Below are 103,770 nucleotides of genomic sequence, written 5' to 3' on the forward strand. Positions count from 1 at the left end.
GATGACGGTTTCCGTCCGCGTGCCGGTCACCGGGTTGGCGGTAAAGAGCACGCCCGCCGCAGCGGCGTCCACCATGCGTTGAACGACGACGGCGAGACCCACCTCCCGCTGGCTGATCCCGTTGGTTGCGCGGTAGGCCACGGCGCGGTCGGTCCAGAGCGAGGCCCAGCAGCGCCGGACGGCCTGGACGACGGCGTCGGCGCCGGCCACGTCCATGAAGGAGTCCTGCTGCCCGGCGAAGCTGGCAAAGGGCAGGTCTTCGGCAGTGGCGGACGAGCGCACCGCCACCGGCCCGCCTCCCATGGCAGCGTACGCGTCACGGATGGCGGTCTCGACGGCCGCCGGTACCGGCGCTGCCGCCATGGCCTCCCGGGCTTGGCGCGCGAGCTGGTTCCGGTCGTCGTCCGTAAGGCCGCGCCCGCCGTCGTACTCGGCCTTCGTGTCGGGTGCGGCGGCCCCGTCCAGGCGGGCAGCGATGGCGTCTACTTCCTTGGGGGCGGCCTCCCGGTACGCGGCGGTGGTCAGGCAAAAGCCGGGCGGAACCGGAAAGCCTGCCGCGGCAAGCCGGCCGAGGTTGATCGCCTTCCCGCCTACGGTCCCCAGCGACGCTGACGTCACGTCGCCGAGGGCAACAACCAGTCCCGTACCGTCGGCGTCCCGGTCCGGAGCGGGAGTCAGGGAAGCCATGTCCTGCTGCTAGGCGTTGTTTGCCCCTTCTCCTGTGTCCTCCCACATGACATCCAGGTTGTGGAAGATCACGGGTCCGTCGCACAGTTCCGCCATCCGCGCAGCGAACTCCGACGTTTCCGGCCGGCCGGAGTTCTCAATGGCCGAGTCGAAGGAATCGAAGTCCACGATGGTGAAGTAGTGCCCCGGGTGGTCCCGGTCCGCGGTGGCCACAATGTGGCGGAAGGTGGCCGGCGTGCTTCCCTCGATGCTGGAGGGCCGGCCCAGCTCTTCGATCTCCTTGATGCGGGAGGACGTGAATTCGATGATCTGCACAAACCCGGCCATGATGGCTCCTCGACGGCGGTGGACGCTGATGCGGATCACGTTAAACCCAGCGGCGGCCTGCGCACAGGGGAGAAAGTACCCTACTTTGGCAGCAGCGCCGTGCCCGTTGCGCGGTCCGGCCGCGGGGTCCACTATTAAGGCGCGGGACGGCTGGGGCCTCATGAAAGTGCTCACCGCCTGAGGAACAAGGATTCGTCATGACCAGTGATTCCCTACTCCCGACCCGACGTACGCTCCTCAAGACAGCCGGGATCGGCGCCGCCGGAATGCCTCTCCTGGCCGCCGGCAGAGCACCGCAACCGGCGTTCGCGGCGGTGCCGACGGCGCTGCTCCCTGCTCCGCCCGGCCAGGTTCCGCCGCTGCTGGACCGCGCCAAGGTGGACCGCGCGCTGGCACGGCTGGACGAGTTCGCCGGGTACGCCATGGCCCAGACCGGGCTTCCGGGGCTGGCCGTCGCCGTGGTGTACCAGGACGAGGTGCTGTACTCCAAGGGCTTCGGCGTCCGGGAAGCGGGCAAGCCCGGGAAGATCACGCCGGACACCGTGTTCCAGGTAGCGTCCGTGTCCAAGCCCCTGGCCTCCACCGTCATTGCGGGCGTGGTGGGCCGGGAGGTCATCGCCTGGACGGACCCTGTCATCAAGTTCAATAAAGACTTCGCACTCAACGACGATTACGTCACCCGGAACGCCACGTTCGCCGACCTGCTGTCCCACCGCAGCGGACTCCAGACCGGCGCAGGTGACCTGCTCGAGGATCTCGGCTTCGACCGGGACTACATCCTGTCCCACCTCCACCAGCAGCCCCTGGATGCGTTCCGGTCCAGCTACCACTACAGCAATTTTGGATTCACCGAGGGCGGCCAGGCGGCGGCCGACGCCATGGGCACCGCCTGGGAAGATCTGGCCGGCACCATCCTGTTCAGCCCGCTGGGTATGACGTCCTCCAGCTACAGGCTCACGGATTACGAAAAGGCTGCCGACAAGGCCGTCCTCCACGTGCCGCTTGGGGACAGGGTTTGGGCGGCAAAGTACCGCCGCGACCCCGACGCCGAGGCACCGGCCGGCGGCGCCAGCTCGTCCGTGCGGGACCTGGCCCAGTGGCTTCGGCTGCAGCTGGGCAACGGCACCTACGACGGCAGGCCGGTGATCGATGCCACAGCCCTCCAGACCACCCCTATTCCGCACTCGGTCTCCGGGCCGGCGTTGGCGCCCGCGGCCCGGTCGCGTTTTTACGGGCTGGGCTGGAACGTCTCCTACGACGATGAGGGCCGGGTCCAGCTGGGGCACTCCGGTGCCTTTAACCTTGGTGCGGCCACCGCCGTGTCCATGCTGCCCGGCGAACAGTTGGCCATTGTGGCCCTGACGAATGGCCGGCCGCAGGGGATTCCGGAAGCCATCAATGCGGACTTCATGGACACTGCCCAGCACGGCTCTCCCACGGTCGACTGGCTGGCCTTCACCGCGGCCATCTTCAGGCAGCAGGACGAGGCGGACAAACCCGAGGTCGATTACACGAAGGTCCCATCCAACCCGGCTCCCTCCCGGCCGGGCGCGAGCTACACGGGCACATATGACAACCCCTACTACGGCCCGCTACTGGTCTTTGAAAGGGACGGCCAGCTGGGCATGAGGGTGGGGCCGGACAACAAGCCGACGACGTTCGCCCTCACCCACTTTGACGGCGATACCTTCAGCTTCGAGACCATCGGCGAGAACGGCAACGGCCTGGCAGGGGCGATCTTCACGGCACGAGGCCGCGGCTCCTCGCAGCAGGTCACCCTGGACTTCTATGACAGGACCGGATTGGGAACGTTCACCAGGCGCCGGGGTTAGGCGGCGCTGCCGCTCCTTTGCCGCACTCGGAATTCGTTGAGCTCGGCCCCGCCGTCTTCGCTCCCCTTGCAGACGTCAAGGACTGGGAGCTTGAGGACGGGTAGGCCAGGGGAGCGTCGACTTTAGACGGCATCGATGGCGTCGAGCCACTCCAGGAACGTCTGGCGTCCGACGGCGGAACCCGGCGCCGGGATCAGGGAGCCGTTGCGCATTGCCTTGCCCATGGGGCCGGGAAGGGGCAGCGGAACGATCCGTTTCTTCTGCTGCGTCCTGGCTAGATAGGCCGCGACCAGACCTTTCAGCTGTTCGGTCCGCGGGCCGCCGAGGTCAGGAATTCGGCCCCTCGGTCCGGCCTCGGCCGCGTCCACCAGGGCCGCAGCCACCTCCTTGGCCGCCACCGGCTGGGTGGACATGGCGGGCACGAAGACCAGAGGGCCCACCGAGGCGGCCTTGATGGACATGGGCACGAACTCGTGGAACTGGGTGGACCGGAGGAGGGTCCAAGGAACGCCGCCGTGCCTGACTTCGTCCTCCTGCACCAGCTTCCCGGCGTACAGTCCTGAGTTGGCTTTATCGATGCCCACAATGGACAGCGCCACGTGGTGCTTGACACCGGCTCTCTTCTCGGCCGCCAGCAGGTTCTGGGTGGCGTTGGTGAAGAAATCCACGGCCTTCTTGGTGGACGTAGTCTGGATGCCGGCGACGTCGATGACGGTTTCGACATTCTCCAGTGCCTGATCGAGCCCGCGCCCGTCGACCAGGTCCACCCCCTCCGCGCGGCTTAGGCTGACCACGTCGTGACCCCGTTCCCTGGCGATGGCCACAACGTGGCGGCCCACAGTACCGGTTCCACCTGCAACGGCAATCCTCATGGAAGAAATCCTAAGCCGGTCCTAAGACAAAAGCCGGTGGGCTGCTTTGCCCTCGTCATGCGGCAGCCGCAAATCAACCGGTGCTCATCGACTCAATCACGCGCTGTATACGCTTCGGGTCCGCTTTGGCGCGAAGGGCGCGCCCGGTCTGGGCGCGCCCTTCAGTGTGGCTGTGGGACATCGTCCCAGGCTGCGTGGGAGTTGCTTTAGAGGTGGCGTCGTGTACGTGCTGCCTCTGAAGCCATAGTCATGGCTAGTCTTGCACTTCTGCGTCCTAGCCACCACCGGGCAAGTACTCCGCTGGTACGACAAATGAATCTCAACAAAGCTCGAGGGCCTGAGCCCGGCGCAATACCGTGCTCAGGCCCTGGCGGCTTAGGGTATTACTTAGCCAGTCCAACTTTCGGGGACTAGTTCAGCTGCGGGACGTGCCATTCGCAATTTACGCCTGAAGACGAGCACGCCGCCTAAAAGGTGTACTGCTTTAGTCCGATCGCCTATTGAACAGGTGCGCCGAAGTACATGATTTCTTTGTTGACCTCGTTGCGAGTGGCGAAGCGGCCGCCCGGCACAGCGGTGCTGGGAACGTGTATCGCGAAACGTCCGGTGGACTTTACTCCAACCTGGGCAATGACCTCTGGCTGGCCAATCCAATCCTCTTTCAGAACAACCGCAGCGTTATCATCGTTCCAAATGTCGTAGATTTTGCCATCGCTTCCGATGAAGATCGGCATCACGGACGTCGGCGACAAAGGTTTGCCAGCGTCCGCCGTGCGGAGATTGTCATTCAATACCGAAGTTATGCGACCCGCAACGTACTGCCAGCCTTCTTTGACTTCGTTGTACGGATTGTCTGCGAGTACCTGTTCCGTCCCATTGGTGGTCGTTTCGGCGATCGTTACATTCCAGCGACTATTGGTTCCGGAGCGGGCGAGTATTCCGAATTCATAAGGGTGGCCTGACGTGCCGTCCGGTCCAGAAGGTGCTGAGGGGGTTGGCGTCGTCGAAGATGAGAGCGTTTGAGATGGCGACGCAGTCTGCGAGGTAGGAGTCTGTGTTGCGGACTGCTCAGATGTAACAGGAGCTGGACTGGCGCACCCGGCCAGCAAGACTGCGCCCAGCGAGGCAGCCGAAATGATTGCGGAGTATTTCATTATTCCCTCAGGAGATGCGTGATAAGACAGCTCATTCTATGGGTGGCCGGCAACAGCAATGTAATGGGTAATAAGTGTTAATTTCCCGAATGGCGGGAGTTCGTTGTGGCGCCCCGGTGCCGTCATGTCGGCTCATGTTCTCGTTGAAATCGCTGCACTACCATTCAGGAAAAGCGCTGACGTCAACCTCGAACATCTGCTTGGGCCAGTAAGCCATGGACTTGCGCCCGAAAGTCGGGCGTGACGACTCAAGCTGTGCCCGCCAGACCCATAAACATCGTCCGGTGCAGGATGTCCACGTGCTTCCGGGAGACCTCCAAAGCTTCCTCAACGCGGCCGGCACGGAGGGCCGCTATCAGGGCGATGTGGTCAAGGTTCGACGTGTGCAGCTTCTCGATCGGGTAGGGGATGAAGCAGTCGTACAGTTCTGCAAGGGTCTGGTGGTAGACCTCGACGGCGGTGTCCAGGCAGGATGCCGTGCCCACCAGTTGATGGAACTGCTCGTCCATCCGGTGGTAGTAGGACCGGTCGCTCGACTCAGCCATCTTCTGTGTCAGCCGTTCCAGCTCATCCAGCTGCTCCGTCGTGGCGTTCACCGCCGCATAATGGGTGACCGCGCATTCAAACAGCAGCCGCCGATCCACCAGCCGGTTCACCGCCTGGGACTCCGCGGCGGACCCAGAAAGTTAAGCGAGAACCTCGACAGGCGGCGCATCCGCCTCGAACGTTCCGCCGGCCCGGCCGCGGCGACGCACCACCAAAGCCGGAGTTGCGTTGGTGCTATTTCGCGCGTTTACGCTGAGGAAAAAATCCATAGTTTCCTGTTGAGATTTTATATGCATCGAATTTGCCAAGAGTAGACCGACGGCTCGGTGGCGCGTGATAGTAGTGGCATGACAGATGCAGATCTTCGCCTCCGCCTCGCCACCCTTCTACTTGAGGCGTTGGAGATTGGGAGCGGCAAACAAGAATGGGATGTGGTGGATGAAGTCTTCAGCACATTCAACCTCAATTGGAATGAGATTGAGGGCACTTTTCCTCACAGCCTTCCTGGGCGGGCGGATTTATTGCGGGTGCATGCTGCCCGTGAATTAGCGAAGGCCGTACCAACAGCACAGGATCTACTGAATACAGTCGTCCGGTGCGGAGGAAGGTTCGTCTCGATGCTCGAAGAGACATATGCGAGGTTGGCCCGCCACGCGGCGACGACATCTGGGGCATCGGAGACGTTCCGGCTGGAGCGGAGCGGGGTTGATGAAACACAACTGACCATCAGTCCGGCCTTCCTCGAGCAAGTGCACCTCATGATGGAACGTATTCGGCGCGTTCCGCTGGGGGTGATTGATGAAGCCGCTCTCGCCTCATTTACACTGTGGGATAACGGCGAGTCATACGGGCGTTGGCCCGTGTTACCAGACGCTGATACTGACAGGCTCCTAAACGCGGCACTGAATCTTTCCTGGATTGGCCCTATCATCCAGCAGCGAGAAGCGACGGACTCTTCATGGGGAGAAGCCGCCTCCCATTGGTCGGAGGCGAATCTGGCTGCGGCGCGGCTGGTATCGGCGGCCGAAGCAATTGTTAGCTCCCATGGCGCTCACTTGGATGCTCTAAGTGACGTCGACCCAGCGAGTGTCGCCCGGGAAGTCTTCACAGGCAACGCCTTCACTCAGAGGGAAGGTGTCCGCGCAGCAGAAATCGACCGTTTCAGGGCCACTCGCTTTTTTGGCACAACTGCTCTGTCTGGTTTCGTGCACGGCATTGAAGATCAAAGCGCTGTTGGTTTGACGGACAATCTAAAGCCTGTGGTTATTCAGAAGACTAACGACTTCTGGCCTCAGACAGGGGTTGGTGGTCTCGCGGCCTTCGTAGCCATGTGGCGACTGGGCCTTTGGGCAGAGAGGGAGCAGGAAAACCCCGCCAACACGCGTCGATTTAGCGACCCGATGATCATGACGGGGTGGCTCTCGTGGGTGGCATCTGCTTGCACAGAGGCGACAGCTTGGCTGGAAGACGAGATCCTCCAAGTTACGACAACGGCAACCGTAAATGAGCGGGTCGATGTTCTGAAGGAGTTCCTGAACCTTCCTCTGTGGCGGCAACGTAACCTGCTTTACGAAGTCTGGGTCCTCTGCGTGACGCTTGATGCCTGCGAAGTTGCGGGGTGGACGGTAGAGCTAACCGGCTTGACAGAAGTTGAGGGGGCGTGGGTCATCTCCGTTGGGCCGACCGCTACGCCAACAGCAAGACTTCGCCTATCCGCTGATGAGGAAATTTCACTTGATGTCTGGCGTGAACCTTCTCGCGAGACATCAGATGCAACATTAACGCCGGATTTGGCTGTCTCCACTGTGGGTCCGTATTGCCGGGACCTACTCGTGGTGGAGGCGAAGGACCGAGTAAAAATGGGAGTCGGGAAGGAATTTGGGGCTGGACCAACATTAGACAGGCTGCAGGCTGGCCAACGCACAGCTCTGGCCGTCGCCCAGAGATATGCCGTAGGCCTTCGAGCGAATGCGACCTGGGTTTGCAACCACTGTGACTTCCGCCAAGGTGCAGACCCGGCCGTTAACCACGGTGACGCGTGGACGGAGATCCACCTCGCAGACAATTTTCGTCCCGGTGAGGTCCCCGAAGCTTTCAACCACTCAGTGAAAGCGGCCTTGGAGCTCCCACCAAAAAGAGACATAGCCAAAGAGCAGCCGAAAGTAGCATCGGGGTTGCTGATGGTGGTGGATGTAACCGCGAGCATGCAGCCTCGGCTGTCAGAAGTCTTCGAGAAGCTCTTAGCGCCCGAAGTGGGGCAGTTCGGAACCTACCGCGCTGTACTCTTCAGCGATCACGGGGATGGTGAGCCTTTCCTTGTGCGTAAATTGGGTCCCTTTCCCGACGCAGCAACGATGGTAGAAAGTGTTCGCGTCCAACCAGACGGGGGCGGCGGGGACATTGAAGAGGCGCTTGAGGACGCGATGCAACGGTGCCGGGAACTGGTGTACGACATAGGCCCTCAGACGATTTTGATTCTCACGGACGCGCCGCCGCACAAAACCCAGAATTGTCCCTATGAGATCGATTTCACCACCGAAGTCCGAGCTTTGCTCGACCTGGGATGCGACATACTGGTCGCAAATGACTGGCTAAAATCGGGAGATCTCACGTGGATTGATTTTGCGGGAATGGCCAACTTTCGGCTTGCCCCGCTGCAGGTTTTGATTTCAGCCGGCCAAGCCCATTAGAGGACGGCAAATTTGCCCGCCGCACTGCTGTGCCACTGGTAACGTCGTGAGCATCGGTCGCAGTTCTAGGTTAGAGCCGAAGGACTTGGCGCAGCATCAAGTTTGCATCTTGGGTTCCAGTCGCGTCGTCTCGCTGCTTTCGGACGGTTTTATCGACGCTTGGACGCTGTGGGTCCTGCGACCAGTATTGCGTGTGGGACAAGGGTAGAAGCTGGTAAACGATGGCCTTCCAGCCCGTGAGCGAAAGCCGGACAGCGATATCACGGACGCCGGGCCCGAATTCCGGTGCAACTGGGCCTCCAACCGGGTCACCCAATAGTGAGGCCCTCACCGGGAAGTACAGGTTTGACCAGCGCGTAGGACCAAACGGCGCCCCGTGGTGCGCCACTCTTAGGGACCACGGTTTTCCCTCCAATGTAAAACGGCTCGGAATAAATGATGTTCCTTGCTCCGTAAGTGGGGGGCATCGAGGATATTCGCGCTCATTTTGGCGCTGCCTCAACTTCACTGTGCGGGTATCGAGCAGCAGGGATGCGTGGGCGAGGGGAGACCCAAGTGTGACGAAGTCGGTTACGAGCCAAGGGACTCCCAGCGCGCGGTTCTCGTGCCAAAGCCGAGATTGTGACTGCTGAAAGGCTTCGATTTGAGCGAGGTTTCCTGAGTTGTCGAGCGACGCTGCGCTTTGGTCGAAGACCTTAGCCTCTGCTTGCTTGCCAGGACCGCTGGGGTTTGGATGGCGCAACTCGTCCCACGCCAGCCGCAGCAGATCCAGCCCGATGACACTACCGAGGCTATGACCGACCAAAATGATCCGCTGATACTGCCCGTCCTGGTTAAGTTTCTTAAGCAGCTTTAGGCCGTCTTCACGGATACTGTTTCGCGCAGAGACGTTGCGCGGGTGGGGAGTCAGGTAGCGCGCGGCCTCCGCCAGCGATTCGGTGATAAACCGTCCGGCTACGACCTGGACGACCAGAAGAACTAGGGCAAGTCCGGCCTGCCAAGAACGCCAAGCATTCACAGCGCCTTCAGTCAGCACCTCTTGGATGAACAGCCATCCAAGTAGGACCATAATCAGGAACCCAGCTGTTTGGACCAATCCGACGACACCACGCAAGGTCCGGTTTAACCGCCAAAATGGCTCGCGGAAGATCAGAGCGACTGCCCAACGAAGAGTTTCACGAAACTTCCCACTATCAAAGTGGTGGGCCCAGTAAAGCTCATAACAGTCCGTAAGGGGACGGTGTCTCGTGCTCGGCAACGTGTATCGGCGCAATTCGAGGGAGTCGGAGAGCCGATCAGGCTTGCTGTAGTACCGTTCCTCCCCCAAGCCTTCGACAAAGCTGCGCAGAGTATCCATTGGCCGCTGCTCGCCTATCCCGTGAATCAGGACGACCGCCTGACGCTCCCCATTTGTCATGGATAAAGTCTGCCATGTCGATCTGCTGTAGCTCAGCAACGTGACTCCGTTCTGCCCAAGGCGGTCTTCGGGAAACTCAGCGAGAAGTTCCACACCCCGGTGGAGAACCTGGTCGTCACGGGCATCATCGGCCTGATCGCGCTGTTCCTGGACGTGGCCACGTCGACGTCGTTCATCAACTTTGGTGCCTTCACCGCCTTCACGCTGGTGAACGCCTCGGTGGTGTTCCACTACGTGCGCCAGCGCCGGGCCGGGCAGCAGCTGAACGTTGTGTCCTACGTGGTGGTCCCGGTGGTCGGCGCCATCATCTGCGCGTACCTGCTCTCCCAGCTGGACAGCAACGCCATTACGCTGGGGGTGTCCTGGCTGGCGCTCGGCATCATCGTCCTGGCCCTGATCACCCGCGGCTTCAAGGCGGCGCCGGAGATGACGGCCACGGAGAAGGCCACGGTCGAGGCGGCCGCCTGAGCCTGTCCTGTTTTGTAGCGTGGCTTTTGGGCCAAGGGAAGGAACACTCGTGAGGATAGCGCTGGGGCAGCTGGAGTCGGGCGCCGACATCCAGGCCAACCTCGCCGCGATCGACCGATTCGCCGCCGGGGCAGCGGCCGACGGCGCCGGGCTGGTCGCCTTCCCGGAGTACGCCACCTACGAGAAGAAGGAGGTGGACGCCACGTTCCCCGCGGTGGCCGAGCCGCTGGACGGCCCCGTCTGCACCGAACCTGCCGCTATAGCCCGCCGCCACCGCATCGCGCTGGTGGCGGGCGTGGTGGAAACCTCGGAGGAGCCGGGCAAGGCGTACAACACGCTGGTGGCTTTCGGCCCCAACGGCGGCCGGCTGGCTTCGTACCGGAAGATCCACCTTTTCGACGCGCAGGGGTTCGGGGAATCCGAGTTCATCAAGCCAGGCGGGTCCCTGGAACCGGTCGTGTTCGAGCACGGGGGAGTGCGGTTCGGGCTGATGACCTGCTACGATCTGCGGTTCCCGGAGCTGGCCAGGTCACTGGCCGACGCTGGCGCACAGGTTCTGCTGGTCTGTTCGTCCTGGGTGCCGGGCGAGCACAAGACCGAGCAGTGGCTGGCGCTGAACGCAGCGCGTGCGATCGAGAACAGGGTGTATGTAGCGGGGGTGTGCCAGGCGCCGCCGGTCTCGGTGGGCCGGAGTGTGCTGGTGGACCCGATGGGGGTTGTTGAGGCGGACCTTGGGCTGGAGCCTTGTATGCGGACAGTGGAGGTTTCGCTGAAGACGGTGGACCGGGTGCGGGAGTTGTTCCCGATGTTCCGGCAGCGGCGGTTGTAGCTGCCGCGAAACTGCTCGCAACTGCAGGAAGCGCAACAGCAAAGGTTTCGGGGTATACCTCTGCAGCTATAAACCGCCGGCCTTCGGTGTTGAAGCCTGGGCCTGCTTGACTGGCCCGGATACCACGGGAGCTGGCCGATGAAGTCGTCGAATTCGCCCATTTCGGTCGTACCCGTCTCAGGGCCCCACAACATCTGTGTCTGCGCCGAATTCGCTCCGCAGAGCCCCGTCGGCCGCCATCCCATAGTCTGGTTTGCGGGGGTCCGGAATGTCGTTCACCTCAACAGCTCCATAATCTCCGAGCCCGCGAATGCTTCCTGCCCACCACAGGTAGTGAGCCGCTACCGCGTAGAGGGCCAGGGAAGTCCAAATTGTGCCGACTCCTGCTGTCTTGAGCGAGAACGCCACCGCCCATGTGACCAGTCCACTGCCGAGGGACAAAAGAAACCATTGGATCCAAGCCTTCCTCGGTCTTTCTTTGTACGCGGATACGAGCCACAAGCTGAGCACTGCCGTGATGACAACCGTCGCGAAAGGGCCCGTCAGCCAAATTGGCAATAGCGCTGTTTGCCTTTGCTGATTTGTAAGGAAGACGAGGCCTACTGCGAGTAGTCCTGACAAGAGGGAGGCAAGAGTCCATGAAGTGGCCGCCGCCCGATTGGGCACCTCGGACGGAAGGCAGACGAGATTCCACCAACTGGTGACAGACAATGAGAAGGTCACTATGAGAAATATGAGCGTGCGCGCTGACCATCCGTCGTGGAGTCCCACGGCCACTGAAGCTACCCATGCGAGTAGGGCTCCCCAAAAATACCAGCGAGACCACTTCTCTCCTCTCGCCATGCGTGCGGCCAGATCGGTGTACAACCGTCCTTTAATGCTGTCTAAGGACCCGGAACTACTCTGTTTAGACTCGCGGTCGATCAGTCTCTTTCTTCGGAGCCTGGCTTTCCTTGTAGAGAACAACGGAATTAAACACAGCACTGCGAGGATAACTATAAAGATGCTTGCGTATACGGACGGACTTCCGGAAGTCGACGAGAGGGCAATGGCAACAGCGATCACCGAGGCTGAGAAGATTGCTGGGAGGTGCACCAGCGAGAAAGGAAGCAAAACAAGAAATAAGGGCGCCATGAGCTTCACAAAGGCTTCACAGATTTTCATCGGCCAACTGTCTCCTATGTCAAAGGAGCGGAGAAGTAGGCGGCTGAGACGATGCAGAATAGCTGCCACGTAGGCTGGTTGAAGGCGAAACAGATCCCCGGGGCCTGAAAGGAGGACTGGGTCTCCCTCAGGTCCAGGATTTCCCCGCGGCTGCAGTTGTTTCACCTGAGTGACGACCTCAGACTGAACTTTCCGAGCATCAGTGTCAGGGTCGCCCGCGAAAGAGCCCTGATTGGTCGCGAGCGGTGGGGGGTCTAAGTCTGCAAGCATTCTTACTATTCCAGCGGACGCGTCAAGTCTCCCCCACCACCAATCGTTAGTGCGCCATCGTTCTGAAAAGAAGGCTGCGAAGTTGAATAGCGAGGAGCCAGCGAGCTTTGAGTCAGCGTCCAGTTGCTCCGGCAAGCCCTGGTTTAACACGGCTTCACCGAAATCCTCATCGAGGGCAATTCTCAAGTATTTCTCGGCTTGACGCGCGCGGCGAGCCGCAAGCAATTCTGCGAGGTCGATTCCCGAGTCCAAGGATGTGGGCTCTGACGCGGTAATCGCAGTGAACCCTACCGCTTCGTGCCCCTCTGATCTAAAAGCTAGCGCGACGAAGGGTGTTAGGTCCCACGATCGCCAACTCTGAGGGAACGCAGCCCAGGGGTTGACACGAGTCGAATTCTTCATCGAGAGCTCTCTGAGGCCCTCTACTACGTCATCCATCTCGTCCCATAGCGGCGTGCATCTTTCCAGTTTTTGGTCCTGCTCCCACAACCATCGTTCTTTCGCGGTGCTGCTTTCCGTGTCCTTGAGGACTCCTAACACACAGGTGTCGCGGAGATGGCGGGCCTGCGCTTGAAGTTTGTAAAGTTCCTCCCTGATGGATTCCTGACGTCCTCGGGGATCGAGCCGAGTCATCTCAGTTTTGGCAAAGGCCTGTTCCTCTTGGGCCCTGAGCCATGCCAGAGCAGCCCACACTGTTTCCAGCAGAGCCTGAGGGCCCTGGAGAACCGATAGCCGCTCCTTTGAACTTATTGATGCGAGCATGCTTTGGTAGCCCGACTTTAAGTCCCGCTCCAGAGTTCTCTTGGCGTTCTGCGAAGTGGGTTGAAGGCTCGGCCGGTCTAGGCTCTCTGTGTCCAACAACCAGCGCTCTGGATCCTCCATTGCCTCTCGAAGGAGGGCTAAATCTGTAACTGCGCGTGCAACAATGTATGCGTCCTGCAGCCTTTTGCGGTCCGCGGAAGAGTCGGATGAGATCATGGAGGCCTGCTTCCAAGCGCGCAGACGTGCCTCATGGGCGAGTGCCCGAAGCCTGTCTTGCGCCACTTGCTCGATCTCATCCTCTGCCGACTCCCGGAATCGTCTGATCGATTGGGCAGCGAGGAGGACCTGAGTGAAGCGGGACAATCTGTCCTTGCGTATGGCCTCCCTGGTGGCCCAGGTTGGAGGGTCTACGCTCACTGCGGCAGGTGGGATGATGCGGGCATCTGGGCTCGGGTCGAGGTAAAGCAGGCGGCGGGTGTCGTAAGTATCCGTTGGTGAAGTGCGAACCGCATGAAGCGCCCGATCAATCGGAACGTTGTCAAGAATTCCCCCATCAATCACCCTGAAAGGAATGCCTGGAAGATTCCCGCGCCGCGCCGCGAACTCTACACTCATGTCAACAGGACCGTCTTCAAACGGGTCGTTGTCCTGATACCCATCCCTAAGCGCGTGCGACCAAATCAGCGCAGGCTCAAACGCCCCAGGAAACGAAGACGTTGCGCGCGCGGCGTATGAAAGCTTTTTTACGAGATTGTTCTTGCGGAGACAACCCTCACCATCTTCGCTTTCTGAGGGCGGGAGGACAAAACGGAAGTGCCCCCTGCCGCTGTTCTGGGCCAAATAGTCGGGGTCTGAAATAGTAGCGGACAAATGAACTGATAACTTACCGGACTCGTGCAAACTGTTTTTTGGGCCGTCCATAATCTTGTTGATCGCTGCCTCCACGCCCGACCAGAAGTACCCATCACCTCGAAAAACCGATGGAACAGCGTGCCACCCGTTTGGCTGGAGGAGCGCCCATATTGCTCCCTGCTGCTGCCAAACAGAAAGAACCTGGTCAAAGCTGCCGCCTACCCTTTGGGAAACGGCATAAAGGACTGAGTTAAGGCCGCCCGCACTTGCGCCGGCGAGTATGTCTACTTCGACGCGGTCATAGCGCTGCTTATCAAGCCATGCGGCATAAGTCTGGGCCCGGGATCGTGTCTGCGGATCTACAGTCTCGCCAGGCCTTTCCAAGAAATAGAACCTGTGGACCCGAGACCCCATCCGGATGAGTCGCACCCTTCGAAGAACGTCGATTTCGGCGACTGCTCCTCCGATCCAAACTGCTAGACTTACCCCGCCCTTGGCAGCTAAAGCCAAACGCAGTACACGCCCGTAAGCTGATCCCTGCGAACTTGCACCCGAATTGGTGATTAGCGCGGCCACGTCCTCGGTAGGCGGGTAGTCGTCTGGACCGAGGTATTCGACTCTTCTATCCATCAAAACCCTCAGGAAAGTTGCTTTCTTGGGAGTAGCCATCAGCGCGGGGTGTAAGCCAAAATGGTCGACGTTGTGGCAGTTAGGAGGAAATCCAAACTATAAGCTAGGAGGAAATCCAAACTATGAGCGAATTATCAGCGTGAGAACATGGTAAAAGTATTCGCAGAGTTTTGGTAGGGACCTTAGTCCCAGCGTGCTTGCGGGACCTAACGGCGATGGCACTAATTAGTTTTCGAGGCAGGGGTTACCGGTTCAGTCCCATGTCGCTAGAAGTTTCTCGTTTCCGGGAGGCAACGATGTCACTGGTAATTTGAATCGATGGCTCTGCATGCCTGAGTATTTTCGCCTTTAGGGGTGACTACCCCGCCACCGACTCCGCGATCTTTGCCGTCGTTGTCGCGTTCATCCACTCCGTCAGCCATGGGGCCCGGACACTGGAGGTGATCCGGTAGCCGGCCGCGAAGGTTCCGTTGCCTCCGGCGTCGATGCAGTCCTACAGCGGCCTCGAGCGCGGCGAGGTCGTGGGGAATTGCAAGCACGACGGCGGTGGGAGACGGAACAGGGACTGGCGCGAATGCGGCCCGGCAATCGAGAACAGCGTCTGCGTCGCGGGCGTTTGAAGCCTGTAGGGACTTTGTCAGTTCGTTTTGAAGACTCACTCAGCATCATACGCGGTGGGCCCTGACATCCAAGGGCGAATTTCGCTCGGGGCCTGGGGGTCTCGGAAGGCGGCGTCGGAGGGAAACTTGGGACTCGTCTGCGCTGAGGAGCAGGAACTGGTCGGAGGACTTTTACATAGGTTCAAGGCTCCGATGAATGATCTTATAGCAGGAAACAGCTTCAGCCAGGTTCTTGATGGTCAACTTTTTGTTGGCCTCCGCGGAATGACTCCAAGCCGTTCAAGCTCCGTGTCTCTCTCCAGAATCACGTCGGCTTTTGCATGGTCCCACGCGGCGTTGCTTACCGGCACCATGCTTGCCATGATGCCTCGCAACTCTGTCTCCACGTCGTTCACGTATGTTTCGGACCCGGCGGCGTGTGTCTCGATGTCACGCTGAATCTTGCGGTGCAGCTTGTGGAAGGCATCGGCTTGGTCGTTGAGAGCCTTGATGCGGCTTCCAGTCCAAGCCTGGAGAGCCGTGATAGCGGTTGCTAAGATCATGACTGCACCTACCAGCACCCGGGCAGTGATCGAGAACTCCTCGTTCTGCAGGCTTGTGAAGATTTCCGTCGCGGTGATCGCGCTGAGGACAGCTGTCGCTCCTCCGAGCCAAGGCACCCAATGGTGCGCGCCTACGTACTTTGAGGTTGCTTTACAGTAGGTCCACGCATCAGTCCATGTAGACACCAGCAGCCCGGAAATCGGCGGAGTGTTTGGGGCAGCTACAGCTTTGATGACTCCCTGAGATTCCATTCGGGCGCCGCCCTTGGCGCCATCAGGGGTCACGCTTTCCTCTGCCTCTACGGAGAGGATGACATAGGCGGGAGTAGATGAAGATTCTGGGTTTGGTCCTGTCTCGGTCATTCTGACCACCTCCGCCTTCTCTGCTCTGCGACCTCTACTCTGAGACCTGGGCAAGTAACTCGACAAGGGCCCAAAGACCCGCAAAACATCGCAAAACAGCGAAACAAGAGGGACCCCAACAGGGTGTAGCCTCCGCGTTAGCACCTGCTTATTGGGAAGTTCTTCTCCCAAGCTACTTCGGGGAGGAGCGTCTTCGGGGTCTCCGAAGCAAGGCCAGCGGTGGCTGCACATCCAGCATGGGAATGATCGGTCCGAGCCGCTCCTTCCCGAACTAGCCAAAGGAACGGTCGGGAAGGGTTCTTAGCTCCCCACCGCAGTCTTTGCCGCTCGGGTCGCTTTCATCCATTCGGTCAGCCACGGCGCGCGGACGCTGGAAGTGATCCGGCAGTCCGCTACGAAGGTTCCCCTGGCCCCGGCGTCGATCCACTCCTGAAGCGCGGACAGGTCAGCCAGCGAGCGGATCACCGCGGACTCCGCACCCAAAGCCCGCGCAACTCCGCTGAAGTCCACCTCCGGGATCAGCATCGGCTTCTCAGTCAAGCCCTGGGAGCCGTACTGGTGGATCTCGGCCCCGTAGGCGGCGTCGTTGTAGATCACCACGATCGCGCTGCGGGCGGCCCCGATCAGCGATTCGAGATCGGACAGGCCCATCAGGAAACCGCCGTCGCCGGAGGCCAGCACCAGGGTGCGGCCGTCCTCCACCGCACGGGCCGCCCCGACGGCACTCGCCAGACCCAGCCCGATCGACTGGAACGCGGTCCCCACCATCACCAGGTCCTGCGGCCGCGGAATGGTCCAGTACATCGGTGCCCACCCAATGAAGTGCCCGCCGTCCTGCACCACCGTGCGGCGCTCCGGCAGCATGGCGCCCAGCGCTGAAGCCAGCGCGCGCGGATCCAGCCGCCCGTCCTCAGTCGAAGCGGAACCCGTAGTATGGCCCGGGCCGGAAGCCAGCCGCCGGACAGCCTCCGAACGCCACGCACCAGCAGCAGCGTAACCATCAACCAACGCCAACAGCCGCAAAGCAGCAGCCTTCACATCCGCCTGGACAAACACATCCACCCGCGGGTTCGTCGGCTTCACCGCGGTGTCGATCTGGATGACCGTGGCATCCGTGCCGAGCAGATGCCCGAACCGCATGGTGAACGGGCTCAGGCTCGCCCCTGCCACCAGGACCACGTCGGCCTCGCCCATGAGCCCGGCAGCGGTGTCGGTGCCGAAACCGCCCGCGACGCCCAGGTACCCCTCGCCATTGAGGAGGTTGAGCGCCAGGGCGGTTCCGGCGGTCAATGCGCCGAGCCGGTCGGCGAGTTCGCGGAGTTCCGGGCCGGCGCCGGCGAGGTGCGCGCCCCGGCCGGCCAGGATCAGCGGTCGCCGTGCCTCCGCGAGAAGGCGGGCCACCCGCGCAAGGTCCGTGCCGCCGTCGTCCGTCACCTCCAAAGCGATTGGCTCCGGAAGGTCCTCATCCGCAGCCTCGAGCGCGGCGAGGTCGTAGGGGATGGCGAGCACGACGGCGGTGCGCCGGGTGAGTGCGTACTCCACCGCCTGCCGGGTGATGGCGCCCGCGGCGTCGCGGGTGACGGTGAAGGTGGCGGCGCCGAGGCCGGCGGCGATGGCGGCCTGGTCCACGTCCTGCGGCCGGGCGCCGCTGGTGGGTGCGTCGCCGGTGACCAGCACGACGGGGATCTGCGCCTGGACGGCTTCGGCCAGGGCGGTGAGCGCGTTGGTGTAGCCGGGGCCGTAGGTGGTGGTGCCCGCGGCGAGCCGTCCTGAGGTGCGGTAGTAGGCGTCGGCCGCGGCGATGGCGGCGCCCTCGTGCCGGACGGCGGTGAAGCGCAGGCCCTGGTGCTCCGCGGCGTCCAGGAAGTAGACGTTGCCGTTGCCCATGACGCCGAAGACGTCGCTGACGTAGCTGCTGAGAACCTGTGCCACGCGGCCGGAAACGGTAAGTGAAGTCATGCAGGAATCTTGCGGCCCGGCATGGAGATCGGCAACACACGGGAATGCGCCTGGGACTTTTGGCAGGGGAGGAGCAGCAGAACTGCCAAAACGCCCAGTTGTGGCGCGCATCACCCAGGGTTAGGCGGAAGGGCGCGCTTCCTGCTCCGTCAGCCGGCTGATGAGCCCGTCGTACCGGGGCGGCATGAGTTCCATGACGGAGATGGCGGTGCTGGTCCGCTGGATCCCGTCGATCTCCAGGATCTGGTTGGTGATGCGGTAGAGATCGGCGGTGCCGCGCGCCACCACCTTGGCCATGAGATCTGCGTCGCCGGTGGTTGCGTGCACCTCGATGACCTCCGGGATGGCAGCGAGCCCGCTTTCCACTGAGCCGAACCGCGTCTGGCTGATCTCCAGCGAGAGGAAGGCCATCAGTTCGTAGCCGAGCGCGGCGGGATCCAGCCTGCGGCTGAAGGAGCGGAGTGCGCCGCTGCGCTCCAGCCGCGCCAGCCGGGCGTGGACGGTGTTGCGGGCGACGCCGAGGGTCCGGGAGAGTGCCAGGGCGCTGGCTTCGGGGTCCTTGTCCAAGGCAAGGATGATCCTGCCGTCGAGCGAATCGAGGGTGCGGGAGGAAGGGATGGTCATATTTTCACCAGAGGTACTAGAAGTTGAGCAGAAGTCCCAAGCACAAAAGCGTATCTTGCATTGTGGTCCGGGTCACTTCCATGATCGGACCTCATGACTGCTGAACAACTCCTGGCCGAACCCGAGACAGCGCTGCCCACACTTCGCAGCGCGGTCACCGGCCTTCCCGCCTACGTGCCGGGCCGGCGCAGCGTCGGCGCGGACATCGCCGCCCTCGCCAGCAACGAAAGCCACTACGAGCCCCTGCCCGCAGCCACCGCTGCGGTGGCCGAGGCGGCCGGCAGGATGAACCGCTACCCGGACATGGGCGCCGTCGAACTCTGTGAACGGATCGCCCGGCACCTGGGCGTCACCGCGACGGAGGTGGCGGTGGGGCCCGGCAGCGTGGGCGTCCTGCAGCAGATCATCACCGGACTGTGCGACGCCGGGGATGAGGTGGTGTTCGCGTGGCGCTCCTTCGAGGCGTACCCCATCTTGGTGGAGCTGGCAGGTGCCCGGCCGGTCCGCGTCCCGCTGGACGAGGCCGAGGGCCACGACTTGGACGCCATGGCCGCCGCCGTCACCGAGCGCACCAAGGTGATCCTGCTCTGCACCCCCAACAACCCCACCGGCGTGCCGATCAGCCACGACCGCCTGGAGGCCTTCCTGCGGTCCGTCCGCCCCGAGATCCTGGTGGTGATCGACGAGGCCTACGTGGAGTACGCCGACGCCGGCAGCGGCCCCGATTCCCTGGCGCTCTACCGCCGGTACCCGAACGTCTGCATCCTGCGCACCTTCTCCAAGGCCTACGGGCTCGCAGGCCTGCGCGTCGGTTATGCGATTACGACGGCGGCCATCGCCGAAGGTCTGCGGCGCACCGCCCTGCCGTTCGCCGTGAGCGCGCTGGCGCAGAAGGCGGCCGTCGCGTCGCTGGACGCGGGGGAGGAGATGGCAGCCCGGGTTTCCCTGGTGAAGCAGGAACGTTCCCGGATGGCTGCCGAGCTTGCCGCGCAGGGGTGGACGCTGCAGCCCAGCCAGGGCAACTTCCTGTGGATCCGCGCCGACGCCCCGCTTCTGGGCTTGCTTGTGGACGCCTTCGACGCCGCGGGCATTATGGTCCGCGCGTACCAGGGCGACGGCGTGCGGATCACTGTGGCCGACCCCGGCTCCAACGACCGCGTGCTCCGGCTCCTTGCATCACACGCGGTCCTGGCAATTTCCTGACTCTTTTCTCCTTCCGTTCCACCTACTAAGTAAGAGGAATCCCTAATGGAACCCCAGACAAAGACGTCTGCCCGCGCCCTCGGCGCGGCCCTCAAACCCAGGCAGCTCACCATGATGGGCCTGGGCAGCGCCATCGGCGCGGGCCTGTTCATCGGCTCGGGGGCCGGCATCCAGGCCGCCGGTCCGGCGGTGCTGATCTCCTACCTCGTGGCCGGCACCCTCATCATCCTAGTGATGTGGGCGCTCGGCGAGATGGCCGCCGCCAACCCGGACAGCGGCGCCTTCTCCGTGTACACGGCCAAGGCCTACGGCCCGGTAGCCGGCGCCACGGTGGGCTGGCTGTGGTGGATCCAGCTGGTGGTGGTCATCGCCGCCGAAGCTTTGGGTGCGGCCGGCCTGCTCGCGACGATCTTCCCGGCCCTGCCGGTGTGGCTGATGGCCTTCGTGTTCATCGTGGTGCTCACCGCGGTGAACCTGACCAGCGTGAAGAACTTCGGCGAGTTCGAGTTCTGGTTCGCCCTGCTGAAGGTGGCGGCAATCGTCGGGTTCCTGCTGGTGGGCTTTGCCCTGCTGTTCGGCTTGGTGCCGGGCGTGCAGTCACCGGGCCTCGGCAACTTCATGGGAGAGGGCTTCGCGGTCAACGGGTTCAGCGGGATTGCGACGGCGCTGTTTGTGGTCGCCTTTGCGTTTGGCGGCACCGAGATCGTGTCCGTGGCGGCAGCCGAGACGGCCGAGCCAGCCCGCAGCGTGAAGAAGGCGGTCCGGACGGTGCTGTGGCGCATCCTGGTGTTCTACATCGGTGCCATCTTCGTGATCGCCGCAGTGGTGCCCGTGGGTTCAGCAGGGCTGAAGAGCCCGTTCGCCGCCGTACTGGACGCCGCAGGTATGCCCGGGGCGGCCACCGCCATCACTCTGGTGGCCGTCGCAGCTCTGCTCTCAGCCCTCAACGCCAACCTGTACGGTGCTTCCCGGATGGCGTTCTCCCTGGCCGAGCGGGGTGAGGCACCGCGGTGGCTCGCTTCCGTGTCGAAGGCCCGGGTCCCGGTGGTGGCGGTCCTGGCCAGCGTCGCCTTCGGTGTGGTTACGGTGGTGCTTGAGCTGATGTTTCCCGAGAAGGTGCTCCCTGCCCTGCTCAATATTGTCGGCTCGACCTGCCTGCTGGTGTGGACGTCCGCTCTGCTGGCCCAGCTGGCGCTGCGCCTCCGCGCCGACCGCGACGGAACGGCGCTTCCGCTCCGGATGCCGGGCTTCCCGTGGCTCACTTCGCTTGGTCTGGTGATCCTCGCGGCGATCTTCACGGTGGGATTCATCGGTGAGGATTCACGCCCCCAGCTCCTGAGCACCTTCGGACTCGTGGCGGTTCTGGCAGTGGGGTGCTGGCTGAACCACCGTTCCGGCAAGGTTCCGGGGCAGATTGAGTCTTCCGACCGTGAAAAGCAGCAGGACCTCATCCACTGAACCAAAGGTCATGGACCTTTAGCAGGTCCTCATGAAGCAAGGGCGCGCCCGGCCCACTGTCGGGGCGCGCCCTCGGGGTCATTAGCCATCTTGAGGAGTGGTGCCAAAAGTGGCACCATAGTCCATGTGGCGGGCATCGATAAGATCGAGAAGCAAGCTAGGAACTCACCTGAGAACGTCTCTTACAGCGACATGCTCAAACTCTGTACGCACTACTTTGGCGAACCTAGGTCGGGCTCTGGAAGCCACAATGCCATCTTCAAGATGCCCTGGGCGGGGGATCCCAGGATCAACTTGCAGAACAAAAATGGCAAGGCAAAGCCGTACCAAGTGAGACAAAGCCATCGCCGCCATCGATCGGAGCAAGGAGAAGTAAATGTCCACTCGAAAAGCAGCTGCTGCGCCGTCTGCGGTGACACAGTATCGATACTCAGTGCAGTGGTCGCCGGAGGATCAGGAGTTCGTCGCCACTGTTCTTGAGTTCCCTTCCCTCTCCTGGCTGGACGAGGATCAGTTCGAGGCGCTCCGCGGCATTGAACGATTAGTGTCCGACGTCATCGATGAACTTACGCAGTCGGGTGAGCCCGTGCCCGAGCCCATCGCGACGCAAAAGTTCAGTGGCCGCCTCAACCTCCGGGTGCCCCCGGAACTCCATCGCCAGCTCGCGATTGAAGCTGCCAATCACGGAATGCCCCTAAACAAGTACGCGACAGAGCGACTGACGGCCTGAGTTCTCGGTCAGCGGGTAACTACTACGGCGCCGGACCTGAGGTGGCTGTCCCACCCGCGGGCGATGAGTTGGTTGACCTGTTCGGAAAGACGCTTTCCGCGTTCAGCAAGGAGCGTTTCGCATTTGCCGCAGGTGTGATGACCGGCAGTTGACGGTCCGGCGGCGCCTCCTGAGGGCGCACATCTTAATTGAGGAGGGACCCCTCTGTCGACTCGAACGCATAGGGGAGTTGTGCTTCCCCGGGTCCCACATCGGATCTCGACCTTGACGTAATTCGGTTGCATCGTGGTATTCCTTTCTTGCCGATACTCGTCGCGGCGGGCCCGGACGATACACACGCGGGAAAGGTGGCAGCCAGCTCTGACATTTTCTGTGGAGGCTCTGACGCTTCCGCTTCCTGTGGCAGCGCATCAGACTGAAAAGTTGTATGCGACAGTGGCGGGCCTACGCATCCACATGGTCGCCGCGGAACCTCCTGGCTCTGCTTGACCGGGATCCAGCTGTTGGAACCGATTTTGTCCAGGCCTTCGATGACCGCTCTACATGCGTTGAAGAATGCGCCTCAAGTGTCCGCCATACGGTGTGCAGGCCCAGCAGTTAACAGGTTAACTATTTGCTGAATCCGTAGGGGTCGGCGCCTCCAGCCGACGTGCCAAAAAGCGCTGCGATGGAGGCGTCGATCGCCCGCTGGAGGTTCCTGTAGGGAGGTCTGCATCGGTCAGTCAGGCAGGCGCTTCAACTGAGCTGCGCGCTCATCCGTGACCCAGAAGAACACCTCGTTGGCACGCGGCGGCGTGAACCTGGGCCCGGACTGCGCACGCCAAGGCGGCGTCAGTCCCGGGAAGTGCCTGCCCAGCGTGCGTTTGACCTGGGTGGGGAGGATCTTCATGACGGAGTAGTCCACGTCCAGCGCCTCCGCCAATTCACGAGTACTCAGAGCGCCGTCCTGGCCGGGGTGGCCGGATAGGTGACGGAGCATTCTCCCGACGTTGATGCTGGTCTTGGTGTCTATCGCAAAAAACTTAATCAGGTCCTCGTCGGTCCAGCCGTCGATCGCTTCTTGATCGGTGACGCCTGCATCCTTAGCAATCTGCTCGGTGGAGGCGGTAGTTATAGTCGAAAGGTGTTCGCCGAGGGAGGCAAGTAGGGAAATGATCCGCTCGCTGGGGACCGCATCCTCAGTAATCGACTCGATGGAGGAGGCAGCTGTAGTCGAAACGAGTCCCCCCAAGAAGGCGAGTACGGCTCTGACGTGTTCGTTGGGGACCGGGATGTACTGGAAGGCGGCGGCTGGGTCGGCGGACGTGTTGATCATCGGGGTTCTCTCTTTTCGTTGGAATATTACATAACGTAGCATACAGTACGTCACGTAGTGCGTCACGTAAACTGCCGAAGTGATTACAAACGTAATGAAGGACGGCCAAAAGCTTTGTTTCAGAAGGCCGTCCCGGCGCGTCTGCGAAGGGCCTTGGACGGCGGGTGCCACCGTAGCTGCAAGCAAGTGCTGACGTCCGACGGCGTCCGCCTAGCTTCCTTAAGCGGGGAACCGAAGCTGATCTCCGGGCTGTCTTGTGGGCCGCAGACATGGTGGCCAAGGTGGTGGAGTCGCTGCGCTGCGCCTTTGCGGAGGCTCCTGATCCTGGGGCGCTGCTGGATGAGCCGTTCACGCTGAAGGAACTGCGCGCCGTGTTCCTGGCCGGCCTGGTGGTGGCGCAGTTCGCCTCCGGCCTCGCCGCGCAGGCCAGTGCGTCCCGCCTGATGTACGCCATGGGCCGCGACTCGGTCCTGCCGAAGGCGGTGTTCGGCAGGCTCAGCGAGAAGTTCCACACTCCCGTGGCCAATCTGGTGATCACCGGCGTCATCGGCCTGATTGCGCTGTTCCTGGACGTGGCGACGTCGACGTCGTTCATCAACTTTGGTGCCTTCACTGCCTTCACGCTGGTGAACGCCTCGGTGGTGTTCCACTATGTGCGCCGGCGTCGGGAGGGGGAGCAGCTGAACGCGGTGTCCTATGTGGTGGTCCCGGTGATCGGCGCCGTCATCTGCGCGTACCTGCTCTCCCAGCTGGACAGCAACGCTATTACGCTGGGTGTGTCCTGGCTGGTGCTGGGCATCATCGTCCTGGCCCTGATTACCCGGGGCTTCATGGCGGCGCCGCCGGAGATGACGGCCACGGAGAAGGCGACGGTCGAGGCAGCCGTCTGAGCCTGTGTTGTTTGTAGCGTGGCTTTTGGGCCAAGGGAAGGAACACTCGTGAAGATAGCGCTGGGGCAGCTGGAGTCGGGTGCCGACATCCAGGCCAACCTCGCCGCGATCGACCGCTTCGCCACCGAGGCAGCGCGGGACGGCGCCGCCCTGGTCGCCTTCCCGGAGTACGCCACGTACGAGAAGAAGAAGGTGGACGCCACATTCCCCGCGATAGCCGAGCCGCTGGACGGGCCGGTCTGCCGGGAGCTTGCCGCCATCGCCGCCCGCCACCGCATCGCCGTGGTGGCGGGCGTGGTGGAAACCTCGGAGGAGCCGGGCGGGGCGAGCACGGGGGAGTGCGGTTCGGGCTGATGACCTGCTACGACCTGCGTTTCCCGAGCTGGCACGGTCATTGGCCGACGCCGGCGCGCAGGTCCTGCTGGTCTGCTCGTCCTGGGTGCCGGGCGAGCACAAGACCGAGCAGTGGCTGGTCCTGAACGCGGCGCGGGCAATCGAGAACAGCGTGTATGTAGCGGGGGTGTGCCAGGCGCCGCCGGTCTCGGTGGGCCGGAGTGTGCTGGTGGACCCGATGGGGGTTGTTGAGGCGGACCTTGGGCTGGAGCCTTGTATGCGGACAGTGGAGGTTTCGCTGAAGACGGTGGACCGGGTGCGGGAGTTGTTCCCGATGTTCCGGCAGCGGCGCTTGAAAGGCTAGCAGTCGATCGAGAACAGACCGGATATGGGATACCGATCCGGGCTTGCGCAGTGGAGCAGCTGGATCAGCGCACCAAAAGGACAGGGTGCCCTTGCGTCGCGGTTTACTTCTTGGGCACCCCGGCGGCAGCTTCTGCTGCCCGCAGCGCGTTGCCGAACGCCGCTACGGCGGACTGGTAGTCGGCGGTGCGGGCCGAAGACTTGGCCTGATCAGCCGCCTGGCCTGCCCTGATCATGGCAGCGGTTTCAGACACGCTAGTATCGGACATTGCCGGGAAGTCGAACTGAAGTTGCGGATCGAGTTCGTACGCCAGCCACCGGTTCTTGCTGCGGTCATGCTGCAAAGCAGCGGCGCTGAAGGCATTAGCGTCAACTACTGACATCTCGGCCAGGCTTCCCGGGGGCATGGCAGCGACTTGCTCCGCCGCCCGGGCGGCCTCGAGTTGACGCCACAGTGCCTGTGCGGTGCCAAGTCCTTCAGGTCCTTTGAGCCGATGCTTCAGAATCATATTGTTCTCGTAGATCCGGATTTGCTCCGGCGTCATGCCATCCAGCTGCCCATCGCTTCTCTGGGCTACGTCGGCAGGACCTCTTTTACTGGCAATACTGCTGACCGGAATGGGGAAGACAAACCTGCCTCCCAAGATTCCACCCAGCAAAACAGTCCAGAAAATCCAGTCCGGTGAACCTGCCGAGGATACTGACCCTGCCGCAAAAACTGCTGCCGACGACGTTATGGCCTGGCCCTTTGTAAGTACTACTCGGGACTTCCCGATGCGCATTACCCTGCGGTGTTTGGTGAGCTGTCTGTGGTGGAAGGAAAGGGCATTTGCGATCCAATCGCTTGCGCGGTTCACCAGCGGCGGCCTTTGACTCATGACCATGACGATACCGTTCACGAGGTCAATGGCGGAGCTGCAATGAAAGCACACGTGCCCCACGCCGCATCTTTGTCACGCTGGCGTTTCCAACCCCCTCGCACTTTTGAGGGAAACGGATGTTAGGCAACGAACTTCTCAACGACTCGGAGCATGCGCGGCATGTGATTCTGTTTGGAATAGCTATTCTTGCCAAGAAGCTTTGGTATTGGCTTGGATGCCTGTGGGAATGGAGTTTTCTTTTGTCCAACGAAACTATCTTGCTGTTCTTGCACGGTGTTGGAGACGGCGATCCAGACGACGGCTGGAAGATGCGGCTGACCGAAACCCTTGTAGACGTTGGTTACCCCAAACTGGATACGGTCGAAGTAATCACGCCCAAGTATGCGCACTCGCTGAGGGGCTCGGACGACAACGATCCACTGCCTCCCTTGACAATCAAGCAGCCTCAGCGCGAAGCGGCCAAGAAGAACCGTCGGGATTTCGAGCGGCGCATTGGAGCCATTGAGTACCGGCTGGGACGGCATGACCAGGGTAATGGCCGCGCCGGCGCCGACACCGTCGTCAACCTCGCCGTCGGTCTGCCTCCCTTCCGCCAAGCGGACAACTACCTGAACAACCCTCAGATTCGCGCCCAGGTCCTGAACCGCATCCTCAAGTTACTCCCCGATGCGGGACGGGTTGTAATCGTGGGCCATAGCCTTGGTTCCGTCATCGCTGCTGACCTCGTTCGCCGATTACCGGTTGGCCTAGAGGTAGCGGGCATGGTAACCATCGGGAGCCCCCTTGCGAATGGCAACTTCGATGTCGACAAGCTGCGGGAGACCCTACGGGAGCCGCCAACCAACCTGGCCTGGTGGGTGAATTTCTGGAACGTCCACGATCCTGTCGCGGCCCACCGCGGCGTTTCCTCTGTGTTTCCCTGGATGATCGACTGTCGTATCCAAACGAACTTAAGCCTCCGCGTCCACGATGCGGAGGAGTACCTCGCTGATGAGACCGTGGCCACCGCCATCGGCTTCGCGCTTTTCGGTTCAAGATCGAAGGAACTTGCTGGCACCGATAGTGGCCTCGACATCCCTATGGATTCCGCGGAACGACTCGCCCTTCTGGCGCTGAGGTACGCACACCTGACGGAAATGAGGCTGGAAGGTGACCAACAGGATCGTTTCGCCGGTGCCCTTCGACACGTGCAAGCCGCCGTCGTCGATGACATCCGGAGACGAAATGATGCCGAGCGCAGACCAATGCCGTCCGAGGTTGCGCGCCTAGCATTCGACCTCTCCGATCCGCATTCAGCCGCACCGGAACCACTTCCCAGTAGCCATATGACGAGGGACGAGGCCGTTATCCCACTAACAATCCTGGCGGCCGAGAACGTCATTCGGCCTTTCGAGATCTCCATCTCGAGGGAAAAGTGGCAGGAGTCGATGAAAGAGCTCACCGCCGAGATGGGTTTGGGAAGCCAGTTTGGGGCCGATGTATTCACCGCAGCCAAACACGCTCAGGAGGCACTGGCTGCCGGCTTCGGAATGAACTGGATCAAATGGGGCGCATTAGGTGCCGGCGCGGCGGCCCTTGTGGTCGCAACGGGCGGCCTGGTGCTTGCTGCTGGCGCCGGTCTTGCTGGGGCCGCTGTGATCACTAGCGCGTTGGCGGCCTTTGGGCCTGGCGGCATGATGGGTGGCCTGATAACGGCGGGGGCCCTCGCCACTGCAGGTGGAGGCGGCATCGCTTTCAGCTTGGCTAGTCCAGGAACCACTGCGGATACTGTCGCAGCAGTGTTCGAGCGTCAACTGGCTGCGGCAATTCTTCGGCAACGAAATAACCTCGATCAGGATCCGTCCTTTTGGAGGATTCTCGTTGAGACGGAGATTGAGGTACGGCGTCAGTATGAGCGGCTCGACGAGTTCTCAGATGAATCGGCGCAGTCGCTCAAGGAACTGAAGCGAAAGATCGAAGCCATCGAGCGTGCGCTTGACTATCTAAGAAGCAACGGCCTTGAGCCACCTCTCCCTTCAAGCGCTTCCGACAAGACGCCCTGAAATGGCAGCAAGGTGATTACAAAAAATGCTTAGCGGCTAAGAACTTTTTGTAAGTCGAGGAATGTCTGGCTCCACGGCTAAGTTGCTTGCGTGGCTGAGGAGAGAAAGACAAAGAAGGCAGCTGCGACAAGGCGATGCCCCGTGTGCGGGCACGAATCCTGGCGCGTCATCTACGGCATGGTTATGTCTGACGTTATGGAGCAACACCCGAAGGCGGAGTTTGCCGGTTGCGTGGTGATGGAGGAACAGCGTCTCTACCCGGCGACTGGCCACGTTGAGTGGGGCGTGCCTAAGTGGGCCTGTCAAAGCCCCGGGTGCCGCCACCGTTGGTGGTGACGGCACCCTGAGCCTACGCCCTCTGCTCGGCACCACCATCTCGTGCATGACGGCGAATTTCGGCATCTCCAGTTCGGCAGAAGATCAAGACCAGTTCATTCACTTTTTGCCCGGTAATGCGCTCCACCATGCCCGCATAGGTCGACAGCTGACGCCAGTAAGCCGCCAAGGTCTCCTGGGTGACACTGATGTCAGTCTTGAAGTCGGCGATGACCAGAGTCCCGTCGTCCTCGCGGTACATCAGATCAATGATGCCCTCGAGTGTCATTCCGTTGTTGGGTGTGAGCACGGGAAGCTCAAGCCAGTGCTTTCGGTCAGCGGCGCGCTGTACAGGCGCGCTGCGTAGAGCAGAACGGGCACGTTCAGCCAGACCAGCGGGATCTGCAAGTCCGGCCGTGCTGGCGATCCTTTCAGCGAGAACGTCGAGGTTCTCGTTTTCTTTTAGGTCACTCAGCTCGAGCAGCCTGTGCAGGGCCGTACCGAAGTCCTTGCCGTGTTCACCGCCTGTCGCTGCCGAAGTCGGTAGCGAGCCGTTCTCATCAATGCTCACAAAATGCGGGGTCTTGTCCATCTCAGACGCGGCAAAGCCGTCCGTTCCTTTGGCGATTGCCGTGACGTTGGTGGACGATACGAGGGCCGAGTTCTTCCGCCAGACATCGCACCGCTGCTGCCAAACTTCAAATGACTCGACTGGTTGGACCTTGTGGACTGCTCTTGCATGCAGCGGCATATCCTCTGGGATGTCGAGGTCTGGCGCCGGGGCTGCATCCACTGCACGCCTGAGGATTTCCCCCAAGCTTTTGTCGTCCGAAACATAGTGGGACACAACCAAGTGACTCTCAGCTCGTGTGCAGGCCACATATAGCAGGCGCCGACGTTCTGCCTCTACGAACGCTTTTTCCACTGCATTCGCGTCGCTGTAGCCCGCGGACTGGATTTCGCCTACGAACCGCACGTGGAGTTGAGAGCCTTGGTCCCAGAGCGCGGCCGGCGAATCCATCTTGGGACGGGAACCCGTTCCCGCCAGAATCACCATCGGGAACTCAAGCCCTTTTGAAGCATGGATGGTCATGATCCGGACTGCCTGGACATCGGTTTCCGGCACTATAGCTTCCTTGACCCGTGAGTTTTCCTCCTGCTGCGCTGCCGCCCACACGAGGTAGTCACGCAGCCCGCCATGCGTGACCTCCATCCAAGCCCGGGCTTGATCGATGACAAAGCGTAACCGTCGCCAGACGTCCCGGTAGCGCGGCGCATCAACTGCCGCCTCCAGCATGCGGCGGTCGGCAATTAGCCGCTCCATAATTTCGGCCGGTGTCAGCACCTCTATCTCCCGGCACAAGGCGGCAAGGTATTTGAGGGACTGGGCCACTGAGGTGTCTCGCAGTGCTTCAGGCACCTTTGAAAAGAGGGTCCAATATCCTCCGCCCTGCTTCCACTCGAACAGTTCATCGTCGCCGCATCCGAACATTGCCGAACGCAGTGACAGCACAAGTGCAGCTTCATCCGCTGTATTGGAGATTGCCCGCATCGCCAGCAGCAGGTCGGTAACCTCCTGAGTGGCGTAAACCAAGGAGGATGCCTCGGCCCGATACTCAATGCCGGCGTCGTCCAATGCATCTTCAAGGGCGGCGAGGGCGGTCCGTGTGGGGATCAGGACGCAAATGTCCTTCAACTCAACCGGTGAACATTCAAAGCTGCCGTTGTCGGACCGCTTGCTTTGCTTCTGCCACGCCGGTAGCCCTACCGTGCCCGTCGCGACTCTGATTGCTGCAGCAACGTCCGCAGCTTCCTGCCGGCGCATCGCATCGGCAGAGACCTTTCCCGCTTCATCGGGCTGCGCAACGCCACGACCAATGATTGAGACGGCCGGACCATGTTCGTCGCTCCATTCGGGACGCCGGGGATCAGGCACCAAGGCCTGGTATTCCGGCTGAACCGTGCCGTTGGCCGTGATGAGCTCATCGAACGTGCCGTTGATCCACTCAAGCAGCTTTCCGGTGGAACGGAAGTTCGTCTGGAGTGACGCGATACTGGAATCCGCGTCGTCTGAGAAGCGCTGCTGTGCCGCGAGGTAGGTGGCGATGTCAGCCCTGCGGAAGCGGTAGATGGACTGCTTCGGATCACCGACAGTAAACAGCCGGCCGGGAGGTACGTTGAGATGCTCCCAGCCGTCGGGCCCGCAGACGTCGCTGGCGGCTATCCGCGTGGCCAGTTCAGCCTGAATGGGGTCTGTGTCCTGGAATTCGTCCAGCATGATGCAGCGGTAGCGATCATGCAGGGCAGCGTGGACGCCCTGTTTGTCCTTGCCGATGAGGAGGTCCCGCGCGTGAACGAGAAGGTCGTGATACTCAAGCTCGCCGCTCCGCTGACGTTCGCGAGCCGCTTGAAGAAGGACCTCGGCCATGGCGGCGGTAACGGTCTCAACGGCGGGCTGTACGAAGCTGTTGCGCAGGGCTATCGCCTGCTGGGCCAGATCTTTACAGGAGCTCCGCACCTCGGCGACGTTGGTGGACCAGTTGCCCCTTTGCCCCCCACTAAAGCCGGATTGCGGAACAGCGTGGAGCAGCTCGAGGACGAGGCCCAGTTCTCCGGATTCTGCCTCGGAGAGGCGACCGTGCCAGCTCTTAATGTGTTCGAAGGCGGTCAGCAGTTTGTCCGCAGGGTCAGTGCATTGGTCGACATGTGCGAGGACGTCTGAAGTTTGGCGGAGAAGCGGACCAAGGTCTAAGGCCGGAATATGCCGCCTGCGGGGAGGATGACTTTCCAGGCGGTCCCAGTTGGCATCCAGGTCTGCCGCAACGTTTTGCAGGTGGTCAAGCGTAACGCCGACCCCGAGGAGTATACGGAGTGGGTCGTCCAGGGACGAGTCGGCGAACAGTTTCTGGCGGGCTTCTTCCCACCGCCGCGTGAACGCAATCTGGGACCGCAATTCATCCACCACGGTGAGCAGGGGTGGAACACCCGCCTCGATGGGATGCTCGCTGATGATGCGTGCTGCAAAGGAATGGATGGTGCCGATGGGAGCCGTATCCAGCTGGTCGAGCGCCCGGCGGCGCAGGTCTGTGAGGCTGGCCTCCGTCAGCCGCCGACGTACCCGTTCCCGCAGCTCACCTGCTGCCTTTTCGGTGAAGGTGATGGCTGCCACGCTCTTGAGTTCGACGCAGGCGTCAACCATAGCGCAGATGCGCTCGACGAGCTCATGCGTCTTGCCGCTTCCTGCACCCGCTTCAACGAAGATGTTCGATTCGAGCTCCTGCTCGATCAGCGCTCGGTCGGTCTGGTCTGTGAGTTCCAGGAGTTCCGGGTTCATTTCTCCGCCTTCAGGAGCTGGGCATAGGGCGCTAGTTCGGGGGCGTTTTGAAGCTTCAGCCACTGCTGGCCGAGCTCTTGGGCGCCCATCATGGTGGTGAAGTTGACGTAGCGGTTGGACTCGGGCCGTGGCGGGAAGATCCCGTTCCGGAGGGCAGAAATGATCAGGCCCACGTCCGCGCGCAGTTGGTCCACGACTTCGTCTGTCACGGTGTAGCCGATTTTCTTGAAACCGCCTGCTTTCGAGATGAACCAGTATTCTGCTGCGACATCCGACGAGTTGTCGCGGAGGGTCCGGGCAAACAGGCCATAGACCGGAAGCTGGTAGCGGGTGCCCTCCGCAGTTGGGTGCTTCGCGAGCGGGTCATAATCTTTCGACTTGCCCGTCTTGTAGTCGATCACCCGGACACTGCCATCGGAATGCTGGTCAATCCGGTCCACCTTTCCCCGGAAGCGGACCGTAGTGCCGTCGTCGAGAAGCAGTTCAACGGGCGGGTGGGTGTCCGTGTCCTCGGGCCCGAAGCTCGCCTCTTCGGCGAGATACTTCCAGCCTTCGGCAAACCTGTCCTGGTCGTCCGCCAGCACACGCGTTAGGTCTTGGCGGAGCATGGCTTGGTTGCGTTCCCACACGTGGTTGAGCCATGCCGGATTCGCGGCGTCCTTAAAAGCGGAGTCTGCCAGCTCCATAAGGCGGTCCAACGAAGGCGGAAGGCCGTCTTTCGTGATGCTGCGAACATAATCTTCCAACACTCGGTGAACAAGGATGCCCCGTTGCTGCGGCGAGATCTGCACTTCGAGTGCCACGTCCTCCAAGATGCTGACTTTCAGGACGTGTTTCATGAAGTAGCTGAACGGGCTGGTGACCCATTCCTCAAGCCGGGTGGGGGACAGCGGCTTTTCGGGGTCCACTATGATCCCTGCATATGCATCGAGGTTGCCGTTGAACCTCGAGAAGATGCCATCCCGCCTGTCCCGGGTGGCAGCTAGCGCATGCTGCAGCGCCTCCTCTTCCAATACGGAGGTGCTCTCCTCAGCAGTGAGGATACGACGGAGCCGCCATTCCTGAGCTGTTGGGGGCAACGCATCGGAGGCGGGTGCGCCGTTCTCAATGCCGTGGGCGAAGGACCGCAGCTGGTCCTCGGGTTCAGGCTTGCGGTCGATCCAGCGTGACACTTCGTAACTCCCGGAGCCGCGCAGGTCCCCGCGGGGGCTGGTGATGAACCGTTCGGATCCTGTAGCGAGGGCAGCAAAGAACTGCTTCTTGTTAGCCTCGGCACGCTCTTCAACCGTGGGGAGGCCAATGGCCAGCATGGCACGGGCGCTGTCCGGCAGCAGTGGGTTCTCCCTTGTCCGTGCTGGCGCAAGCCCTTCCGCAACCCCCATAAGGAAGACGACATCAAGGTCCCTGGCGACCGCATCAGCGAAACTGCCCACGACGACACCCGTGCCGCTCTTCCCGGTCCAGCGGCCTTTTGAAGCTAGGCCGTCTTCCAAGACGCTTCGTAGGAGCGCCGGGCGTGGCAAAGGACCAACAAGGTCCAGATGCCGGAGATCCGAGGCGGCTTCGACCAGCGCGTTACGGGCAGCGGTTTTCTCCGGGCGTTCGCCGACGCCCTTGGGGCCCATGAAGTCCTCAAGAAGCGAGATCAGCGACGCGGAGGCGTCATTCCATGAGGCAGCAGCTTGGACCAGGCTTATCCGTGCCGCAAGGGCCTCCCTGAAGGCCTGGAATATCCGGAACTTTTCCAGATAGTCCGCGCGGGCGGAGGTGTCTGCTCCTGCATAATCCTCTTCGGCGGGTGGATTTGCGTAAACCCTTTCACATGCTGCACTGCTGGGCAGCTTCTGCTCATGCCAGGAGAAGGCACCTTCCGCATGGATGTTCAGGATCGCGCGGGTGTCGAGATCCTGCGGGTCCAGCTTCAGTAGTTGAAGGAGACCACGGGCCAGTGGCGAGTCCATAAGCCGGTGGGCTGAGGGACCGACGAAAGTGACTCCCGCCTGGCTAAGGCGTTGGGTGAGTAGCGCAGCGTAGGGCTGGGCGGCCGAGTGGAAGATTCCGATACGGTGGCCCGGTGTACCTGTTGTAAGCCGCTCGACGACGAGGCGCACCACCGCGCGGGCTTCATCGTCGGCATCGGACGCCGTCAGAAGTCTTACACCATTCTCTGCCGAGCCGGCCGCTGCGAGATGCTGCATTCCGGCCGCTTCGAGGCTTGCTCTGAAGATTGCCTCGGCGGGACGGTTTTCGGTACCGAGCATGAAACCGATGATGGTGCCGAGCCGCTGCGTCACGGTCCTTGTCCCGAGCTTGTTGCTGGCAAGGGTAAAAGCCTCATGGTCCGTGTACCACTGCCGGCCCAGTGCCTCCTTTGAAGCGCCATGAAGCCGCAGCACTTCCTGCATGAGCTCTGGGAGTTCCGGGTCGGCGGGAGCCGGAACAGCGTCGAGGAGCTCCGCTGTCTTGGCTATCGCACGGGCGGTCGAGGGCTGGTCGGCGACATCCTTGAAAAGCCCTGGTTCCTCCAGCAGGACCCGGCTCACGGCCCCAAGCCGGAGGACGGGGAGAAGGGGACGTCGTCCGTTCACTGCGTCGTCGTCGGCGATGAGTTCGGTTGCGAGGTCCTTGAGTGTGAACGCCCTGACCCCCACACTCCCAGCGCCCCCGTTGAGGGTCCTGCCCAGGTAACGGGTCACGTCGAGACCAGCGGCATGGGAAGGGACCAGGATGGTCACCGGAGCCAGCGGATCGGCGGCCTGAGCATGGCTGATCCTTGTTTCTAGCTCGGCCAAAGCGAGACTGACCGAAGGGAAAATCGTGCAGGTCATGCAACACCACCACCGTAGTTGTACTCGCGTAGGGACTGGGATCGTTCTGGTTCTCTGAGCAGGGCCATGGTTTTCGACTCGATCTGTCGGATGCGCTCCCGCGTAACGCCATAGACCTTGCCGATGGCATCCAGGGTCTTTTCTTCGCCGTCGTCCAGGCCGAAGCGCATTGCAATGACCCCGGCTTCCCGCTCTGTCAGGGTGTCAAGGACCGCGTGCACTTGGGCCTTGAGCTGTTCCTTGGCGATCTGGTCAAGAACATCAACGTGCCAAGGATCGAGAAGCTGGTCGGCCAGCGGCTCCAGGCCGCCCCTGCCGTCCGGTACCAGGTAATCCAGGGAACGCACAGGCTGGTCCAGCGACAGAAGATGCTCCACTTTTTCAGCCGACTGATCAGTGAGCTTGCCGAGTTCCTCAAGGCTGTATTCGATACCCTTCCGAGCGGCGTCACGCTGAATTGCCTGCACCTTATGGATCTGCTCCACCATGTGGACCGGGAGCCGGATGACCCGGGCCTGGTCGGCCAGCGCCCGGGTGACAGCCTGCCGGATCCACCACGTCGCATACGTGGAGAATTTGAAACCCAGGGTGTAGTCGAACTTGCAGACCGCCCGGTGGAGGCCAATGTTTCCCTCCTGGATCAGGTCCAGCAGGTCCATGCCCTGATACATGTACTTCTTGGAGATGGAAATGACCAGCCGGAGGTTCGCCTCGAGCAGGGCGTTCGCGGCGCGTTCGCCGAGCAAGGCAATGGTCCGGAGTTCCCGGGTTTCGCGGCGCCCCCGTGGAGTGCCAACAGCCAGCAGATGGGCAGCATAGAGGCCAGCCTCGATGTCCCTCGCGAGTTCAACTTCCTGCTCGGCGGTCAGCAGGTCCGCGCGGCCTGCCCGCTGCAGGTAGTCCGAAACCCCGTCGTCGCTGAAACCCTCGAGCCCCTGAAGCTCCTCCAACCAGTCGGAGCCCTCAAGATCAAACAATGTCGGTGCGCTCCCGTAGTCCTCCTCCACAGAAGGCTCAACCACCGGCTCGGGCCCGCTGCCGCCCTCGGGTCCCGCACCGTTTCCGGGCGTGCCCGTTGTCGTCCCGCGACTCTGGGGCACTGAAGCCTCTTCAGATTCGACGTGGCGGAGGAACTCCTGCAACCCTTCCAGATCCGTCCTGATGTCGAAGAACTCAACATTGCGCGCGAACGGCAGCACCTTGCCCAGGAATTCCTCGCCCTGGACGTCCGGGTCCTCCACCGTGCCTTTCGAGTAGAGGACCACCAAGCGCCCCGGCCGTCCGTCGGCCTTCTTGCGGATGACGCGGCCGAGCCGCTGCACCATCTGCCGCTGGCTGCGGTTGGCGGCAACGATGATCCCGAGGTCGGCCTCCGGGACATCGATGCCTTCGTCGAGGAGCCGCGGCGCGGTCAGAACCTGGGATGCGCCGGTACGGAAATCCTCCAAGCCCTGCCGGCGGTCGTCCTTTGCCATGCCGCTGAAAACCGCAGACGCCGTCGCCCCGAGGGACGTATAAAGCTCCTGCGCCCGCCGCGCGGAATCCTGGGTCTGGGTGAAGACCAGCGTCCCGCGGGACCCATCAACCGTTTCCTTCAGTGCTGCCAGAGCCAGGTACTTCGTCTTGGCCTCGGCCAGCAGGTTGAGTCGCGAGGACATTGCGCGCATGTACCTGCGCGCGATTGTCGCTTCCCGGCTGAGGGCGTCCGAAGCCGCCAGCGCGGCCACGGCAGCAATGAACTGCGGGAAGGGCCGGCGGGGAATGCCTGCGTACGTCTCGAGGTTTCGCGCCGCCTCCACCATCACAGCCGAGAACTCGTCATAGTCGGTCTGTTCCGCAGGGGTCAGATCAACGCCAACGAGAGCGATGTCGAACGGGGCGATGACCTGGTCCTTCAGCGCGCGGTCGTACCAGAGGTTGTAGATGACGCCGCCGAAGTAGGGGAGCAGCAGGTTCTCGTGCTCACCGTCCGCCCTTTCGAACGTGGCCGTCAGCCCAAGCCGCCAGGCGTACCCCTCCTGCAGAGCACCGGTAAACATGGGTGCCGCATAACGGTGGCACTCGTCGGCGATGATCAGTCCCGCCTTGTGGGAACGGAGTGTCTGACGGTTGGACGCCGAGTGAACGATGGCCACGAGGATGTCCACGTCGTCGAGGGAATCATTGCGTCCGTCACCGAGGGCACCGCGCCGCGCTGTGGGCAGGTCCCGGCGCAGGGAGACGAGCCATTGGCGCTGAAGTTCGGCCGTCGGCACCAGGATCAGGACTTTGATGCCCTGCCGGACGGCTTCGAAGGCGGCGGCAACGCCCACGCGGGTTTTACCGGAACCTGTAACGGCCTCCACCACGCCACAACGGGCATTGGAGTGCCAGGCCTTCAGGGCTTCCTGCTGCCAGGGATACAGGAAGGCATAGTCATAGGAAGCCGGGACTGCCGCGGTGGCAACCGGAGCTGGCACCTGCGGAAGCGTCGCACTCGGGTAGGACCCGGCGTCGGCTAGTTCTGGCATGTCATCCCCCATTGGACGGTTCTGATCTGGTGCCTGAAGAGTATGGCGAGGCACCGACAATTTAGGTGAGCAGCGCCACTAATCGTCTTCCAGCGCCGGCTGCCACACATGCGCTCGTGATAGTGCGAGCTTCAGTTCACGCCCGCCGGCCTGCTCCAGCAGCCCGGAGTCGCCCACAACCACAAGCAGGCTCCGGGCCCGGGACAACCCGACGTAGAGTTGTTCCCGGGCCCTACTCATGTCCTTGAACCCGTTGACACAAAGGACAACAACGGACCGTTCCAGACCCTTGAAGCCCAGCACGTGGCCGTAGAACTCGCCGTCGTTGGCGTGGAAGTCCCGCCAGTATTCCTCCGTGGCACCGCGCTGGAAGTAGTCTAGGTGGATCGGGTGGCGGTCTTTAGTAGTGAGAAGCGCAATTTGGTTGTTCGCCCAGCCCTCGTCAATCAGCGCATTCAGGCAGTCTTCCGCGACGTCGAGCGCGTCGTCGGTGGGGCAATCCACGAACCGTACGGGCAAGCCGGTGCTGCCGCGCGGCGTGAAATGGTCCCCCGCGAAGGGCTTGAAGGTCTCGGCGATCTTTCGGGTGTTGCGGAGATTGTCGTCAATGTGGATGGGCACCAGCGTGGCCATCGGGCCATGGGTGAGATCCGCCGTCGCGCCTCCCCAGCGCTGGTAGACGTCCTGCCGGTCATCCATAAAGGCGTACACCTCACCGGTGTCGGGGTCGCTGGTGCAGGCGAGCAGCGCGTCCCACCAGAGAGGAGCGAAGTCCTGCGCTTCATCCACGATGACTGCGTCCAGCCGCTCGTGCGGCGCCATCCCGGCTGCCAGCTCCTTCAACAGGCGGGGCATCTCGACGTCGAAGTAGTCCTGCCCCTTGCCGTCGGGAACGCCCAGCCCGCGCACGTACTCGTGGAACTCGCCTGTAAACACCGGCTTCGCCTGCCGCCGCCATGTTTCTACACGGTCCTGAAGGTACTGCCCAAGGCCCTTGTTGTAGCAGAACAGACCCACGCGCTTGCCCTGCTTGCTGAGGATGCGGGCTTTTTCGACGGCGAGCCAAGTCTTTCCGCTGCCGGCTCCGCCGGTGAAGCGGATCCGGGGGAGCGAGCGGGTGGCCTGAAGCAGCACGGACTGGCGCTCGGTGAGATGATCCTGTGCTGCCTCGTCCTCCTGGGATGTGGTGGAAGGTACGACGGCGGTGTCCAGGTTTCCGCCAAGCTTCCGGACGATGCGTTCCAGGAAGGCCGGGGCGAGCGGGGAGGCGCCGCCGCCTTCGTTTTCAATGGCATGGCGGACGAGCTCCGCGGGGGACTTGCTGTCATCTTTGTCGAGGATGAGTGACCGAGGGCATCCAGCCATGGTCCAATTCCGCGGCACATCGGTATAGGGCAGGCTGACCATGTAGGCACAGCGGCTGCTGATGCGCGAACCTAGCTGGATCTCAAGCCAGTCCTTGAGCGCATGAAGTGAGCTCTGCGACTGCGCGACGGGACTCTTGATCTTGCGCTTCTGGTTCCGGTCCGACTGGTACCACTGCCCGTCGGCGATACTGACTTGGCCGCCCTTGACCTCGATCGCCGCCATGCCCACGTTCGGCCAGAGGACCAGCAGGTCAATCTCGTACTCGTTGCGGCCGTCGCGGATCTGGACTGACTGGGCCAGAACGCAGTCGTCGGGGAGGCTGTCCTTCAGTGCCCTCCAGACGGCCTTTTCCGCCAACTGACCGTCACCGAACTCCGGTTCCTCCGGAATGCACCTCACCGCGCCCCAACCTTGGTGTCCTGGAAGGCGGGCAACCCAATCTGGGCGCGGATATCAGCAAGGTCCTGCGTATTCCGGTCGATCTGTTTCATCTGTTTCTTTTCGATGATCGAGGAAAGAATGCGATTCGCGATCGCAAAGCCCACCAGTGCGAAGGATGCCCAACCCGCGGCGATGATAAATTCCGGCATGGTGAGGAACGCGTTCTTCAGGGCAATGACATTGTTTAAGTTGCCCGTCAGGCCGTCCAAGATGTCATTCAAGGTGTCGGTGACGGGCTGGAAGAACGGTCCTGCAGACAGTTCAGGGCTCTGAAGCGTTGCATCTCTCCCTACCGACCAGCGCGCATCCATGAGGTGCGCAAGGATGTAGAAGACCACCGCGAGATTGGCCGCGGCAAAGGCCGCCGTACCTGCAGTGGCGGCAGTGACAAGCCTGGCGGCGATTGTCAGGGGAGTGGACACACGGCTTCCGAGTAGAAACAGGAAGCCGACAATCACGGCAGCGGATAATACGAGATTCCTGAACGTGTCTACGCTGGCTCCGCTGAGCATTTCCATCACGGGGTATTAATCTTTCCACTGCTGCGCATTTGCACGCGCACGGTTCTTGGGCTCCGGCCACCGCAGCGTGGTGTTGCTCCTCGCTGAGTTCAGAAGATGTTTCAGATCATATTTGTATCAGCACGGCCCGTCATTATCTGATTGCATGGTTCGCGTCACCAGAAGTTTCAAAAATAGAGACTGTCCTGGCGGCCTGAGGCAAATCCCGGAACTGCGGGTCGGATGTGGTCTGCAAGGGTTCGGCACCGGAGCGGCTCCCCCGGTGACGCGGAGTCGGTGGATTGAGCGGGTGAAAGTTACGACGGCGATGTCCGATCCTGACGCACGAGCCCGGTGGGCGACTTGGCGTCCGTCTGGTCCAGGCGACACGAAGGGGGCTTTGTTCGACCCATGAGGTCAGGGCGCCCCAAGTAAGCGACGGCGCTTCTCCCGGGCAATGTAGGCCTCCACTTTGTGGAGTTCCACGTCATACAATTCCGTAACCAGCGTGACGCGTCGGCCGCATGCTTTCAAAAGCACCATTCGTGCCTCCTCGGCACCACTCAAATGGAGCGCACGCAGCCCGACCATGACTTGTTTGACTTGCTGTGCATTCAGCCGTTGGTGTTGAAAAACCAGCCTATTGTGCCCCGTATCAAAGACTTCGTAGCCATCTGCCATCTGGTTCCTCCCAAGTATTTCGAGGCATTTTTGTGAGCCCTTGAGGGCACTATGAATACGAGGTCCGACAATTATTGTGGGGCAGTGTCTGTTCCTGGCAATAAACTTTCTTCCAGCCTTCAACCGTGATCGGAGCCTTATACATGAATGACCGCCCCATAATGCTTGGGACTTTGCCTGACGGCGGGCGTCTCCACCTCGGTGATGCGGCTGAACGTTGGCCGGCAGGCGGAGGAATTCTGCTGATCCGCGGTCAAGCTCCAGCGACGACGGGAAGGACATACCTCGACGACATCATCAGCCAGTTTTGCCGTACCAGTGCGACGCACGTTATCGACCTCGTCGGAGGTGACTATGGATGGATGTTGGAAGGCATGAGGACACTTTCCAGATCCATGGGGGAAGCCTGTATGAAGGTCGGCGAGATCTTTGGGGGAATGCATGAGGATCCGCGCGGTACAACTGTCATCGTCAACGGCGCTGAGTTACTCCAGGCTGATGCCCATTCATACTCATCGCTCCTTGCCGAAAAGCTCGACTGGCTAATGTCTCACCCCCCTCAAGGGGGAGCGTCACTGGTGCTGGCTGGTCGCGACTTGGACATCTGCAAGCTTCTTGTCGGTGGTTTAGGCGATGCCTGCCGGATTCAGTTCGGCAGTCGCGACCAGACGGATACCACTCAATACCTGCTCGGCGACCTGAAGGAGGCTGTCTTTCCTGAGGGAACCGCAATTTATGAATGGCCCGTAGGATCCGCCTCAACGTACTTCGCTCCCGTTGTAGGTCTAGGTGAAGGTTCCGTGGGGGATGTGTTTTTGGAGCTGCCTGTCGGCATCGGAGGTGTTAACTTCTCGACAGTTTGGGCGCAAAACCTGGTGGTACAGGGCGGTTCACGTTCCGGAAGGTCGGAATTGATCGCCACGATGGCCATAGCTGCGCAGGAACATGGAGTGCCGACTTGGGTCGCCGCGTCCGCACCGGATTCCGCCTTCAGCGCCAATTGGCGACATCATCGGGAGGCCATGTCCACAGGAGTCGTGCAGGCGCGGGAACTCCTGCGGCTAGTTTGCGATCAAGTTTTCCCACGCCTCGATGCTTGTCGAAGGCTAGGCACTAAAGACGTAAGGGACTTTCGGATTCCTGTGGACTTGGCACGTCCTATCGCTATCTTCATTGACGATCTTGATGCCCTGACAAGAGTCACAGCAGACCAACTTCAAATTGCCGAGTCAGCAGAGGCTGTGCAAGTCCTTATCGATTTCCTTGCCATGACCGCCAACCAAACCAATGTCTCGCTGATTGTTGGTACCTCAAGCGGTGATGAATATGGTACTGCCGGATTTGAGTCCCTAAGGAGTACTGCCGCACGGCTGCAGTTGCCGCGCTCAATTGCCGATGCCGGCTCGGAACAGGCACCACTGTACTTCGCGGCACCAGGGCTTCCTGCCATTCCACTTGAGACGATAAGGGTCTAAGAGACGGCACTTATGGGGACGAGAGGTTCCCCTTGGTGGTCAGCTCGCGTTGCGCAGGGTCTGTACTGTGCCGGCAAGGGCATCGTCCAAAGTGCGCCACCGTCCGGGCCTGGGCCGGAGGGAAACTCACCTGTGCTCCAGCGGAGTCTGTGTGCGTCCCTGCAACCCCGACCGAGTCTGAGCCCAAGCACAAGCTGACGTCCGGCGTCGGTCAACGGCACCCTCGCCTTCCACCAGTTAGGCGCCTCGTCATCCGGCTCTGCCCAGTCATTGTTCTCAAAATAGCGCCTGTTGATGGGCCACTCAGCTGCCGGCAGGTATTGCTCAGACACAATTTCGCACCACACACCGTCGGCGCTCGGCGTGGCCTGCGCATAGGGCCGAGTTGTGATCTCCTCACTGCCGTCATATTCGATGCGCAGAAAGCTGTTCCAAGGCATCTCTGCCAAGAGCTGGCCGATGAGTTCGCCTGCTTGGTGCCATTCCTCGGCCTCGCGGTGGGAGGCCAATTCATTGATAATCAAGCTTTCATCCTCAAATCCGAATGGGAAGCCCCAGTAGAACTCGTGGGTGTCCGGTTCTTCGTCGCCTTCTTGCTCCTGTGGCAGTACAGCTTCGATCGCTTCGTCCCAGCTGCCGTAGTGACCGATCAACTCCATAGCGGAGGGGCGATCCTGACGGATCGACATCTCCGCAAAAACCCAACGGTCGTAAATGTCGATGTCCATCGGGTACTCGAAGTCGATGCACTCCTCCGTGAAGTCGTCCACAGCTTGGAAATAGTCATCTTCGCTGAACCTGTGGTCGGCGGAGAGTAGCCCCAAGCCCAGAGAACTCAGAACGTCCTCCCAATATCCCTGGCCACACCGCCGAATGAGCTGGGGCGCCGGAACCGGCCACGGGTTACTCTTTTCGCGACTGACGTGCCCCAAGTCGCGGCGAGCCTTCTCCGCCGTATCTTCATAAGCTGCACAGGACAAGCTAGTGATCTTTCCCGTCCGAACAGCCATCGCCGTGGCCTCAATTACCGCCAGAACCTCCGCCGTACGGAAGTAGGGGACGGTTGGGTGAAACAAGTCGCGCAGTTCGCCGACAGCCTCGAGCGACATCTTTCCCAAGGCCAAGGCATAGTCCGGTGCGATTCCGTGATGCATCCCCATCACGTAAAGCAGGCTTAGTTTGTCACCAATCTGCCGCGGGGAATTGTCCCGGCCTGGCTTCTCCGTGGGGATGCCTGGGAGATGCAAAAGTTCAGCTGCCACCTGGACATCGATACTTTTTCCGAGAGCGTCGAGAATCACCGGTATTTTGGAGGATTCAATGCCCGAGTCGTCCAACCTTGTAATCAATTCCCGGTTAGCCCACATCGAGTCCATGGTTGCTTGGGTCCTTCGCCGAACTGATCGGTACCGTTCAAGCTCGTCTTTGGATGTGGTGGACCGCTTGACGAGCGCCTGACAGATGTCATCTGCCGTGCCCTCGAAATTCGCCGCCATTACCCGAAAAGGATCACCCCTTCGGTAGGCCTCCAACAATGCTTCTGGCTCAAGCACGTAAGCCGGCGGCATTCTGATCCCCGGCATGAGCGACTGTTCTCTCATTACGTCCCCCTCTTCCAAACGCCTACTCCTGCACCGAACGGACGGCGTCCGACCACGAGCCGTAGATACCGCGTACGGATGCTATTGAGGGTCTTCCACGGCCGTTGGCGCGCTCTGCCCTAGCCCACACGTCGTATCCCGCATTGGTTGCCTTTGTATTCGCCGCCCGCGCTGAAGCGCAGTAGTCCCTAACAGCGTTGTCGTAGTCCTCCCGCGTGAACTTGAGCAGTCCTTTTGGCCGGCCCTGTTTCGTGGTTCCGATACCCAGGGCTTCTAAGGCGTTATTCCAGCTCCCGAAACGCTTCATCAGCGTCTGGCCGGTTGGCGGCCAGGCGTTCGAACCTTTGCGAGAGACCAGTCCGAGGGCGGGAATCAGCTCACCGCGGAGCCGGTGGTAACGCTGTGCGGTAATGCTGGTAGACGGGTTCTGTTCGACGTGCTTCTGCGCCGCTCCGATCACACCGAGGATGGTGGCCACGTCATCTGGTGTCACTTCGGCTGCTTCCAATGCGTCACGAAGCTCGGTCATCAGTGACAGTTCCAAGTAGACGGCAGCCCACTCCCGGTCTGGCGAGAGGCCTAGATCTGAACCGAGTAGGTACCAGATGCCGGCAGCGACCGTTTCTTTCGAGAAGATGTCGTCTGTTTGGCTGTAGTCAAAGACGATATCCGACGACTTGAGTGCGTCTTCGGCAAGTTCCCTGTCGATGCCCGGGTGAAGAGCTTCTAGCCTGTTGATGGCGTCCACACGGGTGCAACCCCGGCGTGCCATCTGCCGTGCGAGTCCTTCATAGCTACTGAGAAACGCGCTGTGACTGTCTTGAACAGCAGCTTCTCGGTCAGCGGCCCTTTTCTTGCGGGATTCCTCTGCGTTCGTTCCGCCCACTTTGGCGATGATCTGCCGGACCCGCTCGCGGGTGATGCCGAAGCTCTGGCCGATGGCGTCCAGCGTCTCGCCGTCGGCGTAGCGCTCAACCATTGCAGCATCGCGCTGCTCCCGGCTGAGTTCAGGGGTTGTTGTCATGGTCATATTCCTATCAGCAGGCTCGGACATTACTCGGCAGCGGCGGTCGTGGCTTCGGTGGTTGCGGAATGGCCAGCAGCCTGTGCATCTTGCAGAAGGCGCATAAACAGCGCATGCGGCCGCGCGCCAGGCAGGACGCGCTGCAGGTCTGCCAACGCGTCCATGGCAGAAATGCCGGCAACGCGGGCCCCGTACAGAGCCGCAACAGTAGGGGTGCGGGACTCCGCCCGGACACAGTGCAGCAGTACGGTCTTGCCCTCCGCCCGGTAGTGCCCGACGGCGACCGCCGCCTCCTCGAGGACAAAGGCGGCATGTGCGTTGTCGTCTTCAACAGCCGAGTCGACCACCCAGAAAGTCGCATGGTCCTCCGGTGCCACACCCGGCACATCCAGCGTGCCCAGCCGGCAGAGCGACACCACCGTGTCGATTCCTAGTTCAGCCACCCGCTCAAGGGCATCGACCCCGCCCAGCCACACGCCGCCGTCGTGCGGGTGCTGGACGAGCGAGTTCGTGCGGTCCCACATGCTGTAGTCGTGCCGTTCCGCCCGCGGCCAGGACAGGTGCCGGCGGCCGTCGCCCCGGCCCAGTTCCATGCCCAGGACCATCAGGTCGCGGGCCCGCAGGCCCGGCCACCCGTGAAGCCGCCGGCGCCACCCGAACGGGACTGCGGTGTAGCCGTAAGCCGCGCCCAGCAGGCCGCCAGCGATGGCGGCCACCGTGTCGGTGTCGCGCCCACCGCGCACTGCCTCCTCCAATGCAGCCCGGAGGTGGACGGGACCAGCAGCGGACAGCCCGGCATAGTGGATGGCGCTCCACGCTCCCTGGAATGCCTCAACCACCCAGCCGTTGCGGGTGAAGTCCCGGGGCCTGGACCTCCTGCCGTCTCGATCCGCTCCAGCCACAAGGAGGCCCTCGCGGCGGGCAGCAGCGGCAGGCCGGCCCGGACATCGAGTACACCGGTGAGGACTGCATGACGGATGGCAACGCACCACAGGCCGCACGCCTCCTCCGCATCAGGATCGGCATGGGTCGGGGCGCTGAGCTCGCCGGCGGCGGCCATCAGTTCGGCAGGCTCCCGGTCCAGGTATGCCAAGGCCAGGGGAGCAGTGCGCATCAGCGACCCGTTGCCGGCGCTGCGGCCGGTCCTGGCATGGAAGTCGGCGGCAGCGAAGTCAGCGGCCTGAACCTCGCGGCCGCAAGCAACAGCCCGACCCCGGGCGCCAGCGATGACGGAGCTGGTCTGTGTACCCACGTCCTTCGCCTCCGCCGCCCAGGCAGTCCACGCCCGCACCACGCCGGTGAGCGCGGCGGGGGAAGAGGCACCGCCGTCGGACGCGGATTCGAGCAGTGCCTCGGCGATCGGGACGGCCATGGACGTGTCGTCGGTCCATTCCGCGGGAGCGAACCCGAACGGGCCGCCACCCTTCATGCTGACGCCGGCGCCGTCCGGGAGCGGGGCGCCGAACTCGTAGCCGGCTCCGAGGGCGTCGCCAGCGGCCATGGCGACGAGGACGCCGGCCGTGCGGTCTTTTTGCAGGGGGTTTAGTTTCATGCCATCTCCATAAGTGAGTGGTGGTTGTTCCAGCCGGCCAGGTGGGCCAGCTGGGGTGAGCGCTGGGGGAGTGCGACGGCGATGCCGGCGGCGGTGACCGTTCCGGCGGAGCGGGTGACGTTGCGGCTCCGGAGGGAGCCGTGGTTCCGTACCTCCACGGCCGCTGCGCCGCCGTCGAACGGGCCGAAGTCCATCGCTTGGACGTGAGCGGCGAAGTCGCGGGCGCGCTGGCCGGGCGTCGGCCCGGCGGCCAGCGCGTGGGGTGGCAGGAGCTCGAGGTCCAGCAGCGCCGACTCGACCAGCTGCCGGTAATGGCGGCGGAAGAGCGTGCTGGTGCCGAAGACCTCCAGGAGCAGCGGCTGCCGGGCCAGGCCGATCACCAGGCCGCGCTGGCCCTCCAGCGGGGCGGGCGCGTCCGCGGGGCTGAACCGGTTCCGTTCCTCCTTGTTGTCCTGAAACCAGTCCATGTGCTGGAGGAGGGAGCTGGTGGCGGAGGCGCCGCGGGCGGCGTCGAACCGGCGAACCCGCTCCCAGATGCGGTCCTGCCGGTCGCCGACCCGTTGCCCGGTGCGGCCGTTGGCCAGCTCAGACCACACGTTCAGCGGCGCGCGCCGGGCCTGCCGCCGATGGCTGGATTGTCCGGCTTCCCAGCGGCCGGCCTCGACGCAGAAGGTGTCGATGTCGCGGGTTTCGCCCGGGCCGAGGACGACGTCGCGGGCGCAGGTCCGGTGCTGCTGGCCGCCTTCGAGCAGCTCCCCTTCCAGCAGCAGTGCCGGGTGCGGGCCGTTGTTGGTGACGGTGAGGCGGGACACTTGGGCACCGGTGGCAAGTTCGGTGACGGCGACGTTTGCGTGGGTGCCGGCGCTGATGCCGAGGCTTCCCGGCGCGGAAGTCCAGACGGGGAAGATGCTGAGCGGACCGAGGCTGGTGCCGGCTCCGACGTGGAGCTGGGGAACTTTCATGAGTACCTCCAGTTGATTTATCGCATTTGTGCGCTAATTGCGTCCAGTATGCACAGATTGCTTCTTTAGCGCAATACTGAGATAAATGGAGTCGTGAAGGATTCCACGAACAGCTCTGGTCCGTCCCTGCTCGACTTTCCGCGGCCGTCGGTGGCAGTGGACACTGCGGTGCTGACAGTTTCCGAGGGAAGTTTGTGCGTGCTGCTGGTGCGCCGTGCGGAGGACCATCAGCACGGGAAGTGGGCCCTGCCGGGGACGTTTCTGCGCGAACGGGAAACGCTGGCGGATGCGGTGCTGCGGTGCCTGCGGGAGAAGGCCAGGATCTCGGGGCGGGTGCCGCGGCAGCTGCAGGTGTTTGATGAGCCTGGCCGTGATGATCGTGGCTGGGTGCTGTCAGTGGCGCACGTCGACGTGGTGCCGCTCGCGGCTTTGGAGGAAGCGTTGAAGTCCGACGGCGTCCGGCTGGCTTCCGTGACCGGGGAACCGGAGCTGATCGCCGGACTGCCATATGGGCATGCGGACATGGTGGTAAAGGCAGTGGAATGGCTGCGGGCTGCTTACGCCGAGGCACCCGATCCTGGGGCGCTGCTTGATGAGCCGTTCACATTGAAGGAGCTGCGGGAGCTGCATGAGGTTGTGGCCGGCGCGCCTTTGATGCGGGACACCTTCCGCCGGTTCATGGAGCCGAAGCTGGCGGGGACTGGGCAAATGTCGGACGGAACGCGGGGGAGGCCCTCGCGGTTGTGGGTGCACAGTTGACGTGGTGGTAAAGGGCAAAACATGGCGTTAAATCTGTAGAACTCCGCCCGTACTGTCGATCATCAAATATGGTCAAGCCATGCCTATCAGAGCTTGGATCCCTGTCGAATCCCTAGATGATGATCTTCTGACTTTGGAGTCTGCTGCGGTGCTGTCGCTGCTGGCAAAATATCGAACTAGCGAACTTTCAACAGCCATCAAGAAGTGGCAGCAGGTGCAGTTGAGCTTTGATGGTAGTGCGCAAGAACGGGCACGGGTTGAGCGCGCCATAACAGTCCTCCGGAGTCTGCTGAAATCAACCGGGCTGGTCCTTCCTTCGCTGTTGAAGAACAACCGGCTGCCCTCGCTTGAGACGGTGACCAATGAGATGTCGTCAATCGTTCGGGGACCCTTAGGAATCGAGAACAGTCCGCAAGCCGCCGTTGCCCTGCTCAACCTGGCGTGTGATGATTCGCTCAAGCAGGCCGGGATTGCGGCGGATCTGCTTGATAGCCAACTGATTAATAGAGCTTGGAGGCACATTCGCCGATTTGTTACTCAGCTCCTACACAGTTCAGCCCATGGTCCTGCACCAAAGTTGAAGGAACCCCTGAGTAACGACTGGATGGCCCACGAGCCGGATCTGCTCGGCGATTACACGCCGTGGTCCTTGGGCATAGGACCAATGTTCCACACGCTCGCTGGCTGGGATTCGACTTGGTTTATGCGCAAAGGGATGATTAAAGACGAGCTTTGGAAGTTGATTAGTTATTGGACACCTTTACCCCATCTTGCGCTTGGGCCTTTGGGCTGGTCCGATCCAGCCCTAGGGGTGGCGCGATGGATTCTGATGGGTATGCCAAACGAGACACGTGAGCTTTCGCTTGTGTCACGTGTATGGGGCACCGACGCACTCATGTACTTTGCACACCCCCAAGCGGATTGGCTGCCGCAGCCGCATACTTCGCTTGGTTTTGCGCTACGTACGTCGGGCCGGAAGGTGAGCCAAATCTACGAAACACTTGGAAACGCCAAGTCATTTTCAGAATGCGGATCACTTCATATGCACGTGCACTTGCAGTGGCAGCTCGGCATCGGCAACGACGGCCCCCCCGCTGGGGATTGGCGCGTATATAGCTCTATGGAAGGGTGCCTGCCTAAGTTTGTCCTTGAGCTGGAAAAATGGCAGGCTGGCATTCGCAACTTTACGCCGCGGGCAACAATCTTTTTCGCGTATCTTCGGCTTGTGAAGCCGAGATCATGGTTGTGGCCGCACCAGTTGGACCGTTAGGCAGCTTTAAGAGATCTCGGGTAACGGGGCTCTGGTATTCAGGGTCACATGAAGCGCATTTATTGGGACACAGTGATGCTGATGTTCCACTCCGACGACTTTCCGCGACTGCAGAGGTCCGCGTCCCCAGTCCGGCTTTCGCGGATAGTTCCCTCATGCGTCACACCAAGGCGGTTGTCTTTTGGTTGGCAAGCGAATTGGCGCGCCGTCACCCTCACTATGTTTTGTATAGCGAGGGGCTGGACGGGCTGACGCTAGTAAGCTCAGCCGGACCAACTATTAACATTTCGCGAAGTGCAATTGTCAGTGTGGGTGGAAGAGAGCTTGTGGGCCCCTCAGAACTTCTTGCCACTGATGACCGACGTGCTCTTATCAAAGAACTGGAAGAAAAAATTGGGCTGCCTGTAAGGAGGCTGGCGGCGCCGACGACTGAGCGCACACTTGTCTATCGAGCTATGGCGCACATTGCGGCCCTTGTAGTTGGTGACAAAGCTACCTGGGATTTTATCGCCACCGATTTACAGACACCCGCTGGTGCTTGGAACTTGATCCGAAACGGCGACTGCGTGGCCCTTCTCACGCCCGACGGAAACGTGCGGATTTCGGATCAACACGTAAACCTGCTTGAGCGCTACCACGCCCACTCGCACCGTATGACACCCATGATCGGGGAGGTTTTCGGAGCTGTCCTTCCATAATGTCTTAGGCCGCGCCCGCATGGCTCGGATATGGACTGGTACCAGGTGACAGCCGAAACAAAACCACGAGGTATAGCCACCCTAAGGGCTGGCGTACGCGCGCAACATGCTCCGTCACCAAGGTGCCCGATCCCAGAAAGCGGCGACTGACACTGGGGGTGGCCAGCCGCCGCGACCGGATCACTACGGTGAGACGGCGAATGCCGTTGAGGGGACCAGCTCGTCCATATTCGCCATCTGTCGTTCAGGGGATGTTCGTCGAGCCCTCAGCGGCCGCTGTGTTCCGGGGCCATACACGACAGGCAACCTCAGCGAGTTGTCTTGCTCTGGCTTGAATTGAGTTTTCGTCCCAACACTCTAGCGAACCCAGAGACTTGTTGAGTTGGAGACTGGACTCCAGGGCGAACTCGGGGCGTTTGACGTCCCATGCGAAGTTAGAAACACCTTGGTTGAACCTAGACGTTACGAGAGTGAGGTTGCCTATGCGGTGTGCAGCCGAATGACGCTGTTGCGCAGCCAGCTCAAGCTGCGCTGGGTCGTCTATGTTCAATGGCCAATGGGACTGCCACGAGGAAGGAAGGATGTGCTCAATCTGCAGTTGTTCATAATCGAACGTCGCGGGCTCTGTGCGAGGGTTCTCAAGCTGGAGGTGCTTATCGATTGCACCTAGGATGAGTCGGATCCTTTCCTGAGTGAAGGAATTGTAGAACTTGTTGTAAGCGAAAGATGAGGACACGTCATCGTCAGTTGGCCAGGCTAACCCTTGGGACGCAGAGCTCAAGTAGGCCGTGATGGCCTCAGGAATACTGCGCCCCCCACGATGCGCAGCCTGCGCAGACTTCAACACGTCCACAAAGAAGGTGCCATAGCCCCTGGTGTTTGCGCCAGTGATCATGCGTCGCATCACCCAAGACTCAATCGCGCCTACCGCACGCTCGTGATCAGAAAGTGGAAGCTCGTGGCTTGGAAGCGTGCGAAGCCACAGGAGAAGAGGCACTGCTGTCAGAACTCGAACGCGGTCCAGTTGCGCGTAGGCCTGTCTCAGGGTGGCCGACTCTGCTCGCTCTGGATGATAAACGGTTACATAGGCGGCGGCGTAATCGCTGAGTTCTTGGAGTACTGACTTAGTGGCTCGATTGTTCGTCGCCAAGTACGAACGAACCTGCCCGTACAGGTGGCCGACAGCGGCCTCCTGTCCTGAAACGGCCGTGAGCCAAGAGGATAGGAGAACGTCCCGGCGTCCACGGGCTGCGTGCCCGCTGCCCACCGTGGTCTTCCACCAGGCCTCGTCTAGCGGAGCCCAATACTGGTCATACAGTACTTCGAGTTCCTCTTCGCCACGGAGATCCCCGCGGAGAAACAGCAGATTCTTAACCAAGTCAGTTGCGGAAAGGGGAGTCTGGCGTCCGTTAAGTACTTCGAAAATTACCTGGGCGTCGTCATTGTCCTCGAGGTCTATGACCACAAGTTTGAACAGACCCAAGAACGTATCAACGATCGCGTCCAGCAGTTCGCCATCAGGATCTGCTTCGACAGCAGCTCGTGTCTGACCCGCAAAGAACGATCGTGCCGAGAGATAGAGGTGGCCAGTGCTGGAAGGAATCTCATCTGACACGGCCTCAGGCCAAACCTCGCGGTCTTTTCGCCGCGGCCACAGTTTGTACTGGTCCAGAGGTTCAATAGCCACATCGGTGGGGTTCCTTATTAGTCGTCCCATTTGCGCCGCTCGTGGGGAAGCTTTTTCCCGGAGCACGTCCAGAATTCCTCTGGCTAGAAGCTGCAGTGTGGTTAGGCGCTGCTGCCCGTCGATAACAGCCCGCTGATCCACTCCGCCGGTCGATGACGGCAGCTGCTCGCAAACAATCGCTCCCAGAAAATGAGGCGTCACTTTCCTATCGGCGCTGGCTCTAGGTTCACCCGAGGCATCGGCATGCTGCCGGGCTTGCTGCAGTCTTTCGGCTGCAGCCATCAGATCCTCATGGAGCAGCCGCCATTGGCCTTCGAGCGTCCACTCATAGTCCCGCTGAAAGGTCGGGATCACATATCTGCGTTCGAGACCAAGGACTGATTTTAAAGTTAGAGTATCTGCCTGCAATTTTCCCCCTGGTGTGTGAAATCGGAGCGGACTCGGATCCTGTGACGACTCTAGTGCCCACGTCGCGCGGAGGGTACGGAAAACCTTGGCCTACAACAAAAGGCTTTCTCGCTGAATATTTAAACGCGTCGACGCACCAAGGCCTAGCTACTCTGGGTTTTACGTCCATCGCGACGTGTCACCTGATATACAAAATCGACCATACGAAGTCGAAGTCGCATTTTGTGCAGTCTCGGCTGCCCTGATCCGAGGATTCAATGGCTATCGCTGCTGTATCCATGCCCCCAGTACGTACAAGTACTGACCGCTCCAAGGTGCAAGTCGCCGGCTCTCTTGGCATGCGGATTTCAATGTCCAGCGCAGCTATACCGCCCTTTTCCCGATGCCCAGAGGTGCGTCATGCGCCGCTCCCATCCTTGCCGCTGCCGACGGCAAGGAGCCGGTGGTCATGACGATGCACCGGGTTAAAGGCAGGGAGTTCGCCAAATTCATTCTTTTCGGCGTCAGCGACTCCAGCCTTCCAAAGAGGCACGCCATTCAGGAGCTTGCGGAAAGGGAGCGTGAGGCGCGTTGCTCGGGGAACGGTAGCGGCTCTACTTGGCTGCGACCTGCGGTCGGGACGAGTTCGTGGCGACGTGGAAGCGTAGACCTTCAGAGCTGCTCGGTGCCGTGTAGATTCAACAATTACTAAATCAGATTCACAAACAGTTGGGGGAGCAATGGCGGTCAGTGCGGAGACCAAAAAGAGCCGATGGTGGGACGCTGATGCGACGCAGCGGTACTGGATGGAACTAGTGAGTCGACCGAATTGGGGGACTGAGCTCATTTCTCCCGATGAGGGCCGATACAGCCACATGTGGGACGTCCGGGAGGGCGATGTCGTTTTTCACTGGCTCGGGGTCAGTCATGCGGGGGCTGGAAAGTCGGGAATCTACGGTCACTCGTTGGTCATCGGACGACCTGAGCCAGCCCCCGAGAACCAGTGGCGCAGCACCACGGGACCCGGCGTGCGGGTTCCATTGGGCGATTTTGTGCCCGCCGCCCCGCTCTTGTTGCGGGAGTTGGAGAATAGCGCGAGCGAGATATCCGCCATAAAGAATCAACTCGTCACTGACTACGGATCGCCCGTCTATTTCCCCTTTCAGGACGGCAGGGGAGGTTTCCGACCCAGGGAGGCGTACCTTGCGAAGGTGCCGAAGGCGGTCGTCGACATCATCGCCGGGTTGCGTCCCGAAAGCGGTTGGGGCGGCCTCGAGCAGCTGCTCGTGAGTTCACAAGCTGGGGGACGTAACGGAGTCAAGCAGGCTTACGCAGGCTTCTGTGCGGATCCGATTCTGAAGAAGGCCATCGAGATACGGGCGGTTCGTCAAGCGATAGCATACTACGCGGCCTCAGGCTTCAGTGTCGAGGACGTCGGAGCTCGCGAGTCCTACGACTTGCGAGTCATCCGCGGTGATGAAATTCGGCACGTAGAAGTGAAGGGCTCTCAGGGCCACGTCCAGAAGGTCATTCTCACCCGCAATGAGGTAACCCACGCCAATGAGTTCGATCGAACGGACTTAGTAGTCGTGGCCGACATTAGGTGGGAGCGTCGGCTCGATGGCTCGATCAGCACGGAGGACGGCGTCATGAGCGTCCACCCTGATTGGCGACCATCGCCCGAGAACCTCAAGCCGTTGAGCTATGAGTACGTCTTGGACTAATCCCGTCCCTGTATGGCGCTCGGTTGGCGACGGACGTGTCGGGTTGTGCAAGACACCCGATGCCCTAGGCATCGAGACTAGTGGGTTGCTCTCCTCAGGGCAGGAAAAGCAGTAAATATCGCCTCCAACAGATCCCTAGCCCCTGATTCCGTAAACTGGATCTGTTGGCTGGCTTTCCCCGGCATCGCGCGCTCCGCCGACCCATAAGTGGCGATGTGCAGGAGGACTTCGCCATCCATACCAGAGACTGTTTGAAACGTACATATCGACTCAGTCTTGTGCGGCTGGATGCTGCTCGAGCTGCGGGTCACTGCCTGGATCTTCACCATGCGATTGACCCTAGCGTGTGCCTGCTTGCGACTCCCACTGGCGCGCCGGCGATTCGAACCGCATGGCGCAGTTCTGTCGGTGGCTCGTAGTAAATTTATCTGGCTGGTATAGCGCTAGCTGCGTCATGGACGGTCCGTAACGACCCGTCGTCAGAACTCTGGAGGACCATTCTGTTGGGACCGATACCCATCGTAGACATTTTTGCCGGGCCGGGCGGCCTCGGGGAGGGTTTTGGAGCGCTGAAACGCAACGGCACCAACGTGTTCGAATCTGTTGCCGCCATTGAAATGGAATCCTCGGCCCATTCGACGCTCACGCTACGCCACGCTTTTCGGGATTTGGAACAGCGTGGGCAGGTCCCAGACGCTTACTATCGCTTCGCGCGTGGTGAGATCGGTTACCAAGTGCTGTCAAAGGACTCAACCATCGGGCCGGCGTTGGCGAGAGCTGCTGGCCGGGTGCACCGCCTTGAACTTGGCGAAGAGACCCGCCAAGAATCTGACGCTCTCATCAAAAAAGCACTCAGGGGACAACCCAATTGGGTTCTCGTAGGGGGGCCTCCTTGCCAGGCATACTCGCTTGTGGGGCGGTCCCGTCGAGCTAACGACGAGGCGTTCGAAGAGGACAAGAAGCACTTCCTCTACCGTGAATACCTCCATATTATTTCGACGTTTCTGCCTTCGGTCTTCGTCATGGAAAACGTCAAGGGACTTCTGTCGTCCACGCACGGCGGTCAGCCTATGTTTAAGCGCATTCTCGATGACCTGCGCAACGTGGGTGGCGAGGCGGAATACGAAATCTACTCTCTGACCAAGTCTGTTTCTCCCGAAGCCCTGCAGCCCCGTGATTTCATTATTCGGGCAGAGGATTATGGCGTACCACAGCAGCGGCATCGGGTCATCCTTCTCGGAATCAGGAAGGACTTGGGACTCACGCCCAAAACTCTCGAACGCTCAAAGACCCAAGTTACTGTGCGCGACGCCATTCATGACATGCCTTCAATTCGCTCCCGGATCTCGAAGGGAATCGATTCGACCGCGAACTGGGCTGCTCTTCGCGCTGACGCCAATGATGCCCTAGCTGAAGAAGGCATTTCACCGCTTTCCTACCTCCCCGAGCCAGGGCCGCTGGGCGATGCATTCCTCCACGCTGCTCCCAGAACCATCAGAGCGGAGGATGCAGCGGCTGAATACCGCCGCTGGATCGAAGACACTAGGCTGGGCGGTTTCGCCAGCCATGTGTCTCGCGGCCACATGGCATCTGACCTGCGGCGATATTTTTTCGCTGCCGCCTATGCTCTGAAGCACGGACGCTCACCAGTCCTTTCCGACTTTTCTGAGGGCCTCACCCCTAATCATTTGAGCGCCAGAAGCGAGAGAAAGTCGTTCGCGGACAGGTTCAAGGTGCAGGTCTGGGACAAACCCTCGTCGACGGTTGTCTCCCATATAGCAAAAGACGGGCACTACTACATCCATCCGGACCCTTGCCAGATGAGGAGCCTGTCCATACGGGAAGCGGCCAGGCTGCAGTCATTTCCGGACAACTACGTTTTTCTCGGAAACCGAACCCAGCAATACACGCAGGTAGGGAATGCGGTCCCGCCCTTTCTCGCGCATCAAATAGCCAAAATAGTCTCTGATCTGGTAACTAAGTAGGATTCTTGTTGATTGGGGGAGTGACCGCAAAGATGCGCGCCACTGAGTGGGACATAGTACAGCCAAGTGCGAGTCCAGTTTTCGAAGCGCTTCGCGCCTTCGGCTATACGCCGGAGACGTCCATCGCGGATTTGGTTGACAACAGCATCGCTGCCAAGGCCAAGAACGTTCACATCGCCTTCGTGTGGAATGAGGGGGACGCCTATGTCGTGATAAAGGATGACGGGATCGGCATGAGTGAGTCGGCGTTGATTGCCGCCATGCGTTTGGGGAGCCAAAGCCCGGTTCTCGAGCGCAAAAAAGGAGACTTAGGCCGCTTCGGATTAGGACTCAAAACAGCATCCATTGCGCAGGCACGTGAGTTCTCCGTAGTTTCGAAAGATAAAGCAGGAAAGGCGCTTGTAGTTCGCCGCTGGGACTTGGATGAAGTCCAAGATACAGGCGAATGGCGTCTCAGAAATTCGCTGCCAGGCCAAGCAGTTAGCGACATTGATTTTGCCAAAACAGGAACTGCGGTCATATGGACAAAATGCGACCGTCTCGTAGGCGATCCTGCCACTGGGTCACGCATGACAAAGGCACAGTTTCTAAGAGTCGCCGATGCCGTGTCCAATCACTTGTCAATGACATTTCACCGCTTCCTGCAGTCACCCCGCCGAGTACGAATGCACGTTAACGGATCTGAAGTCGAACCTTGGGACCCGTTTCTCACTGAAAACTCGTCCACCTATTCGCCGGGAATTGAGACTTTGCCCCTGCAGGGACACGCAATAGGTGTGACACCTTACGTTCTTCCACACAAAAGCAAGCTTGAAGTCGAAGACCATAGGCGCGCTGCGGGGATACACGGCTGGAATGCGCACCAAGGCTTCTACGTGTACCGGGAAGACCGGCTCCTAGTAGCAGGTAGTTGGTTGGGCGTGGGCGGTATGAAGGAAGAACATTCCAAACTTGCTCGGATTGCACTGGACATACCGGCTGCCCTCGACCACATGTGGCAGGTTGATGTTAGAAAATCGCAGGTGCGACCACCCGCAGCAATCGTGCGGGATCTGGAGAGGATAGGACGGGCTACCAAAGCGAAGGCCCAAGAAGTCTACCGCTTCCGTGGAAAAATGGACGCCGCCAAATCGTCGCAAAAGTTTGTTTTTGCTTGGCTTCAGCATAAAGATAGGGAAAATAACATCTCCTATCGCGTTAACCGCGACAACCCAGTAATCCGCCAGATTCTAGAGGGTGGTTCAGCCAATGCGGTGCAAATCGAGCAGCTCTTACGATTTGTGGAAGAGACCGTCCCGCTAACTCAGATTGCCGTGCACTTGGCGAGCTCTTTGGAGTCCTCGCAGCAACCTTTTGAGGAAGATACAAGCGGCCTGCGGGATCTTCTCCAATTCTCCTTTGATCGCATGCTCACGAGCGGTGCGTCCAGTCAACAAGTCCTCGAAGTACTGGCAAAAACGGAACCCTTCTCACTCCACCCAGGCATTGTCGCCGCGTTTAAGGAAAGCGTGAACTTGTGATAACCGGAAGATCTTATGTCACCAAAATGGCAACCTCCCATCTTGAATTCCTGCGTGCGCAGAAGACTTTAATCACACCGGAAGTAGTTCGTGACGCGGTGGCTCTTTTCAGCGATGGCCCGGCCAAGCACATGCCAGGCGACCTCACAGACGCTGTGGCAGAAGAGATCGCGCGTGATATCGAGACGCAGTTCAACGTTTATGTGTCTGGAGGCGGGCAACTGACCAACCCTATTGACCACGTGCCATGGCTTGACGAGCGGCGCCATTCGATTGAGTGGAAGTTCTGGGACCGTTATCGGCGATACATGATTGAGGACGAGGGCCGTCCGACCGAAGCGTTTGATAAATCTGTTGGAGATGTCACCGATCGTATCTTGGCATCTCTCGAGAATCCGCTTCGACCTGGCCGGTGGGAAAGGCGAGGACTGGTTGCTGGGCAGGTACAGTCCGGCAAGACCTCGAACTACGTGGGTTTACTCAATAAGGCACTTGACGCGGGGTACAAGCTAGTCATCGTCATGGCAGGTGCACACGACAGCCTCCGGAGCCAAACGCAACAGCGCATCAACGAGGGGGTACTTGGTTTCAACACGGCTGAAACTTTTAGTGGATCCGGCCTCAGCTCCAAGACTGGAGTTGGACTAAAAGCCGGCCCCAATCTTCTCATCAATTGTTCCACTACCGTCGAATCCAGCGGAGACTTTAAGCTGACAGTTGCCAAGCAGGCACACCAAGCAATCGGCGGAGATCCGACTGTTCTAGTCGTTAAGAAGAACGCTTCCATCCTGCGAAATGTTTACACATGGGCCACTGGTCTCCAGCACATCATTGACCCAGAGACTGGAAAAAAGATTGTGCCCGGTGTGCCCCTGCTGGTTTTGGACGATGAAGCCGACTACGCGTCAATTGATACCGCCACAAAGCCCGGTGAAAGCGAAGATGAGACCGATCCGTCAACTATCAACGGGTTGATCCGGCAAATTCTTGACACGTTTGAAAAGAGTGCATACGTAGCCTACACGGCAACTCCATTCGCCAATATTTATATCGATCCCAACGCCACTCGGACTGATATAGGGCTAGACCTGTTTCCGGAGCACTTCATCGTGCGCTTACCCGAGCCATCAAATTATTCGGGTCCAATCCGCTTCTTCGGCTTGGACGGTGACAGTGAGGCAGGCCTGGAGACGGTTGAACCGCTGCCCACCCTTCGTCCGATTCGTGATCACGAACCTTGGCTAAGGGACGGACACAAATCAGATGAAACCCCAGACGAGGAACTGCCCGAGTCGCTCAAGGATGCCATCCGAACGTTCGTACTAGCGTGCACAGTAAAACGAATGCGTGATCTTCGGACCAAGCACTCATCGATGTTGGTGCACGTAACCAGATTCAAAGACGTTCAAGTGGAAGTTGCGAGACAAGTGCAGGAATTCGTTGTGGACCTGCGCAACGCCGTTGAATACGAGGCGCCGGAAGATGCTGAATCGGCTGTCAAAGTGCTCAAGAATTTGTATCACACAGATTTTATCGACGTGACTGACGCTCTACTCGCCAACGAGGATCTTGCCGGCGAGTGCAGGCAGCTGCCACCATGGCATGAAATTGAGGGTGAGCTCCTTCGAACGCTTTTGGAAATAGAAGTCCAAGTTGTGAACGGATCGGTTAAGGATGCCTTGATGTATTCTCAGCGTCCGAACGGACTTAAAGTAATCGCTATCGGGGGCGACAAGCTTTCACGCGGTCTGACTCTTGAGGGTCTAATGGTCTCTTATTACCTCAGAGCATCCAGAATGTATGACACCCTAATGCAGATGGGACGATGGTTTGGTTATCGCCCTGGTTATCTTGACCTGTGCCGTATATACACGACCCCTCAATTGCTTACTTGGTATTCGCGAATCACTGATGCGGCGGCCAAACTGTACCGTGAATTCGAAGTAATGGGTCAATTAAATCGGACGCCACGACAGTACGGATTGAGGATCCAGCAGCATCCGGACGGCCTTATGGTCACCGCGGCTAATAAGGCGCGTCATTCTCAGAAAATGAAAGTAAGTTTTGCGGCTACTCAGTGTGAGACGCTGCTTTTTGATACACAGGAAAGCGTTCGAGTCCAGAACTGGACTGCCCTCCAAGAGCTTGCCAAGGATGTTTTCGGGCCTTCCATGAGTGCACGAGGAAGGCATGTTGAGCGTGATGTTTCGGCTGATCGCGTTCTTAATTTTCTCCGAAGCTATTCCGGTCACCGTGATTCAGGCCGAGGGTTGCCGCAACCCTTGATCGAATACATCGAGAAGTGCCTCGAACCGAGGACTTCCGAGCTTACCAATTGGACAGTCATGCTAGGCGATAAGGACGCGTCAAAGGCAGTTCCACTGGGGGAAGGTGAAATCGGCCTCTTCTCACGTACTCCGTTCCCGCAGGAACAGGCAGACGGAAAACGGTCAATCAAGCGTCTGGTAAGCCCGGGGGACGTTCTTCTCCCGCTGGATGCTGATTCTCCCGCTTGGGAAGAAGCGCTGCAGTGGGCCGTGGATCGATACATGTCTGGGGCAGCAAAACCTGGAACTAAGAAGCCGGAAAGACCGACTGCGGCTGCTGAACGGCAGGTAAGAGACAAGAGTCACGGTTTTCTTATGGTTTATCCCATCGATCCAGAATCTTTTGGCTATGAGCAGGATTCCACCCCGTTTGTAGGTTTTGCTGTATCATTTCCAGCCAGTAACAATGGGCTTTCTGTGGATTATCAAGTGAATTCAGTGTTTTGGGATGAGCTCTTTGACGACGAGGTGTCCAGTGCCGCGGCAAAGTGATCACGAAGACTTCAAGCTTGACTTCCTGTGGTCGTCCCTTGAGGCCGAAGCGGAGTATCCAGGGCTTCTAACAAGACGCCTGCCCTCTGCTCCAGACCATGATGTGTTTCTGTTTTGGGAAGGGGGCAAACAGGGCAGGAAGGGGCTCAGTGTCAGTGCCGCCGGGGTTCTGAACGATGTTGCTGCGAGACTTCCGGATGTCCTTGGGCTGGATACAGCAGTTTCAATCACCCGTTCCGGGTGGGTTGAACTGCGGATAGCAGAATCGCGCGGCGGAGCCGCGTCAGTCTTCGAGACGCTGATCGAGGACGTGCTGAGGACAGTTGGCAAAATCGAGGGACACCATTTGCTGGCGGCCGTCTGCCGACGCCTCGACTTATGGAAAGACTTTTTTGCTGTCAGTCGGGACGGCCTTAGCCTCAATCAACAGTCTGGACTCTTTGCGGAACTCACCGTTCTAGTAGATGCCATACGCCCGGCCATTGGGGAAGAAGCTGCCGCGAATGCCTGGTTCGGGCCCGAAAAGGCATTACAGGATTTCGCTGACGACCGCATTGGCATCGAAGTCAAGTCCGTCTCGTCAACCGGCCCAGCCAATGTCACAATCGCCAATGAGCGCCAGCTCGATGAACGCTTGGTTGGGGAGCTTCTCTTAGCGGTCTACAAGATGGACATCCGTGAGGCGGGGGAGGGTTTGACGCTACCGCAGAAGGTCCAATTAGTGCGTGATCAGTTCGCCGACTGGGAGTCGGCTTCGGCAGTGTTCGAAGCCAAGCTAATTCGATCCGGATACTCGGATGCCCACACGGCTAAATATCAGCATCGGCTGACAGTCAGGGGTTCATCTTGGTATCGAGTAACTGGATCCTTTCCGAGACTTACAGAGCAACATCTCCCTACTGGGGTTAGCCATGTTTCATACAAAGTGAATACCGAAGCGTGTCAGGAGTGGGCTCTAACTGCGGAAGAGGCAGTGGAAACGATAAAGAGGACTCACGAAGTATGAATCAACTTGCTGCGTTCCATGAAGATCTTCTTCAGTCGGTGAGATTGGCGGCAGAGGAAGAGGGCAATGCCGAGACTCTCGCGCACGGCTTCACGCAATACGTGACGGATTTGCTGAACGAGGCGGGAGAAGCCACAGATCCCGTAGTGGCGATGTATGGCCTCCCGAAGATGCACACCTCGGGATATGACTGGGAAGAAGAGCGGGGGCTTCTTAGTGTGTTTGGAACCCACTTTTCCGCCCTCCCGGAGGTCACGTCACTGACTAAGGCCGAGCTCACTCCGCTGATCAAGCGGCTCGTCGAATTCACCACCCGCGCAAGTATGGATCTCGCCTCCAAGGTCGACGAGTCGACCGTGCTCCATGATGTTGTTACAGAAATCAAGACAGTATGGCCGAAAGTCCGACGGCTCCGACTAATCATCTTGAGTAACTCCCGGCTGAGAACGACCCTGCCCTCGGTAGACCCAGTACGCGACAAAGAGACGATCGTCGAAATTTGGGACGTCGAGCGAATCCAAAAGTTGGCAACTTCAGGCAACACCCAAGAGCCCGTGTCGGTGAACCTTCCGGATTTCGGCATGGAAGGACTTCCATTCCTCGGTCCCAACGGATCCCGCGAATACCAGTCCTACTTGGCCATAGTTCCAGGCCGGGTATTGGCTGATATCTACAGCGAGTACGGACCGAGGCTCTTGGAACTTAATGTGCGATCTTTCCTTCAGACCAGAGGAAAGATCAATAAAGGAATTCAGGCGACGATCAGCCAAGAGCCCAGTCGATTTCTGGCCTACAACAACGGTTTGTCCATGACCGCCTCCAGCGTTGACATGAAGACAGTCAGCGGTCAACGAGTCATCACGCGACTTCATGACATTCAGATCGTCAATGGTGGACAGACAACTGCGTCGTTGTACCACGCCTTGGCCGGGGGTAATACTGACCTAGACAAAATCGAGGTCCAAGTGAAACTTACTGTGGTGGACCACGCGGTTCGTGAAGACTTGGCTCCAAAAATCTCGGAATACTCCAACTCCCAAAACCCGGTGAGAATGGCTGACTTCACAGCCAATGACGTTTTCCACGTTGAGCTGGAGAAGCACTCACGGGTTACGTGGGCGCCGAGCGCTGAGGGCACAAACATCATGACGCGCTGGTTCTTTGAGCGGGCCCGGGGACAATATGCCGACGCGGTCGCCCGGGAGCGAACACCTGCAGCACAGAGGAAGTTCAAGAGTGAACATCCGGTAAGCCAGAAGCTGCTTAAAACAGATATCGCCAAGTATGAGAACACCTGGTCACAGTTGCCGTACTTGGTGAGTCTGGGAGCCGAAAAGAACTTCAATGAGTTCCTGCAGCGCCGAAGGGAAACCAACGCCAACCTGATACCGGACGAGGAGTATTTCCGTCGAGTAGTCGGTAAGGCAATCCTTTGGAGGAGGACTGAGGCGGCCGTGACCAAGCTTCAGTTGGGCGGGTATCGTGCTGCCACAGTTGCCTACACCTTGGCTCTCCTTTCCAATAAGACGGCCCAAAGGATCGACCTGGCCAAGCTCTGGCAACGGCAGGACCTTCCAGAGGACCTGTTGCAGGCTGTTCTCGACTTAGCTCCTTTGGTTTACGAGCGAATCCTGGGCACCGCAGGAACGCGTAACGTCACAGAGTGGGCGAAGAAAAAGGAATGCTGGGAGGCGGTCCAAAGCATCGACTGGACAGCCCCCGCAACACTCGTCACACTCCCCATTAGACAAACAGGATCCAAAGCGACGGCGGAAACTCCTGATGATGTTGGTCCCAAATCGGTGGAAGAGAATGAAGCGATGAAGGTTGTATGCGCGGTAAGGGGCGAGGCATGGAAGAGCCTTTCTACTTGGGCCAAGCAAACTGACAATCTAGCCTCGTGGCAGCGAAGCATCGCATTCAGCATCGGTCGAGTCTTGGACTCGGATCGAAAACCCTCAGTCAAACAAGCCGTGCAAGGACAAAAAATCTTGATCGAGGCAACCCGCCTCGGCTTCGACCTTGAAACCGCGGGTGGATGATGCAACAGTGCGGAACCGCTGTAGTTCTAAGTCGAAAACTAAATAGTGATTCACCGCTCGCGGGCTTCACGTCGCGTATGGGAAAAGAAATCAAGGATGTATAGCGCAGGTACCTTTCCTCAGTGGAGATTCGTCGAGCATCACCCCGAAGCCAAGTCACGGGACCCGCTGCAATCTGAACTGCTCAACCAAGAGTCGTTTCGGCCAGCCGACGCACTAGTACGGGAGAGCATTCAGAATTCGCTTGATGCGAGCGTCCCTGGCGTGGAAAAGGTCCGGGTACGGATTTACGTGTCGGGAGCCACCGGAGCGCTCAGCAAAGATGAGGCCGCCCCCTACTTTCAAGGATTCTGGCCTCACGTCCAAGAATGCGAAAATGGCGGCCAAGTTGCTTCGGATCTCGCTGAAGGACCTTGCCGGTTTGTCGTCATCGAAGATTTTGGGACCATTGGCCTAACTGGGGACCCCGCGGCGACGCGGGTGCCTGAAGGAGCATCCAATAACTACTATTACTTTCTCCGTGCGGAGGGAATCTCACAAAAGCAGTCAGCCAGTCTTGGCAGGTGGGGAGTCGGCAAGTACGTCTTCCCCAAGTCAAGTGGAGTAAACGCATTCCTTGCCTACACCAAGCGTTTCGACGACGACGGACCTGGGCTGCTGGTGGGGCAGGCAGTGCTGATGAACCACAGCTTGGGCGACAAGGACTACGATCCGGATGGTTGGTGGGCGAAGCCTGGCCCTGGCGTGCAAATGCCGATTACAGATGCAAACGTTGTCGAGGCTGCGACACGGAGATGGAACGTGTCTAGGGGCAACGAGTCTGGCGTAAGCATCGTCATCCCTTATGTTGACGCGAAGCTCACAGCCAAGGATTTTGTGACCTCGGTCATCCGTGCCTATTTCGGTGCCATACTCGCGGACCGGCTTGAAGTTGAGGTGGAAGCACCTGACGACACAGCCTCCATCCTGCTTACTGCTGCGAATGTTCTCCAATTGGCAGAGACCTTCTTTGACGGCGACGAACGCGAAAAGGTTGTCAGTGAGATTCAGCTTATGGCGGCTAGGGCGAGCATCCCGGAAGGGCGCCGGTTTACGGTAAAAAGAGTTGCCGCCCGAGCAGGTGAAGGCTGGTCGGGCGCGACCATCGATGGCGAAACTGCCGCGGTCATGCACAAGGAGCTCGAAGCAGGACATGCCGTGCAGGTGACAGTTCCTGTCGAGCTGCGAATCAAGGGCGCTAACGGAGAAACTCTGGCGGATTCCTACCTACAGGTGCTTTTGCAACAGAACGAATCGTTGAGGCAGAAGCCGCTCTTCATGCGCGGAGGCATCATTGTGTCCGAGGCCTCGCGTTTTCCAATTGCTGGTGTGCGGGCCATCTGCATTGTTGAAGAAAGCGCTCTCACAAAGATGTTAGGTGACGCGGAGAATCCCGCCCACACGACGTGGACGGCGAATGACAAGATCCGTTCACGGTACGTTCGCGGCGGTGATCTGCTGGCCATAGTGAAAACCGCGCCACACAAGATATATGAACTTGTGATGGATTTCGCTGCGGAAGAGCAGCGTATTGTTTTTGCTGATATTTTCGCCGTGCCCTTGGCAGACGCCGGACGCAAAAAGAAAAAGACCGTGGCATCTGGAGGTAGGAAGCCAGGTGGCAGGCAGGGGCCTGGTGGCCCCAGAACCCAACCGCTAACACATGTGGAACGCGAAGAACAGGGAGGGTTCTCAATCGTCCCGACTGCGATCGCCGCGGCTGGAGGCCTGAAACGAGTCGAGGTCGCGCTGGGTTACGAAACTAGACGTGGCGACGCATTGGCCAAATGGAGGAAGGAAGACTTTGATTTGGCCACATTCACTCCCACAATCGTAGGTGGGAAAATTGAGAAGCAGCTTGGGAATTTGCTGACAGCAGTCGTTGAAGATCCCGTGGAATTCAAACTTACAGTCTTGGGGTTCGATATGAATAGGGATCTTAACATCAGGGCAAGGGGGCTCTCCAAGTAATGACGACACTGAATTTTACTGGCAGGCGTGAGCTGGACAGGTCTCGGATTCAGCTGCGAGTCCGTCAGGATGAAGGCAAAGTCCTCCTCGACGTCATATCGCTAGGACTCGAAGGCCTAGACCTCCCGGGGGCAGCTGAAGTTACTGTCGAGGCTTATCGGCAAACAACGAAAGAACGCATACGTTGCGGTACCGTTGACCTCATCCAGCCTCGACAAGACGTGCTTCTCGAATCCTTTGATCTAGTGGATAACATCCAACTAAGGGTCCGAATAGTTGGAACCGAGGGAGATACTCGGGGCAAGATTCTCGCCGTTGCTGATCGTCTTCGCGGCGCAACGGAGGACGACCAAGACTCCGCCCCTCTTTTGAAATTGCAGCGCATGGAACTCGGCAATCTTGTGTGGAAATTCGACATAGACAACGGCCCGATCCTGTATGTCAACAAACGCCTGACGGACCACGACTCAGTGGTTAACTCGCTCCACTTCAAGGCATTGGTGCTCCCTGAATTTGTCCGCCGAGTTGCAATTTGGGTCGCTAGGAATATAGATGACTCTGACGATCCCAACTCCACCCTGAGCCATTGGATCAGCTACTTCGACAGCATCGGAGTGGACCTTAGCGCCCTGGATGAATTCGAGGTAGATGACCAGAGCTACAACGACATGGTAGAAACTTGGGCGGCCGAATGCGCATCAACATTTGCAACCTTGGTTGCGTCCTTGGACATGCTGAATGCGGCCGTTCCCGGTGAGGACGACTTTCATGAGTGAGATCCGCCGGTTTACCGAAGCTGGACTTATCGAAGTACGGGAGTTCCTGAACCAGCTGCGTCAAGGAGCGGAGCCAGACATCGAGGAGCTGCTTTTGAGCGAAGCATACAGCGTCCAGATGGTGGCAGACATCGACTACGCGGTAACGGCGTTCGAGGATCGACAGGAAGCAGCGGAGTACTTCCAAACACTTCTCGATCCGCTGACTGCCAGTTACCCGGACCTGGAATTGGATGCAGGATTGTGGACGTGGCTGTCCATCAAATGGCTAAGCTTCCTTGCTCCCGTTGACCCCTCCACAGGCGAACGTGTTGTGCGCCAAACAGAACGCTATGTGCTTACTCCCCATAGTTACCAGACCTATTATCGGCACTATCTATCGGGCCCGTACCGGATCTTGAAGGCGCACCGGGACGATGTTTCGCGGGTGCGGGCTGTTCTTGCAACGCCTGTAACGAGTCCGGGCGAGGTTGTCGAGCAGATTGCGTCCAAGCAAGACATCATCAGTAACCCATCGCTGATGGCAGCCGTCACCGCCCTATATGTTGATCCGGTCACCAACCGTTTGAAGCGGGGGTCAGGCGGCAGCGGCGGAGGCTCTCCCCGCCGGTTGTCAGAAGTCTTGTACCAGTTCGACCAGACATGGGACACCTCGGCTATGGATCCGATCGAAATACTCGCCCTACTGCCTACAGAATTCGATCGGTTTAAGCCAGGCGCTAGCTAGGAATCTGGCTGCTTATCTACATTTGCTGGAGGAGCCGCACCGGCAGGAGCTGCTGGCCTCTGCTGCGCCGGTGCCGCGGGCGCTGGGGGAGATGCTGGGCTACTACTTCCGGTTCTACGAGGGCATCTATGGCCGACCCTGCTCGGCGATGCACGATCCCCTGGCGGCGGCGCTCGCCGTCGATGCTGTTACGCCGGCGCTTGCACCCGTGGTGCGTGCCGCCGTCGACACCTCCGACGGGTCGGGCCGCGGGCAGACTGTGTGCGAAATGCGCGGGCTGTACGCGGGCTACCCGGAGGTGAAGGGGGCGCGGTGCCGCGTGGTCCTCTCGCTGGAGGGAGACTTCGCCCCGCACCTGGTCGACACGCTGCTGGACCACTTCGAAGGCACGACGGCGGCACTCGCAGAGGCAGCTTCGGCCGCCTGAGGCTTGTGGCGCGGGCATGGCGGGACCATGGCCTCTACCCTCCCGGACTCCGCTTCGCGAGACTGGCGGCAGGACCACGGGAAGCAGGGAGGTGGCGGGCGGTGGATCGCTGGGACTTGGGAATCGCCGGACTGGGACTGCTCGCGGCCATGTCATTGGCCTTCGGCCTGGTGGCCCGTTTAATCGTGGGCAGGGGGATGTCACGCTGGCTGTGGCTCTATGCGGCGGCCGGGTACTTCGTGGCGGGCATTCTGGTCAGTGAAGTCTGGTTTGGCTGGGCGACGGGGGAGGAGCTCCAGCCGAATATCGATGGCCTGTCCTTCGACGAGGTGCAGCTGGTAACCCTCGCCGGCCTCATCGCAGCCGTGGCTGCCAGGATCGTGCTGCGGAAGAGGGCACGCGCCAAGGGCGTTCGGCAGGCCGCACCACCGGGCGCCGCACACTGAACCAGCAGCAGCAAACAAGGAGCTTGCGGCGTGCCGGGCCTATAGGCTCTGGGACCCGGAGTGCAGCCGCTGCCCCTCGGGCCGTCCCTCGGCGGATGCCCAGTGCCGGCGCAGCGCCTCCGCCAGCCGTCCGGGTTCCGTCCGGTGCGGCGGGTCGAAGTGGTGGCGCCCGGGGAAGACCTCCAGGTGGAAGTCGGGAAAGAAGACCCGCGCCAGCCGGGCCGCCACCTCGCCAAAATCATCCGGATGGCTGAGGCCGCCGAGGGCGAAGAACACCGGCTTGCTGAAGGCGGCAAGCTTCGACCTGTCCAGGTCGTAGTCCTTGAAGGTCTGCATGAAGGCCCTGATCCCGGCCGGCCGCTTGGCCATCCACGGCGGTGGGGGACCCGCCTCCGGCGGCGGCAGGACGACGTCGGGCCTGACCTGCAGCCTCATGAACGCCGGCATGTACTGCTCCGGCGGGAGGGCGTCCAGCTCCCCGAACTTCTTCCAATGCTCCGCGTAGGCGGGGCTCCAATCCCAGTTCCCTGCCCACGCCGGCTCCAGCAAGGCCAGGCTCTGCAGCCGGTCCGGGTGCTTGGCAGCCAACGCCAAGGCCGCCGCGCCGCCGCCGGAATAGCCCAGGAGATGGAAGGTCTCCCAGCCCAGGGCGTCGGCTTCCCTGAGGACTCCGTCCACCTCGGTGTCCAGGCTCCACCCCGGGGGCACGTTATCGCCCTTGTACAGTTCCAGCTCCTTGGCAACGGCATGCACGCCCGGGCCCAGCGCCTCAATCAGGCGCCCATAGGCAAGCTCCGCGGGGAGCACTGAACCAGGAAGCAGGATGACCCGAATCGGTTCCATGCAAGAACCATACGCCGGTGCGGGCGGGGAAGCTGCTGGCCGTTCGAAGGCACGACGGCGGCGCTCGCCTCAGCAGGTTCCGCCGCCTGATGCCAGGCAACGCTGGCCGGGGACGTGCTGGCGCACGGCGGGGTGAACGCGTGTAAGGCGGTGGGGAGACGTCCCAGTTGATTGTTGAGCGTGGCAAGCAAGGTGGTGCCGCCGTCGTCCTTTATCTCCAGGGGCGCGGAGGCGTCGTCTTGCCGAAGTCGATATGGCTCACTCTTTTGCCGGTGCTGTAGGTTGGCCCACCCCCTAAAGTGCCTACTGGCGGCGGTTGGCCAGCTGGACGAAGGTCCAGGCGAACTTGAAGATCACAGAGGCGACGGCGAACTGGACCAGGGCCGACGCGCGAGGAAGAGCCCCGGCCGGTGGCCAGGGCTCTTCCTATGATCGGAAAGAGGAAAGACAGCTACGTGTGCTGTGGCTCGATCCTTATCGCTCGCGCGTACTAGTTGTTGACGATGCGAACTGGACCGGTGGCGGCGTCGCAGACGGTTACCGCGTTGCCGGTGGCATCCACTGCTTCGCCGAGAACGGCGATCGAGCCAATGTCGGCGACATCGCAGAGATTTGCTGCGACACTGGCGGCGACATTTACGTCAACAGCATCCTCGACGGTGATATCGCCGACAGTGACGTTCACGAGGCCATCATTCAATGTGTTGTTGTTTGCTGCCTGGGAAGGTCCGGCAACGGCGCCCATCAGGAACAGGCTTCCAGCGGCTGCGACGGTGGCTTTCTTCAGAACTGACATAGTTTCGCTCCCTTGATATCGGCCCTTGTACCCCTATCCGGCAGCCCATTGTTAACTCTTGGGCTGCTGAAGGCCGCGCTGATGCATGGCGCAGGGGATCGGGCGTCTCTGTGGTTGCTTCTTTTGGCATCCGCCGCTTCGGCGGGGGAAGGCGGTTCAACCGGCTAGGCGCCCAAATGTCGCTTTGGTTGCGATGGGCTTAGGCCTTGGGAAGGCCCGGGTCAAACATCTGTGTTGCGCTTCCATTAACCACGCTAAAGCTAAGTATGCTTAGCAGTCAAGGGGAGCGCAGCCCCTTTTCCAAACGAAAAGCGACCAGCGACGCGGCCGCCCCGGCTGCCGCGGCCGCCGCGGCGAGGGTCCAGCCAACGGCCGGCGGAAACTGGGAGAACACCACCCCGAACAGCAACGGCCCCAGCGTCCCGCCGATGTACGTTCCGCTCTGCGTGATCCCCGTCGCCTGGACCGTAAACCGATGCGCCGTACGCGAAACCACGTAGTGGGCCAGGCCGTTCCACCCCCAGCCCAGCCCGAACGCCACCACGGCCCCGGCCGCATACGCAACCGTGGACCCGGACGCCATGCCCAGCAACCCCAGGCTCCCGGCCCCCATCATCAGCGCCACCGTGGCCATCGAACCGCCGATCCCACGGTCCGCCGCGATCCCCACCAGCGGGCGGGCCAGGATCCCGGCCACACTCGCCGCGCCCAGCAGCAGGCCCGCGCCGACGGCATCGAACCCCGCCTGCACAGCCATGGTGACAGTAAACGCCCCCACCACATTGGCCTGCCCGGCCCCCAGCGCGCTGGCCACCGCCGTCGCGAACAGGAACTGCTTCAGCCGCCGGGGGAGCGGCTCCCTGCCAGCCCTGCCGGAGCGGCGGGCGACAGGGGCGCCGCGCGGGAGGGTGCGCAGGAGCACCGGCACCAGAGCCGCCGCCAGCAGCGCCGCCAGCGCAAACGTCCAGGCCCACCCCACGGTGAGCGCGAACACCGGAACCGACAGTCCGGCGGTGAGCGTCGCCGTCGGAATGGCCGCCTGCTTGAGGCCGAACGAAAAGGCGCGGTTGCGCACCGCCACCTGGTCCACGATCAGGCCGTTGGACAGCGGATGGATCAGCGCGTTCGCCGCGCCGGCGACACCCAACCAGACGATCAGCCACGCCCAGTGCGGCGTGACAAACGCGATCCCGCCCAGCGCCACAAACCCCAGCCCGACGGCGAGCGGCACCCCGCGGCGGAGTCCCAGCCCGCCCGCCACAAACCCCGCCGGGGCGGACAGCAGTGCCGACACCGCCCAGAACGCGGCCACCGCGGCACCCAGCGCGGACGGCGTCATGCCCAGGTCCTGCTCGAGCTGGACCGCCAGCCCGCCCACCAGGAAGACCGGCAGCACCGCCACCACAGTGGTCAACGCAGCGATGGCCGTGGCCCGGTGCCCCGGCCGGCGCACAGGGTTCCGGACAGGTTCGACGGCGGCCCGACTCACCGGGCGGAGCGGCCCGGCGAGATGCCAGCCGCGTCGTCCTGGACGACGTCGTCACCCGCCAACATCGACCGGCCGCCGGCCCGCACCTGGGCCAGCAGGCCGCCGGCGGTGAGCACGGCACGTTCGGCAGGCGAGAAATCGAGGCCCAGCACCAGCCCCGTGTCACCGTCCACCCGGGCGGTGACGGAACCGGCGCCACTGGCCACTGCGTCGGCAAGCCCCTCGATCACCCACCGCTGCCCGGTTGAACTGTGTACCCCGGTAGAGCTCGGCTGCCCGGTCGAGCTGTCCGAATCGGCAGGCAGGACCAGCGGCACAATCCCGGCCGCGATCAGGTTGCGGCGGTGGATCCGGGCATAGCTGCGGGCGGCGACCACCCGGACGCCCAGGTGCAGCGGGATCAACGCGGCATGCTCCCGCGACGAGCCCTGCCCGTAGTTCTCCCCGCCCACGATGATCCCGCCGCCCCATTTGAGCGCACGGTCGTGGAAGCCGGGGTCCAGGCGGCGGAACATGAACCGGGCGCAGACGGCGATGTTGGACCACACCGACATGGCAATCGCGCCGTCCGGGGCCATGTCACCGGTGGAGATGTCATCCCCGACGGCGGTCAGCACCCGGGCGTCCAGGTCAGCCGGCAGCGGGGTGGGCTGCGGCGGCGGGACCAGGTTGCTGCCCCGCTCAATCTCGATAGCGCGGCGCGTCTCCAGCGGCAGGACGCCGGCGATGTGCAGGTCGTGGACTTCCGGATGCGGAGCAGTGGCAGGGCGAAGCACGCCGCGGCTGACCGTGGAGGCGTCCACGATGGCGCCTTCCAGCGCGCTGGCGGCGGCGGTCGACGGCGAACACAGGTACACAGCGTCCTCCGCCGTGCCGCTGCGGCCGGGGAAGTTGCGGTTGAAGGTGCGCAGCGACGGCGCACCCTCCGTGGGTGCCTGGCCGATGCCCACGCAGGGGCCGCACACCGGCTCGAGCATCCGAGCCCCGGCCTGCATCAAGTCCTCATAAACCCCGGAGGCGATGATGGTCTGCAGGATCTGCCGTGATCCGGGTGTCACCGTGAGCTGGACGGAGGGATGGACAGTGTGTCCCTTAAGGATGGCCGCCACGGTGGCCAGGTCCTCGTAGGAGCTGTTCACGGAGGAACCGACGCAGACCTGCACCACCTCGGTGCGCGGCAGCTCGGACACCGGACGAACGTTGCCCGGGGAATGCGGAAGCGCCACCAGCGGAACCAGGGCCGAGAGATCAAGCCGCTCGTCGTCGTCGTACGTGGCTCCCGCGTCCGCCGCCAGGGGGACGAACTGGTCCCCGCGGCGCTGGGCCCGCAGCCAGGCGCGGGTCTGCTCATCGGAGGGGAAGATGGCCGTGGCGGCACCGGTTTCGATGATCATGTTGCAGATGGTGGCGCGCGCGGAGACGGACAGCGACGCCACGCCCTCGCCGTAGAACTCGAACACCTTCCCGCGGCCGCCGCGCACGCCGTGGCGGCGCAGCAGCTCCAGCACCACGTCCTTGGCTTCGGCATTGGATCCCAGCGTGCCCGTCAGTTCAACGCCCACGACGGCGGGGCACACAAAGTCGAAGCCGTAGCCGGCCATCGCCACGGCCACCTCCAGCCCGCCGGCGCCGAGCGCGAACATGCCCAGGGCACCCGCCGTCGAGGTGTGGGAATCCGCGCCCACCAGCACCTGGCCCGGTTGGGAGAAATGCTCCAGGTGGATGTAGTGGGATATGCCGTGCCCGGCGGGGGAGTAGCGCAGCCCGTGGCGGGCGGAGAAGGTGCGCAGGTAGTGGTGGTCCTGCATGTTCTTGTCGTCGATCTGCAGGACGTTGTGGTCCACATACATGACCGCCAGCGGCACCGCGATGGAATCCACGCCGAGCATCTCGAACTGCATGGCCGTCATGGTTCCGGTGGCGTCCTCGATGAGGATCTGGTCCACGGCGATGGTGATGTCGGCGCCGGGGGTCAACTCGCCGGCGGCGAGGTGGCTGGCCAGGATCTTGTGAGTCAGTGTCTCGGGCATTGCGCGTGGTCTCCTCAATGCGCTGTAACGGACGCAGGCACGCCATCCCGTGCGGATGGCGTGCCTGGCAGTTTGGGGCTACTTTACGAAGTCGTTGGTGTAGGTGTCCCCAAGCTTGATGTCCTTGTCCCCGACCTCCGGGTTGGCCACCCGCTGGGTTTTCAGGACGGCCTCGACGCCGTCCTGGGTAAAGGATCCGTCCTTGCTCAGCGTTTTCTTCAGGTCCTCAATGACCTTGGCGTAGAGCTCTTTGTCCCCGCCGGCGAACTTCTCCGGCATTTCGGCGGCGATCTCTTGGCCGGAATGGCTGTTGATGAACTCCAGCGTGCGCTTGATCGCCTTGGCGAGCTTGCCCGCGGTGTCCTTGTTCTGGTCCAGCCAGTCGGTCTTGGCGTAGAGGGAGGCGGACGGCCATGCGTCGGTGTCGAAGACTTCCTTCAGACCTTCCTCGGTCCGGACGTCCTCCAGGATGACCGGGGCGTGGCCGATCCGCTTGGCGAGCACCGAGATGTCCGGCTCAAGCATCACCGCGGCGTCCACCTGGTTCTGCTCCATGGCCGCCACTGCAGAGGATCCGGCGCCGATGGCCGATACTGCGGCATCGGTCTGCTGCATGCCGTTCTTCGCCAGGAGGAACTTGATGAACATGTCAGTGGACGACCCCGGTGAGGTCACGCCGACGTTCTTGCCCTTGAGGTCCGCGATGGACTTGATCTGGCCCTCGTTCTTGGGCGCCACCAGGAGGGCGAGCCCCGATGACCGGCCCATGTCCACGAACGCCTTGATGGGCTGGTTCTTGGCCTGCATCTGGATGGTGTGTTCGTAGTAGCCGCTGGTGACCTGCGTGCTGCCGCCAATCATGGCCGTCAGCGCCTTGGAGCCGCCCTGCAGGTCCTGCAGTTCGACGTTCACGCCCTCCTCCTCGTAGTAGCCCAGTTCCTGGGCCAGCGTGGTGGGAAGGTAGGTCAGCAGTGTCTGGCCGCCGACGCCGATAATCACCTTGGAGCCGTCCCCGCCGCCGGCGGCACCGGTGCCGCCCTGGCCGGGCGGTGCCGACGCGGGCGCGCCGCAGGCGGAGAGGGCGAGGGTGAGGGAGGCGAGGACGGTCAGCGGGCGGAAGAGGCCCCGGCGCCGGTGCCGGGTTTCGTTCGAAGTCATGGGGATTCCCTTTCAGGCGGTGATGTGTTGGGTTACGAGGAGCGGACCGGGCGCCACCTGAGGAGGTGCCGTTCGAGGCGGTTGACGAGGAGGTCGATGATGAGGACCACGAACATCAGGATGAACATGCCGGCGAAGACCCCCTTGGTATCGAAGACACCCTGGGCCTGGGCGATGGCGTAGCCCACGCCGGCGGACGCCCCGAGGTATTCACCCACCACCGCGCCGGTGATGGCGAAACCCACGCTGATGTGCAGGCTGGAGAAGATCCAGGTCAGGGCGCTGGGGATGAAGACGTGGCGGAGCAGCTGCTTCTCGTTGGCTCCGAGCATTTTGGCGTTGTCCACGAGGACCCGGTCCACGCTTTTGACGCCTTCGAGGGTGTTGAAGAAGACGATGAAGAACACCAGGGTGAAGCCGAAGGCCACCTTGGACCAGATGCCCAGGCCGAACCACAGCAGGAAGATCGGTGCCAGCACCACGCGGGGAAGGGCGTTGAACATCTGCAGGAACGGGTCCAGGAGCCGCTCCAGGAAACGGACCCTGGCCAGCAGGAAGCCCAGGACCAGGCCGGCCGCCGCGCCCGTGAGGAAGGCGAGGATCGATTCCTGCAGGGTGATCCACAGGTGCGGGAAGACGAAGCCGCTGGAGATCCACAGCCATACCGTCATCAGGATGTCGGAGGGGAGGGGGAAGAAGAACGGGTCGATGACGCCGACGCGTCCCAGCAGCTCCCATGCGCCAAGGACGACGGCGGCGAGGGCCAACTGCCCCATCCGGATGGAGACGTTCGAGGCTTCGGGCCGCTTGCGCTTGGGCCGCTGGGCCACCGCCGGATCCCGGTCCTTCCGGAGGGGAAAGCGTTGTGTGTTCTTGGAAGCTGGTGCCACTGTCATGCTGCGTCGCTCTCTTCCTCTTCCCGAGCTGATTCATAGGTTTTGGATACCTCGACCTTGAGGCGACCCCAGATTTCCCTGTGGAGCTCGACGAACTTGGGATCGTCCCGGATGTCCAGGAGGTCGCGGGGGCGGGGGATGTCGATCTCGTAGCTGCCGACGACGGTGCTGCCCGGGCCGGCACCGAGGATGACCACCTCGTCGGACAGGGCAATGGCCTCGTCCAGGTCGTGGGTAATGAAGACGACGGCCTTGTCCGACTCCTGCCAGAGCTGGAGGAGTTCGTTCTCCATGATCTGCCGGGTTTGGACGTCCAGCGCGGAGAACGGCTCGTCCATCAGCAGGATGTCCGGATTCACGATCCAGGCCTGGGCGACGGCGGTGCGCTTGCGCATGCCGCCGGAGAGCTGGTGCGGGTAGCGGTCAGCGAAGTTCTTCAACCCCACCTTCTCCAGCCAGCGGCGTGACTCGTCGTAGGCCTCGGCCTTGGAAACCCCGGCCATGGTGAGCCCGAGGCTGACGTTGTCGATCACCGACTTCCAGGGCAGCAGGGCGTCCTGCTGGAACATGTAGGAGGCGCGGCGGTTCACCCCGTCGACGGGTTCGCCGAAGCTGTGGACGGTTCCTTCGGACGGATTCAGGAGTCCGGCTGCCATGTTGAGGATGGTGGACTTGCCCGATCCCGTCGGCCCGACGATGGAGACAAAGCGCCCGGGCTCCACTTTGAGGTCGATGTCCCGCACAGCGAAGTACGAGCCACCGCCGGGCGTTGCAAACTCCTTGGTGCATCCGTTGAGCTCGACCGCGTAATTCGAAGACTTAGGCTGAAAGGGGTGCGTCATTGCTGTTCTCCCGCTAACCACATTGTGAGTCGTTGGTCATATAGTGGGCACAAGGCTAACAGTAACGTCTGTCACACTACAAGGGGCGGCCATTAGGGGCCCTCCCGTAATGCGAGAAGAAGGAATCCGGAATCCCTCCATGAGCGCAACTGAAAATGCCGCCCCGCTGCTGGTGCTGAAGAAGATCACGGCCATCCTGGACGCCTTCTCGCTGGCGCGGCCTGAGATGAGCCTCGCCGAAATCCGGGCCGAGACGGGGTTGCCGCACTCCACGGTGCAGCGGCTTGTCACCAACCTGGTGCACGAGGGGTTGCTGGACCGGCGCGGTGACCACTTCCGGATCGGCCTGCGGATGACACATTGGGCGGCCCCGGCCCGGCAGGGCCTCGACTTCCTCGAACTGCTCACGCCCGTCATCCGGCGGCTGCGCGATGAACTGGGAGAAACGGTCTGCATCTTCCGGGAGTCCCGGGGCAGCAGGGTCTGCATCGCGGTGGCGGAGACCCGGCGGGTCCTTCGCCGCGCGGTGGAGGTGGGCGACATTATGCCGCTCCACGCCGGCTCCGCGGGCCGGGTACTGCTCGCCTGGAATACCGACCTGGCGGAGAAGGTCTACGGCTCGGGCCTGCAGTCCATGACGGACCGCACCATCACCGACGCGGCAAACCTCGATGCCGCGGTGGCAAAGACCCGCGCGGACGGTTTCGCCATCACTACCGGAGAGCGGGTATCCGGGGCCAGTGGCCTGTCCGCTCCGATCTTCGGACCCCAGGCTGAGCTCTACGGTGCCCTGACTGTCATGGGACCCACCATGCGGATGCCCTATGACGTGTGCGCTTCCTGGATCGAGCCTGTCATCGCCGCAGCCGCCGAAGGCACCCGGCTGATCGGGGGAAGCCTTCCCTCCGAAGAAGTGCCCATATCGTGATTTTCTGTTCACAATATGACGAGGTGCGTGCATACTGGTTCGTGTAGGACGGTGCTCGACCGACCCTCCGGCGTGTACGGCGCCCACGGGTCCGCATCAGGAACCAGGAGTTGAGATTTGATGAAGGTTTTCGAAACCGGCACAGCTGAACGGAATAAGGGCGCCGCCGACGGGGACCGCCCCGGGGCCGTTGCCGACCCGTCGTCGGCCCCTGCAGGCGCGACCCAGACTGCCGGACCCCTCTCCGGGGTACGCGTCCTCGAACTTGGATCCCTGATCGCAGGGCCGTTCGCAGGACGGCAGATGGCGGACTTCGGAGCCGAAGTCATCAAGGTCGAATCCCCGAACCGGCCGGACCCCATGCGCGAGTGGGGCCGGGCACGGGTCAACGACCACACCTTGTGGTGGTCAGTGCAGTCCCGTGGCAAGAAGTGCGTCACCTTGGACCTCAAGGCCCCCCGCGGCCGGGAGCTTTTTTTGGAGCTCTGCAAGGAAACCGACGTCATCCTGGAGAACTTCCGCCCGGGCACCATGGAAAAGCTTGGCCTCGGCCCGGAAGAGCTGTGGAAGGTCAACCCCGGCCTCATCATCGCCCGGGTCTCCGGCTACGGACAGACCGGCCCGGAAGCGTCAAAGCCCGGCTATGCCTCCGTCGCGGAGGCACGGAGCGGGCTGCGGCACCTCAACGGCTACCCCGACCAGCCGCCGCCCCGGACCGGCATTTCCCTGGGGGACAGCCTCGGCTCGCTGTATGCCCTGCAGGGGATCCTGCTGGCGCTGTACTGGCGGGATGCTCGCGGGGGCACCGGCCAGGTGGTCGATGTCTCGCTCGTCGAGGCGTGTTTTTCGCTGCTGGAGAGCGCCGTGCCTGACTACGCCGCTACCGGTATTGTCCCGGGACCCAGCGGTTCGGGACTGAAGGGGATCGCGCCGTCGAACATCTTCCAGTCCAGCGACGGCAAGTGGGTTGTCATCGCGGCCAACCAGGACTCCGTCTTCGTGCGCCTGGCCACCGCGATGGGCATGCCCGGCCTGGCGACTGACCCGAAATACCGCGACCATGCGCAGCGGGGCCACAACCAGGAGGAACTCGAAGGCCTCATCGCCGACTGGGCGGGGCAGTACACCGCCGGGGAGTTGGTCAGCCTGCTCGACGGACACGGTGTTCCAAACAGCACCGTGAGCACTGTGGAAGACATCTTCGAGGACCCGCAGCTCAAGGCCCGGGACATGCTCGTGGAAGTGCCGGACGACGAGTTGGGAGCCGTGGTCCAGCCCGGAATCGTCCCCAAACTCACGCGCTCCGCTGGCCGGATCAGCTGGAACGGGCCCCTGGTGCACGGCTCCCACAACGCCGATGTGTACCAGGGCCTCCTGAACCTCACCGATGAAGACGTGCAGAAAGCGCACAGCGAAGGAGCAATCTGATGGCGTTTGCCCAGGACACCAGGCCGGTCTCGATCGTGGACGTCAGCCCGCGCGACGGCCTGCAGAACGAGAAGACCCCCGTCAGCACCGGGGACAAGGTCCGGCTGATCGAAGAGCTGATCAGGATGGGTGCCAAGCGGATCGAGGCCGTCAGCTTCGTGAATCCCAAGGCAGTTCCCCAGATGGCCGATGCCGACGCGGTGATGGCGGCCGTCCCGCGCACCGACGCCGTCAGTTACATCGGACTGGTGCTCAACACCAGGGGCGCCCACCGCGCTGTCGACGCCGGGGTGGACGAGATGAACTATGTGCTCCCGGTGACCGATGCATTCGCTACGGCCAACCAGAACACCACGGTTGCCGCGGCGCTCGCGGCCTTGGAGGAGGTGTCGGCGATCGCTGCTTCGGCCTCCATCCCGCTCAGCGTCACCGCCGCCGTCGCTTTCGGCTGCCCCTACCAGGGCGACGTCCCGCTCGAACAGACCCTCGACGTCGTCCGCGATGCAATGGGCCGCGCGAACCTGGCGGAGGTGGCGTTGGCGGATACGATCGGCTGCGCGGTGCCGTGGCAGGTGGGCGAGGCTTTCGCCAGGTTGCGCGGAGAGACCGGCCTGCAGTTGAGGGCCCACCTTCACGAGACCCGGCACACCGCGCTGGCCAATACCTATGCGGCGATGGCAGCGGGTGTCGATGTGTTCGACAGCAGCGTCGGGGGCCTCGGCGGCTGCCCCTTTGCTCCGGGGGCGGCGGGAAACAGCTCCACGGAGGACCTTGCGTGGATGCTCGGGCGGGCCGGATTCGATACCGGCATCGACGTGCAGCAGGCAACGGAACTGGGCCGCTGGATCTGCGGCAAGGTCGGCACCGCCCCGCGGTCCGGGCTGGCAGGGGCAGGGGCGTTTCCCGCGGCAGCGTAGCGCGGAGTCCGGCCTCCATGGGGATCATCGGGCACAGGGTGCAATGTCGGCGCGTTCGTCGGACAAACGGTGTCAGGCCCCGAGCAAGTCCGCCAATTCAGTGATGCTGGACGCTACGAGATCCCAGTCGCCTTCAGGGGCCAGGTCCGCCACTTGGCCGGGGCCGTGTTCAGTGGGGCGGGCCACGAACGCTGTGGCCAGCCCGGCCGCCCGGGCAGCCTGCAAATCGCTGTTGTGGGCCGCCGCGAGCATCACCTCTCCGGGCTCGAGGTCCAGGAATTCAGCCGTCCGGAGATACGCCTGGGGCAACGGCTTGTAGGTGCACGTCATGTCCGAACCGATGATCACATCCCACGGCAGCCCGGCGTTCCTGGCCATGTCGAGCAAGAGTGCGGTGTTGCCATTGGAAAGCGGGCCCACGATGTAGTGGCGGCGGATGGTTGCCAGCCCCTCCACGCTGTCCGGCCACGGCGGCAACCGGTGCCAGGATTTGTTCAGCTCCTGCAGGCTCTCCCCGGGCAGCCGGTCCGGATTGATGCCGTAGTGGCGGAGCGCCTGGTCAAGGTTTTCACGGTGGAGCGTATCCAGCTTCGTGAAGCTGCGCCGTCCGGAGCGGATGGCGTTCATGGCCGGCTGGTAGAGGGCCCGCCAGTGGTCAGCGAAGGCCTCCGCGTCGAGCGTGTGCCCGTGCGCCGTGGTGAAAGCTGCCACCTCCCGTGCAACGCCGCTCCGCCAGTCCACCACCGTACCGAAAGTGTCGAAAAGGATGGCGCGCACGGGCCGCCCGGTTGATGGTGATCGGTAGGGCTGGAACGCCATGGCTGTCTCCTTCCTCGCTGCCTGATGGTTAGTCTGGCAGCATGCGAACTGATTTCAGTCCCTCAGCGACGTCCGCCCGTGATTTCTACCGGCTGCTCACCGCCGTGGTGGTTCCCCGGCCCATCGCCTGGGTTTCGAGCGTTTCCCCGGAGGGCGTTGACAACGTGGCTCCGCATTCCTTCTTCACCGTAGCTTCAACCTATCCACCCATCGTGCAGTTCACCTCGGTGGGCGAGAAGGATTCGCTCCGCAACATCACCACGTCCGGGGAATTCGTGGTCAACCTGGCCCCGGCTGCACTCCTCGAAGAGGTCAACGCCACCGGCACCAACTTCCCGCCTGAGATCAGCGAGTTCGACGCCGCCGGCCTGACCCGGGAGCCGGGGCTCACCGTGGCCGCGCCCCGCGTCAAGGAATCGCCGGCGGTGTTGGAATGCCGCCTCCAGTCCATGCTGCCGATGGGGGACTCCACGTTGGTTTTCGGCGAAGTGACCCATGCCGCCGTGAGCGAAGCCGTCCTCGATGGCAGCCACCCGCGCATCGATCTCCTGGAGCCGCTGGCTCGGCTGGGCCTGGACGAGTGGGGCACACTCGGCGAAATCCAGGACCTCGGCCGGATCCGGCTGAAGGACTGGCCGGGCCATTTCCGGCCCAAGGACTAGGGCCACCCGGCCAGCGTTGCCCGGGGAATTCCCTCCGGACGGCATAGCCATGTTTGAGGAAAAGTTCGGTGACAAGGCACCCGAGCAGAGCGCGGACCGCACCCAGCAGGCGCTCCAAGGAATCCCGGTAACGCTCGCCGGGATCAGGCAGATCGCCGAGTCCATCGCTGCGCATCAGGACGGGCGATCCTAGGACTGGAACTGCTGCATCACGGACAGGTGGCCGGCCCGGGCGGACACCAGGCATTTGGCCAGGTAGAAGGGCTGGTTGCCGTGCCGGATGTACTGGGTGAGCACGAGGACCGGGTCCGTCGGACGCAGGTCCAGCAGCTTGGCGCGGCTGGGGCCCACCTGGCTGAGGCTGATCTGGCACTCGCCCGGGCCGGCCAGTCGGCCCAGCTGGTTGTTGAGCGTGGCAAGCAAGGTGGCGCCGCCGTCGTCCTTTATCTCCAGGGGTGCAGCGGCGCCCTTGGAGATACTGACCGGCTGGGCCGTGACGTTTTCCTGCAGCTGGGCGATGGCCTCGCCGTCGCGGATGAGGACGGATTCCCAAAGCCAGCAGTCAGTGCCGGGCTCGACGCCGATGCCGGGGGCGACGAATTCTGAAGCCGCCTGCCGCACCACCTGGGTGCGTTTGACCTCGAGCGTCTGGCCGGGGCCAGCGAGGACTTCCTCAAACGGGCGGATGCATTCGATGCCGATGCGGGGGAGGGTGTCCGAGACGAAACGTCCGACGCCGCACCGCGCCCTGATCAGCCCGTCCTCCTCGAGGAGCATGAGGGCTTCGCGGACCACGGTACGGCTGACTTTCATGTCGGCGCCGAGTTCGGTTTCGGTTGGGATCATGGAGCCGGGGGTGAGGAGGCTGTTGCGGATGGCCTCGGCGATGCGCGAGTACACGGCGACGCGCAGGGGTGAGCCGGGCTGGGCGGCCACCGGCTGGGACAGGAACCGGGCGGCGTCCTGGTGCACATTTGCCTCGCTCTTCGGTGGATTGGTCCGGGAGTTCCAGCGTAGAACAAGTAGCACTTGTTTGTTGGACAAGCGGCAAGGGTTGCTGCCGCCGTCGTTCCTCTTCCCTCGTACTGGAGCGCCGCTGTAGGGTCATCGCGTGATTGTGCCCGATATTTCCCAGGACGCCGTGGCGGTGGCGGATCACTATGACGAGCTTGATCCCATTTATCGCCGGGTATGGGGAGACCATGTCCACCACGGGCTCTGGGCCACAGATCGGGAGACTCCCAGCGCTGCGGTCGAGGCGCTGGTCGACACCGTCGGGGACCGGCTGGGTCTCATGCCCGGCCAGGAGTGCGTGGACATCGGCTGCGGCTACGGCTCCACGGCAGGGCGGCTCGCCGTAACACACGGGGTTCGCGTCACAGGGTTCACGCTTTCCGTTGAGCAGGCAGGCTATGCCGCTGCACATTCGGTACCCGGCGTGGACATCCAGGTCCAGGACTGGCTCGCCAACACCCTGCCCGATGCCTCGGCGGATGCGGCATGGTCAATTGAGTCGAGCGAGCACATGGTGGACAAGCCCAGGTTCTTCGCCGAGGCGCATCGCGTGCTGGCGCCCGGCGGCCACTTCGTCATCTGCGCGTGGCTCGCTGAGACCGGTGCCAGCCCTTGGAAGGTCCGCCACCTGCTCGAGCCAATCTGCCGCGAAGGGCGCCTGCCCTCGATGGGCACGCGCCAGGAGTATGAGGCGATGGCGACGGCAGCCGGCTTTACGGTCACCGGCTATGAGGATGTCAGCCGCCGGGTGGCCCGCACCTGGCGGATCTGCGCCCGGAGGCTCATCAAGGCCATGCTCGTCGATCCGGAGACCCGCAGCCTCGCCCTTGGCGCACGCAACCGCGGCGCCATTCTGAGCATTCCCCGCCTGATCCTGGCCTACCGCACCGGTGCCATGCGCTATGGGATCTTCACGCTGTCGAAGGCAGAGTAGGACAGAGGCGTGAAGCCGTCGTCAAGCCAGCAGAATCCAGGCTGACTGGACCTAGGGGCGCACAGGAGTGGCCGCCTCGTTTCCGAGGACTGTTGTCCACGGGCTGGCGGTCCACGAGGTCACTACGCCGTTGAGGACGTAGGGGTCGGCCGCTGCGAAAGCTTTGGCGGCCTCGAGCGGGTTCTCGCCGGTGAAGATCAGCAACCCTTTGAAGGGCCCGTGGCCAATTGCCCCGCCGAGCAGGAGTTCGCCGCGTTCGACCGCCTCCCACCCCGCCCGGAGGTGGTCTGCGCGGTATTGTCCGCGGGACTCGAGGTAGTTGTCCGAGTAGGTGTATTCGAGCACGGCGTGCATGGAAGTCTCCATTCCGGTTAGGGTTTCAATCGTTGTAGCAGCAGCGTACCCAGCCATCAGCTGGCCGGTGCGACTGTCTTGAGTCCTGCTTGAATTGCTGCCCTCACAAGCTCTTTGTCGAAGGCGACCATAGTTTGGGTTTCAAGTCGGATGGCAGCAGCGAGGTGGATCGCATCGGCGCTGCGCAACCCACCTGGGAGTGCGGCCGCGTACAAGAGGTCTGAACGCGTCAGGTCCACCAGGTTGATTGCGTCCAGCACAGAGTTGACCAACTCCGGCGGCAGGCCACGGCGGTTGGCGGCACAGTGCAGTTCCGTATGAAGGAGCATCGAAGCAACAAGCCGGTCACCCCGCTGTTGGGCCAAAGAGAGGAAGTCCGCGGTGGGACCGGACTCCGGTTCCTCTACCACCAGCTTCAAGGCAGCCGAGGTGTCCACGTAAATGATCACCGGTCACCACGAAGGTCATTGATCATCTCTGCTGTGCCGGCATCAGAAGTCACGCGCTGCAGGAGCCGGAAGTCGACCGGGCCTTCCGATGCCTGCCGCACGCTGCCCGATAGGAGTAGACGTTCGAAGGGGGAGGCAGCAGGCGGGATGAGCGTGGCGGCAACTTCACCGTTGTTCGTCACATCAATCGTCTCGCCGTTCTTGACCCGCTCCAGGATCTTGCTGCTCTGGTTGCGCAGCTCGCGGTGGGGAATGGTTGTCATGGCGCACCTCCGTAGCAATTGTAGCAATCCAGTTCCAATGGGGCTACGAAGTCTTGCAACCGTTTGGTCCCGGCAATGGAGGAGGAAAACGCCTCAGCTGATTACCGCCGCCACCTCAACCTGTACTCCCGCGTCCCGGAACTTCTGCACCTGGGCGGGATCGGCGCCGTCGTCCGTCACCAGTGTCCAGGGCAGCGCCAGCCGGGCCCATGCATGGAAGGGCCGGAGTCCTAGCTTGGACGAGTCCGCCAAAACGTAAACCGCACGGCCGCGCCGGGCCATGAGCTCCTTGAGCCGGGTCTGGGCGTGGTCGGCCTCGCAGATGCCGTCCTCGGCGGTGACGGCGTCAGCGCCCAGGAACACCCGGTCAAAGCTCATCCGCTCCAGCGCCGCCTCGGCCAGCGGCCCCACGAAACTCTGGGAAACGCCCCGGAGCCGGCCGCCCAGGCAGTCCACCTCGATGCCCTCGGAATCGGCCAGCTCCTGCAAGGTGTTGATGCCCGGCGTCGTCACGGACAACGGAGCGAATCCGCGCAGTTGGTGCGCCAGGGCACCTGCGGTGGAGCCGGCGTCGAGCAGGATGTTCTCCCCGGGCTGGATCACCGCCGCCGCCCAGCGGGCGATCGCATGCTTCTGCTCGAACGCTTCACCCGTGCGCTGCCGCAGCGACGCCTCCGGGTGCGCTCCCACGGCCATCGCCCCTCCGTAGGTGCGCGCCAGCCGGCCTTGGGAATTCAGCAAAGCCAGGTCCCGACGGATGGTGGACGCCGTCACCTCGAACCGGGCCGAGAGTTCCTCCACGGAGGCCAGGCCGGTGGTCACGGCAAGGTGGTAGATCTCCTCGCGCCGCGCGTTTGCGCTGAGCATTCCCGGTCTCCTTCCCGTGGGCATGGCGGTGGCAGTGCTACCCATGCTAGTTCCGGCCCCCTGTATAAACGGCAACGGCCGGCCAGCAGTGCTGACCGGCCGCATCAAAGAGGGCTCCAGTTACGCAGCTTCCTCGCGTGACGGGGCCAGGTCCACCGCCTGCCGCAGCGCCTCGAGCAGCGATTCGTGGTCCGCGATGTTCTTGCCCGCGATGTCGAACGCGGTGCCGTGGTCCACAGACGTCCGCACCACAGGCAGGCCAACGGTGATGTTCACGCCGTTCTCCAGGCCCAGGACCTTGACGGGGCCGTGGCCCTGGTCGTGGTACTGGGCCACCACCAGGTCGAAGTCGCCGCGGCCGGCGAGGAAGAACAAGGTGTCCGCCGGGAGCGGGCCGAAGGCGTTGATGCCGTCAGCCTGGGCCTTCTCGATGCCGGGCTGGATCTTCTCCGCCTCCTCGCCGTACCCGAACAGGCCGTTCTCGCCGGCGTGCGGGTTGATGGCGCAGACGGCGATCCGAGGGTTTTCGATCCCGGAAGTGCGCAGCAGCTCGTAGCCGCGCTTGATGGTCCGGTAGACCAGGTCACCGTTGATCTTGGCGATCGCGTCGATGAGGCCGATGTGCGTGGTCACGTGGATGACGCGCATCTTCGGGGCGGTCAGCATCATGGACACTTCCTCGGTGCCCGTCAGCTCGGCGAGGAGTTCGGTGTGGCCGGGGAACTTGTGGCCCGCGGCGTGCAGGGCTGCCTTGTTCAGCGGCCCGGTGCAGATGGCATCCACCTGGCGGTCCATCGCCAGCTCAACGGCCTTCTCGATGAAGAGGTACGAGCCGTGGCCGGCAGCGGCAGACAGTTCGCCCCAGGCGAGGTCCTCGGGGATGCAGTCAATGTCCAGCACGTCGATGGTGCCCTCTTCGAACAGTGCCTCCGAGGGTGCCGCCACCTTTCGCAGGGTCAGCGGGCTGGAAACGATGTCCGCCGCCAGCTGCAGCCTGCGAAGATCGCCGATCACAAGCATCCGGGCCTTAGACCGGAGCTCGCCGTCGGCCAGGGCCTTGACAATGATTTCCGGACCGATGCCGGCGGCATCGCCCATGGTGATCGCAACAATCGGGCGTCCCATTATTTGCTACTCATTTCAGTCGTTGTGCCAGTGAGAAATTGTGTGGTCCGGGCCAGGGTGCCCGCGTCCCCGAACGCGCCGGCCTTGGTGACCAGCAGGGGGAGGGGTACGGGCAGCAGGCTCATGACGACGCCGGGTTCAACCTCGCCGAGGACCGTGAAGCTCCCCACGCCCAGGGCTTTCAGGACGGCCGTTGCGGTCTCCCCGCCGGTCATGACCAGCGCATCGCAGTGGCCGACGCCCGCAGCGGTGGCGCGGGCCAGGGCCTCTGCCACGACAAGCGCCTGCGACTTGTCCACGGCACCCATCGGGTCCGGCGTCAGCACCACATTGGCCCGGGCCATCGCCTCGGCAACCTTGCGCGGAACCTCAGCGCAGTCCAGGCTGGCGTGGTCCAGCGTGATGTGTTCCGCGCCGGCCGCAACCAGCGCCTCGCTCTGCTGCCGGGCGAGGCCCGAGTAGCTGCCGATCACGGTCAGCGTCCGGCTGATCTGCCGCGCCTGGGCGTCACGGGCCTGCTGCGTTTCAGGGTCCCCGGCGATGTGCCCGGCCAGTCCGCCCGAGCCCACCAGGAGCGTCGGGAAATCCAGCAGTTCCGCTGCGGCCGCGATGTCCTGCAGGTCTTGGTCGGTCCCGGCGTCGAGTACGACGGCGGCAGTCCCGCGTTCCTGCACGTCGCGCAGGTGCGCCGCCAGTTCCTCCGGCGAGCGTTCCGTCAGCCCGCTCACCGCTTCCGCGGTCAGGCCGCCGTCGGCAAGTGCGCGGGCGACGTCACCACCGAAGGCGCCCCCACTGTGTTGGACGCCGTTGACGTGCACGATGCCGCCGTGGGTGGTCCTGCCCGTTCGCGGAAACGCGGGCGCCACGATGGCGAGTGCCGGACCACTGCCCTGCGCAATCTGCGCAAGGCTTGCTGCAACTTCCACGCCCACGTTGCCCCGGAGCAGCGAGTCGATCTTCTTGAAGACCCGGCGGTGCTGCCCCAGCGCACGCTGGGTGGCGGAGCTGACAGCCGAGGCTGCCTCCGCCGCCGGAAGGTAGCGGCTCTCGGTGTTGATCGACAGGATCTGGGCCTCCGGCCAGGCACATCCAAGGTCCAGGATCACTGAACTGGTGTGGGTTGGGCCGTAGGCTGCGGCTGCGTCGGCGGCACCGGTGAGGTCATCGGCGATGATCGCCCAGCGCGTGGTGGCTTGGGTGTTCATACTGCTGGGGACACCTCGGGGGTTTCCACGGGCTGCTTGGCTTTCAGGCGCTTAGCGTACCAAGCCACCATGAGCGGGCAGCCGATGGCGGTGACCACCACGGATGCTGCAACCAGGACGGTGGCGGGTCCGGCTGCGGGAGCGTAGGCAGGGTTCGCCGCGGCCACCAGCATGGGAACGGTGGCGGCGTTGCCCGCGGTGGTGGCTGCTGCCAGGCCTGCGATGCCGGAGCCTCCTGTGAGCTTGTCTGCGAAGAACAGGACCGCTCCGCCGGCGATCAGCACGAACAGGCCCAGCGCGACGCCCAACAATCCGGCGTTGAGGACCTGTCCCAGGTTCAGGCCGAAGCCGAGGGCGAGGGCGAAAAACGGGATCAGGACGGGGGCCGCGGAGGAGAGGAACTTCCGCATGGCCGGGTCCAGGGCGCCCAGGATGGCTCCGAGGAGCAAGGGGATGATGGCGCCCACGAGCGCCTGCCACGGGAAGGCGGACAGGCCGGCGACGCCGAGTGTCACCATGGTCAGGAAGGGACCGGATTCCAGCGTCATGACCGAGTAGGCGGCCACGTCCTTGGGCTTGCCGTACTGGCCCATGAGGGCCATGTACATTCCGCCGTTGGTGTCATTCAGGGCCGCCAGGATGGCCAGTACGGACAGGCCGGACAGTATGCCGCCGTCGATGGGAAGTTCACCCAGGAACCTGCCGGCCACGACGCCGATGATGATGGCAAACAGGACCTTGCTGCCGAACAGGACACCGCCCTTTTTCAGGATGTACGGCGTGGCCTTAATGTCGATGCTGGCGCCCATGCACACGTAGAACACGGCCAGGATGGTGGTGCCGCCGGTGAAGAGCGCACCGGTGAAGGACCCGAAGAACTTGGCGGAATCGGGAGCGAAGGTGCCCAGGATGGCGCCGATGAGCAGGGGGATCAGCATCATGCCGCCAGGAACTTTTTCCATGGTGGCCTTGATTGGGACAGACATGAAGCAACCTCATTGTTGTTGGGGGGAGGGGGCCGAGCTGCACGCGCTCGAAGCATGATGTAGATCATAGACCGGCTTGCGCGATTAGCGCAAGACGGGTTGCGCAAAACGCGCAAGAGGGTGATTTTCGCGCAGCCCAGCCGGCGGCCGTCGATATTGTCAGGGGTGGGCCTTAGGCTCAGCCTGTGCCGCACTTTTCCGTTACCCGTGCCCGCGCTGACCGTGCAGTTCCAGCGGGCCGCGTGGGCTATGACCTGAATGCCGACCGTGTCCTGCTGCACACCTTCCAAACCGAGGATGCCTTGGGTGAACTCCTTTCGACCGGACAACTCCTTCCCGACCCCAAGCGGGCGGAGCCGCCGTTCGCTGATGCCTATGGCTGGATGCTCCGGGAGATGGGCCGGCGTCTGCCTACCAGTGGCGACAGCGCCTTGTGGTTCTGGGCACGCACTACCCGCGACTGCCTGGTGGACAGCTGCAGGAACCAACGCGGCGGCGTCCTGCTGACATGCCGGATCCCGCGGGAGCGGGTGTTGCTTTCCCACTTCTGGGACTGGCATCGCGCCCTGAATGGCACTCCCCACGTGCTTGAACTGCCGTGTGAAAGCGACGAAGACTTTGAAGCGAGGCGGGACAGGATCTGGGACGAGCTGGACGACCGCAAGCGTGCAGCCGGCGTCTTCGATAAGGGATTCCTGGAGTGGCCTGAGGATGTGCGCCTGGATCTTGAGCGGGGCTGGGAGCAATTCCTTGACCCGGCAACCTATGGCAGGTGGGACACCGTGCAGGCAACGGCGCACTCGCTGCATGCCGAGGACGTTATTGAGGCTGTTCGGCTGGATCCGCTTTAGGCGTTGCCATCTGGTGCTATTGATCTCAGCCTTGTCTGAGTTGCCGCGCTGAAAAGCTTCTTATCAAACCCAACCAGCATCCCCGCGATGCTTAACGCACACTTCCAGACAGGAGCAGTCGCTCGAAGAGAGAAGCCGAAGGCGGTCCAAGCGTTGCGGCAACCTCGCCATTGTGGTGACGTCGATGAATTCGCCGTTTCCAACCCGCTCCAGGATCTTGCTGCTTTGATTCCGCAGTTCACGATTGGGGATAGTTGTCACAGCCAACCTCCGTAGCAGCCTGCTGGAGGTGCACCAGAGCCCAGTCCCAGCGGATCAGCTCCTGCTCGAGACGGACCTTGGTTCCGTGCGTGTCATTCCCGAGGGTTTGATATACCGCTGCCTCTGGTCGCGTTAGTCGGGTTAGTTCTGCCTGTGACGGCGATGGCTCCGTTCCCCAAAAGTCCTTATGCGCGAGCAGCGTCTCCTCGTCCATCAGGACGCTCTCGACGTGCGGGTGCACCGCGCGGAGCTGGTCCAGGATCCGGAAGCCATGGGTATCGATGTCGCCCCAGTAGTGGATGCGGCAGTTCCGGAGCCAAAAGGCGTCCCGCAGCGAAGAGAAACCATAACCTCCGCCGTACAGGGCCAGCGTCCTGGGCCGGTCAGGGAGAGCGAGGAAGTTCACCTGGTTTTCGGTGGCGATCACTGTGTCCACCGGCAGCTTCAGGGCCGTGAACGCCTCGGCGGTCACGGTGATATCCCGGGCGCCGCCGAACAGACCCAGGGCCGGATCAAGCAGGCGGAACCGGACCAGCTCCGGGGGATGCAGGAATCCGTGCCGCCGGGCGAACCGGGCCGCGGGTGTGCGGCCGGTGCCGTCGTCCAGCGCGCCATCGTCCGCGGCCGGCTCAGGCTCGAGCGCTTCGAGGTCCTCCCCGCCGGCGGTCACGTCTTCGGGAACGGGCAAGACGGCGGCCAGCAACTGGTCGATGACCTGGCGGTTACGCTCGATGAACTTCGTGTGGACACCAGGCAGGCCCAGTTGCCGGACGTAGATGCCCGGCTCCGGGTTGTCCTTCAGCCACAGCGCCACCCGTGCGGCAGTCAAGGCGTCAGAGCCAAGCTCCAAGAGCTTCAGTGGCCGCCGGGCCGTCCAGGCAGCAAACCGTGGATCCAGCTTACAAAGGCCTGCAGCAAGAGACCGGAAAAGCGCCGCCTCCCGACCCTTCCCAACAAACGCGATCTCATCCTCAACGCCGGCGAAAACCGCGGTAGATGGAACCCGGTTGGAACCAACCGTCCGCCGCCCCACTTCAACGGTCTCCAGGTCATACCCACCCGCTCCGGCAGAAAGCTCAGCCGCCCACGCCCGGACCGCAGCGTAATCAGTCAACAGCTCCGCCGCCGTCGGACGCTTCAGGGTGCGCCGCCGCGGATACACGCCGGAGGGGGAGACAAGCTCCCGCAGCAGCGCACCGCTGTTCCAGGCCTTCAGCGACTGTGCCCGCAACCCCGCCAATGATGTCCAGGACTTAGCGGGCACGCCGGTCCTTCTCCTCGCGGTACTCCTGGATGGTCATGTTGCGCAGCTGGGAATCGTCACCGTTGATGTTGGCCACGAAGCCCACATGCGAGACAAACGGCTCGATCACGTGGATCTTCTGCAGCGGCGTGACGATCAGCAGCTGCAGCTTCATCCGCTGGAACAGTTCCAGCCCGTACCGCGCGGACTCGTCAGAGCCGCGGCCAAAGGCCTCGTCGATCACCACGAACCGGAAGCTCCGACCGCTGCCCGCGGCACGACTAGCGCCTTTGCCGGAGCCCAGCCCGAACTGGAACGCCAGCGCCGCCGCGAGGATGGTGTACGCCAGCTTCTCCTTCTGCCCGCCGGATTTGCCACCCGAGTCCGTGAAGTGCTCGTACTCCTCGCCGGTCTCCGTCCACTTTTCCGACGCTGAAAACGTGAACCAGTTCCGCACGTCCGTGACCTTCGCCGTCCACCGCCGGTCCAGCTCGGTGAGCCCGTCCCGGCCACGGAACCGTTCGATCAGCCGCTCCACCTGCAGGTACTTCTGTTCCGAGTACTGGTCCTCGTCGCCGATGGTCCCCTCCGAGCACGCCCGCAGGTCGCTGCCGAACTCGCGCACGTCCTGGTCCGAGGTGGCCTGGTGCTCCAGCTGGATATGCCGGCCCGTGTTGTACGGGATCCCCGCAAGCGACTGGTTGATCTCCCCGATCCGGTTCACGATGTCCTGCCGCCTGCTGTCGAGGAACGCGTTGAACGCCACTACCTCGTGGATGGTGTTCTGGTTCAGCGACTCCTTGAAGCGGGCCTCGAACCGCGGCAGGTCGTTGTCCTCCAGCTGTGCCAGCAGCCGGTTGTACTCCGCGGCAGCTTCCAGCGACGCGTCGATGTCAGTGGTTTCGTTCGGGTATTTGTTGCGGAAGTCCGCCATTTGCCGCACTGTGCCTTCGGCCGCCCGGGCAATCCGCTTGGCCAGCGCGTCGATGCTGTCGGTCAGCCCTGCCCGCACTGTGCTTTCCACGGTGCCGGTGTTCCGGTAGGTGAGCGGCTTGTCGCCGAGCGCGCCCTGGGCGAGGCGTCCGACGGCGGCCAGCACGACGGCGTCGTCCGTCACCGGCGTCCCGGCCAGGACAGCGCGGCACTCCTGGATCGCCTCCTCGATGTCTTTCGCGTCCTTCTCATTGGCGCCGAGGCGTTGCTGCAGCTTGCCCGCTTTGTCCTCCAGCCGGTCCAGCTGGGCAGCCACCTGCGCCTGCTTGGCCATCAGCTGCTGCAGGACGTCGCTGGTGGACTCCAGCTCCCGCTTCTCCGCCTTGAGGTCCTCGATCCGGCGTGCGGTGAGCTGCCAGCTGATCTCGCCGAAGTCCTGCACCGAGCCGATGATGCCGAGCTGCCGGTTCTGCCGGCCCAGCAAACCAAGCTGGTCGTTGACCTTGCCGAGTTCCGTGGCCAGCACTTTGATCCGGCCCTGGATCTCATCCTGCTCGGCACGGAAACGGGCGATCTTGTCGTGGTTGTCCCAGCCCAGCACGTAGTTGCGCCGGTCCGCCAGGTCCTTCCGGTCATCCTTCTCGTGCCGGCCGCGGCCGCCCTTGAGCTGGCCGTTGGCCGTCAGCGCCTTGGGGTAGCGGCGGAAGTCCGCCAGGTTCTCGCAGCAGAAATAATCGAACCGGCTGCTGAGCTCGTCCTGCAGGAAGTCGCGGAACGGCGTGCCCTGCTTGATGGCGATTTTGGCCGCCAGCGTCCCGGGCTCCGCCGTTTTGGGCGAATACGGGTCGCCAACCCTCAGGTACACCAGCCGCCCGCGGAGGTTATTGGAATCCACCCAGGTGCTGACGGCGGCGTAGTGTTCGGCAGGCACCAGGAGTGAGAGCGCGAACCCGTGCAAGGTGCGTTCGGCCGCGCCCTCCCACGCGGCCTCGCCGTCGCGGACCCGCAGCAACTCGCCCACATAGGGCAGCTCAGTGTCCTTGATGCCGGTTCCTTCGCAAAGCCGGCGGCGGATGTCCAGCTGGGGGAGCGGAATCAGGTTGCGACGCGCCTGGAGACTGGTGAGCTCGGTGGCAATGTCCGCGGCCTGGTTGCCCAGGACGGTCCGGGTCATGGTCAACTCGGTGCGCCGGTCCTGCAGTGCGTCCGACGCCTTGGCGAGTTCCTGCTCCACCTCGGCCAGCCGGGCCCGGTTGGCGTCAAACAGCACCCGGTCCTCAGGCGCCTGCAGTCCCAGGTCCGCGGCCGCGAGGGAGTACGTCTCAAACCGCTGGCGCTGGGCAGCCGATTCTGCGGCAAGCCGGGACAGGTCGGCGTCGATCGCTGCCAGCCGCCCGCCGCCGTTGGTCCGGATGTCCTCCTCCACTCCGGCAAGGTCGCGGCGCAGCTGCTTGATCTCGCCGTTGAGCCGGGCCGCGTCCTCCTGCAGGCGTGTGCCGGTCCGTTCCAGCTCGGCCTGGTGCTCCAGGCTCAGCTGCAGTTTCCGGTCCGTGAACCACGGATGCAGCTGGTCCCGCTGTTTCCGGGCCAGCTCGTCCTCCGCGCTTAGCTTCGCGTGCAGCGCCGCGCCGTCCTTGATGGGCGCCAGCAGGGCGATCTGGTCCTTGGCACGGAGGACTGCGTCGTGGGCTTTCTTGAGGTCGTCGAAGTGGTGGATCAGGTTGGTGATCCGGGCGGCAACGTCGTCCTCTTCCAGCATGTTGCTGCGCACGAACGAGGTGATGTTCTCCACCTGCTTCATGGACACCGTGCGGTGGAACAGCTCCATGGCCTGGTTCCCGGTGATCCCGAACTGCCGCTTGAACGCAGCCGCGTAGGGCTCGAAAGTGTCCCGGACATCAACACCTGCGGCCCGGAGCTTCTTCTTAAGCTTCAGCGGGTCCTGGCCGAAGTTGCTGAAGTCCGCGGCAATGGACTGCTCGGCCTCGGCCAGGGAGTAGAAGCGGTTGGGCTGCCCGGCCTCCTGCGTTGCCCACAGCGTGATGCCCAGCGTGACCCACTTGCCCAGTACGGCGTTGTGGAAGACGCCCAGCACCACCGTCAGCTGCCCCGTCCCGCGCAGCGCCACCGGTTTGGAGTACTCGCCGCCGGTGCTCCTGGCGCTCTTGTGGAAGCCCCGGACATAGGACATCAGGGAGCGTTCCTTTTTCTGGGCGCCTGCGGCTTTGTTGTACTCGATCTTGTTGGCTGGCAGCAGCAGCGTAGTGATTGCATCCACCACGGTGGACTTGCCGGAGCCGATGTCGCCCGTGAGCAGGCTGTTCGCCCCGTCCAGCCGGAACGTGCGCACCCCCTGGTGGAACGTGCCCCAGTTGAGCAGCTCCAGGCGGTGCAGCCGGAAGCCGGGGGGAGTACCGCCGTCGGCCGCCGTGTCGTCCAGGCTGAACAGGCTCTCCTGCAGGTCGTTGCTGAGCTGCGCCGTCACTTGCCCTCCTCCGTTTCTGCTGCCCGGGGGAGCCGCTCGCCGGCGAGAGTGGCACGGTAGTCGGCCAGCCGCGCGTCGAACTCCTCCAGCCACTGCGCGTCCACGTACGCCTTCAGGATCCGCGCTACCTCATACGTGTCCGCCTGCCCCTTGAGCTTGCGCAGGAAGCCGAGCTCCACCACCTTCTTGATATCGGTGGCCAGCCGGTCCAGGATCCGGGCCTCGTTGCTGGAATCGGGCAGGAACACGGAGACCATGTCCGCAATTTCCTGCTCAGTCAAGATGAGGCGGAGCTCGCTGCTGTTGGTATCGAACTCCAGCATCCGGCCGCGGAGCAGGGCCAGCAGCAGGCTGACGTTGAACGTGAGGCTCCGGCGGGCGATGAGCCGGGGGAGGGTGCCGTCCGGATCCTCGCGCGAGCGCAGGAAGGCATAACCTTCTGACTCATCAAGGATCAGCTCCAGGCCCAGTATGGACACGTAGTCCCGGACGTGGGAGGTCAGCCCGAGGAGGGATTGCCAGACCTTTTCGTCGTTTTCGGCGTAGAGCACGCCTTTGAAGAGCCGGGTGACGACGGCGGGCAGCTCCTCCGGCGTGTGCGTTGCGGTTTCGCTGGGGGTCATGCCGGCCTTCCAAAGATAATCTGTTCGATAGTGGCTTCGCGGATGCTGCCGTCCGGCAGCTGCCACGAGAGCTGCTGTTCCTGCTCCGGGTTGATGGTGGCCCAGTCCGATTCGGTGGCGAGCTGGCAGTACGCCACCACCTCGGCCAGGCCCTGGGACAGGGGATACGTGGCTGTCACCTCGGCAAGCGTTGCCTGGTCCGCGTCTGCCAGGACGGCCTCGATGTTGCCCCGCAGCCGTTCCTTGTCCACGAAGAACTGGCTGAACAGGGCACCTGCGTCCACGTCCAGGTCATCGGCGGTGAGGACGGCGTCGTCCACCATCACCTTCCGGGTGGGCTCATACAGGGGCCGTTCAAAGGGCAGCACCACGTCCACGGACGGGGCGTCGATCTCCATGAAGACGCCCGACGGCGGTGCCTCCCGGGTGCCGAGCGCCCCGGCTTCAACGCTGCGGATCAGCTGCATGATGCGTTTGTTTTCCAGGAAGACCTTGTCATCCAGGAGCCGGCGCATCTGCTGGGACAGCTGGCGGACGGTGGCCTGGGTCTGTTCGACGGCGGGCAGCCAGTCCTGGTGAAGGTTGGCGGCAGTGTGCAGGCTGTCAGTCTGGGCGAGCGCCTCGATCCGGGTGGCCCGATCGAGCAGATCCTGCAGTTCGGTGCGCAGCTGCGGGGACATGAGGTAGTCCCAGAAGCCCTGGAACGTGCGCCCCTGCAGGGAGCTGCTGATGTCCTGCTGGTTGCCGAAGATGGATTCCAGCAGTTCGCCCTGCGTCCCGTCCCAGGTGGCGATCTGTTCCCGCACCTGCCGGTCCAGTTTCCGGAAATTTTGTTCAACCTCCCTGAAATCGGACAGCAGGTCCTTGGCCAGGGTGGTGAGCTGCTGCAGGTGGTCCAGGGCCTCCGGGCCGGTCATGACACGGATGTTGCCGTCCCTGATCCGCTGCATCTCGGCGTCGATCCCGTCCCGCTGGCGCTGCAACTCGGCAAGCCGGACTTCCGGATCCGTTTCCGACTGTTGGACCAGCTGCTTGAGGACGGCGAAGATGCTGGTGAGGCGCGACTGGGTGGCCACGAATTCCCGCCCCCGCAGGTTTTCCACCCACCGGATGACGTCCTCCGCTGCCGCGCTGAGGTCGTAGTGCGGCTGGTCTTCGCCCGGGACATAGTACTTGCGGAGCCATTTGCGATCGTCGGAAGCCCAGTCATCCAGGTACTCGCCTGCCTGGCGCGGGAACCGTTCGTCCCCCTCCGAGTCCCGCAGGCCGAACAACACGTCATCCAAAACATCGATAAGTTCCTGGCGTCCCAGGTTTCGCTGGTTGGGTCCGGTGAATGCGGCCATGAAGAACGTCAACGCAAGCGGAGCGTTTTGGGCGCGAAGCAGTGACCAGCCCGCGTGGTTTTCACGCAGGGAATTGATGGCGTAGAAGTCCATGCGCGTCCCGTGGTTAGAGGCTCACGTTGTCGAACTCACTCTAAACGCCCGCCCTGACAATTTCGTCGCCCGGGCCAGGCTGGCGGCCACGACATCGTCAACGGCACCGCTACAGCGTCTCCGGCACCGGCCGTCCCGGGAACAGCGTCGCGTACTGCTTCCGGTACATCCGGCGTCCCACCAGCCGGTAGGCAAGCCGGACCGGGGGAGGGATTTCCTTGAACAGTTCCTTCCGGTCCGCGGGAGGGTTCGTGGCCAGCACCATGCCCAGGTAGCCCACCAGGAACTTCTTATCGAGTTGCTGGATTCCGTGCTGCCCGGCCGCCGCCATCTCTTTCTCGGTGAGCAGCCGGTCCACTACGGGCATCATCTCTGTGACCTCGCGGCGCAGGTGGGTGTTGAGGACCCTGGAGAGGTCCTCATAGCGGGCGGCGAGCTCGGCTGCCGACTCCTCATCCGCGGTCCGCATCCAGCGCAGGCGGACCGGCTCGATTGCCTCAAGTCTTTGCGTCACCTGCCGGTGCTGCTCAAGCATCTGCCCCACATGCAACGCGCAGGCAGGCGCCCGGTCCTTGACCTGCGGGTACATGAGCAGGTCCTCGCCCTCGTGGTGGATGTGGAGCGTCTTGTCGAAGTTCCCCAGCACTTCCCCCACGTAGCCGGCGCGGGTGGTGTCGCCGGCTGCGGCCGAGCGCACCAGGCCGGGCGCCTCACCATACGCCCAGAGGAAGAAGCGGTGGATGCGCCGCATCCCTGCGGTCCCTGTACACAGAACCGGCCCCGCGGGGAGGGGAGGAGCGGTCTCGCCGGGTTGCATGGTGAAGAAGTCGGTCACTGCGGGCCCCTATCCTTTGTCTCGCGAGACAAAGGAGCTCTCCCCGGCAGCATCGTATCCCCGGGCTGGACGGCGCACAACGGCCCTGTGGAAGTACGACGCCGGCAGCCGGCCCGGGTGCCGGGCGCTGCGTTGGGAAAGGGACAGGGCCTTGCGAGAGATGTGCACGTCATTTGCACGTTTGTGCGCGAGGGCTGCCTGGACCGCCGCAAGCGTGCGGGGCGGCCATTTCCTACTCACCAGTAACAATGATGGTTTCCGAGGGGATGGCCCAGGCGTCCCGGCACCCTTCCCGGGCGCGGATTTTGCCGCACATCCGTGCACTTTCGCTCCGCAGGAGCACCAACGCTGCCAGCATGGGAAACTCGGCCGGGAACTGATGGGCACCCCCAAGACCATCAGTTCCCGGCCGCCCGTTAGGCAGACGAACAAAGAGGTTTACATGTCATTCCTTAGCCGTGCCCTGTCCATATCCGCTGCAGCGGTCCTCGCCTCCTCATTGATGGCCGCTCCCGCGCAGGCCATTGATATCTCCCCGCCCGGAGCCAACGACTGGTCCTGCAAGCCGTCGGCTGAGCATCCGTACCCCGTGGTCCTGGTGCCGGGAACGTTCGAGAGCATGGAGAAGAACTGGTCGACGCTGTCGCCGTACCTCAAGAGCCAGGGGTACTGCGTCTTCGCCCTCAACTACGGCCAAACCAACGGCGTCTACGCCACGGCACCGGTCAAAGATTCCGCCCAGCAACTTGCCCCCTTCGTGGACGCGGTCCGCTCCGCCACCGGCACAAGGCAGGTGGACCTGGTGGGCCACAGCCAGGGCGGCATGATGCCCCGGTACTACATGGGCTTCCTGGGCGGGGCCAAGTACGTCCACCAGCTTGTCGGCATCGCCCCTTCCAACCATGGCACTGAGGGCGTGATCCTTCCGCCGCCGGACCTCGTGCCCACGCCCGACTACACTGCGGCGGGCTGTGCCGCCTGCGCAGACCAGCAGGCCGGCTCGCCCTTCATGCAGGAGCTCAACTCGATCGGCGATACTGTCGCCGGTCCGGCCTACACGGTCATCTCCACCACCCACGATGAGGTGGTCATCCCGTACAACAGCCAGTTCCTGAATGGATCCGCACGGCAGGTCACCAACATCACCATCCAGGACAAGTGCCCGGCCGACGTCTTCGAGCATGACCAGGCGCCGAACGATCCCGTGGTGCACCAGCTTGTGGGCAACGCCCTGGCCCAGCCGTCCGGTCCGGCAGATCCGGCCTACCAGCCCGCCTGTATCTAACGGCGGAGCCGGACCAAAGCAGAACGACGGCGGGAGGCCGGCTCACAGGCCGGCCTCCCGCCGTCGTCACTGTCCAAAGGCCCTGCAACTGGCCTTAGTTGCTCCGTTCCTGCGCGGGCTGCCCGGCGGCAATGGTGTGCGGCACGGTCACGAGCGCCACGACGGCCAGGGCTCCGGCGGCGGCGAACGCGTAGAAGCCCCACGGGTAGGCGATGCCCGCGGCAACCAGCCCGCCGGTCACTGCAGGTCCGGCGATTGCCCCCACGCGGCCCACGCCGGCGGCGAAACCGAGGGCGGTGGCGCGCAAGTGGGCCGGGAACAGCTGGCTGACCCAGGCGTAGACGAGCACCTGGGAGCTGAAGACAAACACTCCCGTGACGAAGACCAGGGCGTTGAGCAGGATGGCGTTTTCGACCTTGACGCTGAGCAGGGCAAGGCATACGGCGGACAGGCCGAACCAGAGCAGAACGATCCGCTTGGTTCCGTGCCGGTCGGCCAGGATGCCGGCAATGATGAGGCCGGCAACGGCGCCAAGGTTCAGCACCAGGAGCAGGGATATGCCTGCGCTGACGGGATATCCCGCAGAAGCCATGAGCTGCGGGAGCCACGTGTTCAGGCCGTAGACCAGCAGGAGCCCCATGAACGACGCGGCAGCGATAGCCGCGGCCACCAGGGGGTACGGCTTCTTCGCCAGGTCACGGACACCGCCCTGCTCCTGCTTCCTGGCGTTCCGTTCCGCCGGCAGGGTCTCCGGGAGCTTGAACCAGAGGAGGGGTACCAGTGCCAGCCCAGCGATGCCTCCCACCACGAACATGGTGCGCCAGTCGGGGATGACCATCAGCGCCAGGAAAGCCGTGGCCACCGCTCCCGCGTGGTAGCCCGTCATGGTCCGGGTGGTCGACTTGCCGGCCGATCCTGCCGGAGCGTAATCGTTCATATAGGCCAAGGCGACCGGAAGGCAGGCGCCCAGCCCCAGGCCGGCCAACAGCCGGAATGTGCTGAACACCGCCACGTTGGGGGCCCACACCACCGCGATAGTGAAGATGGAGAACCACAGAACGCAGGCAACCAGCAGCTTGCGGTGCCCGAAACGGTCCGACAACGGGGCAATGAAAAGCGCCCCGAGACCCACACCGACAAGGGAGATTGTGGCAGCGAGGGTTGCCCCGACCGCGTCGAAGCCAAGCTCGCCGGTCTTGATGAGCGTGGGAATCACGGTGCCAAGCACCACCAGGTCAAAGCCGTCCAGGACCATGGCCAGCCAGCAAAGCAAGACCGGCCACCGTGACGTACGGGTGGGAGGGGGAGTTGTCATTTAATCCTCATTGATCAGAGAAGCCAGGGATGCATGCCTGCTGCGGGCCCCGTCACCGGGGGGAGTGATCTACGGCATGCTTTCTGATTGCAGGCTACCGCCCGGTTCATCAAACGTACAAATGTTCGACCTGCGAACAACGGCGGGAGGTCACGATGAAGACAAGTTCCTCCGGTCTGGGCCTATCCAGCTGTGGCTGGTGTGACGCAAGATAAACCATGAAGAAGACACTCATAGCCGCTCTAGCCAGTTTGGTGATGGTTTTCACCGGCCTCACGGTCGCCGCTCCGGGCAACGCCGCCGCGCCGTCCTCGCCGGTGCCGGGACGGATCCTGGTCAAGTTCCAGGACCACAGCGCTGCTGCCGCGGTCCTCGGCCAGCACGGGCTCAGCGACGGTCCTGCGATTGGCAGCACCGGCGCCCACCTCATCAAAGTTCCTGAAGGAAAGGAACTGCAGCTCGTCGCTGCGCTGGGCCGGAACCCCGCGGTTGAGTATGCCGAACCGGACGAACTGGTGACTGCCGCCACTGCCGACCCGTACTTCGACCGTCAGTACGCACTGCAGAACGTGGGGCAATCCTTCACGAACACGGAGGGAACGGTCACGGTCGCGGGAGGCACCAAGGACGCCGATGTGGACGCCGTCGAAGCATGGAATGTCACCAAGGGAACCGATGTCAGGGTCGCCATCGTCGATTCCGGTGTTGCCATCAACCACCAGGACATCTCATCCAAGGTGGTAGACCGGGCAAACTTCAGTGACACGCAAATCCTCGCTCCCGAGGATTATGACCAGTACGGCCATGGCACCCACGTGGCAGGCATAGTGGCGGCCACAATGGACAATTCCCTGGGCGTGGCGGGTGTGTGCCCGGGCTGCTCCATCCTGGATGCCAAGGTCCTCAACAGCAGCGGATCGGGCTCCTCCTCGGGCATTGCCAAGGGTATCGACTGGGCTGTCGGCAAGGGTGCCAAGGTCATCAACATGAGCCTGGGACAGCGGGTGTCATCACGGACCCTCGAGGCTGCGGTCAACAACGCCTGGAACCAGGGAGTGGTGATCGTAGCCGCGGCCGGCAACGCCGGTACCCAGGCCCAGGTCTACCCCGGCGCGTATCCCAACGTCATCGCCGTAGCGGCAACCGATAACAACGATGCGAAGGCGTCTTTTTCAACGTATGGCAAGTGGGTGGACGTCGCCGCGCCGGGGGTCAGGGTCTACTCGACCCTTCCGAACTACACGTCCGTCCTGGCTATGCAGAACAAGCTTTCGCCGGGCTACGACATCCTCAGCGGCACTTCGATGGCCTCACCCATTGTCGCTGCCACTGCCGCCCTGGTATGGAGTACCCCCGCGGGCACTTCAAACGCATCGGTCCGCAAGAAGGTGGAATCATCGGCTGATCCTGTTTTCGGCACGGGTTCGTACTGGGCCCATGGCCGGGTGAACGCCTGCAGGGCAGTCGGCGCCCCGGGGTGCTGAGCGGGCCGGCCCTTGACAGCCAGTCCTGCCTCTTAGGAGTATCAAGGTGCCGGCGCGGCGCGTCGTCTCCTGCAAACCGATCTCCGGTTCTGCTTCTCGAAGGGGGATATGGGATGCAGTCAGAACACCCTCGTCCCGGGCCCTTCCGGCGGGTGGCAGCAACTTTTGCCCTCCTGCTGGTCCTCGTTGCCACTGGCTGCACAGAATCTCCGAAGCCCCCTGACAAACGGTCAGCGGCCCCGGACGTGCACATTGCCGCAGTGGGCGACATGAACCCTGAGGAGAATACCGACCCGGAGAGCCCGTCCGGCCGGAACGGCGCAGCCATCACCCGGCTGGTGGAGAACAACGAGATCGACGCGTTCCTGGGCCTCGGAGACTTCCAGTACAGCACTGCGCACTGCGACGACTACGTGCACTATTGGACGCCGCTGTGGGGTGGCACCAAGCCCAAGCTGTACTGGGTGTCCGCCCCCAATCACGACTGGGAACCCGGCCGCAACGAAGACCTGGCCAAGTACATGAACGGCCAATGCGAGGGAGATGCGCAGAAGGCCGCGATCAACCAGGAACGCGGGTTCGTCCCGAACGGTGAACCATACTCGAAGGACTTCGGGAACTGGCACTTCGCGTTCCTGTCTTCCGCGCTGTGGAGGTATGACACCACGGATGCCAAGGCTGCGACGGACTGGCTGGACAAGGATCTCTCCGCCGCCCAGGCGGCGGGTAAGAACCTGGCAGTGGTCTACCACGAGCCGTACTTCACCTCGGACACGGAGGAACACGGTCGCGCCGGGGACCAGAAGCCGTGGATCGACGTGATGTGGAAGCATCGGGTCCGGCTGACCCTGTCCGCCTCCCAGCACAACTACGAGCGGTCGTGCCCCGTGAACAACTCGGACAAGTGCGTAGATGACGGGATGACGGCCTTCCAGGTATCCACCGGAGGCATCGATACGCGCCCGTTCACCAGCAAACCGAAGTACATTGCCAAGCGGTTCAGCGATACCCGCGGCTTCCTCCGGCTGACGCTGCACGACGACGGCTCCTTCGACTGGAACTTCGTGGCAACCACCGGCTCGGGCCAGGATTCCGGGAGCCGTTCCGCGCCGTGATCCAGCCCGGGAAATGCGCAGGACATCATGTTTGGGACTTTTACCCCTATGCGGACAGTCGGCGCGCGGCAAAAATAGCCCGCATGAGTAAATTCCTCGCTGCCGGCCTCACGGCGGCAGCCATGCTGCTTGGCTCTGCCTCGGTTGCCCTTCCCGCCAATGCTTCGGCAGGGACGCCGGGCGGCCCAGGGCACATCATGGTCAAGTTCCGCGACGACGGTGCTGCCGCCAACGTACTCCAACGGCACGGCATTGTCGGCGGGCCCGCCGTCGGCAGCACGGGTGCCAGGCTGATCAGCGTGGCCGCGGGCGGGGAGCAGCAACTCATCGACGCACTGGGCCGGGATCCCGCCGTCGAATACGCCGAACCGGACCAGCCCGTGGGTGCCGCCACCTCGGATCAGTATTTCCCCCGCCAGTACGCCCTGCAGAATGACGGACAGTCGTTCACCAACACCAAGGGCGACATCACCGTCCCTGCCGGGACGCTGGACGCAGACGTGGACGCCGTCGAGGCATGGAACACCACCACCGGCAAAGGCATCAAAGTCGCGGTGCTGGATTCCGGGGTCGCCAGCGACAACCCCGACATCGCACCCAAGGTGGCGGCCCGCGCCAACTTCAGCAGCTCGGCCACCAAGGCCGGCGACCCCGTCGCGGAGGACTACTACGGCCACGGCACCCATGTGGCCGGCAACGTTGCCGCCACCGTGAACAACACCATCGGAGTGGCCGGCGTCTGCCCCGGCTGCACCATCCTGGCCGGCAAGGTCCTCAATGACAGTGGAGTTGGTTCCAGCTCCAGCCTGGCAAGCGGCATCGACTGGGCCGTCAGCAACGGAGCCAAGGTGATCAACATGAGCCTGGGCGTGCGGGCATCGCGCACGCTGGAAACCGCCGTCAACAACGCGTGGAACAAGGGCGTGGTGCTGGTTGCCGCCGCGGGCAACGGCGGCAACCAGACCAAGATCTATCCGGGCGCCTACCCGCACGTGATCGCCGTCGGCGCCACCGATAACAACGACGCCAAGGCCTCATTTTCCACCTACGGCGCCAGCTGGGTGGACCTTGCGGCGCCCGGCGTGAACGTCTACTCCACCTTCCCCAACCACCCATTCGTCCTGGCCAGCCAGAACAACCGCTCCCAGGGCTATGACGTGGGCAACGGCAGCTCGATGTCCTCGGCCATCGTGGCAGGAGCGGCGGCGCTCGCCTGGAGCTCGCATCCCGGCGCGACGAACACGTCAATCCGCGAGGATGTGGAATCCACGGCGGACGAGGTTCCCGGCACCGGCACCGACTGGGCCTACGGCCGGGTCAACGCCGCCAGCGCCGTCAAGTAAGGTCAGGCCTGCGGCTGGAGCCCCGGGACGCCGTCGCGGATCTCGAAGGAGGCCTTGGTGGACACCGGGGCGCCCGGCGTCGTCACGTGGTCCAGCACCCGGAAGTCGGCGGTCATCGCGTCCCTGGTGATGCGGGTGTTCACGTAGCCGCGGTTGTCGTTGTAGAACTTCAGGTGCGGGTTCCAGGCCATGGTGGCATCCGTGGTGGAGCCGGTGCCGTTGCCGGTGGAGGTGATGGAGGTGCACACCAGCTCGGAGCCGACCACGGGGGAGGCGGGGTCCTTGTAATCCACCTTCACGTCGTTGGCCCAGTGCCGGTGCACGTCTCCAGTGAGCACGACGGCGTTGCGCACCTTCGCGTCGATCCAGCCTTGCGTGATGCGCCGGCGGGAGGCCGCGTACCCGTCCCAGCCGTCCATGGAGACGTCATCGACGTCCAGGGCCTGGGCCCGGTCCCGCTCGGCGAAGAAGACCTGCTGGCCCAGGATGTCCCACCGCTGGGTGGAGCTGCGGAAGCCGTCCAGCAGCCAGTTCTCCTGCTCGGCGCCGGTGATGGTCCGGTCCTCCGCCAGGCGTTCGGCCACGTTCTTCTTCCAGCCGTCGCCGGCCAGTTGGTCGTCCCGGTACTGCCGGGTATCCATCATGTGGAAGTTGGCCAACTGTCCCCACTGGATCTTCCGGTAGATCTTCATGTCCGGGCCTGCCGGCAGCGACGACGGACGCAGCGGCACTTTCTCGTAGTACGCCTGGAACGCGGCCGCGCGGCGCTGCCGGAAGTGCTCCACGCTGTCGTTCAGCTGGCCGGCATCACTGTTCTCCGGGACGTCGTCCGCCCAGTTGTTGTCCACCTCGTGGTCATCCCACACCACGGCCCAGGGTGCGATGGCGTGCGCAGCCTGCAGGTCGGCGTCGGCCTTGTACTGGGCGTGCCGCTGCCGGTAGCTCTCCAGCGTAACGGTCTCCGGGCCCTCGTGGTCTCGCGGGTTGCCGCCGCCGATCACGTAGCTGTCCTTCTTGTATTCATAGAGGTAGTCGCCCAGGTGCAGCACCAGGTCCGGGTGGTCCTCGGCCAGGCGCCGGTATGCGGTGAAGTAGCCATGCTCGTACTGGGCGCAGCTGGCGAACGCCATGGCCAGCGCCGCCGGTGTTTCGTGCAGCGCCGGACTGGTGAGCGTGCGGCCCACCGGGCTGACATGCCTGCCGGCGCGGAACCGGTAGAAGTACTCCCGGCCGGCCTTGAGTCCGCGCAGCTCCACGTGCACTGAATGCGCGGCCTCAGGACGGGCCTGCTCCACGCCGCGCGCCACCACATTGCGCATGCCCTCGTCCTCGGCCACCTCCCACTGCACCGCAACGTTGCGGGAGGGCATGCCGCCCAGTCCGTCCTCCGCCACGGGGTTAAGCGCCAGACGGGTCCAGAGTACGAAGCCGTCCGGCCAGGGCTCGCCGGACGCGATGCCGAGCATGAAGGGATCGGCGCGGAGGCCGGCGTCGTCTGCGGTGGATACGGCGACGGCGGCACTCGGCAGGGCGGCGACCAGGCCGACCCCGAGGCCGGCGGAGATGATGGTTCTGCGGGAAATGTTGTCCATGGCCCCGACACTATTTCCGGCGGTTGGCCAGGTTTTGTTGCGGGTATGAATGGCTGGTTAACGGCGTGACAAGGATGTGAAATCGCTGCTTCAGGCCGCCCTGCTGGGGAGGGGCGACGCACCTGCGCGGCGATTCCGTCTGGTGAGGGAGGGGAACGTCCCTAGCTGATGGCGGTCATGACGTTCCAGCCGTCGCCGACCTTGATGCGCCACCCAAACAGTCCGTTGCCTTGGCCGGGGTAGGTCCAGAGGGTGCCGTTGGTG

Annotated in this window: 82 protein-coding genes and 2 pseudogenes (1 of these 84 cut by a window edge); 37 read left to right on the forward strand and 47 right to left on the reverse strand. The window is 62.4% G+C overall.

Annotation, left to right across the window (positions count from 1 at the left end; translation table 11 throughout):
* Together ACR65J_RS00260 and ACR65J_RS00265 are read right to left on the reverse strand one after the other, a co-directional pair.
* On the reverse strand, positions 1-687 hold the 5' end (the start) of the coding sequence (locus ACR65J_RS00260) for a PEP/pyruvate-binding domain-containing protein (RefSeq protein ID WP_440165018.1). 2,022 nt of this gene lie to the left of the window's left edge; the window shows 687 of its 2,709 coding nt (coding positions 1-687); it begins with the start codon at positions 685-687; its stop codon lies beyond the left edge, outside the window.
* 9 nt (positions 688-696) lie between these two features.
* Entirely contained in the window at positions 697-1,014 is a 318-nt protein-coding gene (locus tag ACR65J_RS00265) for a hypothetical protein (protein WP_440165020.1), read from the reverse strand.
* Positions 1,015-1,211: 197 nt separating this feature from the next.
* Here ACR65J_RS00265 and ACR65J_RS00270 point away from each other — a divergent pair, with 197 nt between their 5' ends.
* On the forward strand, positions 1,212-2,846 hold the full coding sequence (locus ACR65J_RS00270) for a serine hydrolase (RefSeq protein ID WP_440165022.1): 1,635 nt from the start codon (positions 1,212-1,214) through the stop codon (positions 2,844-2,846).
* A 122-nt stretch (positions 2,847-2,968) separates the two neighbouring features.
* Here ACR65J_RS00270 and ACR65J_RS00275 read toward each other — a convergent pair whose 3' ends face one another.
* The 3 genes from ACR65J_RS00275 to ACR65J_RS00285 all read right to left on the reverse strand — a co-directional run bounded on the left by ACR65J_RS00275 (position 2,969) and on the right by ACR65J_RS00285 (position 5,528).
* Positions 2,969-3,718 (reverse strand): SDR family oxidoreductase, encoded by a 750-nt coding sequence (locus tag ACR65J_RS00275; RefSeq protein ID WP_440165024.1) that lies wholly within the window; start codon positions 3,716-3,718, stop codon positions 2,969-2,971.
* A gap of 497 nt (positions 3,719-4,215) precedes the next feature.
* Positions 4,216-4,872, reverse strand: coding sequence for a hypothetical protein (locus ACR65J_RS00280; protein ID WP_440165026.1), 657 nt, complete (start codon positions 4,870-4,872; stop codon positions 4,216-4,218).
* A 248-nt stretch (positions 4,873-5,120) separates the two neighbouring features.
* Positions 5,121-5,528, reverse strand: coding sequence for an FCD domain-containing protein (locus ACR65J_RS00285; protein ID WP_440165028.1), 408 nt, complete (start codon positions 5,526-5,528; stop codon positions 5,121-5,123).
* A 237-nt stretch (positions 5,529-5,765) separates the two neighbouring features.
* On the opposite strand from ACR65J_RS00285, the gene ACR65J_RS00290 reads away from it, so the two are divergent.
* Positions 5,766-8,108, forward strand: a complete 2,343-nt coding sequence (locus ACR65J_RS00290) for a vWA domain-containing protein (RefSeq protein WP_440165030.1) — start codon at positions 5,766-5,768, stop codon at positions 8,106-8,108.
* Between the two features lie 70 nt (positions 8,109-8,178).
* Here ACR65J_RS00290 and ACR65J_RS00295 read toward each other — a convergent pair whose 3' ends face one another.
* Positions 8,179-9,525, reverse strand: coding sequence for a hypothetical protein (locus ACR65J_RS00295; RefSeq protein ID WP_440165031.1), 1,347 nt, complete (start codon positions 9,523-9,525; stop codon positions 8,179-8,181).
* Positions 9,526-9,624: 99 nt separating this feature from the next.
* On the opposite strand from ACR65J_RS00295, the gene ACR65J_RS00300 reads away from it, so the two are divergent.
* Both ACR65J_RS00300 and ACR65J_RS00305 read left to right on the forward strand, forming a co-directional pair.
* The gene (locus ACR65J_RS00300; protein WP_440165033.1) at positions 9,625-9,993 is read left to right on the forward strand and encodes an APC family permease; all 369 of its coding nucleotides are present in this window, start codon (positions 9,625-9,627) and stop codon (positions 9,991-9,993) included.
* A 49-nt stretch (positions 9,994-10,042) separates the two neighbouring features.
* The gene (locus ACR65J_RS00305; protein WP_440165036.1) at positions 10,043-10,822 is read left to right on the forward strand and encodes a carbon-nitrogen hydrolase family protein; all 780 of its coding nucleotides are present in this window, start codon (positions 10,043-10,045) and stop codon (positions 10,820-10,822) included.
* 177 nt (positions 10,823-10,999) lie between these two features.
* Here the strand turns inward: ACR65J_RS00305 and ACR65J_RS00310 are convergent, their stop codons facing one another.
* From ACR65J_RS00310 to ACR65J_RS00325, 4 genes are all read right to left on the reverse strand, one after another.
* Positions 11,000-14,539: a DUF3376 domain-containing protein gene (locus tag ACR65J_RS00310; protein WP_440165038.1), complete on the reverse strand. Its 3,540-nt coding sequence runs from the start codon at positions 14,537-14,539 to the stop codon at positions 11,000-11,002.
* Between the two features lie 820 nt (positions 14,540-15,359).
* Entirely contained in the window at positions 15,360-16,025 is a 666-nt protein-coding gene (locus ACR65J_RS00315; protein ID WP_440165040.1) for a hypothetical protein, read from the reverse strand.
* A 300-nt stretch (positions 16,026-16,325) separates the two neighbouring features.
* On the reverse strand, positions 16,326-17,984 hold the full coding sequence (locus ACR65J_RS00320) for a thiamine pyrophosphate-binding protein (protein WP_440165042.1): 1,659 nt from the start codon (positions 17,982-17,984) through the stop codon (positions 16,326-16,328).
* Positions 17,985-18,104: 120 nt separating this feature from the next.
* Positions 18,105-18,608: an Lrp/AsnC family transcriptional regulator gene (locus ACR65J_RS00325; protein ID WP_440165044.1), complete on the reverse strand. Its 504-nt coding sequence runs from the start codon at positions 18,606-18,608 to the stop codon at positions 18,105-18,107.
* Between the two features lie 93 nt (positions 18,609-18,701).
* Here ACR65J_RS00325 and hisC point away from each other — a divergent pair, with 93 nt between their 5' ends.
* The 3 genes from hisC to ACR65J_RS00340 all read left to right on the forward strand — a co-directional run bounded on the left by hisC (position 18,702) and on the right by ACR65J_RS00340 (position 21,999).
* Positions 18,702-19,811 carry a histidinol-phosphate transaminase gene (hisC, locus tag ACR65J_RS00330; protein WP_440165046.1) on the forward strand — a complete coding sequence of 370 codons (1,110 nt, stop codon included), beginning with the start codon at positions 18,702-18,704 and terminating at the stop codon, positions 19,809-19,811.
* A gap of 45 nt (positions 19,812-19,856) precedes the next feature.
* The gene (locus ACR65J_RS00335; protein WP_440165048.1) at positions 19,857-21,269 is read left to right on the forward strand and encodes an amino acid permease; all 1,413 of its coding nucleotides are present in this window, start codon (positions 19,857-19,859) and stop codon (positions 21,267-21,269) included.
* Between the two features lie 376 nt (positions 21,270-21,645).
* Entirely contained in the window at positions 21,646-21,999 is a 354-nt protein-coding gene (locus ACR65J_RS00340) for a type II toxin-antitoxin system HicB family antitoxin (RefSeq protein WP_440165049.1), read from the forward strand.
* Between the two features lie 718 nt (positions 22,000-22,717).
* Here ACR65J_RS00340 and ACR65J_RS00345 read toward each other — a convergent pair.
* Positions 22,718-23,314: a hypothetical protein gene (locus tag ACR65J_RS00345; RefSeq protein WP_440165051.1), complete on the reverse strand. Its 597-nt coding sequence runs from the start codon at positions 23,312-23,314 to the stop codon at positions 22,718-22,720.
* Positions 23,315-23,568: 254 nt separating this feature from the next.
* Between ACR65J_RS00345 and ACR65J_RS00350 the strand changes: the two genes are divergently transcribed.
* From ACR65J_RS00350 to ACR65J_RS00360, 3 genes are read left to right on the forward strand one after another with little or no spacing between them, the layout of a single operon-like run.
* Positions 23,569-24,204, forward strand: coding sequence for an APC family permease (locus tag ACR65J_RS00350; protein ID WP_440165053.1), 636 nt, complete (start codon positions 23,569-23,571; stop codon positions 24,202-24,204).
* 48 nt (positions 24,205-24,252) lie between these two features.
* A complete protein-coding gene (locus ACR65J_RS00355) occupies positions 24,253-24,558 on the forward strand; it encodes a nitrilase-related carbon-nitrogen hydrolase (RefSeq protein WP_440165055.1) in 306 nt (101 codons plus the stop codon).
* Positions 24,559-24,598: 40 nt separating this feature from the next.
* Entirely contained in the window at positions 24,599-24,901 is a 303-nt protein-coding gene (locus tag ACR65J_RS00360) for a nitrilase-related carbon-nitrogen hydrolase (protein ID WP_440165057.1), read from the forward strand.
* A gap of 103 nt (positions 24,902-25,004) precedes the next feature.
* Here ACR65J_RS00360 and ACR65J_RS00365 read toward each other — a convergent pair whose 3' ends face one another.
* Complete coding sequence (locus ACR65J_RS00365; protein ID WP_440165058.1) at positions 25,005-25,799, reverse strand: hypothetical protein; 795 nt, start codon at positions 25,797-25,799, stop codon at positions 25,005-25,007.
* 98 nt (positions 25,800-25,897) lie between these two features.
* Between ACR65J_RS00365 and ACR65J_RS00370 the strand changes: the two genes are divergently transcribed.
* On the forward strand, positions 25,898-27,823 hold the full coding sequence (locus tag ACR65J_RS00370; RefSeq protein ID WP_440165060.1) for an alpha/beta hydrolase family protein: 1,926 nt from the start codon (positions 25,898-25,900) through the stop codon (positions 27,821-27,823).
* Positions 27,824-28,172: 349 nt separating this feature from the next.
* Here ACR65J_RS00370 and ACR65J_RS00375 read toward each other — a convergent pair whose 3' ends face one another.
* The 6 genes from ACR65J_RS00375 to ACR65J_RS00400 all read right to left on the reverse strand — a co-directional run bounded on the left by ACR65J_RS00375 (position 28,173) and on the right by ACR65J_RS00400 (position 39,800).
* The gene (locus ACR65J_RS00375; RefSeq protein ID WP_440165062.1) at positions 28,173-31,472 is read right to left on the reverse strand and encodes a UvrD-helicase domain-containing protein; all 3,300 of its coding nucleotides are present in this window, start codon (positions 31,470-31,472) and stop codon (positions 28,173-28,175) included.
* Entirely contained in the window at positions 31,469-34,300 is a 2,832-nt protein-coding gene (locus ACR65J_RS00380) for a PD-(D/E)XK nuclease family protein (RefSeq protein ID WP_440165064.1), read from the reverse strand. Before ACR65J_RS00380 ends, ACR65J_RS00375 begins: the two co-directional genes overlap by 4 nt.
* Positions 34,297-36,810, reverse strand: coding sequence for a sigma-70 family RNA polymerase sigma factor (locus ACR65J_RS00385; protein ID WP_440165066.1), 2,514 nt, complete (start codon positions 36,808-36,810; stop codon positions 34,297-34,299). Before ACR65J_RS00385 ends, ACR65J_RS00380 begins: the two co-directional genes overlap by 4 nt.
* Before the next feature lie 78 nt (positions 36,811-36,888).
* Positions 36,889-38,577 (reverse strand): nuclease-related domain-containing DEAD/DEAH box helicase, encoded by a 1,689-nt coding sequence (locus ACR65J_RS00390; protein ID WP_440165068.1) that lies wholly within the window; start codon positions 38,575-38,577, stop codon positions 36,889-36,891.
* The gene (locus ACR65J_RS00395) at positions 38,574-39,137 is read right to left on the reverse strand and encodes a hypothetical protein (protein ID WP_440165071.1); all 564 of its coding nucleotides are present in this window, start codon (positions 39,135-39,137) and stop codon (positions 38,574-38,576) included. Before ACR65J_RS00395 ends, ACR65J_RS00390 begins: the two co-directional genes overlap by 4 nt.
* A gap of 399 nt (positions 39,138-39,536) precedes the next feature.
* A complete protein-coding gene (locus tag ACR65J_RS00400; RefSeq protein WP_440165072.1) occupies positions 39,537-39,800 on the reverse strand; it encodes a hypothetical protein in 264 nt (87 codons plus the stop codon).
* A gap of 143 nt (positions 39,801-39,943) precedes the next feature.
* On the opposite strand from ACR65J_RS00400, the gene ACR65J_RS00405 reads away from it, so the two are divergent.
* Positions 39,944-41,275 (forward strand): hypothetical protein, encoded by a 1,332-nt coding sequence (locus ACR65J_RS00405; RefSeq protein ID WP_440165074.1) that lies wholly within the window; start codon positions 39,944-39,946, stop codon positions 41,273-41,275.
* Here ACR65J_RS00405 and ACR65J_RS00410 read toward each other — a convergent pair.
* The 5 genes and pseudogenes from ACR65J_RS00410 to ACR65J_RS00430 form a co-directional block, all read right to left on the reverse strand.
* Positions 41,272-42,876, reverse strand: a complete 1,605-nt coding sequence (locus ACR65J_RS00410; protein ID WP_440165076.1) for a TY-Chap domain-containing protein — start codon at positions 42,874-42,876, stop codon at positions 41,272-41,274. The genes ACR65J_RS00405 and ACR65J_RS00410 overlap by 4 nt on opposite strands.
* 22 nt (positions 42,877-42,898) lie before the next feature.
* Complete coding sequence (locus ACR65J_RS00415; RefSeq protein ID WP_440165078.1) at positions 42,899-43,900, reverse strand: homing endonuclease associated repeat-containing protein; 1,002 nt, start codon at positions 43,898-43,900, stop codon at positions 42,899-42,901.
* Between the two features lie 29 nt (positions 43,901-43,929).
* Positions 43,930-44,901: an ADP-ribosylglycohydrolase family protein gene (locus ACR65J_RS00420; protein ID WP_498794716.1), complete on the reverse strand. Its 972-nt coding sequence runs from the start codon at positions 44,899-44,901 to the stop codon at positions 43,930-43,932.
* Positions 44,892-45,452 (reverse strand): annotated as a pseudogene (locus ACR65J_RS00425) (ADP-ribosylglycohydrolase family protein); the annotation flags it as partial. The gene ACR65J_RS00420 and the pseudogene ACR65J_RS00425, both read right to left, overlap by 10 nt.
* Positions 45,449-46,414, reverse strand: a complete 966-nt coding sequence (locus ACR65J_RS00430) for an ARPP-1 family domain-containing protein (protein ID WP_440165080.1) — start codon at positions 46,412-46,414, stop codon at positions 45,449-45,451. The pseudogene ACR65J_RS00425 and the gene ACR65J_RS00430, both read right to left, overlap by 4 nt.
* 93 nt (positions 46,415-46,507) lie before the next feature.
* On the opposite strand from ACR65J_RS00430, the gene ACR65J_RS00435 reads away from it, so the two are divergent.
* The 3 genes from ACR65J_RS00435 (at position 46,508) to ACR65J_RS00445 (ending at position 49,141) form a co-directional block, all read left to right on the forward strand.
* Positions 46,508-47,173, forward strand: a complete 666-nt coding sequence (locus tag ACR65J_RS00435) for an NrtR DNA-binding winged helix domain-containing protein (RefSeq protein WP_440165082.1) — start codon at positions 46,508-46,510, stop codon at positions 47,171-47,173.
* Between the two features lie 79 nt (positions 47,174-47,252).
* On the forward strand, positions 47,253-48,443 hold the full coding sequence (locus tag ACR65J_RS00440; RefSeq protein WP_440165084.1) for a hypothetical protein: 1,191 nt from the start codon (positions 47,253-47,255) through the stop codon (positions 48,441-48,443).
* 155 nt (positions 48,444-48,598) lie between these two features.
* Positions 48,599-49,141, forward strand: a complete 543-nt coding sequence (locus tag ACR65J_RS00445) for a TY-Chap2 family putative peptide chaperone (protein WP_440165086.1) — start codon at positions 48,599-48,601, stop codon at positions 49,139-49,141.
* A 244-nt stretch (positions 49,142-49,385) separates the two neighbouring features.
* Here ACR65J_RS00445 and ACR65J_RS00450 read toward each other — a convergent pair whose 3' ends face one another.
* Positions 49,386-51,236 carry a DUF262 domain-containing protein gene (locus tag ACR65J_RS00450; RefSeq protein WP_440165088.1) on the reverse strand — a complete coding sequence of 617 codons (1,851 nt, stop codon included), beginning with the start codon at positions 51,234-51,236 and terminating at the stop codon, positions 49,386-49,388.
* 1,031 nt (positions 51,237-52,267) lie between these two features.
* On the opposite strand from ACR65J_RS00450, the gene ACR65J_RS00455 reads away from it, so the two are divergent.
* The 11 genes and pseudogenes from ACR65J_RS00455 (at position 52,268) to ACR65J_RS00505 (ending at position 66,697) form a co-directional block, all read left to right on the forward strand.
* The gene (locus ACR65J_RS00455) at positions 52,268-52,939 is read left to right on the forward strand and encodes a protein NO VEIN domain-containing protein (protein ID WP_440165090.1); all 672 of its coding nucleotides are present in this window, start codon (positions 52,268-52,270) and stop codon (positions 52,937-52,939) included.
* 503 nt (positions 52,940-53,442) lie between these two features.
* Entirely contained in the window at positions 53,443-54,924 is a 1,482-nt protein-coding gene (locus ACR65J_RS00460; protein ID WP_440165092.1) for a DNA cytosine methyltransferase, read from the forward strand.
* A gap of 20 nt (positions 54,925-54,944) precedes the next feature.
* Entirely contained in the window at positions 54,945-56,444 is a 1,500-nt protein-coding gene (locus tag ACR65J_RS00465) for an ATP-binding protein (protein ID WP_440165094.1), read from the forward strand.
* Positions 56,441-59,263 (forward strand): Z1 domain-containing protein, encoded by a 2,823-nt coding sequence (locus ACR65J_RS00470; protein WP_440165096.1) that lies wholly within the window; start codon positions 56,441-56,443, stop codon positions 59,261-59,263. Before ACR65J_RS00465 ends, ACR65J_RS00470 begins: the two co-directional genes overlap by 4 nt.
* Positions 59,220-60,269 carry a PD-(D/E)XK motif protein gene (locus ACR65J_RS00475; protein WP_440165098.1) on the forward strand — a complete coding sequence of 350 codons (1,050 nt, stop codon included), beginning with the start codon at positions 59,220-59,222 and terminating at the stop codon, positions 60,267-60,269. Before ACR65J_RS00470 ends, ACR65J_RS00475 begins: the two co-directional genes overlap by 44 nt.
* Positions 60,266-62,311, forward strand: coding sequence for an AIPR family protein (locus ACR65J_RS00480; RefSeq protein WP_440165099.1), 2,046 nt, complete (start codon positions 60,266-60,268; stop codon positions 62,309-62,311). Before ACR65J_RS00475 ends, ACR65J_RS00480 begins: the two co-directional genes overlap by 4 nt.
* Positions 62,312-62,791: 480 nt before the next feature.
* Positions 62,792-64,321, forward strand: coding sequence for a hypothetical protein (locus tag ACR65J_RS00485; protein ID WP_440165101.1), 1,530 nt, complete (start codon positions 62,792-62,794; stop codon positions 64,319-64,321).
* Entirely contained in the window at positions 64,321-65,097 is a 777-nt protein-coding gene (locus ACR65J_RS00490; protein WP_440165103.1) for a hypothetical protein, read from the forward strand. The genes ACR65J_RS00485 and ACR65J_RS00490 overlap by 1 nt, the downstream gene beginning before the upstream one ends.
* Positions 65,090-65,824 carry a hypothetical protein gene (locus ACR65J_RS00495; protein WP_440165105.1) on the forward strand — a complete coding sequence of 245 codons (735 nt, stop codon included), beginning with the start codon at positions 65,090-65,092 and terminating at the stop codon, positions 65,822-65,824. Before ACR65J_RS00490 ends, ACR65J_RS00495 begins: the two co-directional genes overlap by 8 nt.
* Positions 65,825-65,843: 19 nt before the next feature.
* Positions 65,844-66,251: pseudogene (locus tag ACR65J_RS00500) on the forward strand (nucleoside hydrolase); the annotation flags it as partial.
* 101 nt (positions 66,252-66,352) lie between these two features.
* Complete coding sequence (locus ACR65J_RS00505; protein ID WP_440165107.1) at positions 66,353-66,697, forward strand: hypothetical protein; 345 nt, start codon at positions 66,353-66,355, stop codon at positions 66,695-66,697.
* Positions 66,698-66,736: 39 nt separating this feature from the next.
* On the opposite strand, the gene ACR65J_RS00510 is transcribed toward ACR65J_RS00505, so the two are convergent.
* From ACR65J_RS00510 to ACR65J_RS00540, 7 genes are all read right to left on the reverse strand, one after another.
* The gene (locus ACR65J_RS00510; RefSeq protein WP_440165109.1) at positions 66,737-67,540 is read right to left on the reverse strand and encodes an alpha/beta fold hydrolase; all 804 of its coding nucleotides are present in this window, start codon (positions 67,538-67,540) and stop codon (positions 66,737-66,739) included.
* A 490-nt stretch (positions 67,541-68,030) separates the two neighbouring features.
* Positions 68,031-68,336 carry a hypothetical protein gene (locus ACR65J_RS00515; RefSeq protein WP_440165111.1) on the reverse strand — a complete coding sequence of 102 codons (306 nt, stop codon included), beginning with the start codon at positions 68,334-68,336 and terminating at the stop codon, positions 68,031-68,033.
* 277 nt (positions 68,337-68,613) lie between these two features.
* Positions 68,614-69,825 carry an MFS transporter gene (locus ACR65J_RS00520; RefSeq protein ID WP_440165113.1) on the reverse strand — a complete coding sequence of 404 codons (1,212 nt, stop codon included), beginning with the start codon at positions 69,823-69,825 and terminating at the stop codon, positions 68,614-68,616.
* Positions 69,822-71,855 carry an aconitate hydratase gene (locus tag ACR65J_RS00525; protein ID WP_440165115.1) on the reverse strand — a complete coding sequence of 678 codons (2,034 nt, stop codon included), beginning with the start codon at positions 71,853-71,855 and terminating at the stop codon, positions 69,822-69,824. The genes ACR65J_RS00520 and ACR65J_RS00525 overlap by 4 nt, the downstream gene beginning before the upstream one ends.
* A gap of 78 nt (positions 71,856-71,933) precedes the next feature.
* Positions 71,934-73,013 carry an ABC transporter substrate-binding protein gene (locus ACR65J_RS00530; protein ID WP_440165117.1) on the reverse strand — a complete coding sequence of 360 codons (1,080 nt, stop codon included), beginning with the start codon at positions 73,011-73,013 and terminating at the stop codon, positions 71,934-71,936.
* A gap of 32 nt (positions 73,014-73,045) precedes the next feature.
* Entirely contained in the window at positions 73,046-73,909 is an 864-nt protein-coding gene (locus ACR65J_RS00535; RefSeq protein WP_440165119.1) for an ABC transporter permease, read from the reverse strand.
* Positions 73,906-74,751 (reverse strand): ABC transporter ATP-binding protein, encoded by an 846-nt coding sequence (locus tag ACR65J_RS00540; RefSeq protein ID WP_440165121.1) that lies wholly within the window; start codon positions 74,749-74,751, stop codon positions 73,906-73,908. Before ACR65J_RS00540 ends, ACR65J_RS00535 begins: the two co-directional genes overlap by 4 nt.
* A 139-nt stretch (positions 74,752-74,890) precedes the next feature.
* Between ACR65J_RS00540 and ACR65J_RS00545 the strand changes: the two genes are divergently transcribed.
* The 3 genes from ACR65J_RS00545 to ACR65J_RS00555 all read left to right on the forward strand — a co-directional run bounded on the left by ACR65J_RS00545 (position 74,891) and on the right by ACR65J_RS00555 (position 78,024).
* Entirely contained in the window at positions 74,891-75,679 is a 789-nt protein-coding gene (locus tag ACR65J_RS00545) for an IclR family transcriptional regulator (RefSeq protein WP_440165123.1), read from the forward strand.
* A gap of 120 nt (positions 75,680-75,799) precedes the next feature.
* Positions 75,800-77,107 (forward strand): CaiB/BaiF CoA transferase family protein, encoded by a 1,308-nt coding sequence (locus tag ACR65J_RS00550; RefSeq protein ID WP_440165124.1) that lies wholly within the window; start codon positions 75,800-75,802, stop codon positions 77,105-77,107.
* Positions 77,107-78,024, forward strand: coding sequence for a hydroxymethylglutaryl-CoA lyase (locus ACR65J_RS00555; RefSeq protein WP_440165126.1), 918 nt, complete (start codon positions 77,107-77,109; stop codon positions 78,022-78,024). The genes ACR65J_RS00550 and ACR65J_RS00555 overlap by 1 nt, the downstream gene beginning before the upstream one ends.
* A gap of 72 nt (positions 78,025-78,096) precedes the next feature.
* On the opposite strand, the gene ACR65J_RS00560 is transcribed toward ACR65J_RS00555, so the two are convergent.
* Positions 78,097-78,843 (reverse strand): haloacid dehalogenase type II, encoded by a 747-nt coding sequence (locus tag ACR65J_RS00560; RefSeq protein ID WP_440165128.1) that lies wholly within the window; start codon positions 78,841-78,843, stop codon positions 78,097-78,099.
* A 41-nt stretch (positions 78,844-78,884) separates the two neighbouring features.
* Between ACR65J_RS00560 and ACR65J_RS00565 the strand changes: the two genes are divergently transcribed.
* Together ACR65J_RS00565 and ACR65J_RS00570 are read left to right on the forward strand one after the other, a co-directional pair.
* Positions 78,885-79,505 carry a flavin reductase family protein gene (locus ACR65J_RS00565; protein WP_440165130.1) on the forward strand — a complete coding sequence of 207 codons (621 nt, stop codon included), beginning with the start codon at positions 78,885-78,887 and terminating at the stop codon, positions 79,503-79,505.
* A 49-nt stretch (positions 79,506-79,554) separates the two neighbouring features.
* Positions 79,555-79,698, forward strand: a complete 144-nt coding sequence (locus tag ACR65J_RS00570) for a hypothetical protein (RefSeq protein ID WP_440165132.1) — start codon at positions 79,555-79,557, stop codon at positions 79,696-79,698.
* On the opposite strand, the gene ACR65J_RS00575 is transcribed toward ACR65J_RS00570, so the two are convergent.
* Positions 79,695-80,477 (reverse strand): GntR family transcriptional regulator, encoded by a 783-nt coding sequence (locus ACR65J_RS00575; RefSeq protein ID WP_440165827.1) that lies wholly within the window; start codon positions 80,475-80,477, stop codon positions 79,695-79,697. The two genes, ACR65J_RS00570 and ACR65J_RS00575, sit on opposite strands and share 4 nt — an antisense overlap.
* A gap of 139 nt (positions 80,478-80,616) precedes the next feature.
* Between ACR65J_RS00575 and ACR65J_RS00580 the strand changes: the two genes are divergently transcribed.
* Positions 80,617-81,453 carry a class I SAM-dependent methyltransferase gene (locus tag ACR65J_RS00580; RefSeq protein WP_440165134.1) on the forward strand — a complete coding sequence of 279 codons (837 nt, stop codon included), beginning with the start codon at positions 80,617-80,619 and terminating at the stop codon, positions 81,451-81,453.
* Positions 81,454-81,504: 51 nt separating this feature from the next.
* On the opposite strand, the gene ACR65J_RS00585 is transcribed toward ACR65J_RS00580, so the two are convergent.
* The 7 genes from ACR65J_RS00585 to ACR65J_RS00615 form a co-directional block, all read right to left on the reverse strand.
* Positions 81,505-81,807 (reverse strand): YciI-like protein, encoded by a 303-nt coding sequence (locus ACR65J_RS00585; RefSeq protein WP_440165829.1) that lies wholly within the window; start codon positions 81,805-81,807, stop codon positions 81,505-81,507.
* A 56-nt stretch (positions 81,808-81,863) separates the two neighbouring features.
* Positions 81,864-82,256 (reverse strand): type II toxin-antitoxin system VapC family toxin, encoded by a 393-nt coding sequence (locus ACR65J_RS00590; RefSeq protein ID WP_440165136.1) that lies wholly within the window; start codon positions 82,254-82,256, stop codon positions 81,864-81,866.
* Positions 82,253-82,519, reverse strand: coding sequence for a type II toxin-antitoxin system Phd/YefM family antitoxin (locus tag ACR65J_RS00595; protein ID WP_440165138.1), 267 nt, complete (start codon positions 82,517-82,519; stop codon positions 82,253-82,255). The genes ACR65J_RS00590 and ACR65J_RS00595 overlap by 4 nt, the downstream gene beginning before the upstream one ends.
* A gap of 93 nt (positions 82,520-82,612) precedes the next feature.
* Entirely contained in the window at positions 82,613-83,386 is a 774-nt protein-coding gene (locus tag ACR65J_RS00600; protein WP_440165140.1) for a DeoR/GlpR family DNA-binding transcription regulator, read from the reverse strand.
* Between the two features lie 120 nt (positions 83,387-83,506).
* A complete protein-coding gene (gene pdxA, locus ACR65J_RS00605) occupies positions 83,507-84,511 on the reverse strand; it encodes a 4-hydroxythreonine-4-phosphate dehydrogenase PdxA (protein WP_440165142.1) in 1,005 nt (334 codons plus the stop codon).
* Complete coding sequence (locus ACR65J_RS00610; protein ID WP_440165144.1) at positions 84,511-85,716, reverse strand: four-carbon acid sugar kinase family protein; 1,206 nt, start codon at positions 85,714-85,716, stop codon at positions 84,511-84,513. Before ACR65J_RS00610 ends, pdxA begins: the two co-directional genes overlap by 1 nt.
* The gene (locus ACR65J_RS00615) at positions 85,713-86,702 is read right to left on the reverse strand and encodes a 2-keto-3-deoxygluconate permease (RefSeq protein ID WP_440165146.1); all 990 of its coding nucleotides are present in this window, start codon (positions 86,700-86,702) and stop codon (positions 85,713-85,715) included. Before ACR65J_RS00615 ends, ACR65J_RS00610 begins: the two co-directional genes overlap by 4 nt.
* Before the next feature lie 185 nt (positions 86,703-86,887).
* Between ACR65J_RS00615 and ACR65J_RS00620 the strand changes: the two genes are divergently transcribed.
* Positions 86,888-87,553, forward strand: coding sequence for a DUF3841 domain-containing protein (locus ACR65J_RS00620; protein ID WP_440165148.1), 666 nt, complete (start codon positions 86,888-86,890; stop codon positions 87,551-87,553).
* A 238-nt stretch (positions 87,554-87,791) separates the two neighbouring features.
* On the opposite strand, the gene ACR65J_RS00625 is transcribed toward ACR65J_RS00620, so the two are convergent.
* From ACR65J_RS00625 to ACR65J_RS00645, 5 genes are all read right to left on the reverse strand, one after another.
* Positions 87,792-89,078, reverse strand: a complete 1,287-nt coding sequence (locus ACR65J_RS00625) for a Wadjet anti-phage system protein JetD domain-containing protein (protein WP_440165150.1) — start codon at positions 89,076-89,078, stop codon at positions 87,792-87,794.
* On the reverse strand, positions 89,068-92,475 hold the full coding sequence (locus ACR65J_RS00630) for an ATP-binding protein (RefSeq protein ID WP_440165152.1): 3,408 nt from the start codon (positions 92,473-92,475) through the stop codon (positions 89,068-89,070). Before ACR65J_RS00630 ends, ACR65J_RS00625 begins: the two co-directional genes overlap by 11 nt.
* Entirely contained in the window at positions 92,472-93,098 is a 627-nt protein-coding gene (locus tag ACR65J_RS00635) for a DUF4194 domain-containing protein (RefSeq protein WP_440165154.1), read from the reverse strand. Before ACR65J_RS00635 ends, ACR65J_RS00630 begins: the two co-directional genes overlap by 4 nt.
* Positions 93,095-94,537: a DUF3375 domain-containing protein gene (locus ACR65J_RS00640; RefSeq protein ID WP_440165156.1), complete on the reverse strand. Its 1,443-nt coding sequence runs from the start codon at positions 94,535-94,537 to the stop codon at positions 93,095-93,097. The genes ACR65J_RS00635 and ACR65J_RS00640 overlap by 4 nt, the downstream gene beginning before the upstream one ends.
* A 109-nt stretch (positions 94,538-94,646) precedes the next feature.
* Positions 94,647-95,372: a hemerythrin domain-containing protein gene (locus ACR65J_RS00645; protein WP_440165158.1), complete on the reverse strand. Its 726-nt coding sequence runs from the start codon at positions 95,370-95,372 to the stop codon at positions 94,647-94,649.
* A gap of 442 nt (positions 95,373-95,814) precedes the next feature.
* Here ACR65J_RS00645 and ACR65J_RS00650 point away from each other — a divergent pair, with 442 nt between their 5' ends.
* On the forward strand, positions 95,815-96,657 hold the full coding sequence (locus tag ACR65J_RS00650; protein ID WP_440165159.1) for an esterase/lipase family protein: 843 nt from the start codon (positions 95,815-95,817) through the stop codon (positions 96,655-96,657).
* 94 nt (positions 96,658-96,751) lie between these two features.
* On the opposite strand, the gene ACR65J_RS00655 is transcribed toward ACR65J_RS00650, so the two are convergent.
* The gene (locus ACR65J_RS00655) at positions 96,752-97,972 is read right to left on the reverse strand and encodes an MFS transporter (protein ID WP_440165161.1); all 1,221 of its coding nucleotides are present in this window, start codon (positions 97,970-97,972) and stop codon (positions 96,752-96,754) included.
* Between the two features lie 218 nt (positions 97,973-98,190).
* Between ACR65J_RS00655 and ACR65J_RS00660 the strand changes: the two genes are divergently transcribed.
* The 3 genes from ACR65J_RS00660 (at position 98,191) to ACR65J_RS00670 (ending at position 101,914) form a co-directional block, all read left to right on the forward strand.
* Positions 98,191-99,456 carry a S8 family serine peptidase gene (locus ACR65J_RS00660; protein WP_440165163.1) on the forward strand — a complete coding sequence of 422 codons (1,266 nt, stop codon included), beginning with the start codon at positions 98,191-98,193 and terminating at the stop codon, positions 99,454-99,456.
* A gap of 269 nt (positions 99,457-99,725) precedes the next feature.
* Positions 99,726-100,571 carry a metallophosphoesterase family protein gene (locus ACR65J_RS00665; RefSeq protein ID WP_440165165.1) on the forward strand — a complete coding sequence of 282 codons (846 nt, stop codon included), beginning with the start codon at positions 99,726-99,728 and terminating at the stop codon, positions 100,569-100,571.
* An 83-nt stretch (positions 100,572-100,654) separates the two neighbouring features.
* Entirely contained in the window at positions 100,655-101,914 is a 1,260-nt protein-coding gene (locus ACR65J_RS00670; RefSeq protein WP_440165166.1) for a S8 family serine peptidase, read from the forward strand.
* A gap of 2 nt (positions 101,915-101,916) precedes the next feature.
* Here ACR65J_RS00670 and ACR65J_RS00675 read toward each other — a convergent pair whose 3' ends face one another.
* Positions 101,917-103,506, reverse strand: a complete 1,590-nt coding sequence (locus tag ACR65J_RS00675; protein ID WP_440165168.1) for an alkaline phosphatase D family protein — start codon at positions 103,504-103,506, stop codon at positions 101,917-101,919.
* Positions 103,507-103,770: the final 264 nt, after the last annotated feature.

The sequence above is a fragment of the Arthrobacter sp. SAFR-044 genome, from assembly GCF_059414985.1.

Coding starts and splice junctions, on each gene's coding strand:
- ACR65J_RS00650 (WP_440165159.1), top strand. CDS start 95,815: ATGTCATTCCTTAGCCGTGCCCTGTCCATATCCGCTGCAGCGGTCCTC.
- ACR65J_RS00640 (WP_440165156.1), bottom strand. CDS start 94,537: ATGGACTTCTACGCCATCAATTCCCTGCGTGAAAACCACGCGGGCTGG.
- ACR65J_RS00550 (WP_440165124.1), top strand. CDS start 75,800: ATGAAGGTTTTCGAAACCGGCACAGCTGAACGGAATAAGGGCGCCGCC.
- ACR65J_RS00275 (WP_440165024.1), bottom strand. CDS start 3,718: ATGAGGATTGCCGTTGCAGGTGGAACCGGTACTGTGGGCCGCCACGTT.
- ACR65J_RS00380 (WP_440165064.1), bottom strand. CDS start 34,300: ATGACCTGCACGATTTTCCCTTCGGTCAGTCTCGCTTTGGCCGAGCTA.
- ACR65J_RS00410 (WP_440165076.1), bottom strand. CDS start 42,876: ATGAGAGAACAGTCGCTCATGCCGGGGATCAGAATGCCGCCGGCTTAC.
- ACR65J_RS00405 (WP_440165074.1), top strand. CDS start 39,944: ATGAATGACCGCCCCATAATGCTTGGGACTTTGCCTGACGGCGGGCGT.
- ACR65J_RS00345 (WP_440165051.1), bottom strand. CDS start 23,314: ATGATCAACACGTCCGCCGACCCAGCCGCCGCCTTCCAGTACATCCCG.
- ACR65J_RS00635 (WP_440165154.1), bottom strand. CDS start 93,098: ATGACCCCCAGCGAAACCGCAACGCACACGCCGGAGGAGCTGCCCGCC.
- ACR65J_RS00560 (WP_440165128.1), bottom strand. CDS start 78,843: ATGGCGTTCCAGCCCTACCGATCACCATCAACCGGGCGGCCCGTGCGC.
- ACR65J_RS00335 (WP_440165048.1), top strand. CDS start 19,857: ATGGAACCCCAGACAAAGACGTCTGCCCGCGCCCTCGGCGCGGCCCTC.
- ACR65J_RS00595 (WP_440165138.1), bottom strand. CDS start 82,519: ATGACAACCATTCCCCACCGCGAGCTGCGCAACCAGAGCAGCAAGATC.
- ACR65J_RS00555 (WP_440165126.1), top strand. CDS start 77,107: ATGGCGTTTGCCCAGGACACCAGGCCGGTCTCGATCGTGGACGTCAGC.
- ACR65J_RS00600 (WP_440165140.1), bottom strand. CDS start 83,386: ATGCTCAGCGCAAACGCGCGGCGCGAGGAGATCTACCACCTTGCCGTG.
- ACR65J_RS00440 (WP_440165084.1), top strand. CDS start 47,253: ATGCCTATCAGAGCTTGGATCCCTGTCGAATCCCTAGATGATGATCTT.
- ACR65J_RS00585 (WP_440165829.1), bottom strand. CDS start 81,807: ATGCACGCCGTGCTCGAATACACCTACTCGGACAACTACCTCGAGTCC.
- ACR65J_RS00320 (WP_440165042.1), bottom strand. CDS start 17,984: ATGACTTCACTTACCGTTTCCGGCCGCGTGGCACAGGTTCTCAGCAGC.
- ACR65J_RS00655 (WP_440165161.1), bottom strand. CDS start 97,972: ATGACAACTCCCCCTCCCACCCGTACGTCACGGTGGCCGGTCTTGCTT.
- ACR65J_RS00540 (WP_440165121.1), bottom strand. CDS start 74,751: ATGACGCACCCCTTTCAGCCTAAGTCTTCGAATTACGCGGTCGAGCTC.
- ACR65J_RS00270 (WP_440165022.1), top strand. CDS start 1,212: ATGACCAGTGATTCCCTACTCCCGACCCGACGTACGCTCCTCAAGACA.
- ACR65J_RS00415 (WP_440165078.1), bottom strand. CDS start 43,900: ATGACAACAACCCCTGAACTCAGCCGGGAGCAGCGCGATGCTGCAATG.
- ACR65J_RS00530 (WP_440165117.1), bottom strand. CDS start 73,013: ATGACTTCGAACGAAACCCGGCACCGGCGCCGGGGCCTCTTCCGCCCG.
- ACR65J_RS00385 (WP_440165066.1), bottom strand. CDS start 36,810: ATGCCAGAACTAGCCGACGCCGGGTCCTACCCGAGTGCGACGCTTCCG.
- ACR65J_RS00395 (WP_440165071.1), bottom strand. CDS start 39,137: ATGGAAATGCTCAGCGGAGCCAGCGTAGACACGTTCAGGAATCTCGTA.
- ACR65J_RS00325 (WP_440165044.1), bottom strand. CDS start 18,608: ATGACCATCCCTTCCTCCCGCACCCTCGATTCGCTCGACGGCAGGATC.
- ACR65J_RS00490 (WP_440165103.1), top strand. CDS start 64,321: ATGACGACACTGAATTTTACTGGCAGGCGTGAGCTGGACAGGTCTCGG.
- ACR65J_RS00340 (WP_440165049.1), top strand. CDS start 21,646: ATGTCCACTCGAAAAGCAGCTGCTGCGCCGTCTGCGGTGACACAGTAT.
- ACR65J_RS00445 (WP_440165086.1), top strand. CDS start 48,599: ATGCGTCACACCAAGGCGGTTGTCTTTTGGTTGGCAAGCGAATTGGCG.
- ACR65J_RS00535 (WP_440165119.1), bottom strand. CDS start 73,909: ATGACAGTGGCACCAGCTTCCAAGAACACACAACGCTTTCCCCTCCGG.
- ACR65J_RS00475 (WP_440165098.1), top strand. CDS start 59,220: ATGAGCTCTTTGACGACGAGGTGTCCAGTGCCGCGGCAAAGTGATCAC.
- ACR65J_RS00310 (WP_440165038.1), bottom strand. CDS start 14,539: ATGGCTACTCCCAAGAAAGCAACTTTCCTGAGGGTTTTGATGGATAGA.
- ACR65J_RS00615 (WP_440165146.1), bottom strand. CDS start 86,702: ATGTCTGTCCCAATCAAGGCCACCATGGAAAAAGTTCCTGGCGGCATG.
- ACR65J_RS00290 (WP_440165030.1), top strand. CDS start 5,766: ATGACAGATGCAGATCTTCGCCTCCGCCTCGCCACCCTTCTACTTGAG.
- ACR65J_RS00480 (WP_440165099.1), top strand. CDS start 60,266: ATGAATCAACTTGCTGCGTTCCATGAAGATCTTCTTCAGTCGGTGAGA.
- ACR65J_RS00510 (WP_440165109.1), bottom strand. CDS start 67,540: ATGGAACCGATTCGGGTCATCCTGCTTCCTGGTTCAGTGCTCCCCGCG.
- ACR65J_RS00265 (WP_440165020.1), bottom strand. CDS start 1,014: ATGGCCGGGTTTGTGCAGATCATCGAATTCACGTCCTCCCGCATCAAG.
- ACR65J_RS00280 (WP_440165026.1), bottom strand. CDS start 4,872: ATGAAATACTCCGCAATCATTTCGGCTGCCTCGCTGGGCGCAGTCTTG.
- hisC (WP_440165046.1), top strand. CDS start 18,702: ATGACTGCTGAACAACTCCTGGCCGAACCCGAGACAGCGCTGCCCACA.
- pdxA (WP_440165142.1), bottom strand. CDS start 84,511: ATGGGACGCCCGATTGTTGCGATCACCATGGGCGATGCCGCCGGCATC.
- ACR65J_RS00570 (WP_440165132.1), top strand. CDS start 79,555: ATGTTTGAGGAAAAGTTCGGTGACAAGGCACCCGAGCAGAGCGCGGAC.
- ACR65J_RS00375 (WP_440165062.1), bottom strand. CDS start 31,472: ATGAACCCGGAACTCCTGGAACTCACAGACCAGACCGACCGAGCGCTG.
- ACR65J_RS00295 (WP_440165031.1), bottom strand. CDS start 9,525: ATGACAAATGGGGAGCGTCAGGCGGTCGTCCTGATTCACGGGATAGGC.
- ACR65J_RS00665 (WP_440165165.1), top strand. CDS start 99,726: ATGAACCCTGAGGAGAATACCGACCCGGAGAGCCCGTCCGGCCGGAAC.
- ACR65J_RS00565 (WP_440165130.1), top strand. CDS start 78,885: ATGCGAACTGATTTCAGTCCCTCAGCGACGTCCGCCCGTGATTTCTAC.
- ACR65J_RS00675 (WP_440165168.1), bottom strand. CDS start 103,506: ATGGACAACATTTCCCGCAGAACCATCATCTCCGCCGGCCTCGGGGTC.
- ACR65J_RS00430 (WP_440165080.1), bottom strand. CDS start 46,414: ATGAAAGTTCCCCAGCTCCACGTCGGAGCCGGCACCAGCCTCGGTCCG.
- ACR65J_RS00515 (WP_440165111.1), bottom strand. CDS start 68,336: ATGTCAGTTCTGAAGAAAGCCACCGTCGCAGCCGCTGGAAGCCTGTTC.
- ACR65J_RS00660 (WP_440165163.1), top strand. CDS start 98,191: ATGAAGAAGACACTCATAGCCGCTCTAGCCAGTTTGGTGATGGTTTTC.
- ACR65J_RS00370 (WP_440165060.1), top strand. CDS start 25,898: ATGTTAGGCAACGAACTTCTCAACGACTCGGAGCATGCGCGGCATGTG.
- ACR65J_RS00400 (WP_440165072.1), bottom strand. CDS start 39,800: ATGGCAGATGGCTACGAAGTCTTTGATACGGGGCACAATAGGCTGGTT.
- ACR65J_RS00610 (WP_440165144.1), bottom strand. CDS start 85,716: ATGAACACCCAAGCCACCACGCGCTGGGCGATCATCGCCGATGACCTC.
- ACR65J_RS00495 (WP_440165105.1), top strand. CDS start 65,090: ATGAGTGAGATCCGCCGGTTTACCGAAGCTGGACTTATCGAAGTACGG.
- ACR65J_RS00315 (WP_440165040.1), bottom strand. CDS start 16,025: ATGACCGAGACAGGACCAAACCCAGAATCTTCATCTACTCCCGCCTAT.
- ACR65J_RS00545 (WP_440165123.1), top strand. CDS start 74,891: ATGAGCGCAACTGAAAATGCCGCCCCGCTGCTGGTGCTGAAGAAGATC.
- ACR65J_RS00670 (WP_440165166.1), top strand. CDS start 100,655: ATGAGTAAATTCCTCGCTGCCGGCCTCACGGCGGCAGCCATGCTGCTT.
- ACR65J_RS00525 (WP_440165115.1), bottom strand. CDS start 71,855: ATGCCCGAGACACTGACTCACAAGATCCTGGCCAGCCACCTCGCCGCC.